Raw genomic sequence first — 113645 nt, forward strand, 5'->3', positions numbered from 1 at the left:
AAGTCCGATCCGGCCTCCGGCTCGGAGTAGCCCTGGCAGAAGAAGACCTCGCCGGTGAGGATGCGGGGCAGATAGAACGCCTTCTGCTCGGGGGTGCCGAACGCGATGATCGCAGGGGCCACCATCCTGATGCCCATCGGTGACAGCGCCGGCGCGCCGGCCAGCGCCGATTCCCGCTGGAAGATGTAGTGCTGGGTCAGGCTCCAGTCGCATCCGCCGTGCTCCACCGGCCACGCGGGCGCCGCCCAGCCGCGCTCGTGCAGGATGCGCTGCCATTCCATGCTCGCCTCATGGTCGGGATACACGCTCGTCGCCAAGCGCCCGGCCCGCCGCAACTCCGGCGTGAGCTTCGCGTCGAGGAATGCGCGCACCTCGTCCCGAAACGCCAGATCCTCCGCTGACCAGTCGTAATCCATCTGCCCTCCCAGAGGGTGTGCACCGTTGCTTCCGTGGCGACCATCCCGCCACCACGCGAGAGAATGTACGACCGTTTGTTTTACAGAGTCAAACTGACGTCATATGCCCGCAGACTCTTCACCAGGGGGCGAACCGACGGCACGGTGGCCGGACCCCAGCACAGGCCCGGCAACCGGTCCATCCGCGCCGAGCAATCGCCGCCGCACCTCAGCCGCAGGGACTGGATTCACCGATCTTGACCACCGACAGCACGGCCTCCCCCTCTCCGATCAACGTTCCCGGCCCGGGTGACTGCGCCACCACGATCCAGTTCCGATCCATCACCTGCATCCGGCCCTTCCCGGTCGCATCCTTCGAGCGCGAGGACCTCATCCGCGTTCACGCATCGACGGTCGATGCGCACGGGCATCAGATCGAGACGTCGATCACATTTGTTACTAGGCGCTATCAAAACGTCCGGCGTTCAGCAGTCCTCGAAGAATGCCTTCAGGTAGCCCACCGATTGGTAGACGTAGTCGTAAGCCCACCGGGGGACCGAGAGGGTGGGTTCGGGGTCGGTGAAGAGAAGTTCTCCGGCCCAGCACTTTTGCAGGACATAGCGGGCTCGGGAGATGTGCGGGGTGAAGGTTACGACGATGACGCGGTGCCAATTGTTGGCGCGGGCGAGGCGGGCGAGTTCGCGCCCCTCGCCGCGGGTGGTGCGGGGGGACGGGTCGAAGCAGAGCACCTCGAAGCTGTAGCCGCCGTGACAGATCCGGTTCAGCATGGCGCTGTGCTCATAGGGATTGGAGAACACCACCCGCGGCGCGTACCCCTCGCGCGCCAAGCGCAGGCCCAGCTGTTCGCGACCGTCGTGTGCTCCACCGAGAACGAGCACGGCGTCGGCCCGCGCGGGCGGATCGGTCCGCGGACGCACGTAGACCGGCCACAGCGCCACCGTGGCGACAACCACCGCCAGACCGGCGCCGAGCGCGGCAGAGACCAACCGACGACGTCGCACCATGCCGATGCTAGCCGGGCGTAACACCAGGTCACGGCGCCGGCCTCGGCCATGTAGCCGCATGTACATCTGCTGTTGCCCGGACCCTTGCCTCGCTGACGTGGCGTGTCCACCGGCGGGGCTTACCAATCGATCATGCGATGCACAGTCTTCGGAACCGGGTACCTCGGGGCCACGCACGCGGCGTGCATGGCCGAACTCGGGCACGACGTCATCGGAGTGGACGTGGACCCGGGCAAGGTCGCGAAGCTGTCCGACGGAGTGGTGCCGTTCTACGAACCGGGCCTGGAGGATGTGCTGCGCCGCAACCTCGACGCGGGCCGCCTGCGGTTCACCACCTCCTACGCCGAGGCGGCCGACCACGCGGACGTGCATTTCCTCGGCGTAGGCACGCCCCAGAAGAAGGGCGAGTACGCCGCCGACCTGAAATACGTGCGGGCGGTGGTGGATACGCTCGCCCCGCTGCTGGAACGTCCCTCGGTGATCATCGGCAAATCGACCGTTCCGGTCGGCACGGCGGCCGCGCTGGGAACTCGCGCTCGCGCACTGAGTTCCACCGACGTCGAAGTGGCGTGGAATCCGGAATTCCTCCGAGAAGGATTCGCGGTCAGGGACACTCTGCGGCCCGACCGGCTGGTTCTCGGCGTCGACCGCGACCGTGATGCCGCCGGGTGGGTCGAGGATCTGGTGCGCGAGGTCTACGCCGACCTCATCGCCGCCGAAGTCCCGTTCCTGCTGACCGACCTGGCCACAGCGGAATTGGTGAAGGTCTCCGCGAACGCCTTTCTGGCGACGAAGATCTCGTTCATCAACGCGGTGTCCGAAGTGTGCGAGGCGACCGGCGCCGATGTGACCATGCTGGCCGACGCCCTCGGCTATGACGCGCGCATCGGCCGTCGATTCCTCAACGCCGGACTTGGTTTCGGCGGCGGATGTCTGCCCAAGGATATCCGCGCGTTCATGGCCCGCTCCGGCGAACTCGGCGCCGACCACGCCGTCGCCTTCCTGCGCGAGGTGGACAACATCAACATGCGCCGCCGGACCAAGGTGGTCGACATGGCCGCTCGCGCCTGCGGCGGTTCACTGCTCGGGGCCAATGTCGCGGTGCTCGGCGCGGCGTTCAAACCCGAGTCCGACGACGTGCGCGACTCCCCCGCGCTGAACGTCGCGGGCATGATCCAGCTCCACGGAGCCGTGGTGACCGTCTACGATCCCAAGGCGCTGGAGAATTCGCGCCGAGTGTTCCCCACCCTGAACTACGCGACCTCGGTCATCGAGGCGTGCGACCGCGCCGACGTGGTGCTCGTGCTCACCGAGTGGGACGAATTCACCGCGCTGCGCCCCGGCGACCTCGACCGGGTGGTGCGTGCCCGCTCGATCATCGACGGCAGGAACTGTCTCAATCGTGCCACCTGGAGAGCAGCCGGATGGGTGTACGCGGGACTCGGCACACCGTAGAGTTGCGGGGCGAGGCGGGCTACTGCCAGACAGACGACCAGTCCTGCCTTAAGCACAGCTGATCGCCGACGGTAGGGTCCGTCCAGCGGGTCTCCGCCGACGGATGGTGCAGGCTCGCATGTCGTGCAGTGTGAAACGAGATGGGCAGCTGATGAGTTCGGTACTGGGAGTTTCGGTGGGGGCCGGCGCTGTCCGTATGGCGCGACCACACACCGCGAACCCCCACGGGCATGTCTCCCCGCATTCCTTCGATCTGCAGACCATTCCAGTCGTCGACCAGAGCGTGGAAGAGCTGGCTGCAGAGGCCATCGGCGTCACCCTGGAGGCCACGCCCGGTATCGGCGCCACCGCGATCGCCTACCGCAGTGAGCAGCACGCCCGCGCCATTCGCGCCGCCATGGCGCGCCAGCAGTTGACCAATTACGAACTCGTGCCGGAGATCGCGGCCGCGCTCGAATTCGCGCAGGCCACCGGCGATATCCGGGGCATCTCCTCGCTGGTCGTCTACGACCTGGGCAGTTCGGGCCTGACGGTGAGCGTGGTCGACACGCAGACCCGCGAGGTCAGGCACAGCGAGCGCACCAGCGACATCAGCGGCGACTATCTCGACTCGTTGATCCGGGAGCAGCAGATCGCCTCGGGGCGGATCGCGCACCCGCCGAACGCCGCGGGCCTGGCCGCGCTGGACGCGCTGTGCCGGGAGGCGAAGGAGCAGCTGACCACCAACACCGCGGTGGCGCTGCCGAGCGAGCAGGGTCTGGTCCTGCTCGCGCAGGAGAACTTCGAATCGCTGATCATGCTGGCCATCGAGTCGTCGGCGCGGATGGCGCGCGACGTGATCGTCCGTTCGGACCGCCCCGTACACGGCGTGCTCGCCATCGGCGGTTGCGCCAGGATCCCGCTGGTGGCCAAGGTGCTCGAACGCTGGATGGGCGTGCCCGTCATCGTGCCCGACAGCCCGGAGACCGTGATGGCGCGCGGCGCGGCGCTGCTGGCCAGACCGGTCCGCAAGGAGACGCCGACGGCGAGCGCCCTGCTGGACGACGAACTGTCACCCGCCTGGCTGTCGGCTCCGGCCCAGCGCGGCAAGCGCGAGATCAGCGGCGCGGTGCTGACCGTGAGCGCGCTGGCCGTGGTCGCCGCGATCGGACTCGGTCTCGGTTACGGACCGCAGGTGCTGGAACGCGATTCGCACACCAGCGAGGGATCGCCGTCGCTGTCGCCGACCACCACACCGCGCACCACCAGCTTGGACCCGCAGGTCGCGGTCGCGCCGGGCACCACGGAGTCACCCGCGCACGAATCCATCGCCGCGCCGCCGCCGAATCGCAGGCAGACCACCAGCGAGACGCCGCCGCCGCCCGGCCCGAACACCATCGTGGTGCCGGGCCTTCCGCCGATCGTGGTCCCCACGATCCCGCCGGAGGTCTTTCCCTTCCCTCCGCCGCCGCAGCGCTGAGCCGGGCGAAGTCTCAGACCCGCGCGTGCCGGGCGCGGCGCGGGCGCGGCGCCGGCGTGGGTTCCTTGGTCGTGAACGGGCGGGCGAGCAGCACCGCGATGCCGGTGGTCAACGGCACCGACAGCGCCAGCGCGATACCGCCGACCGCCGAGCGCGCGATCTCGATGGCCACCGCGTCACCGGTCAGCACGTCGCGGATGGACCGCCCCGCCACGCTGAACAGCAGCAACAGCGGCAGCGCCCCACCGGCGTAGGCGAGTACCAGCGTGTAGACGGTGCTGGCGATGTGATCGCGCCCCACGCGCATGGCAGCGGCGAAAACCTCCCGCCGGGAGGCGGACCGGTCGATCGCGGCCAACTCGAACGCGGCCGACGCCTGGGTGATCGTGACGTCGTTGAGCACACCGAGCGAACCGATGATGAACCCGGCCAGCAGCAGTCCGGTGATGCTGACGTGCTCGATGTAGGTGGCGACGTTGGTGTTCTGCTCCTCGGAAAGCCCGGTCAGATTGGTCATCTCGATGGTGAGCCAGGACAGCCCCGCGGCGAGCAGCATCGAGGTCAGCGTGCCGAGCAGCGCCGAACTGGTGCGCAGGTTGACCCCGTGCGCCAGATACAGCACCGCGTAGAGGATCAGGGAGCCCGCGACCAAGGCGACCGGGATCGCCGGTTTCCCGTCCAGCAGCGCGGGCAGCAGGAACAGCACCAGGACCGCGAAGGCGAACACCAGGCCGAGCAGCGCGCGGACGCCGCGCCAGCGCGCCACCACGATGATCACCACGACGAACGCGAGGGCGATCAGCGTGAGCGGCAGCCCGCGCGAGTAGTCCTCGAACGAATACAGCGGCGTCCCGCTCGGGTCGGTCTGGCGGACCAGCCGGAGCTTGTCACCGGCGTGCAGATCGGGTTGTCCTGGGCCGGGGGCGATCTCCAGCAGCGTGCGGTTGCCTTTGTGCGGTCCGGACTCGATCGAGATCAGGCTGCGCTGGCAGGTGTAGGCGTTGTTGCGCGGCGCTTGGGGTTGGTCGACGAACACCTTGCCCAGCGACGGGCTGCCGCACGGCCCCACATCCTGGAGCACCACGGTGCCCGCCTCGGTCTGCACCGCGCCGCCGCCCGCGTTCTGCATCGGCAGCGGGATGTCGATGTGCTGCTTGCTCGGCCACAGCACGATCGCGCCGATGACGACGACGATTCCGATCGCGGTGAGTAGCCCGACGACCACGCGCGCCGCGGTCGCGCCGATCGCGATCGGTCCCGAATGATCGTGATGATGGTGGTGGTGGTCGCTCACCGCGCTCCTACCTGTCCGATGTGTTTGCGCCCGGAGCGAGCCTAAAGGATTTCATTTTCAAGACCGTCGCGGCGGTTACCGAACACAGCGGATACACGGTCGATGCGGACCGATCGCGGGAGAAAAAGGAAGTTAGAGGGGGCGGCGGAGAGCAGGGGGATGTCTCCGCCGCCCGCAGGGCAGGCGGCCCAGGGGGGTAGGCGGCCTAACCCGAGGCCGGATATGCCCAGGGGGGGTAGGCAATCCGACCAGGCACTCAGAGTGCCGAGGACCACTGTACACAAAAGTACTTCTTTTGCGCTAGCCAGTCGCCAAATCCGACAGGTATCCGTACGTCGAGTTTGTTTCCAGGCCGGAAGCGGGGCGATTATATTGACCGCCGCCGCCCTTCCCGCTATTGGCGATAGCTGGACAGGAAGTTGCCGAACCGTTCGATCGCGACCGCGAGATCCCTGGCCCATGGCAGCGTGACGATCCGCAGGTGGTCGTGGTCCGGCCAGTTGAAGCCGGTGCCTTGCACCATCAGGATCTTCTCCTGCAACAGCAGATCCAGGATCAGCTTCGAGTCGTCGTAGATCTCGTACACGTTCGGATCGAGCCGCGGGAACGCGTAGAGCGCGCCCTTCGGCTTCACACAGGACACGCCGGGAATCATGTTCAGCCGCTCCCAGGCGACGTCGCGCTGTTCGAGCAGCCGCCCGCCGGGCAGGATCAGGTCCTCGATGCTCTGATGACCGCCGAGCGCGACCTGAATGGCGTGCTGCGCGGGCACGTTCGGACACAACCGCGAGGAGGCGAGCAGATCGATGCCCTCCAGGAACCCGGCCGCGTGCTCCTTCGGCCCGGTGATCGCCAGCCAGCCCGACCGATAGCCGGCGACCCGGTAGGCCTTGGACAGCCCGTTGAAGGTCAGGCACAGCAGGTCGGGCGCCACCGTGGCCAGCGAGATGTGCTTGGCGTCGTCGTAGAGGATCTTGTCGTAGATCTCGTCGGCGAGCAGCAGCAACTGGTGCTTGCGCGCCAGGTCGGCGATCTGCTGGAGCACTTCGGCGGAGTACACCGCGCCGGTGGGGTTGTTCGGATTGATCACCAGCAGCGCTTTGGTCTTGTCGGTGATCTTCGATTCGATGTCGGCGATGTCGGGCTGCCAGCCGTTGGCCTCGTCACACAGGTAGTGCACCGGCGTACCGCCGGCCAGGCTGGTCATCGCGGTCCACAGCGGGTAGTCCGGCGCGGGGATCAGCACCTCGTCGCCGTTGTCCAGCAGGGCCTGCATGGTGATGGTGATCAGCTCGGAGACGCCGTTGCCGAGGTAGACGTCGTCCACATCCAGCTCGGGGAAACCGGGCACGAGTTCGTAGCGGGTCACGATCGCGCGCCGCGCCGAGAGGATGCCCTTGGACTCGGAGTAGCCCTGGGCGTACGGGAGCGCCGCGATGATGTCGCGCATGATCACGTCGGGCGCCTCGAACCCGAACGGGGCGGGGTTGCCGATATTGAGCTTGAGGATGCGGTGGCCCTCGGCCTCCAGCCGTGCCGCGTGCGCGTGTACCGGTCCACGGATCTCGTAGACGACGTTCTGCAGCTTCGTGGACTGCTCCAGAACACGCGGGGGGCGGTGCGGATGATGAGGACTCACCCGTCCCATGGTGCCATCCGTCGCAACTGGATAAATCGCCTGGCCGAGCTCCGATCGGGCCGCCACGCCCCCGACGGCGGCGACGGCCCCCGCCGGGTGTGACGCGTCACTCAGTGGGGACCGACGGGTGGGATGCCCTTGGCCGCCGTCGAGCCGCAGAATTCCTCGATCCGCTCGTCCAACCGGCGCGCCTCGACCGAGTCGCGGAAGGCCGGGGCCGCGATCCGCCTGCGCACACCGGTCAACCGCTCCTCGAGCTGCGCGATGCGCTTGTCCTCGTCGAGCCCGAGCACCGGTTGCAGCGCCTCGGCCGCGCCGTCCAGGCTGCCGTTGATCAGGTGCGCGGCCGCGCAGTCCACCCTGGCGAGCGCTTCCGCGCCGTAGGAGCGCTGTTCGGACGGTCCGTTGGAGTACAGCTCGATGGCCCGCTGGGTGGCGCTGAGCGCGGGCTCGGCCTGACCGAGGTGGATGTAGGTGGCGCCGGCGTAGTAGTTGGCCTTGGCGTCGTTGAACCCGAAGACGCCGCCCACCTCGTCGTGCAGGGTGTCGGTGGCGGCGATCTCGCGGGCGTCGCCCGCCGCTCGGACGCAGCGATCGGTGTCGGCGGCGCTGCCGAGCGCCGACCAGATGCGCGCCTCGATATTGAGCAGCCGCACCTGCGCGGTCGCGGATTCGGCGAACTCCTGCCCGCTCTGGGCGAGCTGGACCGCCCGGCGCGGCCGCTGCGACCAGTATTCGATCAGCGCGTGCATGCCGCGGGTCCAGGCCCGAAGTCCGTTGTGCCCGCACAACTCCGCGTAGGCCCATGCCGCGCGGACCTGCTCGCCCGCCGCGTCGTAGTAGCCGAGGTCGGTACTCGCGTTGGCGAGCAGGCCCGAGAGCGTGCCCGCCAACAGATACAGATGCCCGGTGTCGGCGGGCCGCTGATGGCCTTCCAGCAACCGGTACACCCGCCGCCGCACCCGCACCATTTCCACCATCATCGGAACCGGCGGGATGCGCACGTAATCGTTCGCGATGCGCACGACATCCGCGTCGAGCTGTTCCAACGTGCTCGCACCGACATTGGTGCTCTCGGCCTTGCCGGCGTGCTCGCTGGCCTCGTGGGCAGCCGCCATGATCAGATCCCTCTCCGAAATCGCTGCCAACGCAGCACCTCTCATCGCACCGGCGTCTATGAGAGCCAAAAGGTCCGCGTCGCTCGAATAGTGAACGCGCGCCGAGGCGTCGGTCTGCGCATCGAAACCCGGCGGGACGGCTCGATCGATCGCGGGCCGATCGATCAGTGCCGCGAACCGCGCCCGCACCACATCGTCGGACCTGGCCAGTGAGGTATCCAGAGCGGCTTGGTTGATCGGTCGTGGATGGACCCGGACGCCTCCGGCTTCCCACTTCGACACCAAGCGTTCGTGCACACCCAGATGGGCGGCGAATTCCCTGATGCTCATCCGCTTGGCATCGCGAAGGGCACGGGCCTCTTTGCCTGACCAATGCGTGACCACGGTGTCATCCCTTCCGAACGAACTCCTACCAGAGTACGAGCGGTTTGTGAGCGGGGCCACAGGTGAAATACGGCCCGCATCAAAGGCAGCGGAAGGGCAGCGGAAGGCGGGCGGGCGGGGGATGCCGAATCATGCGGCGAGCCGGGACCATTGAGGCGGAAGGCAAGGAGTTCGCCGTGAATGTCGAGAAACTCAGGACCGTGGACGATTGGGTGGCGTTCTATCGGCACGAGTTCGGACTGCCGGTCACCGAGCGTGGCGGTTTCGCCATGCTGCCGATCACCGGTCGCGTTTGCGTCGTCCACCTGCCGACCGCACGTGCCGAAAAGGTGCGCGTCGCACTGGAACAACAGGGAACGAGGGGTCCCATGTTGGCCAGGCAGATCCGATGGAGTTTCCTCGCCGAGCCCGACAGCCGACCGGGACCACAGGTGCTCGAGGCGCTCAATCGGCTCGATATCGGCCTGCCCGCCGTCGGCAGCGCCGTGATGTTGCCGACCGGCCTCGGCCGCTGGACCCGGGAAGGGTGCTACTGGGTCAGCCCGCCGAGCCGCGGTGACACGCTTCCACCGCTGTCCGTCATCCTCACAACGGCGCTCGCGGTGGGAGCGGGCGGCGGGGACTGATCACCTCCGCGGTCAGTTCCCCGCTGCCGTCCGCCGGGTCCGCTTCTCCCCCACAGTCGACGAAGCGGACCCGGCGGCGTCAGCGTGATTCGGCGGCGTCGATCGCGGCGGCCGGAATCGGGAAGTTGAGGTAGGACCGCGACGGAGTCGGTCCGCGCTGACCCTGGTACTTCGAGCCGGCCACGGCGCTGCCGTACGGGTGCTCGGCCGGGCTGGTCAGTCTGAGCAGGCACAACTGGCCGATCTTCATGCCCGGCCACAGCGTGATCGGCAGATTGGCCACGTTGGACAGCTCCAGCGTGATGTGCCCGCTGAAGCCGGGATCGATGAAACCCGCGGTCGAGTGGGTCAGCAGGCCCAAGCGGCCGAGGCTGGACTTGCCCTCCAACCGTCCGGCCAGGTCGTCCGGCAGGGTGCAGACCTCGAGGGTGGAGCCGAGCACGAATTCGCCGGGGTGCAGCACGAACGGCTCGCCCTCGGCAGGCTCGACCAGACTGGTGAGCTCGTCCTGCTGCTGCGCCGGATCGATGTGGGTGTAGCGGGTGTTGTTGAAGACCCGGAACATCCGGTCCAAGCGCACGTCGATGCTCGAGGGCTGGATCAGGTTCTCCAGCAGCGGCTCGACGCCGAGACGCCCAGCGGCGATCTCCGCGCGGATGTCACGATCGGAAAGCAGCACGCGACGAGCGTAGCGCCTGCTCGACGGGGCTCCTCAGCCGCACAGTGATATGGAGAGACCGATATCCTCGCATTCATTCGGGCGCCGCCGCCCGTGAGCGAAGGGATGGACCATATGACCGAGGGCTCGCTGTTCGACCTGACCGGCCACGTCGCCGTCGTCACCGGGGGTAATTCCGGCATCGGTCTCGGGTTCGCCCGTGGGCTCGCGCGAGCCGGCGCCGATGTCTGTGTGGTCGGCCGCAACACCGAACGCAACGAGGCCGCCGCCGCCGAATTGCGCGCCTTCGGCGGGCGGGTGCTCGCGCTGAGCTGCGACGTCGGCGAGGAACAGCAGGTGATCGACACCATCGGCCGCGCGGCCGCCGAACTCGGCCGCATCGACTCCTGCTTCGTGAACGCCGGTGTCAGCCAAGGGTTCATCCCCTTCGTGGAGACCGATCTCGCGGAATTCCGCCGGGTCACCTCGCTCAACCTCGACGCGGCGTTCGTGACGCTGCGCGAAGCGGCGAAGGCGATGCTCGCCCAGGGTGAAGGCGGCAGCCTGGTCGCCACCGCGAGCCTCGCCGCCCAGCAGGGCGTTCCGCGCGGGCAGTCCTACGCGGCCAGCAAGGCGGGGCTGATCGCCATGGTCAACTCGATCGCGGTGGAGCTGGCCAAGCACGGCATCCGCGCGAACTCGGTGCTGCCCGGCTGGGTCGAGACGCCGATGACCGAGGACGCCTTCGCCTGGGACCGCTTCCGCGAACGCGTCCACCCGAGAATCCCGGTTCGCCGCTGGGGCCTGCCGAGCGATTTCGAATCCGTCGCCGTCTACCTCGCCAGCCCCGCCAGCGCCTACCACACCGGCGACACTCTGCTGATCGACGGCGGTTACAGCAAGTTCTGACTCGGCAAGACGCTCGCCACATTCGACCGCGCCGCCGGATAGCCACCGCCCCGCGCATTGCCGCGCATCCACTACGGCACGCCTGCGGCTGCCTGATACCGCCCGCGGGCCGATCGTCTCACCGGGTACCGCCGAGGACTGCGCGTCGCTGACGTCACGCGCACCCCGAAGAGGGCCGCGCTGTACGACCCGGTCGCTCGCGCCGGTCGATCGATAGCACGGTCCTGGTGTCGTCCCAGCTGGGGAACGGACTTGGCTACCTTCCGGCGGCGGAAGTGGGACTGTGGAATGGTGACTTCCCTTCGCATTCGCAACGCCATCCGGGTGCTCACCGTATTGCTGGTGGTGTGCGCCGCGTCTCTCACGGCAGGTGTGGTCGGGAATCGCGGTCCTGGCGGATTCGATCGCGGCATCACCGACTGGGCCGTAGCGCACCGCAACGGCACGCTGACTCCGGTCGCGGTGACGGTCAGCCTGCTGGGCGGCACACTCGCCATGACGGCCCTGGCCACGGTGACCTGCCTGATCCTGTCCTGGCGGCGGCGCTGGACGACGGCGGCGCTCGTCGCGATCACCGGGCTCGGCGGCGGGCTACTCGTGCGCGGCGGCAAGCGACTGACCGACCGGGACCGTCCGCCCATCGAAGAACATCTGATCAGCGTCTCCAACCAGGCCTACCCATCCGGGCACAGCATGGGCTCGTTCGTCGTGGTCGGCATCGTCCTCGCCGTCGCACTCCCCGGCATACACGGCCCCGCCTTGCGCGCCTGGACCGCGATCGCCGCCGCGCTGTTCGTCCTCGCGGTCGGCCTGTCGCGGATCTACCTCGGCGTCCACTGGGCCACCGACGTCCTCGGCGGCTGGTGCTTCGGGGCGCTGTGGCTCATCCTCTGCTTGACGGGGTATCGGTATTTGGTACCGGCCCGGGGCGGGACCAGGGACCACCTGCCGAGCCGAGAGCCGGACGGCACCGCGCCGGATTCGGTATCTTTCGACCGCCGCGAAGTCGGACGCGGGCGGTGAGCAGTCGTCCCACGGCCCGTGATCATCCGGCCGGAGGCGGTTGGCTACGCGGCTCGTCTCGTTGCGCTTCGGCTATCCCCAGGAACAAGCGCGCGATCCCGCACTCCGCGATTTCTTTCGCATGCTCGATGTCGTTCGGCGCCTGGGGATACGCGCGGATCACCTTGCCCTGGGCGTCGCCCAGCGACACACGCAGGGTGCCATCGGCATCGATGACCCGGATGACGGCACGTCCGCCGTCGAATGGCTTGGTCAGCCAGTGGTCGACGGCCGTGCCGCTCAGCACCCAACCATCGGTCGCGTCGATCGCGCGAATCCGCGACCACCCTGAGTACTCCATCTCAGCTCGCCATCGCGCTCAGCTGATGCGGAGCGGCGGGACGCTCGCCGATCGTCGGCACCCGAGCCCTTACGCTCTCCGCCATTTGCGGACGCTCGACGACAGTCGTCATGGACGACCACGGACGTAGGCACTGTACGCAGCAGGGATCCGGCATCTTCCGGCCGATCGGGCGAACCAACAGCCTCATCCCGCCGAAGTAGCACGCCATTGTCCAAACGGCGGCGGCGACGGCCGCGACATTCACCGCCATCAGTGGTCGCTCCTGGCCGAGCGGCCATCCGGCGTGGTCCACCGAGCTGACCGCCTCCCGTGTACTTGATCCGACCATGCGCGCACGCCGGCGATGACCACTTGTCCAGAGGGACGAAAGGAATTGCGCGCAGGCACTATCCAGTGACGGATCGCTTCCGCCGACGCGGCGGGCGATGGCAGCGCGATGCTCGCTCCGGTCCGCGCGACGTTGACGTCCAGGCGGAACATCTCGGCGAACAACTTCACGTCGCTCAGGTCGATGTCAGGCCGAATCAGGAAAGTCCACCTGCCGGAGCGTGGGTGCCCAACGATCGGCCCGATCGCGTGCCCGCCGTTGTGCAAGTAGGCCTTCACCGACTGACCGAGCCGCGTCGGCATCGTGACTCCCCACACGCTGCCCGCGCGAAGAACGATCCGGCCCAGTTCGGGCGGATCGATGACGACGGGTAGACCACAGGTCCGCCGGTAGTACTGACAGCGGGACAGCAGGGTGTCCCCGAACGCTCCTTCGTCCATCAGTAGACCTCTGCTCACTTCGAAGACGGTGGTTGGGTGCGCCAAACGCGGGATCAGCGACGCGATCCCCCGCTGGCTCCAGGAGACCACCGCAAGGTCTGTTCTGGAAGCTTCCTAAACGAATTTCAGGAGATGTATATGCCAACTTCCAGATAGGAGGCAGAATGCAATCCAGAATCGGTCGTGAAAGTTAGGACTGTGAACGATGGCCGCTGAAGCAGGTTCGGGCTCAACCATCCCGCGCCGCTTGCTTGCTCGACAGCTTCGAGCGCTCCGCGACAACGCGAGGGTCAGTTCGGAGACAGCGCGGAAGGAGATCGGCGTCTCACAGCAGACCTTCTGGCGCATGGAGACCGGGCAACCCGTCAAGATCAACCGACTGTTCATCGAGCATCTGTGCAAGATCTACGGCACTGACGAGAAGACCAAAGCAGCCCTGCTGGCGCTGCGCGATGAGGCTCAAAACAAGAGCTGGTGGCATGCATACAGTGACGCCATTCCGAAAGACTTCGACCTGTTCGTCGGACTGGAACAGGCCGCTTCGAGTCTCGTGGGTTACCAACCCACGCTTTTGCCTGGCCTGTTGCAGACGACCGAATATCGCCAGGCGCTCATCTGGGTGGAGCGTCCGAACATAAGCACCGCGGACGTGAATCTCCGGCTGGAACTCGCTTCGAGGCGGCGGGACCGCATCACTTCGAGGACCGCGCCGCTCAACTTGGACGTGATCGTGAATGAGGCCGCGCTCAGGCATGCCGTGGGCGGTGCAGCAGTGATGGAATCCCAACTGCATCACTTGGCGAGCGTTGGCAGTCGCCCCAATGTCTCCGTGCGCATCGTTCCGATCGATGCCCGAACACATCCGGGCCTCTTCGTCGGCGCGTTCACCATCCTCGAGTTCCCCCCACATAAAACGACCCATCTGACCGAGCCGCCGGTGGTGTACGTTGAGGGCTACACAGGGGACCTCTACCTGGAGAAAGGCGAAGAGGTCGCACAGTATCGCAAGGCGTTCAGCGACATTGAACGCTCAGCGTTGAGCAGAGAGCAGAGCCGCAATCTGTTCCTGGAGATTGCAGAGGAGTACGCCCGTGGACGTTGACCTATCCGGCGCTCACTGGTTCAAAAGTCGGCGCAGCGGACCATCCAAGGATTGCGTGGAGATCGCGTTCCTCAAAGGAGGACATGTCGGCATGCGTGACTCCAAGAATCCAATGGGCCCGGCGCTGGTGTTCACCCCCAGTGAGTGGGACGCCTTCACCGCTGGTGTCCTACAGGGAGAGTTCGACCGGCCGTAACTACCAGGGGAGCACGAGGGTGATCGGTCACCTAGCAGGCGCGTCCTGGTTCAAGAGCAGCCACAGCGGGGGCCACGGCGATTGTGTCGAGGTCGCGTTCCTCCGAGGGGGCATGATCGGAGTCCGCGATTCCAAAGATCCAGGTGGTTCGGCGCTGGTGTTCACCCCCAGCGAGTGGGACGCCTTCACCGCTGGCGTAGTGGGCGGGGAGTTCGACCGGAACCAGCGGCCCTGATCGACCCATCGGCCCAGCTCACCGGCATCTAGCTGGACTTTTCCCACCCCGCGCGCGGCTTCTGCTACAGTCTCGATTGGCACATCTGCCTCTGCCGATGTAGTTCAATGGTAGAACTTCTGCTTCCCAAGCAGACAGCGCGGGTTCGATTCCCGTCATCGGCTCCACCCCAGCCTGTCCCACTGACCGGGGCGGGTCTTTTGAGATCGGCAGGCGAGCAGGCTCGCGAATTGGATAATCGCCTAGGTCAGGCGTCGCCAATGGTTGCCGGACACACTCCGCCATCGGCGATCCGTAACACTCACCTCCTAGCGCGCATCGCTGGCACCGACCATTCGGTGAACTCGCGTCCCGACCGTGTCGTCCAACGCTTTCGGCATCCAAGTTCAGGCATGAGGAGAGTGTTTCGAGTCAAGATCGCGGCAGGATCTTGCTGGTCACATGGTTCATGCCGCGGCTGGGGGAGATGACCTGAAGGCGCTCGGTAATGCCGATTACAGCGCGATTGGAGGGCCGGGTTGCCGCCCACTCAGATCCGTGAGCCGCGCCGCCTTCTTGACTGACGTCCAAGAAGTCTTTACCGTAACCGCCATCCACTTCTTGGATGGCGTCCAAGAAGAGTGGTGGTGAAGCGGGAGGACGCGAGTCATGGAAATCAGTGGGCCGGCCGATCGGCGCCAGGCGGTAGCGGTGCGGCGGCGTGAGGTCTCGTTCACCTCCGGCCAGGACGAGTGCGCCGCATGGTTGTACACCGCGCCTGACCTGAACGGCCCGCGTCCGATGGTGATCATGGGGCACGGACTCGGGGCGGTGCGGGAGATGCGCCTGGATGCCTACGCGGAACGGTTCGCCGACGCGGGGTGGTCGGTGCTGGTGTTCGACTACCGTCACCTCGGTGCCAGCGGCGGAGCACCGCGCCAGCTCCTCGATATCGGTCGGCAACGCGCCGATTGGCATGCCGCCCTGGCCTTCGCACGCACACTTCCGGAGGTCGATGTCGACCGGATCGCGTTGTGGGGCAGCTCTTTCGGCGGCGGACATGTCCTTCAGGTCGCCTCTGAAGACACCCGAATCGCGGCGGTCGTGGCCCAGTGCCCCTTCACCGACGGACCGGCGTCGTTGCGCTCGCGGATCCGGACCGGCCCGCTGAGCGTGGTAGCGCTGACAGTGGCGGGCATCCTCGACACGGTCGGTTCCTGGTTCGGCGCGAAGCCGATCCTGTTGCCGATGGCGGGGACGTCCTGGATGCCCGCGTTCGTGGCCTCACCCGACGCTCTCGCCGGCGCTTCCGCACTCCTGCCCGCGGGGACCCGGCTCTCGCGGCGCACCAGCGCGTTGTTGAAACGGCTGCCGTCGGTGCGGGCTCAGGTGTCGAAGAACATCGAGCTGACCGAAATCGACGGTGGGGAAGAACCCGTGACCGGTGTCGGTCGCGACAGCATATGGGGTGTATTGCGCGGCCCGGATGATCAATTCGATGCCGCCAACGCCCTGGCCGCACGGCTGGTGCTGCACCTCCCGCTCGATCGGCCCGGTCGCGCGCTGGCTCGCTTCAGCACTCCGACGCTGCTGTGTGTCTGCGACAACGACGCGGCCGCGCCCGCGAAGACCACGAAGCGCCGCGCGCAGGGCCTGGCACACGTGCACGTCCAGAACTACCCCTGCGACCACTTCGGCATCTACTTGGGCGAGCACTTCGAACGCGCCGTGCGTGACCAACTCCATTTCCTGGCAACACAGTTCGACAACACCGCACACAACACGCAGTAGGTCGCCCCTGGCTGATGGACGTGCGGAGAGCGGGCAGTCAGTCGGCGGCTGCGGCCAGACTGCTAGCGCTGTTCAGCAACGTCTCGAGCACCGCGCGCCGCTGGGCCTGCTCCGTCGGATGCGTCAGCAAGCCTTCGACAACGAAAACGCCGATCGCGACCAGCGGATCCAGTTCGTCAGCGGGCACGCCGAGCTCGATCAGCTCTGCCCGGAACAATCCCTCGGCCAGCGCGTGGAACTGCTCGTGCCATTCCTGAATGGACGCGGACTCCTTGGCGCGCATGTGCACCGTGCTGACCAACCGGCCCAGTTGCTCCAATTCCTCGACCAGCCACAACAGCCGATCAGCCAGCCCCGAGCCGAGCATTTCGCTGTAGGAGGCCATCGAGTCGGCCAGGACCGCGTCCAGGACCGCGATCAATACCGCGTCCTTGTCCCGGAAGTACCAGTACAGCGTGTTCGACACCACTCCGGCGTCGCGGGCGATCCGCGCCATCGATGCCGCGTCGTATCCCTCCTCGACGAACAACCGCCGAGCAGCCACCACGATCTCCGCGCGCTTCTCTTCCCGATCCTGCGGACGTCTGTTGCGAGGCATCTCCAGTCCTGATCTAGTGCCAGGCCCTGATGCTATCTTGACCAGCCTCCAAGAACTGCCCTCGCCATCGAGTGGCGCATGGTTGAGGCGAATCGCGAGTATCCCCTCCGTCATGTGCCGCTCAACACGGCGCCGGATGCGGCCACCCATCCGGAGAGTGATCTGGGTCACCGGGTTGTCACAACGTTCGCTTGCGCGGTGTCTTCTGGCCGACACATCAGAGACGGAGGAGATTCCGATGAACATCGCACTGTGGATCGCTACGGCACTGTTGGCCGCGCTCGCCCTCTTCGGCGGTATCACCAAGGCGTTCGTTCCGCGGGAAAAGCTTGCCGCGTCGCCTGGCGGGGAATGGACGGCGAGTGCCGGGGACGGCTTCGTCAAGGGTCTGGGCGTCTTGCAGATTTTGGCGGCGGTCGGTTTGACCCTGCCCGCCGTGCTCGGCATCGCCCCGGTGATGGTGCCGGTCACGGCCGTGTGCTGGGTCGGGCTCATGGTCGGCGCGATGATCACGCACGGCCGGCTGGGGGAGTACAAGTTCGTCGTGCTGAACTCGGTGTATCTCGCGGTGGCGGTGTTCATCGCGTGGGGTCGGTTCGCCCTCGAACCTTTCACGAGCTGACGGCCCGGATCCAACGCAGCCAACTCCCAGGGAAGGGTCGAGAAGATGAGCGATCATGCGACCGAGATTTTCGTCGCTCACCGCGACCTGCTGTTCACCGTCGCCTACGAGATGCTCGGTTCGGCCGCCGACGCCGAGGACGTTTTGCAAGAGGCCTGGCTGCGATGGGTGAAGGCCGATCTAGAGCAGGTGAGCGACGAACGCGCCTATCTGGTCCGGATAGTCACCCGCCAGTCGCTCAACAGGCTTCGCACGATGAAGCGCCGCCGGGAGTCGTATGTCGGCCCCTGGCTGCCCGAGCCGATCCTCACCACACCCGACGTGGCCGAGCACGTCGAGCTCGCCGAGAACATGTCGATGGCGATGATGCTCGTCCTCGAGACGCTTTCGCCCACCGAACGCGCTGTTTTCGTGTTGCGCGAGGTCTTCGACCTCACCTACGACGAGATCGCGGCCGCGGTCGGCAAGACCCCGCCGACCGCGCGCCAGATCGCGCACCGCGCCCGCCGCCATGTCGAGGCCCGCCGCCCGCGTTCGGTGGTATCGCCCAGCCAGGCCCGCGCATCGGTGGAAGCGTTCCAGCGCGCGCTCGAATCCGGAGATCCACAAGGCCTGCTCGACGTGCTCGCCCCGCACGTGGTCCTCATGAGCGACGGCGGCGGCATCAAGCGCGCCGCACTACAGCCCGTCATCGGCGCCGAGAAGGTCGTCCGCTACATCACCGGCGGCACCGGCAAGGTCCGAGCCGAACTCAGTTGCGAAACCATCCTGATCAACGGACACCCCGCACTGGCACTGAGCCTCGACGGCGTACTCGACGGCATCATGGCCTTCCACATCGAAGAGGACCACATCACCGGCCTCTACTTCGTCCGCAACCCGGAAAAACTGACCCGCGTCGCCTCCGAGACCCCTTTCACCTTGCGCTGAACACCGGTCGGCGACCGAAACCCTCGGTGGCTCTCGGCGACATCGATCCGTCGACCGGCCGGCGCGGCGCGCGGCCGCGCTGCTCGAGCATCACAGCGTGGGAACGCAGCGCGGCCGTTCACGCTGCACCAACTCCGGCACAGGCTCACCAACGCCACCGAGGATGGCGCGTCCACGCCGATGCTCATAGCGCGGCGCGGGCGCACATCGCCGCGACGCTTGGTCGGGGCATCGCGAGTGCCCTCTCCGTCTGTGCCTCTCAACTAGGGGTCAGGCGGTACAGGGAGGTGGTCTCGCGGGTGCGGGCGCTGTGGAGGGGGGAGCTGGGGTTACGGGCTCGGTGGTGGGTGGGATGGGTGGTCAGTTGGGCGGTGATGCGGAGGCCGGCGGCGGAGATGCGGTCGCGGAGAGCGCCCACGGGACGTAAGCCGAGATGTTCGGGAAGGTCGGACAGGATCAGCCAGCCTTCGCCGCCGGGGCGCAAGTGGGCGCGGAGGCCGGAGAGGAAGGCGTGCAGCATGGACGAGTTCTCGTCGTAGACACCGCTTTCGAGGACTGAGGTAGGCGTGCCAGGGAGCCAAGGAGGGTTGCACACCACGAGGTCGGCCTTGCCATCCGGGAAGAGAGCCGGGCCATGCACGGCGACGGATGACAGGCCCAGCCGATCGAGGTTGGCGCGGGCACAGCTCAGCGCGCGAGGATTGTTGTCCGTGGCGATGATTCGCCGGAATCCACGACGGCCCAGGATGGCCGCGAGCACGCCGGTGCCCGTACCGAGATCGAAGGCGCTGTCCACCCGCGCGGGTAGCGGCGCGGACGCGACCAGATCGACGTACTCGCCGCGGACCGGGGAGAACACGCCGTAGTGCGGATGAATCCGCTCCCTGAGGGCGGGCACGTACACGCCTTTCTCCCGCCATTGCGCCGCACCCAGCACGCCGAGCAACTCGGTGAGCGCGACCACCATGCGTCCGTGCGGCGCGCCGTATGCCTCGGTGCACGCGCGCCGCACGTCGGGAGCGCGCCGCAACGCCAGCGAATAATCGTCTTCCAGAACCACGAGCAACTTGCCGAGCACGTGCGCGCGCCTGCGACGCGACGCGCGATACCGCCGGAACGCCTCGGCCGGATCACCACCCGGCGCGACTTTCCGCTCGACCCGTCGCCCCATCGCCCGCAGCAGTTGCCGAGCGTTGTGGAAATCGCCACGCCACAGCAAGCCGGTTCCCGCTCGCGCCGATCGGCAAGCCGCGTCAGCGGTCGTCGAGTCGTCCACCACCACGATAAAACGGGGTGGCAGCGCGCCATTTTCGGAATGCCAGCGGGCGGTCGGGCAGGTGTTGTCCTCGGTCCAGGAAACGGTGGACACCGCGTACTCCTCGTGATCGAACGTGCAAAGGGCACGAAGAGCACTTCGACGCGGAGTCGCGAAAGACCTGTGCGGCTATCGCACAGGAGTCAGTAGGTCGCCTGTCTACGCCCGCGCCGAAGTGCGCGGGGAATCACCGAGAACCATCCCGAGCGTCATGGCGGACCTTTCCGTGGAAGACGCATGATCCTCGCACAGCGGCGACCGCCGGAGCAACGTCCGCGCCATCAGTCGAGCAACCGGACGGCCGTGTGGATCGCCGCTTCGAATCTGCTGCGATTGTCTGGATCGTTGATGCCAGGCGGAGATGGCGAGGCTCCGCACACCAGATGGATGTCCGGTTTGGTCAGAGACATTCGCTTCCAGGCATGCTGTGCCGGACGGCCGAGTAGTACGACGACTCGCAGCTGTGGAAGGAGCCCGAGCATTCGACGTGTGTACGGCTCGGCCCTACCGAGTTCGAAACGTGAGGGAGACTTACCCTCGATCGGAAACGGGCAGGCGTTCCAGGCGGTGCAGCGCCGACGGTCGAGACCGTATTCGTCGCAGGTGCGGAAGAAATTCTCCGCACCGGCATCGTCGTTGTCCCAGCTCAGAAACCGTTTGCCGGTGATATCGGGACTCGCGTCACCCTCCGGCGCTTTGAGCACGAACAATAACTCGGCCGCGACGCCACCGAACAGCGGATCTATGTAGGGCAGATTTCCGAACCCGGTATCCGCTCCGATGCGATCGATCAACTGATTGAGCTCGCGAACGTGCGGCGCTCCGAGTGCGGCGGCACGTTCTCTCCGAATTCGCTCCTGTTTCAGAGCTCTCGGATGATCGGGGACGTCCATGGGCCACCTCAAGGACCGACGACAGCAGTGTGAGGGTCAACCCTACGCGCTGTCGATCCGGTCATCGGGCGGATTGCACCCGCGATTCAGGCCGCCCCGTTCGCCGGTTCGGCGTGCAGCCGGCGGAACTTGCTGCCGTGGAAGACGAGTGGGTCCACGTCGGTGCGGGTGGCGATGCGGTGGATGCGGAGGATGACGACGGCGTGGTCGCCTGCCGGGACGTGGGCCTCCTGGACGCCCTCGATCCAGGCGGACGCACCGTCGATGAACACGGCGTCGCCGGAGCCGCGGTGCAGTTGGATGTCGCGGAAGCGGTCGCCGTCGCGGGTGCCCAGCGAGCGGGCGGCGGCCTGCTGGTCGGTGCCGAGCAGGCTGAGGCCGAGGTGGCTGGCGGCGGCGAGTTTGGGCCAGGTGGCCGAGGAGTTCTGCACGCAGAACGAGACCAGCGGCGGATCGAGGGAGACGGGGACGAACGTGCTCACCGCGAGACCGTGCGGGGTTCCGTCGATTTCGGCGCACACGGCGACGACGCCGCTGGGGAAGTTGGCGAACGCGCGACGCAGACCGGCTCCGTCGGCGGGAAATTCGAACAGGTCATGCATGATTCGCAGCCTTCGAGCTGTGGGCCAGTGCCTGGGCGACCGAACGCCACCGACCACTGTACCGGTCGATGACGCCGTCCTCGGCGAACGTGCGGTCGGACAGGTAGAGCCCGGGCAACGCGGCGGTGGCGCCGATTTCGACGAGCACGGGCTTCAACAACAGATCCGGCGCGAGGGCGTGGGCCGGTCCCGCGCCGAGCATCACCGGGACCGCGAGCACGCCTTCCAGACCCGTCCCGCCCTCGAACTGTTCGAGGAACAGCTTCAGCAACCCGGTGTAGGTGGCCTTGAAGGTGGGGCTGGCGAAAACGACGAGTTCCGATCCGGCCACAGTGCGCACCGCGTCGGCCACACCGGGGTCACCCCAGCTGAGCAGCGCGGGACCGAACTCGACCAGGTCGATCACGGTGGGCTCCACCTCAGGCCGCAATCCCCGCGCGACCAGAGTGGCCGCGGTGAGCGTGCGTGAGGCGGGTTTCGGATTTCCGACGACGACAGTGACTGTCATTTCGTCTCCTTTCAGATCACGCCGTGAAGCGGGGGCGCGGCGTCGTGCAGCAAGGCCCGGCCGATGTGCTGGTATTTCCAGCGCACCGGATCGTGCAAGGTATGCGTGCGCGCGTTGCGCCAGAAGTGGTGCAGATTGAGATCGGCCGCCGCGCTGCGCGTTCCCGCGACCTCGAACAGCGCGGCGGACACGTCGTTGGCGGCGCGGTCGGCGAGCACTTTGGCGGTCGCGACGGCCAGCGACGCCTGGGCGACGTTCGCGGCGCTCTGGTCGATCCGGATGGCCGCGTCCAACGTCCATCCGGCCGAGGAGAGGGTCGCCTCCGCGGCGGTCACCGCGACGGACAATTCACCGAAGCGCTGGATCAACAGCGGGTCGTCCACCGCGTTCGCGACTCCGGCCTCGAACCACGGACGACTCTTCGTGCGCACGAATTCCGTCGCGGCGGTGAGGGCGCCCCGGGCGATGCCCGTGTCGATCGCGGCGTGCAGCAACTGCGCGAACGCGCCGTAGCCGGTGGGCGCTCGCACCGCGCCGGAGCGGGGAATCACCTGGTCACGGTCGACGAGCACCCCGTCGAAGGACACCGTTCCGCTGCCGGTGGTGCGCTGCCCGATCCCGTTCCAGTCGTCCACGACGCGCACGCCGGGAGTGTCGGCGGGCAGGTAGACGATGTACTCGCCAGGCTCGAGCCCGCCGCGCCCTTCCGGATCGTCCAGCCGGGTCAGCACCGCGAACAGGTCGGCGAACAGCGACCCGGTGCAGTAGTACTTCACGCCGTCCACCCGGAACCGGTCGCCGACCGGCCGCAAGGTGGTGGCGATGTCGGCGACGGTCGCGCCGCCGCGCTCGGACTGCGCGTTGGCGATGCGCCCGCCGTCGAGCACCCGCCCGAAGTACCGCTCTTGCTGCTGCGCCGTACCCGCGAGCCGCAGCAGGTTCACATACACGAAGTGGCTGTGCGGGATCTGCGCGATATTGGGGTCGGCGGTGGCGAGAATTCGCGTCACTTCCGCCACCGCGCTCGGCGGCAGATCCGCGCCGCCGTGCGCGGCGGGCACGGTGATCGCGAGCAGACCGCTGGCCGCCAACCGATCGACCTCCGCGTACGGCAGCGCACGCTCCCGGTCGCGGTCGGCGGCGCCCGGCGCGAAGCCGGCCGCAAGCCGCTGGGCGACCGCGAACGCCTGGGCCGCCGACAGGATGCGATCGGCGGCGACCGCGGTCATCAGTTCACCGCCGCGACGGGCCGCTGCGCGGCTTCCAGTTCGCGCACCAGCGGGAGCACCTTCGCGCCGAAGTACTCGATCTCCTCCTGGAAGTGCAGGAAGCCGCCGAGGATCAGGTCGACGCCGAGCTGCTTGTAGGCGACGATCCGCTCGGCCACCTGCTCCGGCGTGCCGATCAGCTGGGTGCGGAAACCGTCGTTGTACTGCACCAGGTCCTCGAAGGTGGAGTCGGCCCACATGCCCTTGCGGTCCTGGGTGGACGCGCCCGCCTGCTGCACCGCGTCGCGGAAACCCTCCACGGCGGGCTTGTTCGCCTTCTCGATGATCTCGCGCAGGGTGTCGCGGGCTTCCTTCTCGGTGTCGCGGGCGATGATGAAGCCGTTGAGCCCGAATTTCACCTCGCGGTCGTTGGCGCGGGCGACGGCGCGCAGGTCGTCGAGCTGTTCGGTGACGCCGTCGAAGTCCTTGCCGTTGGAGAAGTACCAGTCGGCGTAGCGGCCGCCGTTGCGCCGGGCGGCGGTCGAGTTGCCGCCCTGGAAGAGTTCGGGATTCGGCCGCTCGGGAGTGTTCAGCGGCTTCGGCTTCAGGGTGAAGTCACGGATGCGGTAGAAGTCGCCGCCGTAGTTCACGTTGTCCTCGGTCCAGATCTTGCGGATCACCTCGAGGAATTCGGCGCTGCGCCGGTAGCGCTCGTCGTGCTCGAGCCACGGCTCGCCGAGCGCGGTGAACTCGCCCGCGAACCAGCCGGACACGACGTTGATGGCGAACCGGCCGTTGGACAGATGGTCGGCGGTGGCGCCGAACTTGGCCAGCACCGCCGGATGCCACAGCCCTGGATGCACCGCCGCGATCACCTTCAGCCGTTCGGTCGCGCCGAGCAGCGCCAGGCTGAACGAGGTGGATTCGTGCTGGTATTCCGCGCCGTAGGAGGCGGTGTAGCGCACCTGGGACAGCGCGTAGTCGAAGCCGTTCTTCTCCGCGGTCCGCGCCAGCTTCTTGTTGTATTCGAAATCCCAGCTGGTGCGCTGTTCGATATCGCTGGTGACCAGTCCCCCGCTGACGTTGGGCACCCAGTAGGCGAACCGGATCTGCTCGGCGATCTGCTCCGTGGTCATAGCTGCTCCATGGTTATCGGGGGTAGCCGTCGGATCGGAGGCCGGACGCCACGCATGCGTCCGGCGCTCCTTCCACTCCAGCACCGGCCCCCGGACGGGACGAGGTTTTGAATCTGTGCGATTCAGATCAGGCGTCGGCCAGCGCGGGCGAGTAGCCCGACCTGGCGAACTTGCCCGCGGGCGCGAAGCGGCCCAGCAGCGCGGCGGCGTCCTCGCCGGTGACCCGCGTGATGAACTCGTTGACCGCTTCCGGCGAGTCGACCGGCAGGAACGGCTGCGGCCGGTGCAGCAGGCCGACCAGCGCCGAAGCGAACGCCGGATCGACGGCCGCCGCGGCGAAGAACGCGTTGCCGACCTCGGCCAGCTCGGGATCGCTGAGGAACAACCTGGTCACCTTGTTCGCCGCGTCGGCGCGCGCGGCCAGGAACGCGGCGTATTGCTTCTCGATCCACGCCTCGTCGAACGGTCCTTCGTGCACGGCCGCCGCCGCGACCAGCCGCTGCGCCTGGATCAGGCCGCTCTGCGCGCCCTGTCCGGCGATCGGGTCGTAGGCGATGGCGGTGTCGCCCAGCGCGGCGACCACGTGCCCGCCCGCGGTGCGCCCGACACCCGACCGCACGACCGGGCGCACCGCGCCCTTCAGCCAGGAGTGCGGGTCCTCGGGGATGGTTTTGGTGGCCAGCACCTCCGGCAGGTCCCACTCGATGTAGTCGCGGTAGAGGTCCTGCACGATCCGGTGCGCCGATTCGGCGGAATCGGCCGCGGCGAAACGCTTCTCCCAGTCGCTGCCCGGGCGCGCCCAGCCGAGGAAGGCCCAGCTCGGCCCGGCGTCCTTGTGCAGGTACGGGCCCCACCAGCCCTCGCCCTGATCGGCGAGGATGGAGAAGCCGCTGTGCGCGCCGCCGGCCACGCTGCGATGAGCGAAGACGTTCTGGTCGTGGCCGAGTCCGGTGACGACGACGGTGAGCAGCTTGCGCTGCGGCGCGTCGTAGGGCGTGCGCTGCGCGTCGACGGGGAACAGGTCCGACAGGCCGCCGCGACCGGTCGCGACCAGGGTGAGGTCGTTGGCGGCGGCGATGCCGTCGAGCGTCTCCGGCGTCACCTGATCGACCACGAACCGGCCGCCGCGCTCCAGGAACGCGGTGAGCCGTTCGTCGGCCTTGAGCCGCGTGTCCACCGCGACGCCGACGTATCCGTCGAAATGCCCGTCGAATTGGATCAATTCGGGGCGCTCGGGGCCGGGTCCCGCGATGCGCACGCTCAAGCCGGTGTGCCTCGGCGCGCGCGAGGTGTAGCTGTCCAATCCGAGCGCGGCCTCGGCCTGCTGGGTCTCACCGAATTCGAGCGCGGTGCCGGTGGCGGGCACGTCGTCGCGCAAAGCGCGCTGATCGCGCTCGCTGTAGAGGGTGACGTCGAAACCGGCGTCGAGAAGTCCCAGCGCCGCAGTGACGCCGGTCTGTCCGGCGCCGATAACCGCGGCCGAACGAGTGGAACGGGATACGGATTGCTGCGAAGTCATGCAGGGATGATGCGATGGCCGCACCGCGCCCGCCGAGTGTTGCGATCACCGAGAATCAATGGGCAGACAGCGAATTCCCAGCGCGTACCATTCGGCCCATGTCGTTCGTCGTCGCCGAACTCACCGGAGACCGCACCGAGCAGTACCGCCAGCTGGCCGCCCAGGCCGAAGCGCTGGTCGCGGGCGAAACCGACCGCATCGCCAACGCCGCCAATCTCGCCGCGCTGGTATTCCACGCGCTACCGGATGTGAATTGGGTGGGTTTCTATTTCTACGACGGCCGGGAACTGGTCGTCGGTCCATTTCAAGGCAAACCCGCGTGCGTGCGCATCGCGTTGGGGAAAGGTGTATGCGGCACCGCGGCGCAGGCCAGGGCAACCCAACTCGTGCCCGACGTACACGCATTCGAAGGACACATCGCGTGCGACGGCGACACACGTTCGGAAATAGTCGTCCCGCTGGTCCGGAACGATGCGTTGATCGGAGTATTCGACCTCGATAGTCCGCTGCCCGAGCGCTTCGACGAAATCGATCGGGCGGGGCTGGAAGCGGTGGCCGAGATATTCCTCGCCGCGATCTGATTCGGCCGGAACGCGCGAAGGCGCCGGGCCACCAGGGCTCCGGCGCCGTCCGAGCACGTCAGGAGTTCGCCTCGACCGTCGCTCCCGGCCGCGAGACGGCGTCCGGCACAGCCGTCGATCCCGTACCGCCCAGCCGGTAGCTCGCGCCACGGTGGTCGGCGGGCAATCGATCCCCCGCGCCGAACAGGGCGTTGCGCAGTGTGCCCGGCGTGTACTCCGGGGCGTACGCGCCTCGGGCGGTCAGCACCGGCACCACGTGCCGGACGATGTCCTCGAACGTTCCCGGTGTGATCGCGTAAGCCAGATTGAAGCCGTCCAAGTCGGTTTCGGCGGCCCACTCCTGGAGCAGGTCGGCGACCGTCTCCCCGGAACCGACGAACACCGGTCCCATACCGCCGATACCGGCCCACTTGCCGATGTCGCGGACGGTCCATTCCCGCCCGTCGTCATCGAATTCCTGGAACGCCGCGACTGCCGACCGGATCGCGTTGCTCTCGACTTGGCCGATCGGGTCGTCGAGGTCGTAGCGGGACAGATCGATGCCCATCCAGCCGGACATGAACACCAGCCCGCCTTCGACGCTCGCGTAGGACAGATACTCCTCGTGCTTGCGCCGCGCCGCCTCGTCGGTTGCGTCGGTGACGATCGTCGCGAGCGCGTAGACGCGCGCCGCGTCCCGGGAACGGCCCGCCGCCTCCAGCGCGTCCCTGATCCGGGAAACCGTCTGCGCGAGGACCCGTTTGGACGGACCGGCGATGAAGATCGCCTCGGCGTTCTCGGCCGCGAACCGCACCCCGCGCGGCGACGCTCCCGCCTGGTAGATCACCGGCGTGCGTTGCGGCGACGGCTCCGAGAGGTGGATGCCGGGCACCGTGTAGTGCGTGCCGCGATGGCCGATGTGGTGCACCTTGGCCGGGTCCACGTAGACGCCCGCGGCCGCGTCGCGGACCACCGCGTCGTCCTCCCACGACCCTTCCCACAGCTTGTAGAGCACCTCGAGGTACTCGTCGGCCTGGTTGTAGCGTTCGTCGTGGTCGAGCTGGTCCGCGGCGCCGAAATTGCGCGCGGCCGACGGCAGATAGCCGGTCACCACATTCCAGCCGAGCCTGCCTTTGGTCAGATGGTCCAGCGTGGACAGCCGCCGCGCGAACGGGTATGGGTGCTCGAATCCGGTGCCGGTGGTGATGCCGAACCCGAGATGCTCCGTCACCGCCGCCATGGCCGAGACCAGCAGCAGCGGGTCGGCCACCGGGATCTGCGCCCCCTGGCGCAGCGCGGCGATGTCGTTGCCGCCGTAGACGTCGTAGGTGCCCAGGACGTCGGCGATGAAGATGCCGTCGAAGCGGCCGCGTTCCAGCAGCTGCGCCAGCTCGGTCCAGTAGCCCAGTTCCTTGTAGCGGTGCGACTGGTCGTCGGGATGCCGCCACAGTCCGGGGGACTGGTGGGCGACGCAGTTCATGTCGAAGGCGTTGAACCGGATCCGGCGGGTCACCGCGCATCTCCCGCGCCCGGGGTGCGTTCGCCCGCGCTCCACGCGAACGGCAGATCGGCGCCGTTGAGCAGGTGGTCGCCGATCGCCCGCGCCTTCTGGATCGCAGGGTTGTGCACCGAGATGGTGCGGGCGTTGCGCCAGTGCCGGTCCAACCGCAGCTTTTCGGAAACGACCGAAGCGCCACCCACTTCGAACAGCAGCGAGGTGGCGGGCAGCACCAGCTCGATGACTGCCAGCTGCGCCCGAGCCGCCGCGAGTTCGGCCGCCACCACCGCGCTCTCGTCCTTCGCGCCGCCCGCGAGCACCGCGTCGAGCACATCGGCGACGGCGAGCACGCTGGCTTCGGCGGCGAACGCGGCGGCCGACAGCCGCCCGATCACCTGTTGCACCAGCGGATCGTGCCGCGGCAGGTCGGCGGCGGAGTGCGTGTAGCCGCGGGTGCGCGCCGCGACCCACTCCCGGACGTCGCGTTCGGCGCGCTTGGCGATACCCGCCAGCACCGCGAGCTGGACCAGTTGCAGGTAGGAGGTCGCGTAGGTCGGGCCGGGCGCGCCGTAGCCCGGGCCGAGAATGCGGTCCTCGGTCACCGCCACATCCGTGAATTCCGTTGTCCCGCTGGCCGTCAGCCGCTGGCCGAAGCCGTCCCAGTCGTCGTGCTGGCGCACTCCCTCGGCGTTCGCGTCCACCAGCACCCCGACGCGCTCGCCCTCGCGGTCGGCGGCGGCCAGAATGTAGTCGGCGTACAGCGAACCCGTGCTGTAGTACTTCACACCGTTGAGCAGCCAACGCTCGCCGTCGCGGGTCAGCGTGGTGCGGTAGCGGTCAACCGCGCCCGCACCGGGTTCGGTGATCGCGTTGCCCACCAGCGTGCCCTCGGCCACCGCGCGCAGCCAGCGCTCCCGCTCGGGCCCCTCCTCCGCCAGCAGTTGGTCCTCGACGAACGAGAAGTGCACCCGCAGCGCCTGCGGCAGATTCGATTCCGCGGCGGCGAGTTCGATGAGCAACCGGAACAGCTGCCGAACCGTGACGCCGTAGCCGCCGAACTCGACCGGAACGCGCAGCGCGCCGAATTTCGCCGCGCGCAGCAGTCCGACCTCGTCGTAGGGCAGCGTGCGGTCGATTTCTCGGGTCACGGCTCCCTGGGCGATCCGGTCGAAGATCGGGCCGAAGATCGCATCCAGTTCGGCATCGGTGGTGGATTTCGCCTCGGTGGTCGTCATCAGCCCACCATCGCGCACCGCGGCCGGTCGCTCACGGGTTGCGCGCAGCGCGATCGAAATAGTCGCCGACGCGCGGAGATGCCGTCGCCGCGCGAGCCAAGTTCGTCGCCGTGCGGAAGCATTTCGTCTCGCTGCCCGAGGACGTGGCCGATGAGATCGAGGAGCGGTACGCGCATCGCTCCGGCGGATTCGGCGCGGTGCGGGTGCATGTGGTCGTCGGCGGTTCCCGGTGGTCCACTTCGCTGTTTCCGGACAAGTCGCGAGCGACCTATGTCCTGCCGATGAAGAAAGCGGTGCGGGTCGCGGAGGGGCTCGAGGCCGGATCGGCCGCGCGCATCGAACTCACCGTCGCGCTGTGATGCGCGCGGCCAGGGATGCGTCCGCGCCGTTCAGTATCCGACCGGCTGTCCCGGGAATCCCGCGCCTTCGCGCCTGTTCGCACTTCGCTTGACCGCCACCACCACGATCACCAGCACGCCGAGCACCACACCGCCGAAGCCCAGAGCGAGCGCGCCGAGCAGGGTGCCGACGAACGACGAGCCGAGCCCCTGGCCGATGGCGACCGTCACCTCGGAACTACCCGCTGTGGTCACGCGGTAGGCGCCCGGCTTCGCGGCATCGAACGAGAACCCGGCCCGTCCTTCGTGACTACCGAAGGAATACGTGACGGTCGCGTCGTACTTCCGCAACTCCGCATGCTTGCCCTCTGGATCGAGCACTCGCAGGTTGACCGTGCCGGAGGGTCCACGGGACGATGCCCCCGAGTACTCGAGGTACACGGTGTAGCCACCGGACTCCGCCAAGTTCACCACCCCGGAGCCGGGCACCTTGACCCGCTGGAAGTCGTCGATCCGGCCCGAGGTCTGCAGGAAGCCGAAAGCGCCGAGGATGATCCCGCCGATGATGCCGACGCCGATCAATACACCACCCAGCGCGAACCAGCGGCCGGACGGGGTGATCGGTTGCGTCGCAGGGGATCCCACCGGGCTCGGCGAGGTCGGAAAAGACGGCTGTGACACGGTCGGATCCTCGGCTTCTGGTCGACACCCGCGTCGACGTAGCGACAGCGTACGGTCTGCCGCACCGCCTCGCTACGCGAAAGGCCGACCGCGCCGCCGGGCCCAGGAGCTCAACGCGTCTGGGCCGCCGACATGCACTCGCTGGCGATGCGACCGCTGGCGGCGCGCGCCTTGTCCGCGTCCTCTTTGCTCATCCCCAGCGTTTCCTGGTTGGGCGACTTGGTGTCGTACTCGTCGCTGATCATGATCCGCAGTCCGGCCTGCGAGATGCCCTGGTCGACGAACACCTTCGCGGCGCATTCGGCCAGTTGCTTGTTCTTGAGGCCCTTGTCCTGCAGCGATTTGGCGAGATCGGCCTGCGTCACCGTGGGCGCCGCCGTGTCCTTGTCGCTGCCGCATGCCGCGAGCACCGGCAGCGCGATCAGCGCCGCGGCGATCATGCAGATCCGCACCTGACTCCTCTTCCTCGACTGACCACTGTCGGTGGCGTGGTCACCATAATGCCGTCCGGCGTTCGGCGGTAGCCACGGGCGGCAAGTTCGCTACAGGTCCATCGCCGCGCGCAACGCGGTGTCGAGCCGTTCCAGCGTCTCGGTGTCCACCACGTCCACCCGTTCGGCCAGCCAACCGCGGAAGATGCGCCCGATGTTGCCCGCGTGCACCCAGCCGTGTTCCTGCACCGGAACCGCGAGGATGTCGCGCGGATCGTCCTCGATCACCTCGGCCGCGATGAGCCAGGGGCGTGGCGATTCATTGATGCCGTCACTGCTGATGAGCACGACCGTGCGGCGACGCGGCGAACCATGCGGGTTGTAGATCCACAGTTCACCCCGACGCACGCATCGCCTCCTCGGCGGCCGCCAGCTCGGCCGCGTCCGCGGCGGCCTCGGCGGTCACATCCGGCACCGGACCCACCCCCGTGCGCACGGCCTCCCGTCGCGCGGCCTTCGAGATCCAAGCCGACGGCGACATTCCCGCTCGAGCGGCCGCCTGTTCGGCATACGACCAAGCGGCTTCGTCCAGCGAAAGGGTGACCTTACGCGTTGCCATACCAATTATCGTACCGACGCCGCGGACCCCGGCGCCAGCCCTCGGCGGCGACCGGCCGAACGACCCCGCGATCCCAACTGATGACAGGTGACTGCTGTTAGGGTTGCCGCATGACGACGTTGCACCATCACCGCGTCGGCGCGGGTGACCCGCTCGTGCTGGTACACGGGGTCGGAAGCCGGTGGCAGGTGTGGGAGCCGATCATCGACACACTGGCCACGTCGTACGAGGTGATCGCCGTCGACCTGCCCGGCTTCGGCGGTTCGACGCAGCCGCTCGCGCACAACACGGTGCCCAACCTCACCGACGCGCTCGCCGAATTCCTCGCCGCGCAAGGGATCGAACAGCCGCATCTCGCGGGCAACTCGATGGGCGGGCTGATCACGCTGGAGCTGGGCGCTCGCGGGCTGGCTCGCTCGGTGACCGCCTACTCCCCGATCGGGTTCTGGGACACGGCGGGACGCGTGTGGTGCCAGCAGTCGCTGGGCAAGTCGCGGGCGCTGGCGCGCAAGCTGCGGCCCGCGCTGCCGTCCGTCCTCGGCACCGCCGCGGGCCGGACCCTCTTCCTCTCGCTGGTCTTCGGCAAGCCGTGGGCGCTGGATGCGAAGGTGGCGCTGGAGACCGCTCTCGGCGCGGCGGACGCCGCGGGCTTCGATGAGGCCATCGCCTCGTTCACCGACGTCCGGCTACCGGAACTCGGCTCGCTGGCCGACATCCCGGTGACCATAGCCTGGGGCAGCCGCGACATCCTGCTCACCTACGCGACGCAGAGCCGCAAGGCGCGCAGCGTGCTGCCGGACGCCGAGCACGTCACGCTGCGCGGCAGCGGGCACACGCCGTTCTTCGACGACCCGGCCGGGTGCGCCCAAGTGCTGCTCGAGACGATCACCCGGGTGCGGTAGCGCCCGGTTCAGTCGGCGGGCGGGTCGAGCAACGTGTCCGCGCAGGCCGTGCCGAGCAGGACGCGCACAGCGTTGCCCCACCGATGCCGCAGCAGCCGGTTGCGGGACAAGTCGCCGGTGAGCAGCACGCGCAGGGCCAGGCCGGTCATGATCTCGATGGTGAACTCGGTGATCGTCGGCACCCGGGGATCGTCCGGGAATTCGCGCCGGAAACTGTCGCGAATGCTGGTGTGCATCAGCTCGAACAGGCGAACCTCCAGCGGCAGGAACGCCGCGCGCAGCTCCGGGTCGGTCCGCGCGCCGACCCACATCTCCAGCGCCGCCCAGAACGACGGGCCGCTGAGCATCCGCATGGTCAGTTCGACGGCCGTCTCCAGTCGGTCCGCGTCGTCGGGGATCGCCTCGAATTCGCTGGTCAGCTGGTCGAATCGACGACGCGCCACATGCTCGACGGCGCCGGCCAGCAGGTCGGCCCTGGTCGGGAAATAGTGCTGCAACGTTCCGCGCGGCACACCCGCCCGCTTCTGCACCTCGAGCGTGGTCGTGCCCGCGTAACCGACCTCGACCAGGCTCTCCACCGCGGCGTCCAGCAGCCGTGTGCGCATGCGCTCCCTGCGCTGCGCCTGCGGCTGCCGGACATGTCCCGCCGTCAGCGGCCCTGCCACTGGGGCTCGCGCTTCTGCGCGAACGCCAGAGCGCCTTCGGCGGCGTCCTTGGAGATCAGAGCGGGCAAGGCGATCTCGCCCTGCTTCGCGAACCCCTCCGCGACGGGCCAGTCCGGCGACTCGTCGATGATGCGCTTGCTCGCGGCCACCGCGAGCGGTGCGGCGGCGACGATCTCGGCGGCGAGTTCCAGCGCCACCGACAGCGCAGCGCCGGGATCGGTGACCCGGTTGACCAGACCGAGCTGGTAGAGCCGCTCGGCGCCGATCCGTCCTCCGGTGAGGGCGAGCTCGGCGGCGGTGCTGCGCGGCAACCGCTGGGTCAGGCGCAGCACGCCACCGCCCGCGGCCACCAGGCCGCGTTTGACCTCGGGAATGCCGAACTGCGCGTCGCGCGCGGCGACGATGAGGTCACCCGCGAGCGCCAGCTCGAAACCACCGGCCAGCGCAAAACCCTCGACCGCGGAGATCATCGGTTTCGCCGGTGGCTTCGCCGTGATGCCGAGCGGGCCCCTGCGCTGCGTCATCGGCATCTCGCCTTTCGACGCGGCGACGAGATCCATTCCGGCGCTGAAGGTTCCGCCCGCGCCGGTGAGTACCAGCACGCGCGCCGCCTGGTCGGCCTCGAACTCGTCGACGGCGGCCTCGATGGCCTGCGCGGTGGCGAGGTTGATCGCGTTGCGCGCCTCGGGACGGTTGACCGTCAGCACGGTGATGGCCTCGCGCCGCTCGATCAGGACCGAGTCGTTCATCGGGCGCTCCTCTCGGTGAACAGGGTGAACGTGTCCGCGGCGATCTCGGCGTCCGCGCCGAGCGGGTCGCCCGCGGTGAACGCCGCGAGGGTGCCGTCATCCGACGCCCGGACCAGTATGCGGGTCCCCTCGGGCGTCAGTGCGCTCACCACAACGGCTTCCGGCTCGTCGGCACGCTCCGGCGCGGAACCTTTGCGGTAGGCGACGGTGTACGCCTCGACCGTGGCGGGACCGGTGTATCCGGGCGCCGGTTCCCGCCGCGCCGCGGGCACCTGCGCCTCGATCGCACGGAACAGCCGCCGCGGCGGCTCGGTCGAATACACCCCGACGCCGTGCTTGGTGCTGTACCAGCCGAGCGCCGTCGCCAGGCCGTATGCGCCGGGGTCCGCGCGCAGAATGCCCGACAGCGTCGCGATCGAATGCGTCGTGTAGTTGTTGCCCGGCCCGCCCGCGAAGGTGAGACCGCCGGTGACCGACAGCGGCCGGGCCGGATCGTCGATGGGCAGGCCGAGTTCCTCGGCGGCGATCTGCACCGCCACGGGGAAGCAGGAGTACAGGTCGACGTGCGCGACATCGTCGATCGCGATCCCCGCCGCGCCCAGCGCCGCCGCGCCCGCCGCGGCGATCGCGGGCGAGCGGGACATGTCCGCTCGCTCGGAGACGAACCACTCGTCGGTGGCGGTGGCGCCCGCGTGCGGGAACACCCACCGCTCCCGCGGCACACCGGCGGCGTCGGCAGCCGCCGCGCTGCACAGGACGAGCCCGGCGCCCAAGTCCACGGTCAGGTTCGCGACCAGCAGCTTGGGATACGGCGTCGACACCATCCGGTTGGCCGGCGCGGGCGTCACGAGTTCGGCGGCGGATTGCGCGGCGGGCTGCCACGCGTACGGATTGCGCGCGGCGATCTCCGACAGCCGCGACCACAGTCCGCCGATCCGCTCCCGGTGCGCGGCTTCGCTCGACCCGAGCCTGCGGCGCAGGGCGGTCTCCATCAGCGCGTAGAAGTACACCGGGCCCCACAGGCCCGCGGCGGTCTCCATCTCGGAGTTCGGCCCGCGATCGGAGCCGATGATCTCGTCGGGAGCCGCGCCTTCCGGCTGCTCGGGCCAGTTCACCGCCGCGCCGGAGCGGGCGGCGGTGTTACCGGAGTACACCGCTTCGGCTCCGGTGAGCAGGGCGACCTCCGAGCGGCCGTCGGCGATGGCCTGCGCGACCACGTTGAGCAGCCGCTGCGGCGCGTCGCCGCCGAAACGCACCGACTGCACGGTCCTTTTCGGGCTGACGCCCAGTTCGGCCGCGACGAGCGCGCCAAGATCACCGTAGGGGCGGCTGACCGGGGCGACGGCGGCGATCAGATCGGCCGAGCGCAGCAATCGGTCTCCGACGCCGCTGTCGGCGCCCGCGCGGCGCAGGGATTCGGCAGCGAGTTCGACGGGGCCGGGCAAACCCGGCTCACCCGGTCGGTGTACGACCTGCCCCGCGCCGACGAGCACCGGCGTCCTCGGGTCCATTCCGGCTGGCAGCATGCGTCCTCCGCTCCATAACCGTCAGCATTGACGGTAACTCGGGTCCGATTAGAACAGAGGCCGGGGACGACGGCAACAGCGCGCGCCGCAGAACTGACTCGCGAGTAAGATTCGGCCATGGGCACCCACATCGCAGTGCGGTTCGACGACCACCGCGCGTACGTCACGCTGGACCGGCCGGACAAGCACAACGGCCTGACCATCGACATGCTCCACGACCTGGTTGCCAGCGCGAAGCTGGTGGCCCGTCGAAGCGAGGTGCGCGCGGTCATCTTGTCCGGCAACGGCCCCAGCTTCAGCAGCGGACTGGACATCGCCGCAGCGATGAGCAATCCACTGGCAATCGTGCGGAACTTCGTGCCGCTCCCCTGGCGCGGCACCAACGCCTTCCAAGAGGCGTGCTGGGCATGGCGCCGCCTGCCCGTGCCGGTGATCGCCGCGGTGCACGGGCGCTGCTACGGCGGCGGCCTGCAACTCGCGCTCGCCGCCGACGTCCGTTTCGCCACCCCCGACGCCGAGTTCTCCGTCATGGAGGCCAAGCACGGCCTGATTCCCGATATGACCGGCGCCGCAACGTTATCCAGACTGATCGGCATGGACAAAGCCCTCCTGCTCACCATGACCGCCGACCTCGTCGACGCAAACCACGCCGCGCGGATCGGCTTGGTCACCGACCTGACGCCGGACCCGGTCGCGGAGGCCGAGAAACTCGCCGACCGCCTCGCGACGCGGCCACCGCACGCGGTCGCCGCCGCCAAGCGACTCTTCGAGAAGTCCTGGGGAGCATCCACCCGGCGAACCCTCGCCATCGAACGCGCGACCCAACTTCCCCTGATTCTCCGCAAGGCGCGCAGCCGCCGCACCGAACAATAGCTACGAATTTGCTATTCTGCGCGAGAAGCCTCCGCGCGCCCGGTTCCGCTGCTACCATTTGCACGATTTGCCAGCCAGTCGACTAGTGGTGCGCGGCACACTGCGAAGGGTCTGTGTATCGCGGGACGTCCGTGTTTCGCACCGCTCTCGGGAAGAAACCGGAGGGCTCACAGACAGTGATCAAGACCGCATCCTTCCTGCTATCGGCGCTGGCGGGCGCCTCGGTTCTGCTCTTCACGGCCTCTACCCCCGCCATCGCGAACCCGAACGCCATCAATCCGATCCCGGTGCTCAACGGCACCACGGGTTTGCCCAATCTGCTCGGCCGCACCAAGGCGGTCTTCCAGGTGACCGGCATGGCCAGCCCGAACAACACCCAGTCCTACAACGTTCTCGGCACCGATCTCGGCATCATGTGGGACAACGGGCACGGCGAAATGCTCACCGCGTTCGGTGACACCGCCGGCGTCGGGTTCCCCAATCTGCTCGCGGGCAGCATGTGGGCGTGGCGCAGCAATATCCTGCTGCGCAGCCACACCACCGATCCGGCCGATGGCATCTTCTTCGACAGCGTGGTGCGCGACATGTTCGGTCAGGCCCGCGATCTGATCGCCAGCCCGAAGATTCCCTTCCTGGAGATCAGCCGGATCCCCACCGCGGGCATCGCCGTCGACGGTGTGCAATACATGAGCCTGATGTCGGTGAAGAGCTGGGACGACGTCGGTCAGTGGAGCACCAACTTCTCCGGCCTCGCCGTCTCCGGCGACAACGGCGAGACCTGGGCGGAGCTGCCGGAGACCCGCCGCACCAACGAGGGCGGGAACGCCAACTTCCAGATGAACGCCTTCCTCGCCGACGGCGGATACATCTACGAATACGGCACGCGGTCCGGACGCAATCACACCGCCCATGTCGCCCGCGTGCGCGCGCAGGACATCGGCAATCTCGCCGAATACGAATACTGGGACGGCGGCGCGTGGCGCAAGGGCAACGTGAATGCCGCGGCGCCCATCATGTTCGGCGTCGGCGAATTATCGGTGATGTACAACGCCTATCTGGGGCAATACATTTCGCTGACCACCGATCGGTTCAATTCCGTGGTGATGCGGCGCGCGTCCGCGCCCGCAGGACCGTGGAGTGAGCCCGAAGTGCTGATCGACACCCGCGAGTTGCCCACCGCCTACGCGCCTTCCATATTCCCGTACCAGACCGGGCGCGATCTGTACTTCCTCACCACCGTGCACAGCCAGTACAACGTTCTGCTGATGCGCACGACGCTGTGACGCGGAACCCGGCGATCCGACGCGGTGCTTGACCTCAACAATGGTTCATGTATGAGGCTGCATCGCGTTGGATCGTTCACTTCCGGGAGGCACCATGCTCAGCACCACCGTCGACGTCCGCGCCTGGTTGCGCGACAACGCCGTCGCGATCGACAGTTCCGATCCGGACGCGGCAGGCGCGGAACTGGAAGCCTTGCTCGCGCGGCTCGCCCCCGCGACTGTGGTCGGGCTCGGTGAGTCGACGCGGTTCTCCCGGCAGACCTTCGGCGTGCGCGAGCGACTGTTCCGCGCGCTGGTCGAACGGCACGGTTTCCGCGCGCTGGCCATCCAGGACAGCGCGCGTTCCGGCGAACGCTGGGACCGGTTCGTCACCGCGGGCGAGGGCGATCCCGAAACGGTGCTCGCCGGAGCCTGGCGCCCGTGGCGCACCGCGGAATCGGCAACCGCGCTGCGCTGGATGCGCGCCTACAACCTGGCGCATCCACAGGACCCGGTGCGCGTCTTCGGCGTCGAACCGCCTCGCGCCGAGCCGAGCGACTACGACGCGGTGCTCGGCTACGTGCGCCGCGCCGCTCCCGACCGGTTGGCCGCGATCGAGGCGCACCTCGCGCCGATCCGCACCGCCCACCAAGTCGACGAACATGTCCAACGTCATCAGGGCACCCACCCCGGCCGCCCGTTCGCCGAGCACGCCGAAGACGCCCTCGCGCTGCTCGCCGCGGTGCCGGACACCGGCGAGCGGGCCACGGCACTCGCCCACGCCCGCCTGATCCTCGACTTCCACCGCCGGAGCGTCGCGAGCCAAGGATTCGCCCGCGACGAGCGGCCCGCCGCCGAGACCGTGCTGCGATGGCACCGCTCGACCGGGGCCAAGATCGTCTACTGGGACGGCATCGCGCACACCACCAGCCTTCCGATCGTCTTCGGCGCGGCCGAGTTCCGCGGAGCCGGAAGCCATTTGCGCGCCGAGCTGGGCGACGGATACCGGTCCGTCGGCATCGGCTTCCATCACGGCGACCTCGGCGCGGCCGTGGCCCCTGATCCGCAACCCGACCTGGTCGATGCCGCGCTGGGCGAGGTCGAATTGCCCGCCTACTACGTGGATCTGCACGCCGCGGCGCCGCGACCGGTCCAGGATTGGCTGACCGGCCCGGCGAAGTTGCGCACTATCAGCGGCGTCTACGACCCGTCCGCCGACGCCACGGCCAACATCCGGCTCTCCTCGCTCATCGACGCGTTCGACGTGCTGATCCACGTGCGGGAGACCACGCCGGTGCACTGGCTCTCGCAGGTATCGGACTGACTCGCGCAACCCCACCGGGCGCGGGCCGCGCGATCAATAGACTCGAAATATGGATGCGGCCGACTGGGATGAGCGCTACGCGCAAACGGAATTGGTCTGGGGCGCACCGCCGAACAACACCGTGGTGGAGCATGTCTACGGGTTGGAACGCCGTGCGCCGCTGCAAGCCGCCACGCCCGAGGGCGATGCGCCGGAGTTCCCGCGCGCTCTGGACTTGGCGTGCGGCGAGGGTCGCAACACGTTGTGGCTCGCTACGCACGGCTGGCGGGTGCACGCCGTCGACTACTCCCAGGTCGGCATCGATAAGGGCCGCACCGTGGCCTCGCGGTTGTCCCGCTCGGTTCGCGGTCGCATCACCTGGCAGTGCGCGGACGTCACCGATCTGGCGGAGGCGGGTATCACCGGGCCGTTCGAGCTGGTGTTGATGGTCTTCCTGCATTTGCCCGCCGAGCAGCGCCGTGTGCTGGTCCGCGAGGCGGCCGGACTGCTGGCGCCGGAAGGCACCCTGCTCGTGCTCGGCCACGACACCACCAACATCACCGATGGCTGCGGCGGGCCGCAGGACCCGTCCATCCTGTTCACTCCCGACGACATCGTGGCCGACCTCGGCCCGCTCGCGGCGGCGAACGAGGTGCGGGTGCGCATCGCCGACCGCGTCTACCGGCCCACCGAGACGGGCGACGCCATCGACGCACTGGTCATCGCCACCCGCCCGGCCGAGTAGGAACTCAGGACCAGCGCTCCAGCCACGGGGTCACGGTCTCGGCGATCGAGTCGAAGCCGGCGCGGAACGCGTGCGGCTGGCCCGGGATGACCCGGACTTCGGCGGCGTCGGCCGGATCGGGAATGCCGAACGGATCGTTGGCCCCGTTGACGACGACCACCTCGATGTCTCCCGGAGCGAGCAGTTCGTCCCGCCGGGACTTCTCCGGCTTACCGGGCGGATGCAGGGGGAACGAGAGCGCGAGGACGCCACGAACCCGCGCCGCGACGGCCGTGCGGCAAGCCACCCGCGCCCCGTTGCTGCGCCCACCCTGGATCAGCGGAATGCGCTTGCGCCCGCGCAACCGCGCGACGACCTCCAGCCAAGCCTCGTCCTGCTTCACCGCCGACCCAGGCGCCCGCCGCCCGGCAACCCGATACGGCTGCACCACCCGCGCGACCCCACCCCCCAGCCGCAACGCCGCGTCACGCACCGCGAGCAGGTCCTTCGCCTCCACCCCACCCCCGGCGCCATGCGTGAGCACCAGCAGAAACGCGGGCTTGCGCGGCTGTTCGAGCTCGACCTCAGCCGGCCCGGCACTCGTCTCGATCAGCACTGTTCTATTTTCCAGCGCCTTCGGCGCTGGGTGTTCGCGGCCCCTTTGTGGCTCGCGTTTGCGCGACCGCCGCTTGCTCCTTCGTCGCGTACGCGGCGGCCACGCAAACGCGAGCCGGGCCGCGAACGCGGATGCTCGGTCTCGCTTCGCTCGAAAGACGTGGTGGCGGTGCGCTGGGCGCGTAAGCGTGCGAACTCTCGACTTCATGCGCGAGATCGGAGCTAGTGGCCGGTGAGACCGTGCGCGACGGTCCCCGCCAACTCGGGCAGTTGATCAGCGAACGACAGTGCGTGCCGAGATTCGACGACTCGAGTCCTCCTGGTTCGCTCGCCGAAACCGACGCGCCCCGCCCCGCGTCCGAGGGTCACCACATCCGCGACGAGGGAGCAGCAGCCACGGCGAGCCGCCAGCCATCCACTTCCACCGCGCGCCTGGTAAGTAGCTCCGCGACCAACGCGCCCAGCGCACCTGGACCACAGGTTTCGAGCGAAGCGAGACCGAGCATCCGCCGTTCGCGGCCCGGCTCGCGTCCGAGTGGCCGCCGCGTCCGCGACGAAGTCGCCAGCGGCGGTCGCTCGGACGCGAGCCACAAAGGGGCCGCGAACACGCCGCGACGAAGTCGCGGCCATCAGACACTGTAAAACGCGTCACATTCGGCCGCTTGACACTTTGCGCAGTCATTACCGGCCGGTAATATGTTTCATAAGTTACCCGCGAGTAGCATGCGGAAAACCGGCACGACTACCCCGGTGGAGCGAACAACGGGCGGGAACGGCAACCATACCGACCGCACCAACTCAACGGAGAGTGAGTACTGACAATGGGTCACTACAAGAGCAACGTCCGCGACCTGGAGTTCAACCTCTTCGAGGTTCTCGGCCTCGGGTCGATCCTGGACAGCGGCGCCTACGGCGATCTCGACACCGACACGGTCAAGGAGATGCTCAACGAGGTGCGTCGCCTGGCCGAGGGTCCGCTCGGTGAGTCGTTCGCCGACGCCGACCGCAACCCGCCGGTCTTCGACCCGCAGAACCACACGGTCACGCTGCCCGAGTCGTTCAAGAAGAGCTACCGCACCCTGCAGGACGGCGGCTGGGACAAGCTGGGCATCGCCGAGGAGCTGGGCGGCCTGCCGATCCCGCGCGCCGCCTACTGGGCCATCGCCGAACTGATCCTGGGCGCGCAGCCCGCCGCCTTCATGTACGCCGCCGGTCCCGGCTTCGCGAACATCTTCTACAACAACGCCACCGATGAGCAGAAGAAGTGGGCGCAGATCGCCGCCGAGCAGGGCTGGGGCGCGACCATGGTGCTGACCGAGCCCGACGCGGGCTCCGACGTCGGCGCGGGCCGCACCAAGGCGATCAAGCAGGAGGACGGCTCCTGGCACATCGAGGGCGTCAAGCGGTTCATCACCTCCGCCGACTCCGACGACCTGTTCCCGAACATCATGCACCTGGTGCTGGCCCGCCCCGAGGGCGCCGGGCCGGGCACCAAGGGCCTGTCGCTGTTCTTCGTGCCGAAGTTCCACTTCGACCACGAGACCGGTGAGCTGGGCGAGCGCAACGGCGTCTTCGTCACCAACGTCGAGCACAAGATGGGCCTGAAGGTCTCGGCCACCTGCGAGGTCACCTTCGGCGGCCACGGCATCCCGGCCAAGGGCTGGCTGGTCGGCGAGGTGCACAACGGCATCGCGCAGATGTTCGAGGTCATCGAGCACGCCCGCATGATGGTTGGCACCAAGGCCATCGCGACCCTGTCGACCGGTTACCTGAACGCGCGGGACTACGCCAAAGAGCGGGTCCAGGGCGCCGACCTGACCAAGATGACCGACAAGGCCGCGCCCCGCGTGACCATCACCCACCACCCGGACGTCCGTCGTTCGCTGGCCACCCAGAAGGCGTACGCCGAGGGCCTGCGCGCGGTGTACCTGTACACCGCCGCCCACCAGAACGAGGATGTCGCGCAGCTGGTTTCGGGTGCGGACGCCGATTTGGCCGCGCGGGTCAACGACCTGCTGCTGCCGATCGTCAAGGGCGTCGGCTCCGAGCGGGCCTACCAGTACCTGACCGAGTCGCTGCAGACCCTCGGCGGTTCCGGCTTCCTGCAGGACTACCCGATCGAGCAGTACATCCGCGACGCGAAGATCGACTCGCTGTACGAGGGCACCACCGCGATCCAGGCGCAGGACTTCTTCTTCCGCAAGATCGCCCGCGACCGCGGCGTCGCGCTGGCCCACGTGGCCGGCCAGGTGCAGAAGTTCATCGACTCCGAGGCGGGCAACGGCCGGCTCAAGGGCGAGCGCAAGCTGCTGGCCACCGCGCTGGAGGACGTGCAGGCCATGGCCGCCACGCTCACCGGTCACCTGATGGGCGCCCAGGAGCAGCCGAGCGAGCTGTACAAGGTCGGCCTGGGTTCGGTTCGGTTCCTGCTCTCGGTCGGTGACCTGCTTATCGGCTGGCAGCTGCTGCGTCAGGCCGAGGTCGCCATCGCGGCCTTGGACAACGGCGCGACCGGCGCCGACGAGGCGTTCTACAACGGCAAGATCGCGGTCGCGCAGTTCTTCGCCCGCAACATCCTGCCGGAGCTGACCGCCACCCGCGCGGTGCTGTCCAACCTGGACAACGACATCATGGAGCTGGACGAAGCCGCGTTCTGACGCTTCGCGAACCGTGACGGCAACGGCCCGGAGAACTTCTCCGGGCCGTTGTCGTCTACATTTGTCGATTCGTGACGTTCGATCACCGCTCGACGCCGATCCTCTCCGGTAGATTGCGTGCTCCCGGGGGGCAACCCGAACCTCCCGCTTCGCACAGTTCGACGCGACAAATGTCGGCAGAGGTGCCCGAGGTGACGCGCAAGGCAACTGGCATCGGCGCTTATCTGCGCGAACGACGCCTCGCCGCGGGGCTGACACCCGCCCATCTCGCCGCGCGCGCCGACCTCACCGAAGCGGTGCTCGACCAGATCGAAACGGGCGCCGTCGCGCCGAATCAGCCCCTGCTGCAACGCTTGTTCGACGCACTGGAGGTGCCGATCTGGTACCGCAAGCACATCGTCGTGCTGAGCCTGCCCGACTTCTTCTCCGCGGCCTTTGGGCCCGGCCCCGACGTGCCGACCCCCGATGACCGGGCCGACCTGCACAGCCTGCCCGACCCGGCGTGCTTCCAGCGGATGCCCACCCAGGATCTCGTGGAAGCCAATTCCGCCTACGAACGCGCGTTCCCGGGTGCGGTCGCCCGAGGGAACGTGCTGGAGTGGATGTTCCTCGACGCGGCGGCCCGGCGGGTGATGGTGGACTGGGCGGTGGAAGCGCACCTGCTCGTCGACGCCTTCCGCATCCTGTCCCCGCTCGCGCCGCGCGAGCGCGTCGAGGAGATCGCCGCGCGTTGCCGCCGCTCCCCCGATTGGGATCGCATGTGGACCACCGAGGTGCGCGGCGAGGACATCCCCCGCCGCCGGTTGCAGGTGCGCGACCCCGCCACGAGACGGGTGCGGTCGATGAGCATGCGGGTCTACAGCCCCGAACTGCCGGAGCGCCCATGGTGGCTGTACCGGTTGGTGACCGTCGGCCCGACGCGCTGAACCGACCCATCGATGTAGGCGACATCGCGGCGGCGAGCGGGCACAATGACCGAGCAGACTGCGTCCCAGAGGAAGGGAATTGCCGGATGACTCGATCGCTGTCCGCACTCGCCGGGGCCGGCGCGCTGGCCGCGGTCCTCGCGCTGGCCGCCGCCACGCCCGCAGGGGCCGACCCGAACAACGTCATTCCGATCCCGGCGCTCAACGGCATCCACGGCCTGCCCGACCTGCCCGGCCCGGCCCACGCGGTGTTCCAGGTGACGGGCATGGACAGCCCGAATCGCACCCAGAACGTCAACGTGCTCGGCACGGATCTCGGCATCATGTGGGACGACGGCAACGGCCGCATGATCACCGCGTTCGGCGACAGCGCCGGCATCGGCATCCCGAACCTGCTCGCGGGCAGCATCTGGGCCTGGACCAGCAATGTGCTGTTCCGCAGCTCCAGGCACGATCCGGCCGAGGGCATCTTCTTCGACGACGTGGTGCCGAATCCGTTGCCCAGCCCCAAGATTCCCGGCATCGAGATCAGCCTGATTCCCACCGCGGGTATCTCGGTGGGCGGCGTGCAGTACATGAGCTTGATGTCGGTGCGCGAATGGGGCGATCACGGGAAGTGGAACACGAACTTCTCCACGCTGGCCGCCTCCGGTGACGGCGGCACCACTTGGACGCAGCTGACCCATACTCGCCGGGCGAATGTCGACGGGCACGAGAACTTTCAGCAGAACGCATTCCTGAAAGCGAACGGCTACGTCTACCGCTACGGCACCCCGGCAGGCCGCAACAATCCCGGATTCGTCTCCCGCGCCAAGGAATCCGATATCGCGAATATCGACGCCTACGAATACTGGGACGGCAGAGAGTGGAAGCCCGCCGACGCCAAGACCGCGGCTCCGATCGTCGGTGGCGTCGCCGAGCTCTCGGTGATGTGGAACCAATACCTGGGCCAGTACGTCATGCTGACCACGGACCCGGCCAACAGCGTCGTCCTGCGCACCGCACCGGCTCCCGAAGGACCATGGAGCGAACCGCGCGTCCTGATCGACGCCCGCGCCCTCCCCACCGCGTACGCACCCATGATCTACCCGTACCAAACCGGCCGCGACCTCTACTTCCTGGTCACCCAGCACACCCAGTACAACGTGCTGCTGATGCGAACACCGCTGTGAAAAGGGCATCCGGCCTTCCGGATTTGGTTCCTGTAACGCAAGCAATGTCACCGATCACGGGTGATTCCCCGGCTGCGTTCTTGCCCTTGCCCGGTACCGCCACGCACAACGCCAGGCGCATGACCAGGCAGCTGCCGTACAGCCGCTGACGGTGGCTGCGCTTGCCCGAGCCCGAGAAGCTTCACCACTTCCGGAGGCACTCCCCGGGCTTGCAGTCGCGCCAGTTCTTCCGCGCGTTCCTTGTGGTCGGCCGCCTCGCGGGCAATTCGGGCGTCTTCGCGCGCTTTCTCCTTCGCCGCGCGGGCGTCGGCTGCTGCCCGCTCCAGGCTGGCAGCGTCGGCCGCCTCTCGGGCCACCTGTTCCCCGGCGTCGGCTGCTCCCCGTTCGTGGAGCTGACTTGGCGCGGGGAATTCCAGCGCCACCCGTTCAGCGACTTCGCGCTCAATTCGCGCACGCTCGCTCTCCGGAGTTCTGCCCGCTTGCCTGGCTCGCTCGGCCTCTTCTCGCGCCTGCCGCTCGCGCTCGACTCGTTGGGGGGCATCCGCCCTGCCGCGTGTAGCGCCGTCGCGGAATCGCAGCATATTCCGGAACTTCTCGGCTCGCTCACGCGCCCGCGCCCGCTCCGCAATCTTGTCCCGCTGCCTTTGTAGCTCCTGCGCTTTCTCCTGTCGCGCCTTCTCTGCTACGCCTGGTAGCTCGAGTTGCTGACCTCGCTCCGGCAGTTGGCGCTGCTTGCTCCGCTCCAGATCCATACCCAATGCCCAAATTGTCCGGGCTTCAGCTCGCGAGATTTCTAGGTGCGTGAATCTGTCGCGGAAGTCTTTCTTCAAACCATTGATGAGTATCTGACAGTCTTTCGATACAGTCTCACCTTCTACTGACCGTAGCGTATGCTCCTGCACGACGCCTGTCTCGAGAAGGACCCGCAATGCCTTGAGCTGCTTTTCGTCCTTGGGTCCTCCGATTCTCCCGGATTTATCCTCGATGGAGAAAGTTTTGCCTTGATCCTCTCTGACGTGGTCGAACTGGATCCGACCTTCCGGCGTCTTATATATGCGGGAGCTGGGGAGATACCCACGCTCACGGTCCTTGAAATATGCTTCGACACCGTTCTCGAATATCCTTCCACGCTCGTGGGGCTTGTAACGCTCCCGGTCTCTTTCGTATTCGTCCAACCGATCCCCCCGGAAGCGTGAAGTGATTCGAGAATTTCCTGGCCGTAGCTTTTCAGGAAGCAGTTGAGGCAGCTCAGTGGCTGCGACGACCCTCGTGGATAGAGGCGTACTCGCGAATGGCGTCAGCCATTTTGGAAAACATTCCCCCATACTCCTCGGGGCTATATTCGATCATGCGTCCGATTAACCCCCATACGGTCTCGACATCTTCTTCGTCGCCCGTGTCCATCTTCAATGCGGGATTCACGTCGTCATAGAACGAATATTCGCGGCCGAACCATTCTTCCTCGATGAATCTAGCCCCCGCGAATCTCTCGAAGCAGTCGCCGATGAAACAAACGAACGCGTCAACCATGTCGGCGCCATCGGGTGACGCCGCAGCGGCAGCCCTGGTCGGGAACAGTTCGGCGACAATGGGGTCAAGCCGTTTCACCTCCGCCGAGTTCTCCGGCCACGGCTCCGAAGGAATCTCACGTATGCCCGCATAGTCCATGAACTTACGAGCTTGTGCCTTTCGGCGGTCAGGGTCGACCCATTTACCCCACGCGGTCTGCTCGACAGGAACTCCCAGATCCATACTCAACTGGTCGTCGCCTTGCCCCATCACGTTCCCTTCCGGTAGTCGGTAGCCCTGCGTATCACCCGAACGGGACAGTGTCCCACGTTCATGGATTGTGTCGCGCCCGTTCGCCTCACCGAGCAAGCACCGGGCGGCAGCACGGGGTGGTAGGCGCAAACGAACCATCATCGCTCGACATACAGCCGCTCACACGGCAACCGGGCAGCCGATCAGTTGCGCCCTTGGCGACGCGTACGGCGTCGGTGCAACGGCGGATATCTTCGTCTTGGACGAAGATCAAAGCCGCGGTGAGGCATGCCGCGTAGTGCAACTGGTAGCCGCGCAGCCGCACTATCAAGTGCACGTCAGGTTCGTCCGGCAACGGGGAAGCCATCACATGGCCCGATCCCGGAAATACCGGTAATCGTCACCCGAAACGATCACGGCCGCTACCCGCGTCGAGCACTCCAACGGGTCGCAATCCTCATGCATCATGAGCGCTTGATCGGCCGCTTTCCGGCTCGACACAGGCCACGCCGGATTGTGGTGCCCCCACCGTCTATAGAACTCAGCTAAACCCACTCGGGCGTCATATCTGCCGGACCTGCCGCCCTGTAGCAGAGTCAACACAGGGCGACCAGGGGGTGCACCATCAGGCATACGTCATCACCCGCCGACGCCGCGCGACCTTCTCGGCTCGGACCGCGCGGATCGCTTCCACGATCACGTGACCAGAAGGGCGAACGTGGCTGTCGGGGCGCACAATCCACGCACGGAACTTCGTCCCAACATCAGCGGGACTGGGCAGCCCGATCGTTCCGCCCTCACGCGCAATGGACACATCCAACCGAAACATCTCAGCGAACAACGGAATCTCATCCGGCAGGTCAGGCCGGATGATGAACGTCCACCTCTTCGACCGTGGATGCGACAAGATCGGACCGAGCTTGTACCCCTGGTTCTGCATCCACACCTTCACCGCCTGCCCCAGCACAGCGGGCATGGTGATCGCCCACACCGACCCGCAGCGGGCCACGATCCGGCCCACATGAGGCGGGTCGACCGTCGCGGGTAGGTCACACACGTTCCGGTAGTAGTGGCATCGAGACAGCGGCGTGTCCCCAAACGCTATGTGGCCCATCAAGACCTCTGCTCGTATCGGAGGGGCATCAAGGTGCGCCCGGCCCCCGACAACCCCCTGATCGGTACCCGAGGACGGAAGCGAACCACATTGAGGGACATGTGGTTCCGCGCTTCCAACCGGGCGCACATCCAGGAGACACCCAAGACCGTGGAACTGGAATCCTCAATCGCACGAATCCGATTGATAGATGCCGTACTTTCAGTGCGTACGCCGCCACACGGAAGCTGCCCGTTGGCGGCTTCCAAAATCCGGGTCACTCGATAGTGAGGCTAACGACATGAGCGTTACCGGTAGTACCCTCGCCCGCCGGGCTCTGGGCCGTGAACTGCGCCGATTGCGGATTGCCAAGCGCATTTCCCAAGCCGAAGCGGCGAGGCTGGCCGAGACATCGCCGCAGTCGATTGGCCGTATCGAGGAGGGCCAGTCCACAAGGGTGACCAGCTTTCAAGTGAACGCCTTGTGTGATGCCTACGGCGCCAGCGATACCGAACGGCGCATCCTGCTTGGGTTGGTCTCGGAAGTCCGAGCAGCGCGGGAGCGGGGCGGGGGCTATTGGCGGGCGTACGCGGACGCCGAGCTTCCGACCGGGTTCGACCACTATCTAGCCCTCGAAGAAGCAGCGCATCGGTTGACCGCGTGGAAAGTCACCATCATCCCCGGTCTGCTCCAGACCGCCGAGTACCGCCGTGCGCTGGCTTGGTCGGAAATACCAGAGCTGTCGCCCGAAGCCATCGAAGGCCGGATCGAACTGGCGGCCCGCAGGCAAACCCGACTCGCAGACCCGGAATTCACAGTCGATGTCCTGCTGTCCGAAGCAGCGGTGCGCGACCAGGTAGGCGGTCCGGGGGTGATGACGGATCAGTTGCTCCACCTCTCGGCAGCGTCGGAACTGCCGAATGTTTCGGTTCGGGTAGTGCCCTTCACCGCGCCCAAGCATCTCGGGTCACTGGTCGGGTCGTTCATCCTTCTCGAATTTCCCGAGCTGCCGCAGACCAAGTTGACCGAGCCGCCCATTGTGTACGTGGAGGAGTACGCCGGGGACCTGTACCTGGAGCGCGAAGCCGAAGTGGCTCGCTATCGCAGCGCGTTGCGGGAGATAGACCGGGTAGCGTTGGACCACGACAAGTCCAAGGATCTCATCCTGGCGGTAGCAAAGGAGTATGGCGCGTGAACGTCGACCTGTCGGGGGCCAAGTGGTTCAAGTCCAGCCGAAGCTCTTCCGGCAAGGAATGTGTTGAGGTTGCGTTTCTCGACAGGGGCATGGTGGGCGTGCGTGACTCGAAGAATCCGACCGGCCCGGCGCTGATCTTCACGCCGGCCGAGTGGGATGCATTCACCGCTGGCGTTGTCGATCGCGAATTCGAGCGTCCGTAGGCGGAAACGCAGAGCCCCGCTCTGAGTGGGCGGGGCGGATTCGGGAACCGCGCGCTCGGGCCTATCCCTCACTCGCACTTGACGATCGGAACAGGGTCGTACTTCACCGTGCGGGTCTTGCGGGATACTTCGCGGCCGGTTTTGCGGTCGGTGATGACGCGGGTGTCGGAGATCGTGAAGCCGGGGGCGCCCTCGGTGGCGATGCAGTCCTTGCCCTTGGGCAAGGTGACGGTGGTCGGTTCGGTCGGTTTGGTCTTCTCGCCCGTGATGGATTCGACGTCGACCGTCTTCGTCCCCCACAGGCGGACGGTGATCTCGGCGTCGGTCGCGGCGGTTTCGATGTAGATGCCGGTCTGGGTGTTGTTGCGGAATTTCAGGTCGATCACGCCGTCGAAGACGGTGGCCTCGCGGGCGGCGGGGTAGCGGGAGATGTAGTAGCTGTGCTCGGTATGGCCCGCGTCCTCGAGCCCCGCGAAGTACGCCGCGTTGTAGAGCGTGGTGGCGAACTGGCTGATGCCGCCGCCGACCGCGGTGCTCGGACGCCCGTGGTCGATGATGCCGGATTCGACATATCCCTCCGCGATGCCGCGCGGGCCGGTGAAATCGTTGAGCGAGAACGTTTCTCCCGGCTTCACGATCGCACCGTTGACCTTTCTGGCCACGGTGCGGATGTTGACGCCGGAGGGTCCGCTGAAACCGCCGGTGGTGAACGAGCCGACGGGTTCGACCACGCCGAGCCCCTGCGCGGCCTCGGTGGTCAGCTTGGGCTCGACCCGTTCGTAGACCACCTGCGCGGTCCGCTCGCCCGGCGCGGTCAGCAGCGCGGTGAACTGTTCGAAGGTCTTGGGCCAGTTGATCTTGTCACCGACCACGGCGGGGACGACCGACGCCTTGCCGCCCGACACCGCGAACGTCGCGTCCTTCGGCTCGACTTCCGTGGGGGCCAGTTGCGGCCCGAGCAGAGCGATCGCGGCGTCCTGATTCACCGACGCCGCGAGACCGCCTTGCCCGTCCGGCCCGAACGCCAGGACCGACGCGATCTGCTCCGGATCGAGCCTGCCCGCGGCGCCCTTGCCCGCGAAGGAGATCGGCGCGCGCACCGCGGGCTGGGCGATCTCGCGCAGAGCCTTGTCCACGGCCTCCGGGCGCACCTGCAAGGGCGCGGGGACCACGGGAAGATCCACCGTCGTGCCGGTGACCCACCGCTCGGCCAGTTCCGTGCGCGCGGCGGCCACGTCGAGCACCCGGCCCGGAACCGGCGGCACCGCAACGGGTTCGGCGTTGCGGAAGGTGACGGTGCCATCGACCGATGGCCGGTCGTGCACCCGCAGCTCGGTGAGCTGGCGATCCAGTGCGGGCTCATCGATCGCGCTGACGACCGACACCTCACGGGTGGTGAAGAAGGACGCGAGCCGGGTGAACGGATTGAGCGGCTGGGAGCCGATCCGCGACCAGGTGGCGTCCCAGTCCACGGACAGTCCGGCGGCGCTCGGCACGATGCGGGTCTGCACGTCGCCGATGCGCAGCGGTAGCTCCCGGGCCGCCCGTGGGTCCAGCTCGGCGCGCAGTCGGGCATCGGCGGCGGATTTGTCCTTGCCGCCGACGTCGACGCCCGCGACGACGGTGCCACGCGCCACCTCGCCGGAGGACATCACCAAGTCGACCACGTAGCCGAGACCGGCGACCGCGAGCACGGCGCCGACCGCGATGCCCACCCGGCGCACGACGGCACTGTCCAAGCGCTTCGGTGGCGGGGCCGAGATCGGCCGACGCGCGGGACGACGGCGGGGTGCGGGCGGCACGGGCCGGCGCGGGGTAGTTTGCAGGGGCTGGGTGAGCTGTTCGTCGCCGTTCCAGGCGACCGACCGGTCCGCTACCTGGGGGCGGTCCGCCCCGAGAAGCTGGCGCAATCCGACTTCGCCACCAGCCTGTCGGCCGCGTCCTCCGGTGCTCGGCTGGCTCGTCACGAACCGTCCTCCCCGTTCGATTGAATTGTGGACCCGCACCACTGCGCGTCCCTGCCAACGATAGTGGTGCGCACCGACAGGGGTCGGCACAGCTCGGGCATAACGCACATCCCACGCGAAGAACCGGGTACACCACAAAAGAGCCCCGCGCAGTTGCCGGGTCGGGGGTCAGGCAACTACGCGGAGCCGACCTGTTTATCGGGCTGTCGCGGGCCGCGTTACACCCGCGAGCCGAACCGTGATCGATCCCACGCGGGAGAATCGAGACGACCCCCGCCGCGAGACTCGGCAGACACGAGGGAGATGGATGGCATGCAGCTGGGAATGATCGGCCTCGGCCGGATGGGCGCGAACATCGTGCGCCGCGTCGTCGAGGACGGACACACCGCCGTGGGATACGAACGTCGTTCCGCGCACATCGATGAACTGCGCGCCGAGCTCGGGGACGGCTTCCGGGGCAGTACCGATCTCACCGAGTTCGTCGGCATGCTTGAGACCCCCCGCGTGGTGTGGGTGATGATCCCCGCCGGGGCGACGGGGGCGGTGATCGAGCAGGTCGCCGAGCTGCTCGAACCGGGAGACATCGTCATCGACGGCGGCAACAGCCGCTACCATGAGGACCTCGCGCGCGCCGAGCGCTTGCGGCCCAAGGGCATCCACTACGTGGACATCGGCACCTCGGGCGGGGTGTTCGGCCGGACCCGCGGCTTCTGCCTGATGATCGGCGGCGAGTCCGAACCGGTGAAGCACCTGGATCCGCTGCTGAAATCCATCGCGCCCGGCCTCGGGGCGGCGGAGCGCACACCGGGACGCACCGGCGAGCCGTCCACAGCCGAGCTGGGTTATCTGCACTGCGGGCCCGTCGGCGCGGGGCACTTCGTGAAGATGGTGCACAACGGCATCGAGTACGGGGCGATGGCCGCCTACGCCGAAGGGCTGAACATTCTGCGACGGGCCAACTACGGGGCCGAGCACACGGGCGAGTTCTCGGCGGAGGAGACGCCGCTGGAGCACCCCGAGTACTACCAGTACGACCTGGACATTCCCGAGATCACCGAGGTGTGGCGGCGGGGATCGGTGGTCGCGTCCTGGCTGCTGGATCTCACGGCGGCCGCGCTGCACGCCGACCCGAACCTGGATTCCTACAGCGGGCGGGTGTCCGACTCCGGCGAGGGCCGCTGGACGATCGATGCCGCCATCGACACCGGCGTGCCCGTGCCCGTGCTGGCTTCCGCCTTGTTCGAGCGATTCTCCTCGCGGGGCGAATCGGCGTACGCCGACAAAGTGCTCTCGGCGATGCGCAAAGCCTTCGGCGGGCACATCGAGCTGCCCGGCAAATGACGCGAAGGTGGTCCGACCGGAAAACCGATCGGACCACCCTTCGACTACGTCAGCGCTCGAGGATGGCGACGACGCCCTGACCGCCCGCGGCGCAGATGGAGATCAGCGCGCGACCGGAACCCTTCTCGGCCAGCAGCTTCGCGGTGGAGGCGACGATGCGGCCGCCGGTGGCGGCGAACGGGTGACCGGCGGCCAGCGACGAGCCGTTGACGTTCAGCTTGCTGCGATCGATCGAACCGAGCGCGCCGTCGAGGCCGAGGCGCTCCTTGCAGTAGGCGTCGGACTCCCACGCGGCCAGGGTGGCCAGCACCACCGAGGCGAACGCCTCGTGGATCTCGTAATAGTCGAAGTCCTGCAAGGTCAGGCCGTTGCGCGCGAGCAGGCGCGGCACCGCGTAGGTGGGGGCCATCAGCAGGCCGTCGGGGCCGTGGATGTAGTCGACCGCCGCGACCTCGCTGTCCACCAGGTGCGCCAGCACCGGCAGCTTGCGCTCGGCGGCCCACTCCTCGCTGGACAGCAGCACCGCGGAGGCGCCGTCGGTCAGCGGGGTGGAGTTGCCCGCGGTCATGGTCGCGTCGCCCGCCTTGACCCCGAAGACCGGCTTCAGCGTCGCCAGCTTCTCGATCGAGGAGTTCGGCCGCAGGTTGTCATCGCGGGTCAGACCGAGGAACGGCGTGATCAGGTCGTCGAAGAAGCCGCGGTCGTAGGCGGCCGCCATGTTCTTGTGCGACAGATAGGCCAGCTCGTCCTGCGCCTCGCGCGGGATGCCGAACTCCTTGGCGGTGATGGCGGCGTGCTCGCCCATGGACAAGCCGGTGCGCGGCTCGGCGTTGCGCGGGATCTCGATGCCGAGCATGCTCGGGCGCAACTGGCCGACCAGCTTGAGGCGGTCCTTGCCGGTCTTGGCGCGGTTGGCGTCGAGCATCCACTCGCGCATGCCCTCGCTCACGCCGATCGGGGCGTCCGAGGTGGTGTCGGTGCCGCCGCCGACGCCCGCTTCGATCCGGCCCGCGGCGATCGCGTCGCCGACGGTGACGATCGCCTGGAGGCCGGTGCCGCAGGCCAGCTGCAGGTCGTGGGCCGGGGTGTAGGGGCTGAGCTTGCTGCCGAGCACACTCTCCCGGATCAGGCCGTGCTCGCCGACCCGCTTGAGCACGGCGCCGCCTGCGACCATGCCCAGGCGCTCGCCCTGCAGGCCGAAACGGCTGACCAGCCCGTCCAGCGCGGCGGTGAACATGTCCTGGTTGGAGGCGTGCGCGTACGCCTTGTCGGAGCGAGCGAACGGAATCCGGTTGCCACCGACGATCGCGACCGGGCGGGTGGTCCTGCCGGTCTTGGCGGCACTCTTGGCCGAACGGGCTTTGCTAGTCACTCGAGTCTCCAAGGTTCGTGGATGGGTGTCCCGGCGGCCCGGTGGAGCGCGGACATTCCGCGCTGCTCGGCGCCCCGTCGCGGTTGTTTACATTAAACTTACTCTGGAGTAAGTTTAATGTCGACACGTACCCCCGCAAAAGTGCGCCAGCAGACCACGCAGGGGCGATACCCAGACCCGAGAGACAGAACTCAGAAAAGGTAGGAATAGTGGCAGCCAGCAAGAGCAAGGGTGCTCCCAACCTCTATGGATCGTTCGTACACTCCGCGCCTGGCGCGTTCCTGGCCGGCAAGCTCGGCCTGCCGAAGCCGGAGAAGCTGCGCCGCTACGTCAAGGGCGAGCCGCCGCTGTCCGGGCCGGTGCTGCTCGGCGGCAAGGGCCGGGTCGCCGAGCCGGTGCGCGCCCTGCTGTCGGACTACACCTTCGCCGACGCGCTGACCTCCGGCACCAAGTACGGCGCCCTGGTGTTCGACGCCACCGGCATCGGCACCATCGAGGACCTCTCGCAGCTGTTCGAGTTCTTCCAGCCCGCCATGCGCAGCCTCACCCCGTCCGGGCGCGTCGTGGTCATCGGCACCACCCCCGAGCTGACCGCGAGCGTGGACGAGCAGATCGCGCAGCGCGCGCTGGAGGGCTTCACCCGTTCGGTGGGCAAGGAACTGCTGCGCGGCTCGACCGCCCAGCTGGTCTACCTGCACCCCGAGGCGTCCGCCGCGGCGACCGGCCTGGAGTCGACCCTGCGCTTCCTGCTCTCGGCCAAGTCGGCGTTCGTCGACGGCCAGGTCATCCGGGTCGGCAAGGACGACGCGAGCGCACCGGCCGACTGGGACCGCCCGCTGGAGGGCAAGGTCGCGGTGGTGACCGGCGCGGCGCGCGGCATCGGCGCGACCATCGCCGAGGTGTTCGCCCGCGACGGGGCCCAGGTGATCGTGGCCGACATCCCCGCGGCGGGCGAGGCGCTGTCGCAGACCGCGAACAAGGTGGGCGGCACCGCGCTCGCGCTCGACGTGACCGCGCCCGACGCGGCGGAGAAGCTGGCCGAGTTCGCCACCGAGCGTTTCGGCGGCATCGATATCGTCGTGCACAACGCGGGCATCACCCGCGACAAGCTGCTGGCGAACATGGACGAGGGCCGCTGGAACGCGGTCATCGACGTCAACCTCGCCGCGCCGCACCGGATCACCGAGGGCCTGGTGGCCAGGGGCGCGCTGAAGGAGGGCGGTCGCGTGATCGACGTGTCCTCGATCGCGGGCATCGCGGGCAACCGCGGGCAGACCAACTACGGCGCGTCCAAGGCAGGCGTCATCGGCATGGTGAACGCCGAGGCGCCGAAGCTGGCGGAGAAGAACATCACCATCAACGCCGTCGCGCCCGGTTTCATCGAGACCGCGATGACCGCGGCCATCCCGCTGGCCACCCGCGAAGCGGGCCGGCTGATGAGCTCGCTGCTGCAGGGCGGCCAGACCGTCGACGTCGCCGAGACCATCGCCTACTTCGCGAGCCCGGCGTCGAACGCGGTCACCGGCAATGTCGTGCGGGTCTGCGGGCAGAGCCTGATCGGAGCATGATGACCCAGGCTCCGGCAGGCAAGGAGAAGACCCAGGTGATCGCCCTCACCGAACCGCCGAAGAACAGCCGCCTGTTCGTCAAGGCCGCGCTCGGGGCGGTGCCGCTGCTGTCGTCGCGCAAGCCGACGCTGCCGGACCGGGCCGTGCAGCTCGAGGGGCTGCGGGTCGACCCCGATCATCTGGCCGCCTACTGCCGCGCGACCGGTCTGCGGTTCGGTGACGCGTTGCCGCTGACCTATCCGTTCATCCTCACCTTCCCGCTGGCCATGCAGCTGGTGGTGGCGCGGGACTTCCCGTTCGTCGCGGTGGGCGCGGTGCACGCGCAGAACGTCATCGAGCGCACCCGCGAGATCTCGGTGAGCGAGCCGCTGGACATCCGCACGCACATCGAGAACCTGCGCGAGCACCCGAAGGGCCTGCTCGTGGACGCGATCAGCGACGTGAAGGTGGGCCGGGAGCAGGTGTGGCACCAGGTCACCACGTTCCTGCACCAGCAGCGCACCTCGCTGTCGGGCGAGCCGAAGCAGGAGCCGAAGCCGGAGGAGGTTCCGCCGCCGCCGCTGCGCACCCTGCGGGTGGATCAGAAGACGATCACCCGGTACGCGGCCGCTTCCGGTGACCACAACCCGATCCACACTTCGGCATTGGGCGCCAAGGCGTTCGGCTTCCCGCGGTCGATCGCACACGGCATGTGGTCGGCGGCGACCATTCTCGGCGCGGTCGAGGGCCGCATCCCGGAGCAGACCACGTACTCGGTCAAGTTCGGCAAGCCGATTCTGCTGCCCTCCACCGTCAATCTGTATGCCGATCAGGTCGAAGGCGGTTGGGATCTGGCGCTGCGTCACCCGAAGAAGGGCTACCCGCATCTGACGGCGACCCTGCGCTGAGTTCTCCGCGAGCCGCATCCCGATTTCACGAATCGGGATGCGGCTTCGTGCTTTCCGGAGTAGGTCGAGCCGCCGCGCGACGCTCGGGGTGATCGCTCAGCAGTCGCAACCGCAGTCGCAGCAATTGCAATCACCGCAATCGCAGCATCCGCCGCAGTCGCCGCAATCACCGCAGTCGCAATTCTTGATCCACGCGTCCTTGTGCTCGCCCGTGCACGGTTGCGTGTGGTCGGCGCAGCACGCGTAACCGGTGCAGTAGGCGCCCAGAATGAGCGCGAGCGATTCACCGATACCAGGGCGACGGGTCGGCGGACGGTGGCGCGTTCCGCGCGAGTGGGCACCGACATCGGCTCGCGACGATCCCTCGATGCGGGGCGGCACCGAGCAGGTGTGGGCGGCGAACGCGCCGAGCCCGCCGCCGATCCGCCGCAGCACCGCGCTCAGTGGGTCGAGCAGCATCCAGCGGACGGTGGGCACCCGGCCGAGTTCGGCCGCCGCGACCGCCGCGCGCAGACGTGAGTTCGATTGCCGCATCAGGTCGTATGCTTCCGGCACGCCGGTGCCGGTGGCCGCGAGCGGGTTGAAGCGGTCGTTGGCGGCGTCGTCGTCGTAGTCGGTCACGGCGTCGGCCAGATGCGCGATCCGGCCGAAGTGCCACCCCGCTTCCCGCAGCGCGTCGACATTGTCCGGGCGGTCGGCCAGCACGGCTGTGTGCGCGAAGAACGCCGACGCGCACAGCTGGGTGGGTGCGGTCAGCCGGTCGATCGGGTCGGCCGACGACATCGCCGAACGCCAATGCGCGGACTCGGCAAGCGATTCCGGCACGAACCCGGGCCCGCCCACGGCGACCAGCTCTTTCGCCTGCTGCTCCAAGCGGACCTGCGCGTCGAGCGCCGCGACGAGCGGTTCGACGTCCAGCCCGATCCGCGCGGCGCCCGCGCGGGCCTCCCGGTGCCAGCGCGCCGCGGCTTTCGCCAGCGGCCCCCGCGCGAGCGCGGTCACCTCACCGTCGTCGACGTGATCGCGAATCTTGGCCGCCGCCAGCAAAAGCGAGGCGGTGGTGGCGAGCTGAACGCCGGGCGCGCCGGCGGTGACCACCGACGCCCGGCGCATCCCCCGCAGCGGGCACGGCGCCGCGGTGACGCGTGCCGCCGATCCGGACTGCGCCTCGGTGAGCATGCTCAGCACCAGCGCGTCCTTGTTGGTCGTGGCGCGGGCGAGCTGACCGTGCCCGTCGCGCAAGCCGAGACACAAACCGCACAGATGCGCCCGCCACTCGGCCGCATCGATTCCGTACTTCTGAGCGCCGTGCGCACACGGCCTGAGCAACCCGAACACTTCCGCCCCGTTTCTTTCCGGCTCTTCCGGCGAGCCGGTCCGCGCTGTGCGAACTCACGCACTTTGGCAGGAGGGCGGCGCGGAAGCAACCGGTCCGGGCAATGGGCGGGCTACTCGGTCTTCTTCCGGCCCGCCAGACCGCGCCAGGCCAGATCGTCGAGCAGGTCGACGGCCTCGGCGACCTCGATCCTGCCGCTGGCCAGCCGGTCGGCGATGGCCTCGCCCGCGCCGATCACGGCGACCGCGACCACGTCGAAGTTCGTCCCGGGCTCGGCGTGCTTGGCGCTGGACTCCAGCAGTTTGGCGGTCAGTTCGATGACGCGTTCGCGCGCGTTCTCGATCTCCGAGGCGAACGCCTGCTGGCCGATGGCCTGCCGGTAGAGCACCTGCCAGGAGCGCCGGTTGCGGTCGACGAAGCCGAGGAAGCCCTCCAGCGCGGTGCGCACCTGCTCGTGCGGCGTGAGCAGCGGGTTGCCCGCTGGCGCGACGGATTCGATGAATCGCATGCCCTCCCGCTGGATGCAGGCGCGGAAGAGTTCGTCCTTGGAGCCGTAGTACAGATACAGCATCGGCTTCGAGATCTTCGCCTCGGCGGCGATCGCGTCCATCGACGTGTCGTGGAAGCCTTTACGCGAGAAGACCTCCACGGCGGCGTCGAGCATCTGCTGCTCGCGCACCGCCCGCGGAAGCCGCTTCGTACCGCCCGCCATCCACACTCCTACCACAGGTGAATCTCATATATTACTCCAAGGTAAGTTCCGGCGGTCCGATTTGCTCACCAGTCGCCCGGCCCGACCGTACGGTGCGCGTCAGCAGCGCGGCAGCGCGCCCTTGTACGCGGCCAACCGCAACACCGAGGCATCCACCTGAGCCATCGGCAGTCGCCCGCTCGATACCGCCTGCTCCAGCCGGTCGAGCACCTGCGACACCGCGTCGGTGGTGATCCACAAGGCGCTGTCCGCGCCGGCGACCAACGCGGCTTCGACGGCGTCCTCGATCGACATCCGGCTGGTGATCGCCGCCATGCCACCGAGATCGTCGGTGAAGATCGGTCCCTGGAACGGCGCGGCCCCGTAACCGGTGCCCTCGCGCAGCAAACGCATCGCTTCCGGGCTGATGCTGGCCGGGACGTTGGGAGTGGTCAATCCGGGCACGTCGAGGTGACCGACCATCACCGCGGCGCCCGAGCCGATCAGGTTGCGGAACGGCACCAGATCCACGTTCTGCATCTGGTCCAGCGGCGGGGTGCGCACCGCGCCGGTGTGCGAGTCGCCCGACCCGGATCCGTGACCGGGGAAGTGCTTCATCACCGTGCCGACGCCGACCTCGCGCATGGCGCGGATGTAGGCGTCCGCGTAGCGGGTGACCACCTCCGGATCGTCGGAGAAGGAGCGGTCGCCGATGACGGAATCGTCCGGCTGAGAGCTGACGTCGACGTCGGGAGCGAAGTCCACCGTCACGCCGAGATCCTTCAGCGCGCGGCCTCTGGTCAGCGTCGCGTCGTAGAACTGCTCCGGGCTCATGGTCTGCGCCGTCTCCCGCGCCGACGGCGCGGCGCCGATCAGGTCGCGCACCCGGGAGACCCGGCCGCCCTCCTCATCGATGGTCACCATCAGCGGCACCTTGGCCGCCTGCTTCACCTGCGCGATCTGACCGGAGGCGAGCAGCGCCTGGTCGGTCCAGCCGCCCACGAAGATGCCGCCGATCTGCTCGTTGCGCACCACGTCGGTGGCGTCGGCCGCGCCGGTGACGCCGACCGTCAGCAACTGGGCGAGCTTCTGGCGGGTGGTGAACTGCGCGAGGTATCCCGCGTTGCAGTCCGGCGGCGCCGAGCTGGTGACGGGGACCGCGGCGGTGGTCGCGTCCGTCGTGGTGGTCGTACTCGACGAGGCCGACTCGGTGGAGCCGCCGTTCGAGCAGGCGGTGGCGACGGCGGCGAGAACGGCGAGGACGAGCAGAGGCGTCTTCCGCATAGAGGTCAACCGTACTCGCCGCGACGTGCGCGACCGCACTCGCTACATCCCTACCCAGCGGGTAACTCCCGCACCGGTATCGAATCGTTGTCTCGTCACCGGGCCGATGGGTCACGGTCTTGTCCACATCGCGTCTCGTCCGCCGCTGCTTCCGCGCGCCTGGCAGGTGTCACCCGGATCGATCCGGAGGCCGTGCGCACGGCGCCGCATACTCTCCGGCCGTTGTTCCTGGATGCGGCATCCTCTCGCCGTGGCGGTCACCGCAGCGTCGGCGCGCGCGAATCCAGCCTCGGCGGGTTGACGTTTGCGCAGGTCATGCCGAGAAACAAGCCGGTTCACGCGGCCGTGGGCGGGGTAATCTCGTGGTGTCGCCGTGCGTCCTTCTCAGGAGGTCATCGTGCCCTGCGATCTGATGCTCATCGCCTACGACGGCTCCGAGAACGCCAAGCGCGCCGTCGAATACGCCGGACGATTCCTCAGCGCCGACCGGGCCGTCGTGCTCACCGCGTGGGAACCCATGGTGCGCCAAGCCGCTCGCCTGTCCGGGCTGTCGGGTGTCATGCAACCGGAGTGGGTGCCGGACGACGAGATCGAGGACATCGCCTACGTCGACGCGCGCGCCATCAACGCCGAGGGCGTGCGACTGGCGCGACTGGCCGGCCTCAACGCCGAGGCGCGCACCGCCGAATGCGGCACCACCATCTGGAACGCCATCGTCGACTGTGCCGACGAGCTGGACGTCGACATCATCGTGGCGGGCACCCGCGGCGCCACCGGCTTGCGCGCGCTGCTGCACAGCAGCGTCGCCGACGCCGTCCTCAAGCACTGCCACCGACCCGTGCTGCTCGTCCCACCCGGCAAGAACCCGTGACCGCGCTCACATGAGATCTCGATCGCTACGCCATGGTGGGACTCGGGCGACGGGGCTGGGCGTACCTGCGTCTCCGCTCCGGCCATGCCCGGCTGAGGACGGACTTCGTCCGATCGCACCCATTATGTTGGGTGCATGGATGGGTTCCTGCTTGCCCGGGCCGACGGGGTTGTTCGGGGTCATGGGAGCCGCGTCCGCTTCGACGACGCGCGACGAGCGCGGGCGGCGCTGCTGGACGGCAGTGCGCCGCTCGTGGTCGGCGCGCTGCCGTTCGATCCACGGGAACCCGCCGCGCTCAGCGTGCCGGAGCACGCGGTGCACACCGCTGGTCCATGGCGGCCCGCCGCGCTGCCCGACCTGCCGCCGGTGCGCGTGGTGACCGAGATCCCGAGCCCGGCCGAGCATGTGGCACGGGTGACCGAACTGGTGGAGCAGCTCAACGATCCGGCCCAACCGCTGCGCAAGGTGGTCGCGGCGCGTTCGGTGCTGGCCGAGGCGGGCTCCGCGCTCGAGCCGGAAGTCGTCGCGGGGCACCTGCTGACCCGGCATCCGCACGCGAACGTCTTCGCGGTCGACCTCACATCGGCCGGACGCCACGGCGCGACGCTGGTCGGCGCGACGCCGGAAGTGCTGATCGCCCGGCAGGGCGACACGGTGACGCTGCGCCCGCTGGCAGGCACCGCGCCGCGGCGAGCCGATCCGGAAGCCGACGCGGCGCAAGCGGCGCAGCTGCTGGCCAGCACGAAGAACCGGGACGAGCACGCCTTCGTGATCGACTGGATCCGGGAGCGACTCGGCCCGGTCTGCGCCGAGCTGTCGATTCCGGAGAGCCCCGAACTGATCAGCACCCACGAGGTGTGGCATCTGGCGACGCCGATCACGGGGCGTCTGCGCGACGCCGCGACCACCGCGCTCGACCTGGCGTTGTCGCTGCACCCCACACCCGCCGTCTGCGGCACCCCCACCGATCTGGCGCTGGAGGCCATCACGCGCGTCGAGGACGATCGCGGTTTCTACGGAGGGGCCGTCGGCTGGTGCGACGCCGACGGCGACGGCGTCTGGGTGGTCGCGATCCGCTGCGCGGAACTCTCGGCCGACGGCCGCACCCTGCGGGCGTACGCGGGCGGCGGCATCGTCGCGGCCTCCGACCCGCAGGCGGAACTCGACGAGACAACCGCGAAGCTGCGCACCCTGCTCGGCGCGCTGCACTGCGCGCTCCCCGCGCACTGACGCGGCCGTTTCCCGGAGGCCCACCGAGCGCTCGCGGAGCCGTCCTACGGAGATTCGACGGCCTGAACGCATACAAATACCGGACGTCCTGCTAGGTTGGCCGGGAACGTGCCTGCATCGACGTATTGGAGTACCGCGATGAAGTTTGCTGTCCCGGGTGTTGCGAGTGCCGTCGCGGGCGCCGTGCTGGGCGTGCTCAGCGTCTTCCTCATCACCATGGCGGTCCAGCAGAACTCGCGGCCGGAGATCGACCGCAGCGGCGACAAGGACTCCTCGCTGCTGAACAACGTTGAGTACGGCAGCCGCTGACCCGCTGACCTCCGCTTCACCCGCCGACTCGCTCGGATCGTCCGGGGCGCCGGGGCAGCACAGCACCGCGCCGCTGGGCAGACGCTGGTTCGCCGCGACCGTCGTCGTGGCGTTCCTGCTGACCTTCCTGCAGGCGCCCGGCCTCACGGTCGCCGACACCAAATACGACCTGGCGCAGAATCCGCTCGGCTTCCTCGAACGCGCGAGCCATCTGTGGAGCAGCCAGGCGCCGATGGGCCAGGTGCAAAACCAGGCCTACGGCTACTTCTTCCCGCACGGCGCGTTCTTCTCGCTCGGTCATCTGCTGGGCGTGCCCGCCTGGGTGACGCAGCGGATCTGGTGGGCGCTGCTGCTGCTCGCCGGGTTCTGGGGGATCGTCCGCCTGTGCGAGGCGCTCGGCATCGGCACGCGCGGGTCGCGCGTCGTCGCCGCGCTCGCCTTCGCGCTGTCGCCGCGGGTCCTGACCACCGTCGGGTCCATCTCCTCCGAGACCCTGCCGATGATGCTGGCGCCGTGGGTGCTGCTCGCGCCCGCCGCACTGGGTGTCGCGCGGAACCGGCGGCGGGGCGGGGCCGCGTCGCCGGCGGGCAGCGCGCTGGCACTCGCGCTGATGGGCTCGGTCAACGCGGTCGCCACGGTGGCCGCCTTCCTGCCCGCCCTGCTGTGGTGGGCGGCTGCCGCGCCTGCGCTCGGCCGCGGACGAGCGTCCGGCAGCGCCCGACGCTGGTGGCGCTTCACCGCCGCCTGGATCCCGCTGCTGGTGCTGGCGACGTTCTGGTGGGCGGTGCCGTTGCTGCTACTGGGCAAGGTGAGTCCGCCGTTCTTGGACTACATCGAGTCCTCCGGCGTGACCACGCAGTGGGCTTCGCTCGGCGAGGTGCTGCGCGGCACCGACAGCTGGACGCCGTTCGTCTCGCCGGAACGCATCGCGGGCGCGGTGCTGGTCACCCAGCCCGCCGCGGTGCTGGCCACCGGGCTGGTCGCGGCGGCGGGCATGGCGGGGCTGGCCCTGCGGTCCATGCCGTACCGGGGCAGGCTGGTGCTGATCCTGTGCGTCGGGCTGGTCGGCATCTGCGCCGGGTTCGTCGGTGAACTGAGCGGACCGTTCGCCGAGTCGGTGCGCGTCTTCCTGGACTCCGGCGGCGCCCCGCTGCGCAACGTGCACAAGCTGGAGCCGCTGATCCGCATCCCGCTCGTGCTGGGGCTGGCGCAGCTGCTCGCCCGGGTTCCGCTGCCCGCCTCGGTACCGCGCAACGTGTGGCGCGGCGCGTTCGCCCACCCGGAGCGCGACCGCTCGGTGGCGGTCGCGGCGCTGATCCTCACCGCGCTCGCCCTGTCCACTTCGCTGGCCTGGACCGGCAAACTCGCGCCGCGCGGCGCCTACGACCGCGTGCCCGAGTACTGGCAGCAGACCGCGGACTGGCTCGAGCGCAACGCCGCCGATACCCGCGCGCTGGTGGTGCCCGGCGCGCCCTTCGGCAGCCAGGTCTGGGGACTCACCCGCGACGAACCGCTGCAGGCGCTGGCCGGCACGCCGTGGGCGATCCGCGACGCGGTGCCGCTCAACCCGCCCGGCACCATCCGCGCGATGGATTCGGTGCAGCGGCTCATCGCCGACGGCAGACCGTCGCAGGGACTGGCCGCGACGCTGAGCGCCCAGGGCATCGGCGTCGTCGTCCTGCGCAACGACCTCGACCCGGAGACCTCCCGCTCGACCCGGCCGATGCTGGCCCATCAGGCGCTGGACGAGTCGCCCGGCCTGCGCAAGGTGGCCGAGTTCGGCAACCCCATCGAGTCGCTGGTGCTCGCCGACGACTTGGTGGCCGACGGCGACCTGCGCCCGCCGTATCCGGCGGTCGAGATATACCGGGTGGACACGCCGGGGCGCGGAACGCCCGCCGACGTACGGGGCGGCACCGGCGCGCCGCAGGCGTTCCCCGGCGCGTACACCGTTCCGCTCGCGAACGTCCCGGTCGTCCAGGGTGGACCCGAAGTGCTCGAGCGGATGCGCCGCGACCCCGGTCTCGCCGGGACACCCGCCCTGCTCGCCGCGGACGCGACCAGGGCCGGGCTGCCGATGGGCCCGGTGACCGTCACGGATACGCCGATGGATCGCGAGACCGATTTCGGCCGGGTGGACAACCACAACTCCGCGTTGCGCGCCCCCGACGACGCGCGCCGCACCTACAATCTGGTCCCCGACTATCCGGTGCCCGGCGCCGAACTGGTGCGCGGCGAGTGGTCGGGCGCGACCGTCACCGCGTCGAGTTCGGCCGCGGACGCCACCCAGCTCGGCGGCGCGGCGCCGGGAAGTTCCACCGCGGCCGTCGTCGACGGCGATCCGTCCACCGCGTGGATCAGCAACGGCACCGAGTACGCCCTCGGCCAATGGCTGCGGCTCGATCTGGATCGCCCGATCAAGACCGGACAGCTGAAGCTGACCACCAGTCCGGCCGCCATCGGCGACCCGATCAAATGGATCGAGGTGCGCACCGCGAACGGCACCGTCTCGGTGCGGGTGGCCGAACCCGGTGCCCCGGTCTCGGTCTCGCTCCCCGCGGGGCGCACCGAGTGGCTGACGATCACCGCGATCCGCACCGAGAACGGCTCCTCCGGAGGGCAATTCGGCATCAGCGAACTCACGCTGGACGACTACTCGACCCGCGACGCGCCCGTCCGGGTGGACATCCGGCATCGCACCGTGGTGCCGCCCGCGTCCGCGGGCGCATCGGTGCGGGGATGGGATCTCGGTCAGGAATTCCCCGGCCGCGGCGCCTGTTTCGATGCCCCCGACCGGGTGCGCTGCAGTAAGGGCCTGGCCTTGGCTCCGGAGGAACCCGGCACGTTCCAGCGCACGCTGACCGTCCCGGAACCGATGTCGGTGGCTCCGGAGCTGACCGTGCGCACCAGGCAGGGCCCGGCGCTGGAGGCGCTGCTCACCGACCACGCCCGTCCGGTGGCCAGGGGCAAGGCCGACGTCGGCGATTTGCGCGGCGCCGCGTTCGCCGCGACCGACGGCGATCCGCGCACGAGCTGGACCGCACCGGAGGACTCGGTCCGCGAACCGACCGCAGGCAGGCCGACGCTCACCCTCGAGCTGCCCGAACCCACGCTGGTGACCGGCCTGGAACTCACCCCGTCGCTCGGCGGCCTGCCCGCTGCGCCCACCTCGGTGACGGTGAATCTCGGTGACGGTCCGCAGGTGCGCGAGCTGGACGACGACGGTCCCGGCACACCGGCGCGAATCTCCCTGCACCCCACCGTGACCGATCGCATCGAGCTGAGTATGCGGACCTGGCGGCCGGTGCTGGACAAGACCGCGCTCGGCTTCGTGCAGACCCAGCCCCCCGGACTGGCGGAGGTGACGGTGCTCGGACCGGACTACCCGGCGGCCGCCGCACTGGACCGTGAGGTCACCGTCCCGTGCGCATTGGGACCGACGATCGACGCGGGCGGGCGGACGCTGCGCACCACCGTCACCGCCACCGTCGGCGAATTGCGTTCCGGCGCGCCGGTTCCCGCCCGGGTGTGCACGGACGAGACCGGCACATCGAACGAACTTCCGCTGCCGCCGGGCCGTGCCGACGTGGCGGTGGGCCCCACCGACCTGTTCTTCGTCGATCGGCTGCGCTTGCACCCGGCCGACGCCCAGACCCCCGCCGCACCGGCGACGAACGCGGGTGACCGCCTGCTCGTGCTGCCGCTGAGCACCAATGTCGGATGGCGCGCGACCAGCGCGGACGGTCGCGCACTCACGCCCGTGGTGGTCGACGGCTGGCAGCAAGGCTGGCTGCTTCCCGCCGATGCCACCGGGCCGGTGACGATCGCCTTCCCGGTCGACCGGTGGTATCGCCTCGCCATCTTCGGCGGGTTGTTGCTGCTCCTGCCGCTCGTGATCCTGGCTGTTCCCCGTCGCGCTCGATCCACCGCAGACTCGAATATGGCTGCGGAACAAGATGATTCGAGTGCCGATTCGTCCGGCTCCACGACCCGTCGCCGGCTGGGCGCGGTAGGGCTCACCGGCGCGGCCACCGTGATCGCCGGTCCGGTGGGCGCTGCCGTCACGGTGATCGCCTTGGCGGCAACGCGTTTCACGCGGTACGTCACCCCCCGTGTGCTCGTCGTCGTGGCGGGGGCAGGCACGATGCTGTCCGCCGCCGCGCTGTCCACCGGCCCTTGGCGCTCACCCGATGGATATATGGGTGGCTCCGTGCTGGTGCAACTGCCCGCGCTGCTCGCGATCATCGCGGTCGGCGTCGCGGCGCTGCCCCGGCCGAAAGACGCCGACCGACCCGGCGCGCCGGAGCCGGACGACGCCGATCCGCCGACCGGCGAGCACTGAACGGCCCCTGCCGCGCGTGCCCGGCGAAGCGCCGCTGCACAAGACCCCATTCGCCGTGCGCCGCAATGGCACCCGTTGCTAACGTGACCACGCGTGAGCACCTGTGCCGAATGCGGTTTCGTCTACGACTTGGCTTCGGCGGCCGACGTGCCGTCGCTGGCGCGGGAACACGCCGTGGAATACGCCGACCTGCTCGGCGCCGACAGCGTCAAGTTACGCGAGCGCGGCAAGCCCGATGTGTGGTCGCCGCTGGAGTACGCCTGCCATGTCCGGGACGTGCTGCTGGCCCAGCGCGAACGCGTGCTGGCCGCGCGCCGTTCGGACAACCCGCCCGCGGCGGCGATGGGCCGGGACGAACGAGTCGAGCACGACGGCTACGCCCAGCAGAACCCCGCCGATGTGGCCCGCCAGATCCGGGACGCCGCCCTGTTGTTCGCCAACGTGCTGGAGCGACTCGGCGACGACGACTGGGAACGCACCCTCGGCTTCCCCTACCCCGAACCCGCGGTTCGTTCCCTGCGCTGGCTGGCCGTGCACACTCTGCACGAGCTGCGCCACCACCTGCTCGACATGCACCGGCAGCTCGACGGCTGAGCTCGCGCGCCGCCGATCAGGGCGCCGGTTCGGGGTCCGGCGTCCGCCGCACTCGGTCCCTGCGGCGGGCCCAGCGCCGCACCGGCTCCTCCACCAGCGCGTAGCTGGCCGCCGCGACCGGAAGGGTGATGGCGACGGTGAGCACCAGAACGTAACCGAAGTCGCCCTGAAACGGCAGGATGCCGAACACCGGGAACACGATCGACAGCACCGCGAGGTGCCAGATGAAGATGCCGTAGGACCAGCGCCCGAGCGTCGCGGCCACCGGCGACTCCAGCCAGCGGTGCCCGCGCGCCGCCGGATCGCGCAGCACCAGCGGCGCGAGCAGCGCGAACCCGATGATCGCGCCGAGACCCATCTTCACCGCGTACTGCCACGGTTCGGCGCGGGTCAGACCAGCGGGACCGGCCAGATCGGTCGCCGCGAGCAGGAAGGCCGCCGCCGCGACGGTCCACATCAGCGGCTGATTCGCTCCGACCTTCCACCAGCGTGATAGCCGGACGCTATGTTCGGCGAGCTCCGCGAGCAGCATGCCGGCGGCGAACCAGGGCAGATAGCCGGGCAGCCAATTGTCCGCGTGGATCGCGTCGGGCGTCGGCACCGGGATGAAGTTCCAGCCGAGGCTCAGCAGGGCGACTGCGACCAGCACCGGCACCCGCCACCGCGCCGCGCGGCCGCGCAGGCGCACCAGGGTGAACGCCAGCAACGGCAGCACGAGATAAAACGCCACCTCCACCGACAGGCTCCACATCTGCGTGAGGCCGTCGGTGAGCGTCAGCGGCACGAACACCTGCAACAGCGCCAGGTTCGACACCCATACCCGCAGGCCCGCCGTCCCGGCGGCACTCGGCAGCAGCACCAGGACCGCACACACCACCAGCCAGTACGCGGGCAGGATGCGAGCGGCACGATGTCGCAGGTAGTAGCCGACGGGCGGGGCGCTGTCGAGTCCGCGCGCCGCCGCCGCGTGCGGGCGCCAGAGCAGGAAGCCCGACAGCGCGAAGAACACCGCCACCGCCATGTCGAACCGGCCCCACACCCGCCCGATGACGGGCGTGCCTGCGGCGCCGGTCTGGAAGGCGACATGGGTCAGCAGCACGCCGAGCGCGGCCATGCCGCGCATGCCTTCCAAGGCCGGCACGAACGCGCGGGGGCGCACCCGTTCGGTCGCGGGCGCGGCGGTGGGCATCGTTGCGGTCATCGGGCTCCAGTCTGCCTCGGCGGATCCACAGTTGATAACCCGGCGTTTCAGATTTCGCGTTAGACTCGGGCGATTTCTGGGCCGTTTCCGGCCTCGACGCCGCATGGTACGACATCGGACTGTTAGTGTCGGGGCTCACGAGTGCCGCGGCGTGCCCGCAGTACTCGCCGGAGCGACCCGTGTTCTACGACGAGGAGAGTTTGCATGGCACTGAGTGCCGGTACCAGAAGGACGGTGGCCTGCCTGCTCGTGGGTCTCGGCGCGTTGCTGATCGTCGCCGCCATCATGATCCCGACCTACACCGTCGACAAGCTGGCGAAAACTCCCCTCGACCTGGAGATCACCACCATCGCGACGAACCAGCAGGGTGAGGACAGCCTGGTGCTCGACTCCAAGTCGCTGACCGCTCCGGAGGGCTCGGCGAAGGTCGACACCAACGTCCCGCTGGTCTCGCAGCGCTTCCTCACCGTCGAGGACCCGGCCGACGCCCACCAGATGACGGTGCAGGCGGGCCAGACGCTGCGGCGCATCGACAAGCAGGGCGACACCGGCCTGCTCACCGCGACCGTCGACCGGGTGACCATCGACCGGGTGACCGGCGAGCCCGTCGGCACCGAGCCCAACGGCTCGATCGCGGTGACCGCGAACCTGGAGGGCCAGAGCATCGCGGAGCCGGTGCAGCACACCGGCCTGCAGTACCGGTTCCCGATCGGCACCGAGAAGAAGACCTACCCGTACTTCGACCTCAACGTGCGCAAGACCTTCGACGCGAACTTCATCGAAGAGACCGAGATCAACAACACGAAGGTCTACCACTTCCAGATGTCGGTGCCCGCCACCAACCTCTACGACGTGGTGCCCGCGCCGACCAACCGGCTCAGCCTGCCCGCAGCCAAGTGGGGCGTCGAGGGCGGCGAAGCGCCCGTGACGATGACCCGCTTCTACACCAACACCCGTGACCTGTGGGTGGAGCCGCAGACCGGCACGGTCGTCAAGGGCGGCGAGGCGCTGCACCTCTACTACTCGCGCACCGCGGACAAGCCGGAGGTCACCGCGCTGAAGTCGCACCTGGTCTTCGACGAGAACACGATCGAGTCGCAGCTGGCGGTGGCCAAGGAGAACATCGACAAGCTGTCGCTGTACGGCCGGATCCTGCCCATCATCCTGGGTGTCCTCGGCGTGATCGCGCTGATCGTCGGTGTGGTTCTCGGTATCCGCGGCGGCTCGGCTCCGACGCCCGCGCGGACGGGCGGCGCTCCGTTCCAGCGTCCGGGCGGCTCGGCTCCGGCCGGTCCCGCTCCGCACGTCAACCGCGGCGCCGATGACGCGCCGACCGAACAGATTCGGATCGACAAGAAGCCTTGATCGGCTGAACATCCCTGAATTCGGCTCCCCCGCCTTCCGGCTGGGGAGCCGAATTCGTTTCCGGCCCTATGCTCGGTCGCCGGCCGCCAACTCGGTCATCGTGCGTTCCAAGTCGTGGCACATCAGGGAGATCTCGTGACGCGGCGGCCCATCGGTGGGATGAACGCCCAGTTCACTCGGCCCGGTCGCGGACAACAGCCAGCCGTCGCCCGCGTCGAGGTTCGGCAGGCGCAGGACATCGCGGAAAAACGCGCGGGCGGCGTCGGGATCCTCCGCGTAGACCAGGGTGTGCACCGCGGTGATCATGCGACGATCGTAAGCGGCCCGCTCAGCCCACCGGGCGCAGCGGCTCCGGGCGCGCCGTGTTGTCGGCCGCGCGCAGGACCATGACGGCGACCACGACGGTGGTGGTGGCCGCGACCGACACCGCCGTGGTGATCAGCGCGGGAATCGTGCGGGCCAGCGACAGCATCAAGGTGACCTCGACGGCCAGACCCAGCCAGGTGACCAGTGCCAGAGAGGTGCGGTCGACGGCGATCGCCGACAGCACCGCGCCTTGCAGCACCGACAGCATCGCGCCGTGCAGCGCGAAGATCCACAGCAGGCCCTGGATCGGGGCGTAGTCCTCGCCCGCCAGCAGCGGGGCGAGCGGCGCGGCCAGCGCGGCCCCGAGCACGGCGACGAGGCCGATGCCGCTGAGCACCGCCAGCGCCGCCCGGATCGCGCTCGCGGAGTGCGTCGGCTGGGCCATCCGCGGATAGAGCACGACACCGACCGCCTGCGGCAGCCAGAAGGCGATCTTCGTGGCGATGGTGCCGAGCGCGTAACGGCTGGCGTCCGCGTCGTCGAGCACGATCCGGACCACGATCAGGTCCGCCGACGAGAGCGCCATCATCGCCGCCTGCACCTGGGCGGCCCGCAGGACCGGCAGCACACCCGGGGCGACGACGCGCGGTTCGGTTCCGGCGTCGGGCACGGACGCACCGGCGACGATCCTGGCCAGCAGCGCCGCCGTCGCGATGCCGCAGGCCGCCGCCCACAGCGCGAGCGTCGCGCCGCCGCCCAGCGCCAGGATCACCAGCGCGGGGGCGACCCGGGCAACCCCCGCGGCGCCGAGCACAGCTCCCAACGCCCGAAACCGCTTGCCGCCCTGCAGCACGCCCTGCTCACCGGACAGCAGCACCAGCGCGGGCGCCGCGCCGAGCGCCGCCGCGGTGGCGGCCACCCCGGCGTGCAGTGTGACGGCGACCAGCGGCACCAACACCGCGGCCGCCACGGCGACGATCACCGCGCAGCGCCACTGCAGCCCGCGCAGCGCGGCCGTTCCCGCGCCGCGCACGAGTTCCCTGGCCACCACGTTCTGCAACGCCAGCGCGGGCACCGCGCACAGCAGCTGGACGGCGAGCAGGCTCGCGAACTCGCTGTACCCGGTGACCCCCAGCCACCGCCCCGCCAGCAGTTGCAGCAGATACCCGGCGACGTTCGCGGTCATCGCACCCGCCGTCACCCACGTCAGATCCGCCACCACGGGAAACCGACGGACAGCAGACACGCCGCCCATCGTCCCACCCGCGCGTGCCGCCACCCTGCGCGCCCCGCCGGTGCACGAGCGGTGATGCGCCGACTCGAAGTCTCCGGCCCGATGACGCCGTCGGGACACCTACTCGAGCGGGCCCGCGCCGACCAGGATGACATCGCCCACCCTGCACCCGGTCGGGGCTTCCTCGACCCCCGCGAGCATGTCCTCGAGGACCGGCTTCGGCGACAACGAGAACCACGAAGAATTCGGGGGACGGGTTCCGATGGATCGCCGTGGCGCTGTCCGGTTCGGTGCGGTAACCGAGCCGGGCGGCGAGCGCGGCCACTGCGTCGGACTCGCTCCAGTCGCGAACTCGGCGTCCGGCACGCTGACGCGTCACCCCAGATCAGACGGTGTGCTGAGCCCGAAGCTTGGCCAGTGAAGGGGGCGGAGCGATCCCGGCATCGCCATCTTCTTCCCGCAGGCGCAACGATGCGTGACCCACCGGACAACGGGCACGAAATCCCGCAACGGCGCTGAAACGCGGCGCCGCGCGGTCCCGCGCAACCGAACAGGACATTTTCGCGCCGAGCCCGCTGGATCGGCGACGGGGGTGATCGGGACGTACAGTGCTCAGGCGTGAGCGGGAGCGGTCGGACTCGAGCGGTGGTGGCGGCATACAGCGCGGCCGTGGCGTTGCTCGTCGCCGGGCCGTTGCTCGCGCCGGGGTATCTGCTGTTGCGGGACGCCGTGAGCACGCCGCGCAGCTATCCGACCGACGCGGCGCTCGGTCTCGGCGATGCCGCACCGCGGGCGGTGCCGCAGGACGCTCTGCTCGCCGCGTTGTCGTCGTTCGTGGACGGCGGTCTGGTGGTCAAGGCGATCCTGCTCGTCGCGCTCTGGGCCGCGGCGTACGGGGCCGCCGCGCTCGCGCGCGAACTGCTGCGCGCGTCGCTCGGCCCGCAACTGATCGCCGCGACAGTCGCGTTGTGGAACCCGTACGTGGCCGAACGCCTGCTCCAAGGGCACTGGAGCCTGCTCGCCGGTTACGCGGCGTTGCCGTGGACAGCGTTGACCGCCTACCACCTCCGATCAGCGGCCACCGCTCAGCGCCGCCGGCGAATCCTGGCCAACCCTCCTGGACGACCGCCCCACTCCTCTGACCGCCCCACGCCATCCGATTCAGCTCACGCTTCCGCACCAATCGGCACGGCGAGCGAAGGCAGGACTCGGCCCGGCAGCCCGGCGGCCCGACGCGCGACCATCCGAACGGCATCCGCGTGGGCGGCTCTCGCCGGATCGCTCGCCGCGGCCGGGCTCACCCCGACCGGCGCGCTGCTGGCGGGGGTGACCGCGATCGCGCTGGTGCATCGACGCCAACTGCTCGGGACGCTTGTGCTCTGGCTCGCCGCTTCCGCGCCGTGGCTGGTCGCGACCACGCTGTCCGGTGCGGGTGCGGAACCCTCCGATCCGGCGGGCATCGCCGCGTTCGCCGCGCGGGCCGAACCCGGCCTCGGCACGCTCGGGAGCCTGGCCGGTCTCGGCGGGATCTGGAACGCCGATGCGGTGCCGGACTCACGCACCACGCCGCTGGCCGCGGTCGCCACCCTGGTGCTGCTGGCGATCGTGGCGCTGGGCGTGCGCTCCGTGGCGTCCGGCGGGGCCGACCCCGACAACCGCCACGTCCGGCGGGCATTGCTACTGCTCGCGGCCATCGCGATCCTGTTCCCCGCGCTCGGCGCGACCGCGTGGGGCATGCACGCCATGGAGTGGCTGGTCGCCCACGTGCCCGGCGCGGGTCTGCTGCGCGACACCCAGAAGTACGCGGCCCTGGCCATGCCCGCTTTCGCCTTGTGCGCCGCGGCTGGTAGCGCGGCGACGGCCCGGCGTCTGCTCCGCGCGGACACGGACTCGACAACGGAGCGACCCACGACGACGTCCCCGGCCACGTCGGGCTCGACAACGGACCTCTCCGAGGCGACTTCTCCGGCCACGATGGACTCGACGACGGACCGGCCCGAGACGACATCTCCGACCACGTCGGACTCGACAACGGACCGGCCCGCGAAGACGTCCCCGGCCACGATGGCAGCCGTCACAGCGGTGTTCGCAGCGCTGATCGTATTGCCGCTCTACGACCTCGCTTGGGGCGGCGGCGGGGCCGTGCGTCCGGTGCACTATCCCGCGGGTTGGCGGCAGGTCGCCGAACGAATGGGCGGTCCGGGCGACGTCGCGGTGCTGCCGGGCGGCATGTTCCGCAAGTTCCGCTACAGCGGCGCGTCCCCCGTACTCGACCCGGCCCCGCGCATGCTGCCCAACGACGTCTTACAGACCGGCGAGTTGCCGGTGCGCGGACGCACGGTCTCCGGTGAAGGCGCTCGCGCGAGAGAGGTGGAGAACCTGCTGCTCCACGGTGGCGCGCCAGCCGACCTGGCCCGCCTCGGCGTGGGCTGGATCCTCGTCGAACGGACCACCCCGGGCCCGCTCGGCGCATCGGCGGCGACTCTGGCCCAGGTCGAACGGGTCTACGAGGACGCCGACCTCGCGCTGTACCGCGTGCCCGATGTCATCGAGCGCGGTGCATCGACAACCACGCAACGCTCCATCGCCATCGCGGCCCACTTGCTCTGGGCCGCGATGCTCGTCGCGGGCCCACTGATCGCCCTCGGCACACGAATCCGATCCCGGAGGAGACCGCGAACCTGATCACGGCGCTCGCCGTCACGCGCTCCGCAGCGCGTCCAGCCGGCGCCGCGTCGCCTCCAGCGCCGTCTGCTGCGCGGCGAGTCGCGCGGCGATGCGGTCGAGCTCGGTCCGCAGGCCGGAACACATGTCGACGCTGAGGCCGTGCTCGCCGTCGCGCACACAGTCCAGGTACCGCCGGATGGCAGCGGCGTTCAGCCCCGCTCCGAGCATGACCCGGATCTGCGCGACCACGGCGACGGCGGACTCGGCGTAATGCCGGTATCCGTTCGCGTCACGCTCGGGCACCAGCAGCTCTTTCTCCTCGTAGTGCCGCAGGGCGCGCGCACTCACCCCGGTGCGTTCCGCGAGTTCCCCGATGAGCACTTGTCCTCCTCAGCTTGACCTTCACGCCGACGTGAACTCCTACCGTCGGGCACCGTGACCTCACGACCAACACCCACCCGCACCGTTGTCATCCACGGCTACCACGCGACGCCCGGCGACCACTGGTTCCCTTGGCTCGCCGACCGCCTCGCGGCCGTGGGCATCCCGGCCCACGTCCCCGCCATGCCCGACCCGGGTGATCCCGATCCGGACGCGTGGCTCGCCGCCACCGCCAGGGCCATCGGCACTCCCGACGAGGGCACCGCCGTGGTCGCGCACAGCCTCGGCTGCCTGACCGTCCTGCGCTACCTCACGGCGCTTCCCGGCCGGTGGCGGCTCGGCCACCTGGTACTGGTCGCGGGGTTCCTCGACCCGCTACCCGCGCTGCCCGACCTCGACGGCTACATCGCATCCGGCTGCGACGTGCGGGCGATCCCCGCGCATGTGACCCGGCTGACCGTTTTTCGCTCCGACGCGGACGAGTGCGTCCCCACCGCGCACACCGACCGCCTCGCCGCCCTCCTCGGCGTCACCGCGCGAACGATCCTTGGTGCGGGGCATTTCCTCGCCGACGACGGCGTCACCGAACTCCCCGAAGTCCTCGACGTACTTCGGACAGCGCACCCCCGGCCCAACGCGCTGTGGGCATCTCCGGCCTGAACCGGCTACCGTGCAGCCTTGTCCCCGCCCGGCGGCGACAACTCAGCCGACCGCCCGTGGGGCGATCAACCCGCTGGTGTGCTCGCCCCTGGCAGCCGCCGCCAGCACTTCGTAAACCCCGTTCCCGGTCTGCTCCCAGGAGAATTCGCGGGCGCGGGCGCGTGCCTTCTCCCCCATCACCGTGCGTGCGCCCGGATCGTCCAGCAGGTCGCCGACGGCGTCGGCCAGCTGGGCGACGTCGTCGACCAGGATTCCGGTGGCGCCGTCCACGATGGAATCGGTGAGGCCGCGCGAACTGCGGTAGCCGACCGTGGGAACACCGTGCTGCGCCGCCTCGATCACCGCGAGCCCCCAGCCCTCCTTCCGGGAGGGCAGCACATGCACCCAGGCGCGGGCGAGCAGTTCGTGCTTGCGCCGCTCGTCCACGTGGCCGTGGAAGGTGACGGCGTCGGCGATGCCGAGTTCGCGGGCGTTGTCTCGTAGGTTGTCGGCCCACCAGCCGTCGCCGATCACGTCGAGGCGCAGACCGGGAATGCGGTCGCGCAGCCGAGCCACCGCCGCGAGGGCGTCCTCGATCTGCTTGTGCGGCACCAGACGGGAGAGCACCACGACAGTGGGTGCGGCGGTGCGGGTTTCCGCGGCGCCGGTGGGGGCGTCCACTGGAACAGGTTCGGCTCCGTTGCGGACCACCGCGATCCGGGAGCGGTCCACCCCGAGCGTGGCCAGTTCTTCCGCCGACGGCAGCGAAACGGTCAGATATTGATTGCGGCGGTGCACGCGGGGCGACAGCCGCGACTCGATCCACCAGCCGACCCGGCCGACCAGCCGGCCCGCGACCGGCCACTGCTCACGATGGCCGTGGTGCACCAGCACCACCGACGGTGCCGCGGTGACGGCGGTGGCGAAGAACGGTATGCCGTTCTGGGTGTCGATCACCGCGTCCGGCCGCACGCCGCGCAACGGACCGAGGCCGATCCTGCCGAGCAGGAGCGCGGCCAGCGCGCGCGGATAGACGGTGTAGCGGCCGCCCGCCCGGCTGATATCGATGCCGTCGACGCGTTCGCGCCGCGCCGCGCCCGGATAGCGGGCGGTGCGCAGCGTGACCTTGACCCCGCGCGCGGCGAGCTGAGCGCCGACCTGTTCGAGGTACCGCTCGCTGCCGCCGCCCTGCGGGTGCCCGGTGTCACGCCAGCAGAGCAGGAGGACTTCGCGCACGGTGGAGCTTCTCTCGGTCAGTAGGTCCCGGTGGGAACGTCGGATGTCGCGCTACACCCTAACCCGAGCACCCGCCCGAGCAGCCCGGCATCGCGGTTGTGCGAGACTCGGCGCCGTGCTCAAAGCCGCGAAGACGCCGACACGCAGCAGCCAGCCCCGGTTCGCCCGCAGGGCGACCCTGCGCCGGTCGCTGCGACTGCTCGGCAGCTTCCGGTTCGAGCAGACCGACCCGGCCCTGTTCTACGGGGGTCTCGCCGCCGACAGCGCGGCGATGATCGCCGACTTCTATGCCGATCTCACCGGCCGTTCGCTCGACGGCGCGACGATACTCGACGTCGGCGGCGGTCCGGGCTACTTCGCGGACGAGTTCGCCCGTACGGGGGCGCGCTACATTCCGGTGGAGCCCGACCCGAGGGAGATGCACGCCGCGGGTCTTTCGGTGGCGGGCGCGGTGCGCGGGTCCGGGATGGCGCTGCCGTTGCGCGACGACGCGGTCGACATCTGTTTCTCGTCGAACGTCGCCGAGCACGTCTCGAAGCCGTGGGTGATGGCCGAGGAGATGGTGCGGGTGACCAGGCCGGGCGGATTGATCGTGCTCTCCTACACCGTGTGGCACGGCCCGTTCGGCGGTCACGAGACCGGACCGTGGCACTACCTCGGCGGTGAGTACGCCGCCCGGCGGTATCGGCGCAAGCACGGGCGGGAACCCAAGAACAGGTTCGGCACGTCGCTGTTCGCGGTGCGGGCCGCGGACGGATTGCGCTGGGCGGCAACCACTCCGGCGGAGGTGCACACGGTGTTCCCGCGGTATCACCCCCGCTGGGCGTGGTGGTTGGTTCGGGTCCCGTTGGTGCGCGAGCTACTTGTCAGCAATTTGGTCGTGGTGGCAACCAAAAGTTAGCCGACGTAAGGTTCCAGCCATCCGCGGCGCCAGTGCCGCTTGCCGCACGGGGCGTGCACGGGCTCGCTCCACGGCGATTCGCGCATAGCCAACCCGACGGTCTCGAGCGTGGTGAGGCCGACCAGGTCGGCCAGCATCCCTACCGCGGCGACCGCCTCCGCGGCCTGCATAGCCGCCGTCGCCTGCTCGATCGTCAGGGTGCGTCCGGGTAGGAAGGAGACCACCCACCCCCCGCTGCCGACGCACTTCGCCTGATGCTCGGTTTGATCACTGGTCATCAACGACCGGCCGATCACTTGCACCGCCATGACTCGGACTCCCCAGTTTGCGGTAACGATTCGGTAATGGAGCGAGCTGATATGCCGCTCCAGCATCCCCCTTCCAGCAACAGAACGCAATAGTGCGTTCTGCGAAAAGCGAACCGAGAGGTCGGGATTCACACTGGCCAGAGCGTCGCCGCCGCGCAAAACTGAAACAGGTTACAGACATGGGGGCGGCAAAACTGTAACGTGTTCTCATGCACTACGACAGCTTGTTCATCGGCGGCCGCTGGACCGCGCCAGCCACCGCCGAGCGCATCCAGGTCATCTCGCCGGCCACGGTCGAGCCGGTGGGCAGCGTCCCCGCGGTGAGCAGGGCCGACGTCGACGCCGCGGTCGCCGCGGCCAGGCACGCCTTCGACCACGGGCCGTGGCCGGCCACGCCCCCGAAGCAGCGAGCCGAGGTGCTCACCCGCGCCGCCCGGCTGATCGAACAGCGTTCCGCCGACCTGCTCGCCGCGCTGGTCGCCGAGGTCGGCGCGCCGCAGATGATCGCGATGACGCTGAACCAACTCCCCGCGGTCGCCGCGCTGGACGCCTACGCGGCCCTGGCGGACTCCTTCCCCTGGTCGGAGACCCGGGTCGGCGGGTTCGGCACCACGCGGGTCACCCGCGAGCCGCGCGGTGTCGTCGCGGCGGTGACCGCGTGGAACGTCCCCTTGTTCCTCGCGGTCAACAAGCTCGCGCCCGCCCTGCTGGCCGGCTGCACCATGGTGCTCAAGCCCGCCCCGCTGACTCCGCTCACGGCGAACCTGGTCGCCGACATCTTCACCGAGGCGGGCCTGCCCGAAGGTGTGCTCTCGGTGCTTCCGGCCGAGCCCGACGCGGCCGAGTACCTCGTCTCCCACCCCGGCGTGGACAAGGTGACCTTCACCGGAAGTACCGCGGTCGGCCGCAAGATCGGCGCCATCGCCACCGGTCAGCTCAAGAGCGTCTCGCTCGAACTCGGCGGCAAGTCGGCGGCCATCCTGCTGCCCGACATGGACCTCGCGGCCAACATCCCGGTGCTCGCGTTCTCCGGCCTGATGAACAGCGGACAGGGCTGCGTCGCGCAGACCCGCATCCTCGCCCCGCGCAGCCGGTACGACGAAATCCTCGACGCGCTGGTCGAGCACGTGAAGACGATGAAGGTCGGCGACCCGAACGACCCTGCGGTCCAACTCGGCCCGCTGATCTCCGAGCGCCAGCGCGAGCGGGTCGAGGGCTATATCGCCAAGGGCAAGGCCGAGGGCGCGCGACTCGTGCTCGGCGGCGGGCGCCCGGAGGGGCTGGACCGGGGCTGGTTCGTCGAGCCGACGATCTTCGCCGACGTGGACAACAAGTCGACCATCGCGCAGGAGGAGATCTTCGGGCCGGTGCTGTCGGTGATCCCGTACGAGACCGAGGACGAGGCCGTGGCCATCGCCAACGACTCCGTCTACGGCCTCGCCGGATCGGTGTGGACCGCCGACGTCGAACACGGCGCCGAGATCGCGGCGCGGGTGCGCACCGGCACCTACGCGATCAACTGGTACGCCTTCGACCCCAGTTCGCCGTTCGGCGGCTACAAGGCTTCCGGCCTCGGACGCGAGAACGGGCCGGAGGGTCTCGATTCGTTCTGCGAACAGAAGTCGCTGCTCATGCCGCTCGGCTGGACCGGGTGATCACTCCGGCGGCATGACCACGCGCAGCAGCGGCGCGCGGTTGCCGTAACGCCGGGGTGGCGCCTCGACGATCTCGACGCGCCACCCGGGCGGCAGCACCGCGCGCAGCCGGGCGGCGGCCCGGCGCAGCGGGGTGCTCGATGTGGCGAACTCGAATGTCTCCAGATCGGCCATGCTCCAACCACCTCTCGCGTCGATCTCGCTGTGCGCCGCGGCATCGCGGGTCCGATATCGGTATGGAAGTCGTTCAGTCGATCAGTTAATCATCAGCTATCCGACTGGGTGATGCGGAAGGAAGAACACGCCAAGCATAGATTACGAATACACGAAGTCTCTCAACAAGATCATTACCCCCTCTCCCAGCGGGCTAAACCCGTCGGTCCGTGGGAATTTCGCCGACTCCGGTGTGACTTGGGACACCACCTCAGGGGCACGTCCTCGCAGCGCCGAGGGCAGCAGGACCGAATCAGTGCCACCGCAACGGCATTCGCCGAGCCGGTCGATTCATAGCGACGCGCTCACCGACCCAGCGACCGGCGATACGCGGCCGGCGTGGCGCCCGTCGCCGCACGCAGGTGCACCCGCAGCGCGGTGACGCTGCCGAACCCGGCCTTCGCCGCGACGACTTCCACTGGCAAACGTGTGGTTTCCAGAAGTTCGCGTGCTCGTGCGGTGCGCTGGGCATCCAGCCACCGCCGCGGCGTGGTGCCGACTTCCGCCTTGAAACGCCGGACGAAGGTGCGCTCGCTCATCAGCGCGTGCGCGGCGAGCGCCGAAACATCCACCGCCGCAGCGGGGTTCGCCACCGCCCACGCCAACGTGGCGGCCAGCCCGCCGTCGGCACGCACCCGCTGTGGTTCCGGAATGTATTGCGCCTGACCGCCTTCCCGGTGTGGCGCGGTGACATTCCACCGCGCCAGCTCCGCCGCCGCGTGCGCGCCCAACTCCTTGCGGACGATGTGCAGACACAGGTCGAGGCCCGCGGACAGCCCGGCCGACGTCAGCACGTCACCGTCGTCGACGTACAGGGCCGTCGGGTCCAGTTTCACCGCCGGATACCGCTCGGCGAACTCGCCGCGATAAGCCCAGTGCGTCGTCGCGGGTCGCCCGTCCAGCAGCCCGGCCTCGGCCAGGACGAACGCGCCGACGCAGATGCTCACCATGGTGGCGCCGCGCTCCGCCGCGCCGCGCAACGCGGTCAGCGCCTCCGGCGGGGTGGGCAGCGTCGGGATGCAGATGCCGGGCACGACGACGACGTCGGCTTCCGCCAATGCCTCCAAGCCGTGGTCCACCCGCAGTTCGAAGCCGTTCGGTGTCCATACCGGCCCGGCACGCAACCCACAGGTCCGCATCTCGAACCCGGACGGCTCGCCCGTCTTGCCCGGCCCGTGCCGGAAGGCCTGCACCGCGCAGGCCAGGTCGAAGGTCATCACGCCGTCCAGCGCGAGCGCCACCACTTGCTTCATCGTCCCCAGTTTGGCAGAAATCCGAGTGATACTGTCATTCCCGCCACTCGCGGCGGCTCCGCACGCCCGCTTGACTCGATGCACACCGAGTTCCGATCAGAAGGAGGGCATCGTGGCCGCACCGACGGGCCTCGACTGGACCTGGGCCACCAGCACCGGCGGCGCGTTGTCGAAAGAGCAACGCCGCAGGTTGGCCGTCGCGACCGCCCGCACGCTGCCCGCCATGATGACCGACCGGGTCCGGCTGGCGCTGGGCAGGCGTGGGCGCGGAAACCTGGAGTTCGCCGGCCTGCGGTTGCCCGATTCCGCGCTCGCCGTCGCGGCGGAGACCGAGGCGCGCGAGTCGCTGTCGCCGCACATGCTGAACCATTCGCTGCGGACCTACTACTTCGGCCGGGTCCTGGCCGATCTCGACGGCGCCGCCTACGACGACGAACTGGTCTACGTCTCCTGCCTGCTGCACGACCTGCAACTCGAAAGTCCCACGCCCGGCCGGTGTTTCGCCGTGGTCGGCGGCGAGCGGGCCGTCGCTCTCGCACTGGGCGCAGGCGCGCCGCCGGAACGTGCCGAAGCGATCGGCGCGGCGATCGCCGCCCACCTCACCCCCGGCGTCGCCGACGATCTCGGCGAACCCGGCGGATTCGTCTCCGCGGGCGCCTCGGTGGATGTGCTCGGGGCGCGACTGGCGGAATTGGACCGGGAATGGGTCGCCGAACTGCTGCGCCGCCACCCGCGACTGGAATTCAAACGGCACGTTGCCGCCGCCTTCCGGGCGGAGGGGAAGGCGATGCCGGAGGGCCGGATCCACTGGCTGAACGGAGCGGGTTTCCAGATCATGGTCAAGATGTCGCCGTTCGCCGAATAAAGTGGCTCCGCACTACTGAGCAATCCGACTTTTCCGCATCGGCGCTTTCTGTTTTCAGCGGCTATCAGTTCGGCTCGACCGGACACCTATTTCCGCATAATTCCCGCGGGTAGGTGAATAATGCTGCCGCCCTTTTCACTGGGCAAACCCTCTCGGTGTGAGTATGCTCGATGTCATGAACGGTGTCACCGGCATCGCAAGCGCACGGCTGAAGCTCGCGCGCGCGTGGCACCACATCGACGACCTCGCACGCATTGTCTCGGAATACCAGGACGCGAATGAGGTCGAAGTCCGGGTCGACTTTTCCCCGAGTATCGAAGACGAAAACGAGATCGACTGCGAAGTAGCGGCGGTCGGCATGTCCGACGCGCCCGACGAATGGGCGCTGATCACGGGCGATGCACTCGCCAACCTGCGAGCCGCGCTCGACCGCGCTGTCCATCCGCATGCCGAGCAGTTTCCCATTCTGCTGAGCAATACGAACAGCAAGGGCGAGGAGATATATGTCGAAGAGATTTTCGACGCCGTCACCACAGCCCTGATTCTCCGCCATCAGCCTTTTTGCGACCCCCTGCCGACACACCACCCGCTCGGCCTTCTTCGCGAATTGACCAACCGCGACCGGCACTGCCGACTGAAGGTCAGCAACCAATTCAGAACCGAGCTCATCTTCGCACGGTCAGATGACTACGAAATAGTAGACACCCCGGAGTCAGCGGTACACGAACTCGTGCCAGGAGCCGTCTTCAAGCATTTCCGCCTGCGGCTCAACCCCGGCGTCACGCAGTCCCAGCTCACTTACAACAAAAGACTCCGGGCAACCGTCGTCATCAATATTCCGGACACCGACGACGATGTGCCGCTCATCGCGAGCATGAAATCTATGCACACCCAAGTGTCGGAAATCCTGGACCAACTCGAAGCCCTCGGAATCCTGTAACCAGCTCCGAAGTCACCGGTCGCGCGATATTCCACGCGCGCGGTCCTGCCCGTGCCCGGTGCCGCCACGCTGGACGCCCAGCGCATGCCCACGTCTGGAGCAGATGCCGGTCTATGGCAATTTGCTTGTGAATCTCTTTCGTGTCATCGACGCGGCCGGACTCGTATTCGGTGAATGCAGTTCGCCACGCTCGGTATACACCCGCGCCTGGTCGATACGACGGTTTCCTTCCGTGGTGTACTCTCTGTGCTCGCGAACCCACCCGTTTTCGCGGGTCTCGGCGCGCGCAGTGCCTGTGCCAATCCCGAGTGGCCGAAGGTCGGCATCTTCGGACATCGCAACATGCGACGCGTCAACTGGCTCGGCGTGTCCCGCACCCGGCTGCTCCGAGTCGACGGCCTCGACCTGCACGTAGCCGAGCTGGATGCGGTAGACGGCACGCCTGTGCTGGACATCAAGCCGTGGTTCGCGGAATTCGGCCCCCGAGGAGAGGTCCAGCAAGCCCCATGGTCCACCGAAATGCTCGAAGACTACTTCTGGACGAGCACGGAAGCGCTACTCGGGTCAGTTGAGACGGGCGCTTGCTTCGAACCCTGTTCACTGCGCGCAAAACCTTTGTCTCGCAGAACAAATCGCCCGTGCCATCTGTCAGATGGCACGGGCGAGGTGCTACTTTGGGTGGAGTGTCAGCCCAGACGCTGCTTGAGCGCCTCGAACTCGTCGCGCACGCCGGAAGGCAGCTTGTCACCGACGAACTCGAACCACTCTTCGATCAGCGGGATCTCCTTGCGCCACTCGTCGGCGTTCACGGCGAGCGCCTCGTCGACGTCCTTGGGATCGACATCCAGCCCGTCCAGGTCGAGCTGCGCGGCGGTCGGCACGTTGCCGATCGCGGTCGCCTCGGCCTCGGCGGAACCCTCGATGCGGCCGATGATCCACTCCAGCACGCGGGAGTTCTCACCGAAGCCGGGCCACAGGAAGCGGCCGTCCTCGCCGCGGCGGAACCAGTTGACGTAGAAGATCTTCGGCAGCTTGGCCGCGTCGGCGTTCTTGCCGACGTTGATCCAGTGGCCCAGGTAGTCGCCGACGTGGTAGCCGAGGAACGGCAGCATGGCCATCGGGTCGCGGCGCACGGTGCCGACCTTGCCCTCGGCGGCCGCGGTCTGCTCGGACGACAGCGTCGCGCCCATGAACACGCCGTGCTGCCAGTCGAAGGACTCGGTGACCAGCGGGACGGTGGTCTTGCGGCGGCCACCGAACAGGATCGCCGAGATCGGCACGCCCTGCGGGTCGTCCCACTCGGGGGCCAGGATCGGGCACTGCGCCATCGGCGTGCAGTAGCGGGAGTTCGGGTGCGCGGCCAGCGTCTCGGTCTCCCGCAGGTACCAGTCGTTGCCCTTCCAGTCGATCAGGTGATCGGGCTCGCCTTCCAGGCCCTCCCACCACACGTCGCCGTCGTCGGTCATCGCGACGTTGGTGTAGACGGTGTTGCCCGCTTCCACGGTGGCCATGGCGTTCGGGTTGGAGCTGCGGTTGGTGCCCGGCGCGACGCCGAAGAAGCCGTACTCGGGGTTCACCGCGTAGAGGCGGCCGTCCTTACCGAAGCGCATCCAGGCGATGTCGTCGCCGAGGGTCTCCGCGCGCCAGCCCGGCACGGTCGGCTGGATCATCGCGAGGTTGGTCTTGCCGCAGGCGCTGGGGAACGCGGCGGCGATGTAGTAGGCCTTGTTCTCCGGGGAGATCAGCTTCAGGATCAGCATGTGCTCGGCCAGCCAGCCCTCGTCGTGGGCCATCGCCGAGGCGATCCGCAGCGAGTAGCACTTCTTGCCGAGCAGCGCGTTGCCGCCGTAGCCGGAGCCGTAGCTCCAGATCTCCCGGTCCTCGGGGAAGTGGGTGATGTACTTGGTGTCGTTGCACGGCCACGGCACGTCGGCCTGGCCGTCGGCCAGCGGCGCGCCCACGGAGTGCAGCGCCTTCACGAACGGGCGGTCGGCGCCCAGCTTCTCCAGGGCGGCGGCGCCCATGCGCGTCATCACGCGCATCGACACGACGACGTATTCGGAGTCGGTGATCTCCACGCCCAGCTTCGGGTCATCGGCGCCGAGCGGACCCATGCAGAACGGCACCACGTACATGGTGCGGCCCTTCATCGAGCCCCGGTACAGCTCGGTCATCGTGGCGCGCATCTCGGCCGGGTCGACCCAGTTGTTGGTCGGGCCCGCGTCGGCCTCGGTCTTCGAACAGATGAACGTGCGCGACTCCACCCGGGCCACGTCGGAGGGATCGGAGAGGGCGAGGAAGGAGTTCGGCTTCTTCTTCTCGTCCAAGCGCTTGAACGTCCCCGCCGCGACGAGCTGCTCGGTGAGCCGCTCCCATTCCTCGTCGGAGCCGTCCGCCCACACCACTCGATCCGGCTGGGTGAGTTCGGCGACTTCTTGTACCCAGGCGAGTAGTTCGCTGTGCTCGGTCGGCGCCTTGCCGTCGGATCCACGAAGACCAGGAATGGTCGCTGACGTCATGAAAACTCTCCTGAGATGGGTGGCTATTCGATGCTTCGCCACCTGGCCCAAGGCCCATGACCAGCGCGAATGCACCGAGCGCCACCGTTGGCGGGAAGGCGCCCGCTCCGACCGGTCGAACGCGCACCCCAGGAGGGCGGCAGATCAGGACTTAGCGGACGCCCAAGTTCCTGAATAGAGGTTAACGCGATGTGACGGCCGGTACGGTATCGGGTTCCTCACTGTGTACCCAATTGGTCGCTCGTTTCAACAGGCGAGATCCAGCGATCGAGGACTCGGACATCTCGCTCGCATGCGGCGAGCTGCCCCGGCTGCTCGGCCGCCATCCGGCGCAATTCGGCCTCCAACTGGGCCACCCTGCGATCCGTCTCGACCATTCGCGCGGCGCTTGCCTGGACCACGTGATCTGCCAGAACGGTCTCCGCTTCCACGAGTGCGGTCACCACGCGTTGCTCGAGCTGCGCTTTTACATTGACCAGCGCGTCGGCGATCCATTGCCGGATGTGCGCTCGATCGGCCAGCTGGCGGCGGGCCCGGACCACCCACGCCGCGGCACCGCCGCCGAGCAGCAGCGTCACCGGCACGCTGGCGACGTCCAAGGCCGGTACGAGGGAGAACGGAGCAACCAGCAGGCGACCGAGGCCGACACCGGCCGACGCGCCGAGCGCGATCATAAGGTGATCTTCGACACCTCGATGGCGGGGTTCGGGATCCGGACCGACCCGAGGCGCGGGATCGCGCCGCCGCGTCGGCGAAGCCCGATCCGTGCTCTCGATCCGGGCGCTCAGTTCGGCGATGCGCTGGTCGATGACGTGATCCAGAGCGCCGGTCAGCTCGGTGACGTACTGCTGCAGCCGAGCGGGATAGCCGCCGAGCTCGGCGCGGCTCAGCCGGTCCAGCTCGGCGCGCACGGCGGTGTGCAGCGCCCGGATGTTCGCGCCGATCTCGGTCATCAGGTCCACCCTGGCCAGGTGCAACTGCCCGCGCAGGGTGGACATGGCGGTGGCTCGCCCGCCGTCGCGACCGGCGAGCAGGACGGCGCGCGCCTCGCGCAGCCGGGCCGGTTCGGCGCCGGAGCGCAGCACCGCCACCTGCTCGGCCACCCGCCGGCGGGTGTCGGCGAGGACCCGGCCGACGACCGCGCCCTGCCGGTCACCGCCCGCGGCGGCCGCGGCGGTGAGCTGGGCGTGCAGTGCGCCGACACCGGAGCGATCGAGCAGTCCGGCGTCCCCCGCGGTGCGTGCGGCGGCCGCGAGCCGCGCCGAGACCGGCACGATATCCAGATCGCCCGCGCCCACCGCGGCGAGCAGTTCCAGGTCGCGCTCCCGCACCGACTGCCAGTCCTGGTGGGCGTGGATGCCGTTCATGGCCAGCAGCAGACGGGTGCCGTCCGCGCGCAACCGGTCGATCGCCCCGAGCGTGTCCGCGCCGATGATGGTGCCCGCGTCGAGCAGGATCAGCGCCACCGCCGGCGGAGCGGTCTCTGGCCCCGGCACCGCGTCGGCGCGCGGCTCCGACAGCGTGAGGCGCGGTTCGAACCGGGCCAGCTCGGTGCGCAACAAGGTCGTGTTGACGTCGGCCGGACCGATCACCGTGACCGCACCCGCGGAGCCGGAGTCGCGCACCGCGCGCAGCAGCGCCATTCCCTGCGGATTCCATCGCTGCACCACGGCCGCGAGTTCGGGGCCGAGTGTTGCGGCGGCGTCCGGCTCGCCGTCGGCGGGCGCGCCCCCGGGGCGAGACGGCGCGACCATCTCGGCGGACGCACTCACCGCCGCGGATTCCGGAGGCTCAGAGACCGGCACTGCTCATCCGTTCCCATAGTCGGATGTAGCCGTTGTGCACGCGCAACGCGGCGCGGCGGGCGGCAGGGGGCATATCGCTGGTGACGACGGCGCGCCAGCGCGCGGCGCGGGCCAGCGCGTCGTCGGCGTCGGAAGGCGCTGGCGCGGAGTATCCGGCCGCGAGATGGGCCACGTCGGGCCCTGCGAGCCCCGCGCAGAGCCCGAGCCAGACGGCGTCGTCGCTGTTGAGATAGGACTCGAGCAGGTCGCGCGCCCGACCGCCCTCCTCCGGCACCGCGCGGGCGGCGAGGCGGGCCAGCTCGTCGAGCAGCTCGCCGCCGCGCAGCGCGGAGACCTGCTCGTAGCGGCGGTGCAGCACCTGGTGCAGCGCGTCGATGCCGCTGGCCGCGTGCAGGATCTGCAGCAGCGCCTGCGGAGTGAGATCCGGATCGTGCCGCAGGGCCGTGCAGGCGCAGGCCACGCCGTACAGATCCCAGCGGCGCAGCAGTTCCGCGCGCTCGGCGGCGTCCGGCCCCGACCCGACGAACAGGTCCGGCGCGAGCAGCAGCGCCGCGTCGGCTTCGGTCGCCAGTTTGCGCAACAGGTCCAGCTCGGCCTCGGTCAGCGCGCCCGCCCTCGTTCGCGTGGCCAGCGAGGCGACCACCGGAACCACCGGAACTCCCAGCTCCCTGCCGTACTGCTGGGCGGCTGCCACCGCGTCGCCCCAGCGGGAACCGACCGCGTCGGCCTTGTTCAGCACCGCGATCGCGCGCTGCGGCGGCAGCGCGGCCAGCACCCTGCGGTCGGCCGGCGTCGGCGCGGCCGACAGCACGTAGACGACGATGTCGGCGTCGAGTTCCGGGTCGGGCGCTCCCGGCCGGTCCACCGGATCGGTCTCCACCGCCGACATCAGCGCGAGCGCGTGCAGCACCGCGGTCCGTCCCGCGTGCGCGCGTCCGGTCACCTGGATGCGCGGTGGTTTGCGCCACGCGCTGACGGCCGCCGCCGCGGCGTACCCGATCTGCGGATCGCGCCCCGTGCCGAAGCGGAGTTCGGCCAGCAGCTTGTCGAGCTGATCGTGCGCGGAGGTGGGCACGCCGCGCTCCCGCAACGGCCCATCGGAATCAGTGGCTGCCTGCATGCTGCGCACACCCCCTTTTACGGTGCGCAATTCTGTCAGAAGACGGCGCGCGGGACAGGTTCGACGGCTCAGCTGCCACTGAAGTACTTGTTCGCGGTGCGCACCACCCAGTTGGGGGCGTATTTGCCCACCGTCGCCAGCACCTTCGCCTGCGCGCCGATCTCGTAGTGCACCTTCGGCAGCCTCGCGCGCTTGCGGGTGGCCTCCCAGATCCCGGCGGCGACGTCGTCGGCGGTCAGCCGCACGCCGAGCGACTTCGTGGTCCCGGTCGTCACGCCGTCCACCATCGCCGTGTCCACGAACATCGGCCAGATCGCGAGCACCCGGATGTCGTGGCGCTCCCACTCCAGGTCGAGCGCCTCGGTGAAGCTCTTGACCGCGGATTTGCTGGCGCCGTAACTGGCGAGTTCGGCCTGGCCGTAGATCGCCGACGCCGAGCAGAGGTTGACCACCTGCGCACCAGGGGTGTCGCGCAGATAGCGGAACGCGCTGTGCGTGCCCGTGAGCACGCCGAGCACGTTGACCTCCACGATCGCCCGATGGGCGGCGAGGTCGATCTCCTCGAACGGCCCGGCGCGCAGGATGCCCGCGTTGTTGACCAGGATGTCCAGCCGTCCCGCCGCGGCGTGGAACTCCGCGAGCCGTTCCGCCCACTGCGTGGCGTTCGTCACATCCAGCACCCCGGTGTGCACTGCGCCACCTTTGGCTGTGATATCACCGGAAAGCCTGGTCAGCCCGACCTCATCGATGTCGTAAGCCCCGACCTGGTATCCCTGCGCAGCGAAAAGCAAGGCCGTGGCCCGCCCGATACCGGACGCCGCGCCGGTGATGAATACTGTCGGTCTGCCCATGCCGGGGAGTCTAGTGCCGGGAACGCCGTGTACCGCGGGGTTCCCACAGGCCCGGTCGGTCACTTACCCTGCTGAAGTGGTCGGCGCCATAACCGGTGCGCAGCTTGAACTTTCGCATGCGGCAACCGACCTCGACGATGAGGAGGTTGCGATGACCGCGAACGTCATCGGCGCTGTCGACCCGGAGCCGGCCTGTCCCGCGGAGCGCAAGCCCTTGCTGCCGAGCGCGGACCCGTTCCATCGACCGCCCAAAGGGTTCGCGGCCAAAGCGCCCGGCACCATCCTGCGCAGCAGGAAGATCGAGGTGGCGCTGTTCGGGGTTGTCCCGCAGCAGGTCTCGGCCTGGCAGCTACTGTACCGCAGCTGTGATCTGCACGGCGCGCCGGAAGCGGCCGTCACCACGGTGCTGCTGCCGATCGACGCGGAGCCGGACGAGGATCGCCCGCTGCTGGCCTTCCAGACCGCGATGGACGCGGTGACCGAGAAGTGCTCCCCGTCCTACGCCCTGCGCCACGGCGCGCGGGCCCTCGGCTCGGTCACCCAGCTCGAATGGCTCCTGGTCGCGAACGCGCTGCGGCGCGGCTGGGCGGTGAGCATCGCCGACCACGAGGGACCGCACGGGAACTTCGGCGCGCCGCGCGAGCCCGGCTACCGCGCGCTCGACGGCATCCGCGCCGCCCTGCGTTTCGGCCCGCTCGGGCTCGGCCCTGACACCCGCGTCGCGGTGTGGGGCTACTCCGGCGGCGGCATGGCCAGCTCGTGGGCGGTCGAGATGGCGCCGGCCTACGCCCCGGAACTCGACATCGTCGGCGCGGTGCTCGGGGCCCCGGTCGGCGACCCGCGCCAGGTCTTCGACCGGCTCAACGGCACGCCGTACGCCGGCCTGCCCGCCATCGTCATCGCCGCCCTGCGCAGGCTGTACCCCGCGTTGAGCTCGCTGATCGACAACGAACTCAGCCCGGAAGGCCACCGGTTCGTCGTCCGCGCGGAGAACGCCACGCCGGTCGGCGCGATCCTCGGGCTCGCGGGCAAGAAGGTGGACGACTTCCTCGACCGGCCGCTCGCCGAAGTGCTCGATACTCCGCAGCTGCGGGCGATGTTCGACGACCTGCGGCTGGGCAACACCACGCCCGCGTGCCCGTTGCTGGTGGTGCAACCCATCCACGACCAGGTCATCCACATCGATGGCGTCGACGGCCAGGTGGACCGCTACCGCCGCGGCGGCGCCGCGGTGACCTACGTGCGCGACCGGCTCAGCGAGCATTTCTCGCTGCTGCCGCTGTCCACGCCGATCAGTCTGGATTGGCTGGCAGACCGGTTCGCCGGGCAACCGGTGAGCGAAGTCGGCGACAGCACCGTGTGGTCGGTCGCGGCCTCGCCTTCGGGCGTGCGCGGACTGCTGGAGATGGCGGTGACCGCGGCCAAGGTCGCACTCGGAAGACCGCTGCGTCAGCAACGGCCGACCGTGCCGAGGATCGCGCCCGCGCGCGCCGCCTGACCGCCTGCTCAGCGGCCCGGGTGCAACCGCCTGCCGCACTGATCGCCGGATGCTGGACAATGGACGCCGTGAACGACGCCGCGAACCATACTGCCGAGTCAGTTCCGGGCCCGCCGTCCACAACGTCGGCTCCGGCCGAGGGCGGACCGAGGCACAAGACCGGCTCCCGCCTGTACCCACGAGTCACCAGCTTCCGGTCGCGCAGGGGCGCGCTGACCGCGACCCAGCAGCAATCCTGGGACCGGATGTGGCCATCGATCGGCCGCGAGGTCGCCGACGAGCCGCTGGACGCGGCCGCCTGGTTCGGCCGCGACGCGCCGCTGGTCATCGAGATCGGCTGCGGCACGGGCACCGCGACGGCCGCCATGGCCCAGGCCGAACCGCACCTGAACCTGATCGGCATCGAGGTCTACCAGCCCGGCCTCGCGCAATTGGTACAGCGCGTCGAGCGCGAAGGGATCGGCAACATCCGCCTGCTGCGCGGTGACGCGGTCGACGTGCTGGAGAACATGATTGCTGAAGAGTCGCTGACTGGCGTCCGCGTGTTCTTCCCCGACCCGTGGCCGAAGGCGCGCCATCACAAGCGCCGGCTGCTGCAACCGGCGACGGTCGCGCTGATCGCCAGCCGCCTGAAGCCGGGCGGTGTGCTGCACGTCGCCACCGACCACGCGGGCTACGCCGAGCACATCCACGCGGTGGGCATGGCGGAGCCCCTGCTCATCGGCCTGAACGAGACGACGGGCGGGGTGAGCGCCGAGCATCGCGACACCGCGCCGATCGGTTTCGAGCGGCCCGTCACGAAATTCGAAGGCAAGGCACATCGCGCCGGTAGCGCCATCACAGAGCTCATATGGGGGAAGATCGACCGATGAGCGTCAGTGAAATGGCCCACGAAGTGGTCGATGTTGCCGGGGAGGTGCACGGCGGCGGAGCGGAAGGTCTCGGCAGCTCGGGACCGGACGTGCGCCGCGTCCTGTTGGTGTGGGACGCCCCGAACCTCGACATGGGCCTCGGCGCTATTCTCGGCGGTCGTCCGACCGCCGCCTACCGCCCGCGTTTCGACGCGCTCGGCCGCTGGCTGCTGGCCCGCACCGCCGAACTGTCGGTGGGCGCGGTGCATCGAGTGGAACCAGAGGCCACCGTCTTCACCAACATCGCCCCCGGCACCGCCGACGTCGTGCGGCCTTGGGTGGAGGCGCTGCGCAACGTCGGCTACGCGGTCTTCGCCAAGCCGAAGATCGACGAGGACTCCGATGTCGACGCCGACATGCTGGCGCACATCGCCCTGCGCAGCCGCGGCGCCGGTCTGGCCGGCATCATGGTGGCCTCCGCCGACGGCCAGGCGTTCCGCGAACCATTGGAGGCGCTCGCCGCCAAAGGCGTGCCGGTTCAGGTGCTCGGCTTCCGCGAGCACGCGAGTTGGGCCGTCACATCCGATACTCTCGAATTCATCGACCTCGAGGACATTCCGGGCGTGTTCCGTGAACCGCTGCCCCGGGTGAGCCTCGACTCGCTGCCCGACGAGGGTGCCTGGCTGCAGCCGTTCCGGCCGCTGTCGGCACTGCTCACCTCTCGCCCCGCCCAAGGAGTCGCTTAGTGTTCACACGCTGGGGCGATCTGGTATACCGGCTGCGCTTCGCCGTCATCGGCGTGGTCGTGGCCGGTCTTCTGGCTCTCGGTGGCTACGGCCTCGGGTTGGAGGACCACCTCAGCTCCAGCGGGTGGGACGATCCGACTTCGGAGTCGGCGCGCGCGGCGCGGATCAAGGACGGCGCCTTCGCACGGGATCACACCTCCGACGTCATCGTGTTGTACACGGCGCCGGAGGGCAAGACCATCGATGATCCGGAATTCAGCGACAAGATCCTCGAGAACCTGACGAGTCTGCCCCGCGAACATCCCGACGAGATCACCCAGATCAACGGCGTCTACTGGCGGAACACCGCGAATATCCCGGTTCAAGCCTCGGTTTTCGGCTCCAAGGACAAGAAGTACGCCTTCGCCTCCATCGCCATCAAGGGCGACAACGACACCGAGATGGTGCGCAACTACCGGAAGGTGAAGAACGTCTTCTTCATCCCCGGCGTGGATGTGCAGGTGACCGGTCTGCAAGCCGTGGCGGGCACGCTGAACGACACCATGGCCGACGACCAGAAGCGCATGGAGATCCTCGCCATTCCGGCGGTGGCCGTCCTGCTCTTCTTCATCTTCGGCGGTATCGTGGCCGCCGGGTTGCCGCTGATCGTCGGTGGTCTCACCGTGATCGGCGCCTGGGGGATCGTCCGCTTCATCACCGAGTTCACCGAAGTGAATTCGTTCGTCTCCCCGGTCGTCTCGATGATCGGCCTCGGCTTGGCCATCGACTACGGCCTGTTCATCGTGAGCCGGTTCCGCGAGGAACTCGCCGAGGGGTACGACACCAGGGTCGCTGTCCGCAGATCGGTGATGACGGCGGGCCGCACCGTGGTGTTCTCCGCGACGATGATCGTCGCCAGCCTCGGCGGCATGCTGTTGTTCCCGCAGGGCTTCTTGAAATCGGTCGCCTACGGCGCCATCGCGACGGTCTCGCTGGCGGCGCTGACCTCGATCACCGTCTTGCCCGCCATGCTGGCGGTGCTCGGTAAGCGCGTCGATATGCTCGGCCTCAAGCGGTTCCGCAAGACGAAGACCGCCGACGAGGTGGAGGGCGGTTTTTGGGGGCAGTCCACCCGCTGGGTGATGAAGCATCCGCTCAAGATCGCGATCCCGCTGTGCATCATCTTGTTGCTGCTGATCATCCCGGTGAAGAACCTCAGTTTCGGCGGTATCAACGAGCGGTATCTGCCGCCGGACAACCCGACCCGGCTGGCGCAGAAAGAGTTCGACACGATCTTTCCGCTGCGCAAATCCGACCCGATCGAACTGGTCTTCGTCGTCGACGATCCCAGCCTTGCCACCCAGGTCGGCAAGGTGGTGAAAGAGGCGAGCAAAGCGCCCGGACTGGCCGGCGAATTCGCTTATCCCCCGAGCACGGCTCCCAACGACAAGACCATCTACAAGACTTCCGTCACGCTCACCAATTCCGAGGACGCCGATCCGACCATCGATTACCTCCGCTCGCTGGAGTTGCCCGACGGCGTCACCATGCTGGTGGGCGGTCAGCCCGCGATCCAGAAGGACAGCATCAGCGCGCTGCTGGGCCGGATGCCGCTGATGATCGCGCTCGTCCTGTTCGTGACGACGCTGCTGATGTTCCTGACCTTCGGCTCGCTGGTGCTGCCGATCAAGGCCGCGCTGATGAGCGCCCTCGGTCTCGGGTCCACGCTCGGCATTCTCACCTGGATCTTCATCGACGGCCACGGCGCCGGGCTGTTGAATTTCACTCCGCAGCCGATCATGTCGCCGGTGCTGGTGCTGATCATCGCGATCATCTACGGCCTCTCGACCGACTACGAGGTCTTCTTGATGTCGCGCATGGTCGAGGCGCGCGCTCAGGGCGCGAGCACCACCGAGGCGGTGCGGATCGGCACCGCGCAGACCGGCCGGATCATCACCGCGGCCGCGCTGATCCTGCTCGTCGTCACCGGCGCGTTCGCCTTCTCCGACCTGGTGATGATGCAGTACATCGCCTACGGCATGATCGCCGCGCTGTTCATCGACGCGACCGTGCTGCGCATGCTGCTCGTCCCGGCCACCATGAAACTCCTCGGCGACGACTGCTGGTGGGCGCCGACCTGGATGAAGAAGGTGCAGGAGAAGGTCGGGCTCGGCGAGCCCATTCTCGATGACGAGCGCGTCGGCGGCGGTGATGTCGTCGACTTGGTGAAGACCACGCCGATCACCGATCCGGTGACCATGCAGATCCCCGCGGTCGCCGCCGCCAACAAGGTGCCGCGCAGGCGCAAGCCGCGCACGGTCGCCGAGATCGAGGCCGAGGCGCCGACCAGGCGGCTGGACCGGGTTCCGCCCTCGCCCGCACCGCAGCCGACTCCCGCGCCGCCGCCGCTCGATCCGGGCAGGCAGCGTCCGGAGCCGCCGCGCAATCCCACGCCCCCGCAGGGTGAACCGATTCGGCCCCGGCGAATCTCGCAGGTCCCGAACGATCCGCGCTCGACGCCGGGCCAGGCGGAGCAGCGGCCGCCGTCACCGCCCGCCAACCCGCAGGGTCCCGCAGGGTCGCGACCGTTGCCGCCCACCGGCCTGCCGCACGACCCGAGCGCATCGCACGCCGGTGTGCCCTCGGTGATTCTTCCCGAACGCAGCCCGCGTCCCGCGGTCTCGCCGATCACGCCGCCCGCCCCGCGCCCGACCCCCGCCCCGGAACCACGTCCGCTGTCCGGCATCACGCAGGATCCGACCCTCGACCTCGCACAGCACGAGCCGAGCGGCCCGCGTCCGGCGCGCCTGCCGTCCGAGGATTCGGCCGTCTCCGACGGTCCCGCGCATCGTGCGCCCGAGCCCGAGGCCCCCGCGGAGCCGTACAACGGACCGGACACCACCAACCGCAGCAGCATCGAGAGCTGGATGGCCGAACTCCGCTCTTCCCGCCGCCACATCGGCCGGGTCCCCGAGGAAGGCAGGCACCACGGCGGCGACGGCCGCACGGTGAGCGTGAACGAACTACTGCGCCGCCGCGAGCGGGAGTGAGCGGTCGCTCCTGACAGCGAAAGCTGCCACGCCGTGCCGTTCGCGCTGAACGGACCAAGCACCCGCAGCTTTCGCACCTAGCCGCGCGGTACCGGCAGGCCCGGCTCACCGCCGGGATGTACTGCCGGTAGGGCACCAGGCGGTCGAATACACCCGGCTACTCGTACTTGCGCCTATTCGGCTCGGTTCGCAGGCGATGATCGTCGTCGGGCGTAGTGCCGACCTCGCCGACGAATAGCAGCGACCGGTCAGCCTGCCCGGCCGATGTCATCGGGCCCTTCCGGCTGCTTTCCGGTAGCCGTTGCCTGGCCGTTGGATTCGCTGCCCGTCCCCGCGTCGGCGAAGGCTCGGGCGTAGCGGGTTCCGGCCAGGAGCAGGAGGATGCCGACGACGAGGAAGGCGGCGACGCGGAGCAGGCCGTCCAGCGTCGCGAGGTCGAAGAGGAACAGTTTGGCCAATGCCGCCGCGGTGACCAGCAATCCGGAACCCAAGGCTAGTTTGGCGACCGCGGGTGCGTCGGCGAGTTCGCGCAGTCCGAACAGGAGGGCGCCGGTCGCGGCGGCCATCCACAGGATGGTCGCGGCGCTGTGGCCGATGAGGAACCCGTTCGGCGTTCCGGTCGCGACGCCGAGCGAGACCGTCGTGGTGGTCACCGCGTACAGCCCGGCGAGGCTCGCGACGATCCACGGCCACGCGCTGCCCGCGGCCGGGCCCGGCAGCCGCCGCGCGCACCACAGCGCCACCGCGACCACCGCGAGGGCCAGCACCGCGCTGAGCGCGGTCGACATACCCAGATAGCGCTCCGAACGATGCTGCGAGGCAAGGATTTCGGGGCTTGCGACATTCAGCAGCGCCAAGCCGCCGAGCACCGCGAACGCACCGCCGAGGCCCGCCGCCGGGCGGGACATCCGCTGGCCCGCCACGCCGAGGAAGACCAACGCCACCAGCAGCAGAGCCGTGGGCAGCGTCTGTGTGTCGGTCGCGCCGACACACGCCTCGAGCAGCGCGATCGAGCCCGCGACGGCGGCCGCGAGGGCCGTGTGTCCGGGAATGCCGACAATGGCATGCGCTTTCGGCACCAAGCTCACCGCGGCGACGAGCAAGAGCACAGTGGCGGCGATCGACGCCACCCATACCGCGATGAACCGTTCGGAATACATTCCCGGCGCGAGCAGAATCGGCACCACCGCCGCCGCCATCGTCAAAGAGGCGGTGAGATCGGCAGACCGGTGCCGGACGACGACGATCGTCCCGACGACTCCGACCAGCGCCACCGCTACAGCGGCCACGAGCACCCAGGTGCGCTCTCCGGCGGAGGGAGTACCGAGCACCACACCCGCGACGAACACCGATGTCGCCAGCACAGCGGGCAATGTGCGCGCCACGTGCAGGTAGGGCCAGTCCCGCGCCGACTGCACCGGCACGCAGGCCGACTGCAACACGATCAGGAACGCGAGCAGCACCGGTCGCGTGGTCACCACTGGAGACAGCGCCGCCGCGGCGAGCACCACCAGCGCCGCGAAAGGCTGCGAGCGCCACCGCATCGCCAAACCGACGCCTCCGGCGGCGACACCCAGGGCGACGGCGAGCCCGAACACCGGATGCAGCCAGTGGTAGATGGCGGTCACCGCGACGACATCGAGATAGGCGCCCGCGATGCCGGTGGCCGCCAGTGCGATACCGCCGACCCGCCCGCCGACCCGCCGGAAGACCCGCACGCCCGTGACGACCAGCCCAGCGGAGAAGGCCGCACCCGCGACCACCCGCGGCACCGGCCCGAAGAAGCCCGCCTGCGCGGCCAGAACCAGCAGCATCGCGACGCCGATCAGCGTCACCGCGACACCGGCCAGCGCCAAGATCCGGCTGATCACCCCGTCCCGCTGCCACCACGGCGTGTGCGGCACCGGCGACCCCGGGCGCGGCGGCATCGGCGGACGAGGCGGTACCGCGCCCGGCACCGGCCCCCACGCGTTCGGCGGCCACGCAGCGCCACCCCAGCCACCGCCTGGCGCGGCGTAACGCGGAACGTACGCGGGCTGCGGAGGAACCGGCACCCCGGCCGGCGGTACTCGACCCGGCCACGACGGCGGCACCGGCGGTATCGCCCCGGACGGCACGCGTCCCGACTCCCCGAACCCACTCGCGGGCACATTGGTCCCACTCGGCACTGTCCCCGCGGACCCGCCACCAGCGGGTGCACCGCTCCCACTCGACACCGGCCCTGCGCCAGAGCGTACGGATTCGGGAGTAGACCCGAGCGCATGACTGCCAGTCCCAGGGAGTACCGACGATTGCGAGATAGAACCGCCCGCCGACCCGTGCGGCGCCTCACTCGCGGACGCACCCGTCGCGTCGGCCACCGACCCGCGTGCCGCCGGGGACACACCAGCACCCGACGGGTCGGATACCGATCCACGTACATCCCCGGGAACGTCGGCACCCAGCGTGTCGGACGCCAACCCCCGCAGCGATCCAGGCTCGCCCGCAGCCGTCGCCGCGGACCCCGCCGCACGTACCGCTTCGGCGCCCGGCACACCCGGCCTGTCCGACGTCGAATGCGCTTCTCCGGGCCCGTCCGCACCCGGCGCGCCAGATGCGGACGGGCGCACCGAGCTGTCCGCGACGACTTGCTCGCGTAACAGCCGCAGATCGCGCCCGAGCGCGCCCAGCTGCGTCCCCAGCGTGGTGAACTCGCCGGAGAGCCGCGCGAGCAGCGCCGGGTCGATGGAGGTGGTCATGACTTCATGCTGGTCATCGCGGCGCGCGCGGGCATGAGTAGTTACCCCTGGTAGACGGGCGGGTTCTACCCGCCCGACCGGCCCGCACCCGGGCAGTCGGATGCGGACCGGTCGCGCCAGGTGGTCAGTAGGCGCGCAATCCGATGACCTCGTGCACGGCATCGATCACCGCGGCGCGCGGCGGCATGCGCAGCACGCCCGGCGCGGGTTCGCCCGCCCAATGCCAGCCGAGCGACGAATCGGAGCTGGGCAGCAGGACGATGCGACCGCCGGGAACCACGGTGACCCCGTGTCCGGCGAGGCAGCGCCGGACCGCGACCTCGACCGGCCGAGCGGGGCTGGGCGGCGTGACGAGAAAGGTCCACGTGCGCTCACCCGGATCGGCGATGACGGGCGCGGTGTGGTTGCGGTCCAGCTGGACGAGCACCTTGCGCCCCAGCTCCGGCGGCATGACGATCGCGCCCAGGATGGAGCCGGTGGTGATGGTCGGGCGTCCGGCGAGCAGCTGAACCGGAAGCCCGTAGGTATGCCGCAGCAGCTGCGCGACTTCATGGGGGTCGTGACAGCCCTCGAACATCGCTTCACTCCGCATCGCAGTAGCCGAATTCGGTCGAAATGACGGACTTTCGGTGTAGCAACCCGCGCTCGTCGCGCATATTTGCCAGCGGAGCGCTGACGAGACGTGCCGATCGCATCGCGCGGTGGCGCGCCGGTCGTTGGGTCCGAGCGTCAGGCCGCCACACGCGATCGGCGCGCGCGGCCTGGACGGTGTTCATCGGCATGGTTTTCATCGCCGCCGCCCTTTGCAGTCAAAGTTGCAGAAAGGCAACGGTATTCCAACCCGCAGCGAACGAGTCGTACGCAATGTCCCACTTCGGTAGTCGCAGATAACATAGCGTCGTACTCTGAAACCCAGATTTAACAAAAGGACTTGGGTATGGACGAATCGTCGATCGGAGTTCGGATCCGCCAGTTCCGCGGCAAGGCGCTCACGCAGCGCCAGCTCGCCGACCAGGCGGGGGTCAGCGTTGATCTGGTGCGCAAACTCGAGCAGGGGGGCCGCCAAACCGCGTCCATCGCCAGCTTGCAGAAGATCGCGCGCGCCTTGGACGTGGACATCGCCGATCTGATCGGCAAACGCCAGGGCGTGCCGTCCACCAATCCGGACGCGGGCATCGTGGCCATCCGCCGCGCGCTGACGCCGGTCGACGACCTGCTCGGCGAGACTAGGGAAGAAGAGGCGGTCAGTCTCGACGACGGCCGGCGCGCGGTCGAATACGCCTGGGGCGCTTACTGGTCGGGCCGCTACGAATTGCTGACCTCGATCCTTCCGCCCGGATTGACCCAGCTGCGCGCCACCGTGCATGCCGCGCGCAACGGTTCGGTCGCCCCCGCCAACGAGTTGCTGGCCAGGATGTACTGGGTAACCGGATGCACGCTGGTGCATCTCGGCCAAACCGATCCCGCCTTCCTCGCCATCCGGCAGGCGCTCAACGCCGCCGAGCTGGGCGACGATCCCCTGCTGCTGGCCACCATCCGCGGTTCGGTGGCCTGGCAGTTGCTGGTGCAGGGCCGCTACGACGAGTCCCGCGGCGTGGCGCTGAACGCGGCCGCGACCCTCGAGCCCTCCGGCGACGTCACGCCGACTCATCTGTCCGCCTACGGCTCGCTGGTGTTGCAGGGCGCGACCGCCGCGGGCCGAGCCCAGGACGTGCACGACGCGTTGTCCCTGGTACAGGCGGCCAGCGAGGTCGCCCTGCGAATCGGCACGGACCGGCAGGACTACGAAACGTATTTCGGCCCTTCGCAGGTCGTCATGCAGACGGTGGATGTCAACGTCTCTTCCGAGCGCTACCCGGAGGCGCTGGCCGCCGCCAAGGAGATGCCGGCCAACGGCAGTCTGCCGCAGACGTCCCGGGCCAGGCACCTCGCCGACACGGCGGTCGCGCTGACCCGCACCGGCAGGCACCAGCACGCGCTGGACGCCTTGCTCACGGCGGAGCGGGTGGGCGGCGCGGACTGGCTGAAATACCAGACCCTGCCCCGCCATATCGTGTCCGAACTGCTCGACCACGACCGCAAGGTGCCGCTGCGCGCGTTCGCACGCAGGATCGGGGTGAACACCTAGGACGCCGGGCGTTCCCCGGCCCGTTCGATCACCTCGTCCAGCACCTCGCGCGAGCGCAGGAGATCGTTGATGGTGCGGGTGATCCGTTCGCGCTCGGTGTGCAGCTCGGCGACCAGCGCGGGCGTGGCGTACTCGTTGGGACCGCCGTCCGCGTCGCGCATGCACGGCAGGATGCGCGCGATCTTCTTGCTGGTGAGTCCCGCCGCGAGCAACTCTTGAATATGGATGACGCGGTCCACCGCCCGCTCCGGATAGTCGCGATGACCGCCGGGAGTGCGATCGGAGGCCAGCATGCCCTGCTCCTCGTAGTAGCGCAGCGACCGTTCACTCACGCCGGTGCGCTCGGCGAGTTCCCCGATCCGCATCCGTCACCTGGCCTTTCACCCTCGGGCTTGAATCTCACATTGATGTCAAGTTTTACCGTAATGTCATGACGAACGCAGCGGCTTCCGCCCTTTTCCAGCCCGTGACTCTCGGCCCCCTCGCGCTGCCGCACCGACTCGTGATGGCACCGATGACACGTAACCGCGCCGCGGCCGACGGCACGCCGTCTCCGCTCATGGCGACCTACTACGCACAGCGCGCGAGCGCGGGCCTGATCATCGCCGAGGCGACCACGCCGAACCGGGTGGGGCAGACCTACGCGAACATCCCCGGCATCTACACCGACGCGCACGTGACGGGCTGGCGGGAGGTCACCGGCGCTGTCGCGGCGGCGGGCGGGCGAATGTTCCTGCAACTCCAGCACGGTGGCCGGGTCGGTCATCCGGACAACAGCGGGTCGATCCCGGTCGCGCCGTCGCCTGTTCCACTGCCCGAGCCCATCCACACGCCCAGTGGGGCGCAGAATGCCGTCGTTCCGCTGGAGATGTCCGCCGCCGATATCGAGGCGACCATCGCCGATTTCGCGGCCGCTGCCGAAAACGCCATCGCGGCCGGATTCGCCGGGGTCGAGGTGCACAGCGCGAACGGATATCTGCTGCATCAATTCCTGGCGCAGAACACCAACCAGCGCACCGACTCCTACGGCGGTACGGTGATCAACCGCATCCGTTTCACCGTGCGGGTGGTCGAGGCGGTGGCCGACGCGATCGGCGCGCAGCGCGTCGGTGTGCGGATCTCCCCCGGAGTTTCCGTGAACGGCATCGATGAGGGCGACACCGAGGACATCTATCCGGCACTCGTCTCGGCGCTGGCCGGCAAGGATCTCGCCTACCTGCACTACGTCTTCGCCGACCCCGATCAGCCGCTGTTCCGGCGCATCCGGGCGCTGTGGCCGGGCGCGCTCGTCGCCAACCCGAATCTGGGCTGGGGCGTCCCCCTGCCCGAGGACGGCGGTAGGGAAGCCGCGCTGCGCCTGCTCGCCGGCGGAGCGGACGCGGTCTCGCTGGGCCGTTCCTTCCTGGCCAACCCCGATCTGGTCGAACGGATGCGCATCGGCGCGCCGCTGAACCCGGTGCGCGACGCGCATCTGATGTATGTGGGCGGCGCGGAGGGCTACACCGACTACCCGGCGCTCGACCTGATCCCCGCGGCGGGCTGACGCGCCGTTCAGCGACCCATCAGCCGGCGCCACTGCGCCATGAGCGGATGCTTCGCGGTGACCGAGCCGAATCGGATCTTGCCGTGCACCACCAGGTGCAGCGGGCCGATCGGCGGCCCGGTGCGGACCTTGTTGGTCACGCTGGAACCGATCAGCTCCAGCCCGTTCAGGTCGACGGTGGCCTCCGCGGGCACGATCAGGGTGATCGAACCGGCGAAATCGTCGACGCGCACCTCGACCACCTGGGTGGACATGATCGCCTCGGTGAAGTCCAAGGTCACGCCGGACAGCCAGTTGTTCAGAAACAGCGTGGGCGGCACCTGCCACGGGCCGCGACGGCTCACCCCGGACAACCGCGAGCGGATCACGTTGCCCGCGCCGTTCGCGGCCGGCGCCTGCCTGGTGAAAGCGGGCGAGGAGTTCACGAAGGTGGACGGCGGCGCGGCAGGCTGCCCGACCAGGCGGACGCCGGGCAGGTCGATGAGAACGGCGTTCAACTCGCCGCGGGTCTTGGCGGCCAGCGCGGTGTCCATCCGCTCGGTGAACTCACCGAGCGAGAGCATGCCGAGGCCGACCGCGCGTTGCAGCAGTTGACCGACGTGTTCCCGCTCGGCGTCCGACACGCGCAGTTCCCGGTCGCCCACCGCGCCGCCGGAGCCGACCGCATTCGATACCGATTCGGGCCCACCCATGCGATCGAGGTTACCGAGCAGGCCGCCACGGGCGCATCAGGGCGATCCCTGATTCCGAAGCGCCCGGCGGATCACTCGAGCCCCTGTTCGATGGCGTAGCGGGTCAACTCGACCCGGTTCGCCAACTGCAATTTGCGCAGCGTCGCCTGGACGTGGTTCTCCACCGTGCGGTGACTGAGCCCCAACCTCGTCCCGATCTGCTTGGCGGACAGTCCTTTCGCCACCATCCGCAGCACCTCGGTCTCGCGCTCGGTGAGCGCGGGCCGGTGCGGCTCGTCGGGGCGCGCGGGCGTGGTCGCCATCCGCCGGTACTCGCCGAGCACGAGTCCGGCCAGCCCCGGCGTGAACACCGCTTGACCGGCCGCGGTGGCGCGCACCGCGTCGATCAGTTCGGCCGCCGACGCGCTCTTGACCAGATAACCGGATGCGCCCGCCTTGATCGCGTCCAGCACGTCGTCGCGCTCGGCCGAGGCCGAGAGCACCAGCACCCGGCTGTGCGGCGACACCCGCAGCACCTCGGCCGTCGCCTGTGCCCCGTTGCCGTCGGGCAGTTGCATGTCCATCAACACCACGTCCGGCCGCACCGCCCCGGCGCGCCTGCTCGCCGCGGCGACGCCGTCGGCCGTGGCCGTCACCCGGAATCCGGCTTCGGTGAGGTCGCGGGAGACGCCGTCCCGCCACATCGGGTGGTCGTCCACCACCATCACCGCAATGGACCCGTCCGCCTGGCCGGTCATCCGCGCCTCCCGTCTGTCATCTGGGCACCCGGAATTCCCATTCGGTGCCGAACCCGACCCCGCCGTCGATCTCGGTGAGCAGGTCCGCGCTGCCGCCGAGGGCCGCGATCCGCCCCACGATGGACCGGGAAACGCCCATGCGCCCTTCGGCTTCCGCCTCGGCCAGCCGTCCGGGCGGGATGCCGACGCCGTCGTCGCGCACACTGATCACCAATTCGTCGCCGGTGTCCTCCAGTAGCACATATGCTCGCGCATCCGGCCCGGCGTGCAGTTCCACATTGGACAACGCCGTGGCCACGGCCGAGGCGATCTCGTTCGCCATCCAGCGGCCGACCGGCACCGGATCGCCGGGCGTCGACACCGACACCGTAGGCGTGGATTGCGCGGTCAGCAGCGGCCGCAGGTCGACCTCGGCCCCACCCGCGTCGCGGTGATCGGCCTGCTCGGTGATCAGCACCCGCAGGGCCACCTCCTGCTCACCGGCGCGCAGAGCCAATTCCTCCGTCGGTCCGCCGATTTCGCTGCCGCGGCGCTTGATGTAGCTGAGCACCTGCAACACCCCGTCGTGCACCTCGCGCGACAGCCGCTCGCGCTCCTCGGCCGCCGCGGTCAGGCGCACCGCCTGCTCCAGCTGGTCCTGGGCGCGGCGCGCGGTGTTGGCGGCCAAGCCGAGCGCGAGCCCCACGGAGACGAGCACCGGCACCGTCGCGTCCGTCCACACGTCCTCGCCCCACTGATCCCGCACCGTCAGCGACACCGCGGCGATCAAGGCGCCGGACAGCACGCCGGCGAACGGTCCGCGCAGGATCGCAGCGCCGATCACGGCGTTGGTGGCCCACAGCGTGGTCGGCAGCGTCTGATGTCCGTGGTACCAGCCGTAATCGGCGACCAGGCGGGTGGCGGCCATCAGCCCGATCACCACCACGTGGTCGCCGATCACCACCCAGGTGCGCAGCCGGGCCACCTCGGGAAAGTGCCACTGCGACAGCATGATCGCCGAAGCGCCCGACCACACCGCCATCAACGCGATGAGCACCCAGCTCAGCCGCTGGTTGGTGTAGTACGGCGCCGAGGCGATCTGCTGGCCGACCGCGTACAACAGTGTGACCAGCCGCAACGCCTGCGCGGCGCGCCACAGCGGCGTGGTCGCCACATCGGCCGATGGCAGCTCAGTCCTGCTCCGTGCCTTCGCCGGCTTGCGCGCCGTCATCGGAGTCCGCCTTCCGCTGTGCCGAATCCGTCGCCCGCTTCTTCGTCGCCTCGAGCAGCGTCGCGGCCACGTCGAACCGACCGGCCTCGGGCCGATCCGGATCGGCCGAATACAGCCCGCGATGGTCATCGCCGGTGTTCAGTTCGCCGTACAGCTCCTCGGGACCTTCCAGCAACGACCGGATCGCCGTATTCATCACCGCCACGAACGGCACCGCGAGCAGACCGCCGGCTATCCCGCCGATCACCACGCCCGCCGTGATCGCCAGCACCACCGCCAGCGGATGGATGCTGACCGCCCGGCCCAGCAGCAGCGGTTGCAGCACATGGCCTTCGAGCTGCATCACCGCGATGATGATGCCGAGCACGATCAACGCGGTGACCAGGCCCTTGGTCACCAACGCGATGAACACCGCGATGAACCCGGCCAGGAACGCGCCGATGATCGGGATGAACGCGCCGATGAACACCAGCGAGGCCAGCGGCAGCGCCAAGGGCACGCCGAGAATGGCCAGCCCGGCGCCGATGCCGATGGCGTCCACCGCGGCGACCACGACGGTCGCGCGGACGAATCCGACCAGCGTGCCGAACCCGAGCCGCCCTGCGGTGCGGACCCGCTCGCGGTGGTCGGTCGGCACGATCCTGGTGACGAACTCCCAGATCTGATCGCCGCCGTAGAGGAAGAAGATGAGGATGAACAGCGTCAGGAACGTCCCGGTCAGCAATTCGCCGATCACGGTCGCCGTGGTGAGCGCGCCGCTGGTCAGGCTGTCCTGATTGGACTGGATCGCCTTGACGATGGCGTCGCCCGCGTTGCGGATCTGCTCGTTGCTCAGATGCAGCCTGCCGTTGATCAGCCAGTCCTGGATCTGATGGATGCTGTCGGTGAACTTGTTCGACAGCTGCGGCACACCGGCGACGAACTGTTCCACGACGAAGGTCATGATGCCCGCGACCACGCCGATCGACCCGACCAGCGCCACGAACACGCCGACCGCGCGTGGAACGCCCAAGCGCTGCATCCAATCCACCAGCGGCGCCAGCAGCGCCGCCGCCAAAAGCGCGATGGCGAGCGGAATGACCACGGTGGCCAATTTCTGCACGATCGCGGTGACCGCGAGCCCCAGCGCGAACAACACCAGCAGTCGCCAGCCCCACTCCGCCGACACCCGGACGATCGGATGCACCGTCTCGGCGGCGGGCCGCGACAGCGTGATTTTCCGCTCTGGACTTGGCTTCGCCTCGCTCACCTCCGTGAGCCTAATGTGTACTGTCGGACGTAGTCCGTCCTCAGCCCGCGCACGGCCGGAGCGAAGGCGGAGGTACGCCTAATGTGTACTGTCGGACGTAGTCCGTCCTCAGCCCGCGCACGGCCGGAGCGAAGGCGGAGGTACGCCTGATCTGTGCTGTCGGACGTAGTCCGTCTTCACCTGCGGCCAGCGCCGCGAACAGGCCGAGCGGACCGGAACGCTAGATTGGACTCCGTGTCGGCGCCTCTGGAAGCGGTCAAACAGACCATGCGAACGCGCTGGCCGCTGTACCTGACATCGATGCTGCTGGCGAACGCTTTCGGCGCGGTTCTGGTGTGGGCCTTCATCCAGTACGGACTACCCGTCCCCGAGGGCGAGCCATCCGGTGCCAGGAGCACCGGCCTGCTCATCCCGGCCGTCGTCTTCGTGGCGGGCGGCCTGCTCAGCATGGCCGCGTCCGCGCTCATGCTGCGCCCGGTGATGCGCTGGCAGATGCGCGGCGGGCCGCCGAGCCGCCAGGAGCAGATGGCCGCGCTGCACGCGCCGCTGCGCCAGGCGATCCTGCACCTGGCCCTGTGGCTGATCGGCGGAGCCGTGCTGGCCGCGCTGATCATCAGGGACACTCCCGCGCTGGCAGGCGCGGTCATCGTCACCGAATGCATGGCCGCGACCATCGTGTTCGGCTTCACCTACATGCTGGGTGAGCGCATTCTGCGCCCGGTGGCGGCCCAGGCGCTGACCGAGGGCACCTTCGACCACACCCTCACCCCTGGCGTCGGCACCAGGATGGCGATGACCTGGGGCATGGGCACCTTCGCCCCGACCATCGCCATCGTGCTGCTGTGCGTCACGCAGATCTCCTCGGACGTGAAGTTCTCCGCGCAATCGCTGGCCATCTCCATCCTGCTGCTGTGCGGCGTGGTGATCATGCAGGCGCTGGCGCTGTCCATGCTCACCGGTTCGAGCATCTCCGATCCGGTGCGCCAGCTCAGCCAGGCCATCGACCGGGTGCAGGCCGGGGCGCGGGACGTGCAGGTCGAGGTGTTCGACGGCAGCGAGATCGGCCTGCTGCAGGTCGGCTTCAACCGGATGATGGAGGAGGCGGCCAAGCGCCGTCAGCTGCAGGAGCTGTTCGGTCAGCACGTCGGCGAAGAGGTGGCGCAGCGGGCGCTGGACTACGGCACCGAACTCGGCGGCGAGACCCGCTTCGTCGCGGTGCTGTTCGTCGACATGGTCGGGTCCACCGCCACCGCGGCCGAGCGCCCGCCCACCGAGGTGGTGAGCCTGCTCAACGAGTTCTTCCGCATCGTAGTCGACGTGATCGACCGCCACCACGGCTTCGTCAACAAATTCGTCGGCGACGCGGCGCTGGCCATCTTCGGCGCGCCGCTGGACCGTCCGGACGCGCCGACCGCCGCGCTCGCCGCCGCCCGCGAACTGCGCGAGACCCTGCGCGAAGTGCCCGGCCTCGACATCGGCATCGGCGTCTCGGCGGGCTTGGCCGTCGCGGGGAACATCGGCGCGGCCAACCGCTTCGAGTACACGGTGATCGGAGATCCGGTCAACGAGGCGTCCCGGCTCACCGAGCTGGCCAAAGAACGTCCCGGCCGGACGCTGGCCTCGGGCAGCGCGCTGTATTTCGCCGAGGAGAGCGAGCAGGACCAGTGGGAGACCGGCGACGAAGTGCAGCTGCGCGGCAGACGCAGGAAAACGCTTTTGGCCTGGCCACGAGAACGGGCCGACGCGCCCGACGATGCCGAGATCGAGACGGCGCGTTCGTTAGGCTGACCGCGTGACCGCCCACGGGGAACAGGCAGGGGATCCTGCGCCGCCGCCGACGGCGGGTTCCCGTCGCGGCAGGCTCCGCTGGGTGAAATGGGTGCTCGGCGCCGCCCTGCTGGCCTTGCTGATCGCCGAGGGCGTGTATCTGTGGCCGCGGCTGCACGAGTCCTGGCGCAAACTCACCGAGATCCACTGGGGCTGGCTGGCGGCCGCGATCTGGTTGCAGGCGCTGTCGATGAGCGGATTCGGCAGGGTGCAGAAGCAGCTGCTCAACGCGGGCGGCGTCGCGGTGAGTCAGCGCAAGTCCGTCGCGGTGGTCTACGGTGCGACCGCGATGTCGGTGACCTTGCCCGCGGGTCAGGTGTTCTCCACCGCGTTCACCTATCGGCAGACCAGGCGCTGGGGAGCCAGTCCGATCGTCGCCTCCTGGCAGCTGGTGTTCTCCGGCGTGGTGGCCGCGGTGGGGCTGGCACTGCTCGGCGTCGGCGGCACGCTGCTGGCAGGCGGGCGCGTCGGCCCGCTGAAGCTCATCCTTTCGCTGGCCGCCGTGGTGGCGCTGGTGTGGGCGGGCAATCACGTCTCGCGCCATCCCGGCTCGCTGGAGGCGCTGCTGCGCAAACTGCTGGCGCTGGTCAACCGGCTGCGCAAACGCCCGCCGGAGCACGGCGCCGCCAAGATCGAGGACGTGCTCGGCCAATTGGAGTCGGTCGACCTCGGCAAGCGCGACGGCGTCCTGGTCACGCTGTGGGCGCTGGTGCACCGCTTCGCCGACGTGGCCTGTCTGGGCGCGGCCTGTTACGCGGTCGGCGCCGATCCGCGCATCGCCGGATTGTTGCTCGCGTTCGCCGCGGGCAAGGCGGTCGGGTCCATCCCCTTCGCGCCGGGCGGCATCGTCTACGTCGACGCGACGCTGATCTACGGTCTCACCGCCGCCGCGGGCCTGCCCGCCGCGCAGGCGGTCGCCGCGGCGTTCGTCTATCGGATGGTGAGTTTCATTCTGGTCGCCATCGTCGGGTGGATCGTGTTCCTGTTCTTGTTCCGCACACCGCAGGCCGACGACGCGGAGTTCGAGAAGGAGTTCGAGCAGCGGCGGCTGTGACGGCCGCCGCGTCCGGCCTCCCGTTACGCTGGCCCGCGTGAGGAAACTGGTGCCCTTCGTGCTCGATGCGCTGCTCGTCGTCGTCTTCTGCGCGATCGGCAGGCGCAGCCACGACGAAGCGGTGCTCGCCGGACTGCTGCGCACCGTGTGGCCGTTCGCGACGGGGTTGGTCGTCGGCTGGCTCGTCGTGGCGCTCAGGGGGCGCGCCGCCGCGGGGGACGCGCGTTTCGACATCACCGCGCTGTGGCCCTCCGGCGTCGTGATCTGGGCCTGCACCCTGGTCGGGGGCATGCTGCTGCGCGTGGTCAGCGGCCAGGGCACGGCGGTCAGCTTCGTGCTGGTCGCCGGTGTCGTGCTCGCGGTGTTCCTGCTCGGCTGGCGAGCGGTGTACAAAGCCGTCCGGTGATCACGGCTCCGGGGTCGCCAGCGCCTGCAGCATCCTGGCCGCCATCCGCGCGGTCGCGTCCTTGCTGTCCACGTCGTTGATGTGGATCGCGAAGACCAGATCGCCCATCGACCCGATCAGCCACCCGTCCGGACCCGCGGTCGCGGCGAACGCGGCGACGTCGCGGTAGCGGCGCACGCTGGCCAGCTCCGGGGCGTTCGTGGCGTCGCGCAGCATGCCGCGCAGCCGGTCGGCGGTCTGCGGCGGCAGCGGGTCGAGCTTGGCGTCGGTGGCGCTCGGACGTCCGGCCTCGATCATCGGCGGCGGCACTTCCCCGCGCGCGATCGCGGCGGCGGCGATGGCCATGCCGAACGGGCTGGCCAGCACGGCATCCGAACCACCGCCTTGGACCACCTGCTCGGCGCTGCGGCCCGCGACGGTAAGGCGGCCGGTCACCTCGTCGAGACCGGGCACCTTGAAGTCGATGCCGACCCCGAGCGCGGTCGCCGCCTCTGCCGCGTCCTGCACCGAGACGTCCTGTGGAGCCTTGTTCTTCGCCGACGCCGCGACCGCGCGGAACAGCTCCATGTTGCCGCCCACCGGATACAGCCCGGTGAACGCCACCGAGCCGTGCTCGCTGGCCTGGCTGTTCTGCGCGACGGCGACCACCGCGCCGGTGGACGGCTGGATCGCCACGATCGAGGCCTGCGTGGGCACGCTGACCACCGCGTCCTCGGCGGCGCGCTGCAAGCGCTGGTCCATCGTGCCCGCGATGTCCGGCCCCGGCGGCCCCTGCTGACCGGCGAGCTGGGTGATGAACCGTCCGTCCTGTTCGAACAGCTGCACCCCCCACCCGGAATGCGCTTCCTGGCTCTCCTGCTGCACCTTGCGCAGCGCGTCCAGCAGCGGCGACCAGACCCGGCGGTCGGCGGAGATGAGCCGTGGCTGCTTCTCCATCACCACGCCGGGAATCGGCGCCATCCGCGGCTCCAGGATCTCGAAGTCGCCCTCGCGCAGGTTCACCGCGACGATCGGCTTGCCCTGCGAGGTGGCCAGCTGCTGCATCAGCGACGGCCCGGTGATCAGCGGCGCGACCGGCTCGATGGCCTTGGCCAGCGCGTCGGTCGACGCGACCGGGTCGGGCATCTTCGTGGGATCGAGCTTGACGACGTTGATGGTCTGCTCGGTCATCAGCGGCTCACCGGCGATGTCGTTGACCCGCGGCGCAGGCGTCGGATAGGTGCGCACCAGCCGCACCGTCCGGTTGTGCGTCAGCTGCGGCATCACGACCGCGGGCTCCCAGGAGATCCGCCAGCCGATGGCGAGTTTGCGCACGTTGCCCTCGAGGCTGTAATTCCAGGTCTTGCGCTCGCCGAAGTTCCACTCGACGTCCATGCTGAAGATCGCCGACTGCGCGTCCAGACCGATGAACTGGGTCTTGCGGTAGTCGACCTTGGCGCCGTGCAACCCCTCGAACATTTGCTTGAGAGTTGCTGTGGCCGCGGTGGGGTACGACGTCAGGTCTGCCGCCTTGCTGTAGTCCTGATCGTCGAGCAGATCCGTGAAGCGCTCGACGACCGCTTCGGCTTCATTCTGCTTCTCGTGTATCCCGCACGACCCGATCCCGAGCGCGAGCGCCGCCACCCCGATGAGTGCCATTGCGCCGCGAACACGAAAGCGGCGGGATCCCCACACGTCCATGTCGCCCACTCTTCACTCTTGTCACTTCAGTAACAAGACCACCGTACCCGAAAAAGACCAGACCGCGATGCCTCCGTAGCGCGGACGTTACCCATGCTCAGCACCCCAATTCTGCCCCGGGATCTCGCATCTCGGGGGGCCTTTCATGATCATCGTCCAGCCGGTCGGAGGCAACCGGCGCCGCTACCGTACCGGCCATCCCGAAAAGTCGCGCGGTTACCACCCGAGTCGACGTTTCGAATCAATAAATACCCCCTCGGGTGCGGATCGAAGCAACCGGACCCCTGTTCGCACACAGCGGAACTCCCCTGCCCGTATTGCGACGTAATCTTGTAATCACTGAAAGTACCGCACCACAGTAAGTAGGTGACCCGTCATGAGAAACGCGCACCGCGGCCGGGGTTTCGGACGCACGGGCGGCTGGCAGCAAGCCGACCTGCCGGACCCCTCGGACGTGCCCGATTGGTTCGCGGGAAGATTGCCGAGCGACTGGTTCACCGGCCCGCCGGTGATCGAGGTCGACCGGGACGAGATCGTCGTCATCGGCGAGCTACCGATTCCGCAACCGGAGAAGAAGCCGGACGCGGATGATTCCGAAGCCGCGACGGACGAAGTGCCACGCGCGACGAAGGAAGGAGCGGTCGCCCGGTTCCGCGAGTCCACCCGGCCCGCCCGGATGCAGATCGCGAACGAAGCACAGCACCGCTACCGGCGCAATGTGGCCTGGGGCGTGTCGGTGGACGGCGAACGCATCCTGTTCACCCATCTGGCCGTGCCCGTGATGACCCGTTTGCGTCAGCCAGAACGCAAAGTGCTCGACACCTTGGTCGACGCCGGCGTCGCCCGTTCCCGCGCCGACGCCCTCGCGTGGACGGTGAAACTGGCGGGCAAGCACGCGGAGACGTGGCTCGAGGAACTGCGCGAAGCCATGCGCAAGGTCGATGACCTGCGCTCGGAAGGGCCGCAGGGGCTGTAGCCGATCGGGTCCGGTCCCGGTGGCGCGCTGCGGCGCGGTATCTTGCCGTGCATGGCTGCGACCGCGACGCCGGGCCCGATCCTGGTCCTCAACGGCCCGAACCTCAACATGCTCGGCACCAGGCAGCCGGAGGTGTACGGGTCGGCGACGCTGGACGACGTCGTGGAGTTGTGCAAGCGAACCGCGGCGCGATTCGACCGGGAGATCGTCGCCTTCCAGTCCAATTCCGAGGGTGCGCTGATCGATCGCATCCACCAGGCGCGCGGCGCCGAGTCGGGCATCGTGATCAATCCCGGCGGCCTCACCCACACCTCGGTGGCGCTGCGCGACGCGCTGGTGATCCCGGAGCTCCCGATCGTCGAGGTGCACATCAGCAATGTGCACGCGCGCGAAGAGTTCCGGCACCACTCCTACATCTCGCCGATCGCGACCGCCGTGGTCGCGGGAATGGGCATCCAGGGCTACGCCGCCGCCGTCGAATTCCTGGCCCGCTCGGCCTGAACTCAGTTCAACCGGAAGACCGGGAAGCCCGGCGCGATGGCGGCGAGTTCCTCGTCGGTGGCGTCCTTGGTCACGCCCTCGAAGAACCTGCCGACCTCCCAGCCCCACTTCCGCAGGTAGAGACGCAGCAGCGGCACCTTGTCGGCGTCGGCCACCTCGGTGGCGGTGAACGTCTCGACCTTGCGGCCCAGCCGCAGCTCGCCACCGCCCGCCGCGCGCAGGTTGCGCACCCACTGCGTGTGGCCGCGAGGCGCGACCAGGTAGCGCTCGCCGTCCTCGCGCACCATCAGGTTGACCATCGTCGTGCGCCATTCCCCGCTCTTGCGCCCGCGCACCGCGAGCAGCCGCGAGCCCATCACGCTGATGCCGAGCTTGGGCAGCAGGTTGGCGATCCGGTTGAAAACCGCGTCGAATCCGGCCGGGCCGATGTAGCGGGTGCTGAGGTCCATGACAACTCCTTGTTGTGAGCACTGCTCTCTATAGAGAGAACTGTTCCACACCGGCGGCCACAAAGTCAAGAGCACCGCTCTCGTCAGTCCGGAGACCAAGATCAACGGCACATGCGGCATTTCGCGAGTAGCCCCTCCACCATGTGCCGTTGATCTCGAAGGGCCTAGGGGGCCGGAAGGGGTTCGCCGGTTTCCAGGAGGGTTTTGAGGTTGGAGAGGATGCCGGGCCAGCCGGTGGTGATTGCTTGCAGTACGGGGCTGTCGGGCGCGAAGCCGTCGTGGACCACCGTCAGCTTCACCACCTCGCCCTGGGGCTCGAGTTCGAACATCACTTTCGAGCGGGACTCGCGGGACCAGGCGGCGACGTCGTCGGGGTTCATGTCGAAGGTCTCGGCGAAGGCCGGGTCGAAGGTGTGCCAGGTGTAGGACAGGCGGCGGTACGGGTCGGCATCCAGCACGACTTGTTCGGGGTCTTTGCTGGTCCAGTTCTGTTGGCGCCAAGTCATTTCCGATCCCGGTCGCCAATCCGTGTCGAAGCTCGCGCCCCAGTAGCGGTTGGTGAAGGCCGGATCGGTCAGCGCCTGCCACAGCTTTTCCGGGGTGGTCTTGATGTAGGTCGTGTAGACGAATGCGTTGTCGCCCATCGGTTGTTCCTCCAGTGCTCTCTTCAGGTCGGCGAGGGCGTTCACGCGCTCGCGGTGGTACCGATCGATCCAGCGTTCGGCGATGGCGTTGATGGGCTCGGCGTTGAGGTAGTGCAGTTTTTCGCGGCCACTGCGCCGGGTCGTGATGAGGTTGGCCGCCTCCAGCACCGCCAGATGCTTGCTCACCGACTGGCGGGCCATCGCCAGTCCGGCGCACAGTTCCCGCAGTGTCTGCCCGTTGCGGGCGTTCAGGCTGTCCAGCAGCCGCCGCCTGTTCGGGTCGGCCAGCGCCCGAAACACCTCGTCCATCGCTCACCTTTCAAACATGCAGCCATCCGGCTGCCTATTTACATAATAGGCAGCCATGAGGCTGCATATCAACCCCGGCAAGCAACCCGCCCCGGAAGAGCCGGTGGGTCCGCGACGAGGAGTGCGAGGACCCGCCGACTCCGCCGGGGCGGGTGCGTGGCGGTCAGGAGGGGTCGCGAAGGAGCGCGTACGTGGAAATGGGCTTCCCCGCCCGCTCACTGGCGGCGACGGCCTTACGCCACAACCCTTGCGCGGTGTGCGAGAGGACGGCGTCGACGCCGACTTCTTCGCTCGCGTCGATGACGTGCTGCGCGCCCGCGTCCATCATCTTCAGGCTGGCCAGCGAGGCCCACCCGCCGTTCTGGTTGGCGACCGAGAACTCCTCCATGAAGTAGGGGAAGGCGGCGGCGGAGCGGATCGCGAACGGGACGAACGCGGCGATGTCGTGACCGGAGCGGTCGATCATCGCCGTGGCCTGGTCGAAGGCCAGCAGCCATGGATGGAAGATGGTCAGCAGCCCCTGGTAGAAGATCTGCGCCAAGCCGTCGTCCGCGCCCAGGTACTCCTGCGGGCTCAGCGGGCGCAGCAGTTCGGCGTGCGCGTCGAACACCGCTCGCGGGCCGCTGTAGAAGATATAGGACGCGGGATGGGTGATGTTGTCCCCCGCAGACATCACGCCGCCCGAGATGAATTCCGCGCCGTGGGAGCGAACCCACTCCGCGCCCGCGCGGGCCTTCCCGGGCGAATCGGAGGACAGATTCGCGATCACCTTGCCCTTCAGGTGGCCGGTCACCGGACCCAGCACGTCGTACATCGCCGCGTAGTGGGTCAGGCTCAGCACGGTGACCTCGTTGGCGTCGAGCGCGTCGGCGACGGTCGCCGCGCGCCTTGCGCCGAGTTCGACCATTGCGTCGACCTTCTCTGGGCTGCGGTTCCACACCGTCACCTCCACGCCTGCGGCCAGGAAGGCCCTGACCATCGCCTGCCCCATCGGCCCGAGGCCGACGACGGAGACAGCGCGGGCGGTGGTCTGCTCGGACATGATGTGTCCCTTCGGTTCTCGATGATTGCTTGCTTCGGCGCCGGCATTCATCGTCGTTCCCGCAGGTAGAGTCGGGAAGACCGAACGTGGAGGTGCGGTTGCTTACCTCGAGGTTCGAAACGAGGTCAAAGGAGCGCGGTGGGCATGAGCAGTGACGCGGATCACGAAGTATGCGGCATGACGGTCGCGATCGATGTCGTCGGCGGCAAGTGGAAGATGCACCTGATGTGGGTGCTCGGCATGGGCCCCCAGCGCTTCGGCCAGATCCGCAGGTTGCTCGACGGAGTCAGCGAGAAGGTGCTCGCCGAGAACCTGCGTCAGCTCGAGGCCAGCGGTGTGGTGCACCGTGAGGTCTATCCCGAGGTCC

General features: G+C 68.9%; 106 protein-coding genes, 1 tRNA gene and 2 pseudogenes (2 of these 109 only partly in view). 52 read left to right on the plus strand and 57 right to left on the minus strand.

All coding sequences use genetic code 11. The features are described from left to right. Together U3653_RS00780 and U3653_RS00785 are read right to left on the minus strand one after the other, a co-directional pair. Positions 1-416, minus strand: the 5' portion of a protein-coding gene (locus tag U3653_RS00780) for an acyl-CoA dehydrogenase family protein (protein ID WP_195080866.1). The gene continues 814 nt to the left of window position 1, outside the view; 416 of the gene's 1230 nt are visible here — the first part of the coding sequence; its start codon is at positions 414-416; its stop codon lies beyond the left edge, outside the window. Between the two features lie 464 nt (positions 417-880). Continuing rightward, positions 881-1417, minus strand: coding sequence for a YdcF family protein (locus U3653_RS00785; RefSeq protein ID WP_435406539.1), 537 nt, complete (start codon positions 1415-1417; stop codon positions 881-883). A 135-nt stretch (positions 1418-1552) separates the two neighbouring features. Here U3653_RS00785 and U3653_RS00790 point away from each other — a divergent pair, with 135 nt between their 5' ends. Beyond that, positions 1553-2875 (plus strand): UDP-glucose dehydrogenase family protein, encoded by a 1323-nt coding sequence (locus U3653_RS00790; protein WP_195080869.1) that lies wholly within the window; start codon positions 1553-1555, stop codon positions 2873-2875. A gap of 151 nt (positions 2876-3026) precedes the next feature. Beyond that, positions 3027-4334: a DUF7159 family protein gene (locus U3653_RS00795; protein ID WP_323124685.1), complete on the plus strand. Its 1308-nt coding sequence runs from the start codon at positions 3027-3029 to the stop codon at positions 4332-4334. Between the two features lie 13 nt (positions 4335-4347). Here U3653_RS00795 and U3653_RS00800 read toward each other — a convergent pair whose 3' ends face one another. The 3 genes from U3653_RS00800 to U3653_RS00810 form a co-directional block, all read right to left on the minus strand. Continuing rightward, entirely contained in the window at positions 4348-5628 is a 1281-nt protein-coding gene (locus U3653_RS00800; RefSeq protein WP_195080871.1) for a YibE/F family protein, read from the minus strand. A 394-nt stretch (positions 5629-6022) separates the two neighbouring features. Further along, positions 6023-7276 carry a pyridoxal phosphate-dependent aminotransferase gene (locus U3653_RS00805; RefSeq protein ID WP_195080872.1) on the minus strand — a complete coding sequence of 418 codons (1254 nt, stop codon included), beginning with the start codon at positions 7274-7276 and terminating at the stop codon, positions 6023-6025. Positions 7277-7377: 101 nt separating this feature from the next. Then, the gene (locus U3653_RS00810) at positions 7378-8829 is read right to left on the minus strand and encodes a helix-turn-helix domain-containing protein (RefSeq protein WP_494338306.1); all 1452 of its coding nucleotides are present in this window, start codon (positions 8827-8829) and stop codon (positions 7378-7380) included. A 116-nt stretch (positions 8830-8945) separates the two neighbouring features. Here U3653_RS00810 and U3653_RS00815 point away from each other — a divergent pair, with 116 nt between their 5' ends. Continuing rightward, complete coding sequence (locus tag U3653_RS00815) at positions 8946-9395, plus strand: hypothetical protein (RefSeq protein WP_195080874.1); 450 nt, start codon at positions 8946-8948, stop codon at positions 9393-9395. Between the two features lie 79 nt (positions 9396-9474). On the opposite strand, the gene dcd is transcribed toward U3653_RS00815, so the two are convergent. Continuing rightward, positions 9475-10074: a dCTP deaminase gene (gene dcd, locus U3653_RS00820; RefSeq protein WP_067796475.1), complete on the minus strand. Its 600-nt coding sequence runs from the start codon at positions 10072-10074 to the stop codon at positions 9475-9477. A 114-nt stretch (positions 10075-10188) separates the two neighbouring features. Between dcd and U3653_RS00825 the strand changes: the two genes are divergently transcribed. Together U3653_RS00825 and U3653_RS00830 are read left to right on the plus strand one after the other, a co-directional pair. Further along, positions 10189-10962: an SDR family NAD(P)-dependent oxidoreductase gene (locus U3653_RS00825; RefSeq protein ID WP_039804349.1), complete on the plus strand. Its 774-nt coding sequence runs from the start codon at positions 10189-10191 to the stop codon at positions 10960-10962. A 288-nt stretch (positions 10963-11250) separates the two neighbouring features. Then, the gene (locus U3653_RS00830; protein ID WP_195080875.1) at positions 11251-11985 is read left to right on the plus strand and encodes a phosphatase PAP2 family protein; all 735 of its coding nucleotides are present in this window, start codon (positions 11251-11253) and stop codon (positions 11983-11985) included. Positions 11986-12007: 22 nt separating this feature from the next. Here the strand turns inward: U3653_RS00830 and U3653_RS00835 are convergent, their stop codons facing one another. Next, entirely contained in the window at positions 12008-12271 is a 264-nt protein-coding gene (locus tag U3653_RS00835; protein WP_195080876.1) for a hypothetical protein, read from the minus strand. Between the two features lie 306 nt (positions 12272-12577). Next, positions 12578-13114: a DNA-directed RNA polymerase subunit beta gene (locus U3653_RS00840; RefSeq protein WP_195080877.1), complete on the minus strand. Its 537-nt coding sequence runs from the start codon at positions 13112-13114 to the stop codon at positions 12578-12580. Positions 13115-13301: 187 nt separating this feature from the next. Here U3653_RS00840 and U3653_RS00845 point away from each other — a divergent pair, with 187 nt between their 5' ends. The 5 genes from U3653_RS00845 to U3653_RS00865 all read left to right on the plus strand — a co-directional run bounded on the left by U3653_RS00845 (position 13302) and on the right by U3653_RS00865 (position 16399). Next, entirely contained in the window at positions 13302-14198 is an 897-nt protein-coding gene (locus tag U3653_RS00845) for a helix-turn-helix domain-containing protein (RefSeq protein WP_195080878.1), read from the plus strand. Then, positions 14188-14394: a DUF397 domain-containing protein gene (locus U3653_RS00850; protein ID WP_195080879.1), complete on the plus strand. Its 207-nt coding sequence runs from the start codon at positions 14188-14190 to the stop codon at positions 14392-14394. The genes U3653_RS00845 and U3653_RS00850 overlap by 11 nt, the downstream gene beginning before the upstream one ends. A gap of 19 nt (positions 14395-14413) precedes the next feature. Further along, a complete protein-coding gene (locus tag U3653_RS00855; RefSeq protein WP_195080880.1) occupies positions 14414-14629 on the plus strand; it encodes a DUF397 domain-containing protein in 216 nt (71 codons plus the stop codon). Positions 14630-14722: 93 nt separating this feature from the next. Beyond that, positions 14723-14796, plus strand: a tRNA-Gly gene (locus U3653_RS00860). Between the two features lie 481 nt (positions 14797-15277). After that, a complete protein-coding gene (locus U3653_RS00865; RefSeq protein WP_195080881.1) occupies positions 15278-16399 on the plus strand; it encodes an alpha/beta hydrolase in 1122 nt (373 codons plus the stop codon). 37 nt (positions 16400-16436) lie between these two features. Here the strand turns inward: U3653_RS00865 and U3653_RS00870 are convergent, their stop codons facing one another. Next, the gene (locus U3653_RS00870; protein ID WP_195080882.1) at positions 16437-16997 is read right to left on the minus strand and encodes a TetR/AcrR family transcriptional regulator; all 561 of its coding nucleotides are present in this window, start codon (positions 16995-16997) and stop codon (positions 16437-16439) included. Positions 16998-17154: 157 nt separating this feature from the next. Between U3653_RS00870 and U3653_RS00875 the strand changes: the two genes are divergently transcribed. Next, a complete protein-coding gene (locus tag U3653_RS00875; protein WP_323124681.1) occupies positions 17155-17619 on the plus strand; it encodes a DoxX family protein in 465 nt (154 codons plus the stop codon). Between the two features lie 45 nt (positions 17620-17664). After that, the gene (locus U3653_RS00880; RefSeq protein WP_195080883.1) at positions 17665-18549 is read left to right on the plus strand and encodes an RNA polymerase sigma-70 factor; all 885 of its coding nucleotides are present in this window, start codon (positions 17665-17667) and stop codon (positions 18547-18549) included. A 259-nt stretch (positions 18550-18808) separates the two neighbouring features. Here the strand turns inward: U3653_RS00880 and U3653_RS00885 are convergent, their stop codons facing one another. The 7 genes from U3653_RS00885 to U3653_RS00915 all read right to left on the minus strand — a co-directional run bounded on the left by U3653_RS00885 (position 18809) and on the right by U3653_RS00915 (position 25730). After that, positions 18809-19918 carry a methyltransferase gene (locus tag U3653_RS00885; RefSeq protein WP_195080884.1) on the minus strand — a complete coding sequence of 370 codons (1110 nt, stop codon included), beginning with the start codon at positions 19916-19918 and terminating at the stop codon, positions 18809-18811. Positions 19919-20145: 227 nt separating this feature from the next. Continuing rightward, complete coding sequence (locus U3653_RS00890; protein ID WP_195080885.1) at positions 20146-20757, minus strand: uracil-DNA glycosylase family protein; 612 nt, start codon at positions 20755-20757, stop codon at positions 20146-20148. A gap of 86 nt (positions 20758-20843) precedes the next feature. Beyond that, positions 20844-21359: a flavin reductase family protein gene (locus U3653_RS00895; RefSeq protein ID WP_195080886.1), complete on the minus strand. Its 516-nt coding sequence runs from the start codon at positions 21357-21359 to the stop codon at positions 20844-20846. Continuing rightward, on the minus strand, positions 21352-21867 hold the full coding sequence (locus U3653_RS00900) for an NADPH-dependent FMN reductase (protein ID WP_195080887.1): 516 nt from the start codon (positions 21865-21867) through the stop codon (positions 21352-21354). Before U3653_RS00900 ends, U3653_RS00895 begins: the two co-directional genes overlap by 8 nt. 11 nt (positions 21868-21878) lie before the next feature. Further along, on the minus strand, positions 21879-23096 hold the full coding sequence (locus U3653_RS00905) for an SfnB family sulfur acquisition oxidoreductase (RefSeq protein ID WP_195080888.1): 1218 nt from the start codon (positions 23094-23096) through the stop codon (positions 21879-21881). After that, a complete protein-coding gene (sfnG, locus tag U3653_RS00910) occupies positions 23096-24211 on the minus strand; it encodes a dimethylsulfone monooxygenase SfnG (protein ID WP_195080889.1) in 1116 nt (371 codons plus the stop codon). Before sfnG ends, U3653_RS00905 begins: the two co-directional genes overlap by 1 nt. Positions 24212-24338: 127 nt before the next feature. Continuing rightward, the gene (locus U3653_RS00915) at positions 24339-25730 is read right to left on the minus strand and encodes a styrene monooxygenase/indole monooxygenase family protein (RefSeq protein ID WP_195080890.1); all 1392 of its coding nucleotides are present in this window, start codon (positions 25728-25730) and stop codon (positions 24339-24341) included. Positions 25731-25828: 98 nt separating this feature from the next. On the opposite strand from U3653_RS00915, the gene U3653_RS00920 reads away from it, so the two are divergent. Continuing rightward, the gene (locus U3653_RS00920) at positions 25829-26311 is read left to right on the plus strand and encodes a GAF domain-containing protein (protein WP_195080891.1); all 483 of its coding nucleotides are present in this window, start codon (positions 25829-25831) and stop codon (positions 26309-26311) included. Between the two features lie 58 nt (positions 26312-26369). On the opposite strand, the gene U3653_RS00925 is transcribed toward U3653_RS00920, so the two are convergent. Together U3653_RS00925 and U3653_RS00930 are read right to left on the minus strand one after the other, a co-directional pair. Next, entirely contained in the window at positions 26370-27803 is a 1434-nt protein-coding gene (locus tag U3653_RS00925; RefSeq protein ID WP_195080892.1) for an LLM class flavin-dependent oxidoreductase, read from the minus strand. Further along, positions 27800-29023, minus strand: coding sequence for an acyl-CoA dehydrogenase family protein (locus tag U3653_RS00930; protein WP_195080893.1), 1224 nt, complete (start codon positions 29021-29023; stop codon positions 27800-27802). Before U3653_RS00930 ends, U3653_RS00925 begins: the two co-directional genes overlap by 4 nt. A gap of 110 nt (positions 29024-29133) precedes the next feature. Here U3653_RS00930 and U3653_RS00935 point away from each other — a divergent pair, with 110 nt between their 5' ends. After that, positions 29134-29382 carry a DUF1905 domain-containing protein gene (locus U3653_RS00935; RefSeq protein ID WP_195080894.1) on the plus strand — a complete coding sequence of 83 codons (249 nt, stop codon included), beginning with the start codon at positions 29134-29136 and terminating at the stop codon, positions 29380-29382. 30 nt (positions 29383-29412) lie between these two features. Here U3653_RS00935 and U3653_RS00940 read toward each other — a convergent pair whose 3' ends face one another. The 4 genes from U3653_RS00940 to U3653_RS00955 form a co-directional block, all read right to left on the minus strand. Further along, complete coding sequence (locus U3653_RS00940; protein WP_195080895.1) at positions 29413-30042, minus strand: hypothetical protein; 630 nt, start codon at positions 30040-30042, stop codon at positions 29413-29415. 110 nt (positions 30043-30152) lie between these two features. Continuing rightward, complete coding sequence (locus U3653_RS00945) at positions 30153-30482, minus strand: hypothetical protein (RefSeq protein ID WP_245562771.1); 330 nt, start codon at positions 30480-30482, stop codon at positions 30153-30155. A gap of 102 nt (positions 30483-30584) precedes the next feature. Beyond that, positions 30585-30881, minus strand: a complete 297-nt coding sequence (locus tag U3653_RS00950) for a hypothetical protein (protein WP_195080896.1) — start codon at positions 30879-30881, stop codon at positions 30585-30587. Further along, complete coding sequence (locus tag U3653_RS00955; RefSeq protein ID WP_039802891.1) at positions 30868-31092, minus strand: hypothetical protein; 225 nt, start codon at positions 31090-31092, stop codon at positions 30868-30870. Before U3653_RS00955 ends, U3653_RS00950 begins: the two co-directional genes overlap by 14 nt. 110 nt (positions 31093-31202) lie before the next feature. Between U3653_RS00955 and U3653_RS00960 the strand changes: the two genes are divergently transcribed. Further along, entirely contained in the window at positions 31203-31994 is a 792-nt protein-coding gene (locus U3653_RS00960) for an alpha/beta fold hydrolase (RefSeq protein ID WP_195080897.1), read from the plus strand. 8 nt (positions 31995-32002) lie between these two features. Here the strand turns inward: U3653_RS00960 and U3653_RS00965 are convergent, their stop codons facing one another. Genes U3653_RS00965 through U3653_RS00975 form a run of 3 tightly spaced genes read right to left on the minus strand, consistent with a single transcriptional unit; the run spans position 32003 to position 34934 of the window. Further along, positions 32003-32599, minus strand: coding sequence for a TetR/AcrR family transcriptional regulator (locus U3653_RS00965; RefSeq protein WP_323124680.1), 597 nt, complete (start codon positions 32597-32599; stop codon positions 32003-32005). Positions 32600-32643: 44 nt separating this feature from the next. Further along, positions 32644-33408, minus strand: coding sequence for a crotonase/enoyl-CoA hydratase family protein (locus U3653_RS00970; RefSeq protein ID WP_195080899.1), 765 nt, complete (start codon positions 33406-33408; stop codon positions 32644-32646). After that, positions 33405-34934: an acetyl-CoA acetyltransferase gene (locus tag U3653_RS00975; protein WP_195080900.1), complete on the minus strand. Its 1530-nt coding sequence runs from the start codon at positions 34932-34934 to the stop codon at positions 33405-33407. The genes U3653_RS00970 and U3653_RS00975 overlap by 4 nt, the downstream gene beginning before the upstream one ends. A 117-nt stretch (positions 34935-35051) precedes the next feature. Between U3653_RS00975 and U3653_RS00980 the strand changes: the two genes are divergently transcribed. The 4 genes from U3653_RS00980 (at position 35052) to U3653_RS00995 (ending at position 39117) form a co-directional block, all read left to right on the plus strand. After that, positions 35052-35807: a crotonase/enoyl-CoA hydratase family protein gene (locus U3653_RS00980; RefSeq protein ID WP_195080901.1), complete on the plus strand. Its 756-nt coding sequence runs from the start codon at positions 35052-35054 to the stop codon at positions 35805-35807. Between the two features lie 176 nt (positions 35808-35983). Next, a complete protein-coding gene (locus U3653_RS00985; protein ID WP_195080902.1) occupies positions 35984-37090 on the plus strand; it encodes a glycoside hydrolase family 183 protein in 1107 nt (368 codons plus the stop codon). Positions 37091-37184: 94 nt separating this feature from the next. Continuing rightward, positions 37185-38393: an erythromycin esterase family protein gene (locus tag U3653_RS00990; protein ID WP_195080903.1), complete on the plus strand. Its 1209-nt coding sequence runs from the start codon at positions 37185-37187 to the stop codon at positions 38391-38393. 49 nt (positions 38394-38442) lie between these two features. Beyond that, positions 38443-39117 (plus strand): class I SAM-dependent methyltransferase, encoded by a 675-nt coding sequence (locus U3653_RS00995; RefSeq protein WP_195080904.1) that lies wholly within the window; start codon positions 38443-38445, stop codon positions 39115-39117. A 4-nt stretch (positions 39118-39121) separates the two neighbouring features. Here the strand turns inward: U3653_RS00995 and U3653_RS01000 are convergent, their stop codons facing one another. After that, complete coding sequence (locus U3653_RS01000) at positions 39122-39712, minus strand: alpha/beta hydrolase family protein (protein WP_195080905.1); 591 nt, start codon at positions 39710-39712, stop codon at positions 39122-39124. Positions 39713-40532: 820 nt separating this feature from the next. On the opposite strand from U3653_RS01000, the gene U3653_RS01005 reads away from it, so the two are divergent. From U3653_RS01005 to U3653_RS01015, 3 genes are all read left to right on the plus strand, one after another. Beyond that, positions 40533-42368 (plus strand): acyl-CoA dehydrogenase, encoded by a 1836-nt coding sequence (locus U3653_RS01005; RefSeq protein WP_195080906.1) that lies wholly within the window; start codon positions 40533-40535, stop codon positions 42366-42368. 191 nt (positions 42369-42559) lie between these two features. After that, positions 42560-43294 carry a helix-turn-helix domain-containing protein gene (locus U3653_RS01010; RefSeq protein ID WP_323124611.1) on the plus strand — a complete coding sequence of 245 codons (735 nt, stop codon included), beginning with the start codon at positions 42560-42562 and terminating at the stop codon, positions 43292-43294. Between the two features lie 86 nt (positions 43295-43380). Then, positions 43381-44466 carry a glycoside hydrolase family 183 protein gene (locus U3653_RS01015; RefSeq protein WP_195080908.1) on the plus strand — a complete coding sequence of 362 codons (1086 nt, stop codon included), beginning with the start codon at positions 43381-43383 and terminating at the stop codon, positions 44464-44466. A 47-nt stretch (positions 44467-44513) separates the two neighbouring features. Here the strand turns inward: U3653_RS01015 and U3653_RS01020 are convergent, their stop codons facing one another. The 3 genes from U3653_RS01020 to U3653_RS01030 all read right to left on the minus strand — a co-directional run bounded on the left by U3653_RS01020 (position 44514) and on the right by U3653_RS01030 (position 47194). Further along, positions 44514-45641: a hypothetical protein gene (locus U3653_RS01020; RefSeq protein WP_195080909.1), complete on the minus strand. Its 1128-nt coding sequence runs from the start codon at positions 45639-45641 to the stop codon at positions 44514-44516. A gap of 73 nt (positions 45642-45714) precedes the next feature. Beyond that, the gene (locus U3653_RS01025; RefSeq protein WP_195080910.1) at positions 45715-46245 is read right to left on the minus strand and encodes a hypothetical protein; all 531 of its coding nucleotides are present in this window, start codon (positions 46243-46245) and stop codon (positions 45715-45717) included. Between the two features lie 607 nt (positions 46246-46852). Next, positions 46853-47194: a hypothetical protein gene (locus U3653_RS01030; protein WP_324722326.1), complete on the minus strand. Its 342-nt coding sequence runs from the start codon at positions 47192-47194 to the stop codon at positions 46853-46855. A gap of 427 nt (positions 47195-47621) precedes the next feature. On the opposite strand from U3653_RS01030, the gene U3653_RS01035 reads away from it, so the two are divergent. Continuing rightward, complete coding sequence (locus tag U3653_RS01035; RefSeq protein ID WP_195080912.1) at positions 47622-48515, plus strand: helix-turn-helix domain-containing protein; 894 nt, start codon at positions 47622-47624, stop codon at positions 48513-48515. After that, the gene (locus U3653_RS01040; RefSeq protein ID WP_195080913.1) at positions 48512-48718 is read left to right on the plus strand and encodes a DUF397 domain-containing protein; all 207 of its coding nucleotides are present in this window, start codon (positions 48512-48514) and stop codon (positions 48716-48718) included. Before U3653_RS01035 ends, U3653_RS01040 begins: the two co-directional genes overlap by 4 nt. Before the next feature lie 68 nt (positions 48719-48786). On the opposite strand, the gene U3653_RS01045 is transcribed toward U3653_RS01040, so the two are convergent. Then, the gene (locus U3653_RS01045) at positions 48787-50442 is read right to left on the minus strand and encodes a VanW family protein (protein ID WP_323124613.1); all 1656 of its coding nucleotides are present in this window, start codon (positions 50440-50442) and stop codon (positions 48787-48789) included. 555 nt (positions 50443-50997) lie between these two features. Here U3653_RS01045 and gnd point away from each other — a divergent pair. Beyond that, positions 50998-52026, plus strand: a complete 1029-nt coding sequence (gnd, locus tag U3653_RS01050; protein WP_195080915.1) for a phosphogluconate dehydrogenase (NAD(+)-dependent, decarboxylating) — start codon at positions 50998-51000, stop codon at positions 52024-52026. A 49-nt stretch (positions 52027-52075) separates the two neighbouring features. Here gnd and U3653_RS01055 read toward each other — a convergent pair whose 3' ends face one another. After that, on the minus strand, positions 52076-53398 hold the full coding sequence (locus U3653_RS01055; RefSeq protein ID WP_195080916.1) for an acetyl-CoA C-acetyltransferase: 1323 nt from the start codon (positions 53396-53398) through the stop codon (positions 52076-52078). 209 nt (positions 53399-53607) lie between these two features. Between U3653_RS01055 and U3653_RS01060 the strand changes: the two genes are divergently transcribed. Next, a complete protein-coding gene (locus U3653_RS01060; protein WP_195080917.1) occupies positions 53608-54966 on the plus strand; it encodes a 3-oxoacyl-ACP reductase in 1359 nt (452 codons plus the stop codon). Beyond that, entirely contained in the window at positions 54966-55853 is an 888-nt protein-coding gene (locus tag U3653_RS01065) for a MaoC family dehydratase (protein WP_195080918.1), read from the plus strand. Before U3653_RS01060 ends, U3653_RS01065 begins: the two co-directional genes overlap by 1 nt. A gap of 96 nt (positions 55854-55949) precedes the next feature. Here U3653_RS01065 and U3653_RS01070 read toward each other — a convergent pair whose 3' ends face one another. From U3653_RS01070 to U3653_RS01080, 3 genes are all read right to left on the minus strand, one after another. Next, positions 55950-57191 (minus strand): DUF5685 family protein, encoded by a 1242-nt coding sequence (locus U3653_RS01070; RefSeq protein ID WP_195080919.1) that lies wholly within the window; start codon positions 57189-57191, stop codon positions 55950-55952. A 110-nt stretch (positions 57192-57301) separates the two neighbouring features. Next, positions 57302-57901 (minus strand): TetR/AcrR family transcriptional regulator, encoded by a 600-nt coding sequence (locus U3653_RS01075; RefSeq protein WP_039802917.1) that lies wholly within the window; start codon positions 57899-57901, stop codon positions 57302-57304. Between the two features lie 99 nt (positions 57902-58000). Continuing rightward, positions 58001-59164, minus strand: coding sequence for a glycoside hydrolase family 3 N-terminal domain-containing protein (locus U3653_RS01080; protein WP_195080920.1), 1164 nt, complete (start codon positions 59162-59164; stop codon positions 58001-58003). A gap of 397 nt (positions 59165-59561) precedes the next feature. Here U3653_RS01080 and U3653_RS01085 point away from each other — a divergent pair, with 397 nt between their 5' ends. From U3653_RS01085 to U3653_RS01105, 5 genes are all read left to right on the plus strand, one after another. Continuing rightward, positions 59562-60035, plus strand: coding sequence for a universal stress protein (locus U3653_RS01085; RefSeq protein WP_084485711.1), 474 nt, complete (start codon positions 59562-59564; stop codon positions 60033-60035). Positions 60036-60170: 135 nt separating this feature from the next. After that, positions 60171-61265: an isochorismate synthase gene (locus U3653_RS01090; protein ID WP_195080921.1), complete on the plus strand. Its 1095-nt coding sequence runs from the start codon at positions 60171-60173 to the stop codon at positions 61263-61265. 138 nt (positions 61266-61403) lie between these two features. Beyond that, positions 61404-61574 carry a DUF2613 domain-containing protein gene (locus U3653_RS01095; protein WP_083880942.1) on the plus strand — a complete coding sequence of 57 codons (171 nt, stop codon included), beginning with the start codon at positions 61404-61406 and terminating at the stop codon, positions 61572-61574. Next, positions 61555-65916, plus strand: coding sequence for an alpha-(1->3)-arabinofuranosyltransferase (locus U3653_RS01100; protein WP_195080922.1), 4362 nt, complete (start codon positions 61555-61557; stop codon positions 65914-65916). Before U3653_RS01095 ends, U3653_RS01100 begins: the two co-directional genes overlap by 20 nt. Positions 65917-66009: 93 nt before the next feature. After that, positions 66010-66510: a DinB family protein gene (locus U3653_RS01105; RefSeq protein ID WP_195080923.1), complete on the plus strand. Its 501-nt coding sequence runs from the start codon at positions 66010-66012 to the stop codon at positions 66508-66510. 16 nt (positions 66511-66526) lie between these two features. On the opposite strand, the gene U3653_RS01110 is transcribed toward U3653_RS01105, so the two are convergent. Then, a complete protein-coding gene (locus U3653_RS01110) occupies positions 66527-67711 on the minus strand; it encodes an acyltransferase family protein (protein WP_195080924.1) in 1185 nt (394 codons plus the stop codon). A gap of 204 nt (positions 67712-67915) precedes the next feature. Here U3653_RS01110 and pgfA point away from each other — a divergent pair, with 204 nt between their 5' ends. Beyond that, positions 67916-69076, plus strand: coding sequence for a cell envelope lipid trafficking protein PgfA (gene pgfA / locus U3653_RS01115; protein WP_195080925.1), 1161 nt, complete (start codon positions 67916-67918; stop codon positions 69074-69076). Positions 69077-69142: 66 nt separating this feature from the next. On the opposite strand, the gene U3653_RS01120 is transcribed toward pgfA, so the two are convergent. After that, the gene (locus tag U3653_RS01120; RefSeq protein ID WP_195080926.1) at positions 69143-69382 is read right to left on the minus strand and encodes a VOC family protein; all 240 of its coding nucleotides are present in this window, start codon (positions 69380-69382) and stop codon (positions 69143-69145) included. A 22-nt stretch (positions 69383-69404) separates the two neighbouring features. Next, the gene (locus U3653_RS01125; RefSeq protein WP_195080927.1) at positions 69405-70637 is read right to left on the minus strand and encodes a polysaccharide biosynthesis protein; all 1233 of its coding nucleotides are present in this window, start codon (positions 70635-70637) and stop codon (positions 69405-69407) included. A gap of 597 nt (positions 70638-71234) precedes the next feature. Here U3653_RS01125 and U3653_RS01130 point away from each other — a divergent pair. Next, complete coding sequence (locus U3653_RS01130; protein WP_195080928.1) at positions 71235-73301, plus strand: MmpA family trehalose lipid delivery protein; 2067 nt, start codon at positions 71235-71237, stop codon at positions 73299-73301. 15 nt (positions 73302-73316) lie between these two features. On the opposite strand, the gene U3653_RS01135 is transcribed toward U3653_RS01130, so the two are convergent. Then, entirely contained in the window at positions 73317-73664 is a 348-nt protein-coding gene (locus tag U3653_RS01135) for a MerR family transcriptional regulator (RefSeq protein WP_195080929.1), read from the minus strand. A 54-nt stretch (positions 73665-73718) separates the two neighbouring features. Here U3653_RS01135 and U3653_RS01140 point away from each other — a divergent pair, with 54 nt between their 5' ends. Beyond that, positions 73719-74324 carry an RBBP9/YdeN family alpha/beta hydrolase gene (locus U3653_RS01140; protein ID WP_195080930.1) on the plus strand — a complete coding sequence of 202 codons (606 nt, stop codon included), beginning with the start codon at positions 73719-73721 and terminating at the stop codon, positions 74322-74324. 42 nt (positions 74325-74366) lie between these two features. On the opposite strand, the gene U3653_RS01145 is transcribed toward U3653_RS01140, so the two are convergent. Beyond that, positions 74367-75539: a glycosyltransferase family 4 protein gene (locus U3653_RS01145; RefSeq protein WP_195080931.1), complete on the minus strand. Its 1173-nt coding sequence runs from the start codon at positions 75537-75539 to the stop codon at positions 74367-74369. A gap of 115 nt (positions 75540-75654) precedes the next feature. Here U3653_RS01145 and U3653_RS01150 point away from each other — a divergent pair, with 115 nt between their 5' ends. After that, entirely contained in the window at positions 75655-76440 is a 786-nt protein-coding gene (locus tag U3653_RS01150) for a class I SAM-dependent methyltransferase (protein ID WP_195080932.1), read from the plus strand. On the opposite strand, the gene U3653_RS01155 is transcribed toward U3653_RS01150, so the two are convergent. After that, positions 76437-76748: a hypothetical protein gene (locus U3653_RS01155; protein WP_195080933.1), complete on the minus strand. Its 312-nt coding sequence runs from the start codon at positions 76746-76748 to the stop codon at positions 76437-76439. The two genes, U3653_RS01150 and U3653_RS01155, sit on opposite strands and share 4 nt — an antisense overlap. A gap of 209 nt (positions 76749-76957) precedes the next feature. On the opposite strand from U3653_RS01155, the gene U3653_RS01160 reads away from it, so the two are divergent. Further along, positions 76958-78403, plus strand: a complete 1446-nt coding sequence (locus U3653_RS01160; RefSeq protein WP_195080934.1) for an aldehyde dehydrogenase — start codon at positions 76958-76960, stop codon at positions 78401-78403. On the opposite strand, the gene U3653_RS01165 is transcribed toward U3653_RS01160, so the two are convergent. Then, entirely contained in the window at positions 78404-78577 is a 174-nt protein-coding gene (locus U3653_RS01165; RefSeq protein WP_195080935.1) for a hypothetical protein, read from the minus strand. It lies immediately after the preceding gene. A 344-nt stretch (positions 78578-78921) separates the two neighbouring features. Further along, a complete protein-coding gene (locus U3653_RS01170; protein ID WP_195081045.1) occupies positions 78922-79878 on the minus strand; it encodes a GlxA family transcriptional regulator in 957 nt (318 codons plus the stop codon). 103 nt (positions 79879-79981) lie between these two features. On the opposite strand from U3653_RS01170, the gene U3653_RS01175 reads away from it, so the two are divergent. The 3 genes and pseudogenes from U3653_RS01175 to U3653_RS33215 form a co-directional block, all read left to right on the plus strand. After that, positions 79982-80734 carry an HD domain-containing protein gene (locus U3653_RS01175; RefSeq protein WP_195080936.1) on the plus strand — a complete coding sequence of 251 codons (753 nt, stop codon included), beginning with the start codon at positions 79982-79984 and terminating at the stop codon, positions 80732-80734. A gap of 175 nt (positions 80735-80909) precedes the next feature. Then, positions 80910-81674 carry a hypothetical protein gene (locus tag U3653_RS01180; RefSeq protein ID WP_195080937.1) on the plus strand — a complete coding sequence of 255 codons (765 nt, stop codon included), beginning with the start codon at positions 80910-80912 and terminating at the stop codon, positions 81672-81674. Positions 81675-81848: 174 nt separating this feature from the next. Continuing rightward, positions 81849-82139 (plus strand): annotated as a pseudogene (locus tag U3653_RS33215) (TrmO family methyltransferase domain-containing protein); the annotation flags it as partial. Positions 82140-82360: 221 nt separating this feature from the next. Here the strand turns inward: U3653_RS33215 and U3653_RS01185 are convergent. From U3653_RS01185 to U3653_RS01200, 4 genes are all read right to left on the minus strand, one after another. After that, on the minus strand, positions 82361-84193 hold the full coding sequence (locus U3653_RS01185; RefSeq protein WP_195080938.1) for a phosphoenolpyruvate carboxykinase (GTP): 1833 nt from the start codon (positions 84191-84193) through the stop codon (positions 82361-82363). A 218-nt stretch (positions 84194-84411) separates the two neighbouring features. Then, positions 84412-85998, minus strand: a complete 1587-nt coding sequence (locus tag U3653_RS01190; RefSeq protein WP_323124614.1) for a hypothetical protein — start codon at positions 85996-85998, stop codon at positions 84412-84414. Then, positions 85985-87118: a hypothetical protein gene (locus tag U3653_RS01195; protein ID WP_195080939.1), complete on the minus strand. Its 1134-nt coding sequence runs from the start codon at positions 87116-87118 to the stop codon at positions 85985-85987. The genes U3653_RS01190 and U3653_RS01195 overlap by 14 nt, the downstream gene beginning before the upstream one ends. A 68-nt stretch (positions 87119-87186) precedes the next feature. After that, positions 87187-87969 (minus strand): SDR family oxidoreductase, encoded by a 783-nt coding sequence (locus tag U3653_RS01200; RefSeq protein ID WP_195080940.1) that lies wholly within the window; start codon positions 87967-87969, stop codon positions 87187-87189. Positions 87970-88120: 151 nt separating this feature from the next. Here U3653_RS01200 and U3653_RS01205 point away from each other — a divergent pair, with 151 nt between their 5' ends. Genes U3653_RS01205 through U3653_RS01220 form a run of 4 tightly spaced genes read left to right on the plus strand, consistent with a single transcriptional unit; the run spans position 88121 to position 94093 of the window. Further along, positions 88121-89467 (plus strand): lipase family protein, encoded by a 1347-nt coding sequence (locus U3653_RS01205; protein ID WP_195080941.1) that lies wholly within the window; start codon positions 88121-88123, stop codon positions 89465-89467. Between the two features lie 59 nt (positions 89468-89526). Further along, positions 89527-90339 carry a tRNA (guanosine(46)-N7)-methyltransferase TrmB gene (gene trmB / locus U3653_RS01210; protein WP_195080942.1) on the plus strand — a complete coding sequence of 271 codons (813 nt, stop codon included), beginning with the start codon at positions 89527-89529 and terminating at the stop codon, positions 90337-90339. Continuing rightward, positions 90336-91064: an NYN domain-containing protein gene (locus U3653_RS01215; protein WP_195044044.1), complete on the plus strand. Its 729-nt coding sequence runs from the start codon at positions 90336-90338 to the stop codon at positions 91062-91064. The genes trmB and U3653_RS01215 overlap by 4 nt, the downstream gene beginning before the upstream one ends. Next, on the plus strand, positions 91064-94093 hold the full coding sequence (locus U3653_RS01220) for an MMPL family transporter (protein ID WP_195080943.1): 3030 nt from the start codon (positions 91064-91066) through the stop codon (positions 94091-94093). Before U3653_RS01215 ends, U3653_RS01220 begins: the two co-directional genes overlap by 1 nt. Positions 94094-94341: 248 nt before the next feature. On the opposite strand, the gene U3653_RS01225 is transcribed toward U3653_RS01220, so the two are convergent. After that, the gene (locus U3653_RS01225) at positions 94342-96021 is read right to left on the minus strand and encodes a DUF2339 domain-containing protein (RefSeq protein ID WP_323124615.1); all 1680 of its coding nucleotides are present in this window, start codon (positions 96019-96021) and stop codon (positions 94342-94344) included. Positions 96022-96955: 934 nt separating this feature from the next. Continuing rightward, the gene (locus U3653_RS01230; RefSeq protein WP_323124616.1) at positions 96956-97423 is read right to left on the minus strand and encodes a hypothetical protein; all 468 of its coding nucleotides are present in this window, start codon (positions 97421-97423) and stop codon (positions 96956-96958) included. 345 nt (positions 97424-97768) lie between these two features. Between U3653_RS01230 and U3653_RS01235 the strand changes: the two genes are divergently transcribed. Continuing rightward, complete coding sequence (locus U3653_RS01235) at positions 97769-98959, plus strand: helix-turn-helix domain-containing protein (RefSeq protein WP_195080945.1); 1191 nt, start codon at positions 97769-97771, stop codon at positions 98957-98959. Here U3653_RS01235 and U3653_RS01240 read toward each other — a convergent pair. Then, entirely contained in the window at positions 98956-99324 is a 369-nt protein-coding gene (locus tag U3653_RS01240) for a MerR family transcriptional regulator (RefSeq protein ID WP_195080946.1), read from the minus strand. The genes U3653_RS01235 and U3653_RS01240 overlap by 4 nt on opposite strands. 65 nt (positions 99325-99389) lie before the next feature. On the opposite strand from U3653_RS01240, the gene U3653_RS01245 reads away from it, so the two are divergent. After that, complete coding sequence (locus U3653_RS01245) at positions 99390-100502, plus strand: alkene reductase (RefSeq protein WP_195080947.1); 1113 nt, start codon at positions 99390-99392, stop codon at positions 100500-100502. An 8-nt stretch (positions 100503-100510) separates the two neighbouring features. On the opposite strand, the gene U3653_RS01250 is transcribed toward U3653_RS01245, so the two are convergent. The 4 genes from U3653_RS01250 to U3653_RS01265 all read right to left on the minus strand — a co-directional run bounded on the left by U3653_RS01250 (position 100511) and on the right by U3653_RS01265 (position 104390). Then, positions 100511-101146, minus strand: coding sequence for a DUF1707 SHOCT-like domain-containing protein (locus tag U3653_RS01250; RefSeq protein ID WP_195081048.1), 636 nt, complete (start codon positions 101144-101146; stop codon positions 100511-100513). Between the two features lie 119 nt (positions 101147-101265). After that, the gene (locus tag U3653_RS01255; protein WP_195080948.1) at positions 101266-101931 is read right to left on the minus strand and encodes a response regulator; all 666 of its coding nucleotides are present in this window, start codon (positions 101929-101931) and stop codon (positions 101266-101268) included. A gap of 16 nt (positions 101932-101947) precedes the next feature. Beyond that, the gene (gene macS / locus U3653_RS01260) at positions 101948-103141 is read right to left on the minus strand and encodes a MacS family sensor histidine kinase (RefSeq protein ID WP_195080949.1); all 1194 of its coding nucleotides are present in this window, start codon (positions 103139-103141) and stop codon (positions 101948-101950) included. Continuing rightward, positions 103101-104390, minus strand: a complete 1290-nt coding sequence (locus tag U3653_RS01265; RefSeq protein WP_195080950.1) for an AI-2E family transporter — start codon at positions 104388-104390, stop codon at positions 103101-103103. The genes macS and U3653_RS01265 overlap by 41 nt, the downstream gene beginning before the upstream one ends. 267 nt (positions 104391-104657) lie before the next feature. On the opposite strand from U3653_RS01265, the gene U3653_RS01270 reads away from it, so the two are divergent. Genes U3653_RS01270 through U3653_RS01280 form a run of 3 tightly spaced genes read left to right on the plus strand, consistent with a single transcriptional unit; the run spans position 104658 to position 107677 of the window. Beyond that, on the plus strand, positions 104658-106178 hold the full coding sequence (locus U3653_RS01270) for an adenylate/guanylate cyclase domain-containing protein (RefSeq protein ID WP_195081049.1): 1521 nt from the start codon (positions 104658-104660) through the stop codon (positions 106176-106178). Between the two features lie 4 nt (positions 106179-106182). Further along, positions 106183-107271 (plus strand): lysylphosphatidylglycerol synthase transmembrane domain-containing protein, encoded by a 1089-nt coding sequence (locus tag U3653_RS01275; RefSeq protein ID WP_195080951.1) that lies wholly within the window; start codon positions 106183-106185, stop codon positions 107269-107271. A gap of 37 nt (positions 107272-107308) precedes the next feature. After that, positions 107309-107677 carry a DUF3054 domain-containing protein gene (locus U3653_RS01280; RefSeq protein WP_195080952.1) on the plus strand — a complete coding sequence of 123 codons (369 nt, stop codon included), beginning with the start codon at positions 107309-107311 and terminating at the stop codon, positions 107675-107677. Here the strand turns inward: U3653_RS01280 and U3653_RS01285 are convergent, their stop codons facing one another. Further along, positions 107678-109315: an NTF2-like N-terminal transpeptidase domain-containing protein gene (locus U3653_RS01285; RefSeq protein ID WP_195080953.1), complete on the minus strand. Its 1638-nt coding sequence runs from the start codon at positions 109313-109315 to the stop codon at positions 107678-107680. It lies immediately after the preceding gene. Between the two features lie 418 nt (positions 109316-109733). Here U3653_RS01285 and abmR point away from each other — a divergent pair, with 418 nt between their 5' ends. Both abmR and aroQ read left to right on the plus strand, forming a co-directional pair. Next, the gene (gene abmR, locus U3653_RS01290; RefSeq protein WP_195080954.1) at positions 109734-110333 is read left to right on the plus strand and encodes an ATP-binding transcription factor AbmR; all 600 of its coding nucleotides are present in this window, start codon (positions 109734-109736) and stop codon (positions 110331-110333) included. 51 nt (positions 110334-110384) lie between these two features. Further along, positions 110385-110834, plus strand: a complete 450-nt coding sequence (gene aroQ, locus U3653_RS01295; protein WP_195080955.1) for a type II 3-dehydroquinate dehydratase — start codon at positions 110385-110387, stop codon at positions 110832-110834. Between the two features lie 2 nt (positions 110835-110836). Here the strand turns inward: aroQ and U3653_RS01300 are convergent, their stop codons facing one another. The 3 genes from U3653_RS01300 to U3653_RS01310 all read right to left on the minus strand — a co-directional run bounded on the left by U3653_RS01300 (position 110837) and on the right by U3653_RS01310 (position 113329). Continuing rightward, the gene (locus tag U3653_RS01300; protein WP_195080956.1) at positions 110837-111283 is read right to left on the minus strand and encodes a nitroreductase family deazaflavin-dependent oxidoreductase; all 447 of its coding nucleotides are present in this window, start codon (positions 111281-111283) and stop codon (positions 110837-110839) included. Between the two features lie 164 nt (positions 111284-111447). Next, the gene (locus U3653_RS01305; RefSeq protein WP_195080957.1) at positions 111448-112236 is read right to left on the minus strand and encodes an ArsR/SmtB family transcription factor; all 789 of its coding nucleotides are present in this window, start codon (positions 112234-112236) and stop codon (positions 111448-111450) included. Positions 112237-112399: 163 nt separating this feature from the next. Beyond that, positions 112400-113329 carry an NAD(P)-dependent oxidoreductase gene (locus U3653_RS01310; RefSeq protein WP_323124617.1) on the minus strand — a complete coding sequence of 310 codons (930 nt, stop codon included), beginning with the start codon at positions 113327-113329 and terminating at the stop codon, positions 112400-112402. Positions 113330-113455: 126 nt separating this feature from the next. On the opposite strand from U3653_RS01310, the pseudogene U3653_RS01315 reads away from it, so the two are divergent. Then, a pseudogene (locus U3653_RS01315) lies at positions 113456-113645 on the plus strand (winged helix-turn-helix transcriptional regulator); its annotated part runs 125 nt beyond the window's last position; the annotation flags it as partial.

It is taken from the genome of Nocardia implantans, from assembly GCF_035544775.1.
GTDB classification, from domain to species: Bacteria; Actinomycetota; Actinomycetes; order Mycobacteriales; family Mycobacteriaceae; genus Nocardia; species Nocardia implantans.

Coding starts and splice junctions, on each gene's coding strand:
- U3653_RS01215 (WP_195044044.1), top strand. CDS start 90,336: ATGAGCGTCAGTGAAATGGCCCACGAAGTGGTCGATGTTGCCGGGGAG.
- U3653_RS01075 (WP_039802917.1), bottom strand. CDS start 57,901: ATGGCGGGCGGTACGAAGCGGCTTCCGCGGGCGGTGCGCGAGCAGCAG.
- U3653_RS01110 (WP_195080924.1), bottom strand. CDS start 67,711: ATGACCGCAACGATGCCCACCGCCGCGCCCGCGACCGAACGGGTGCGC.
- U3653_RS01300 (WP_195080956.1), bottom strand. CDS start 111,283: ATGGACCTCAGCACCCGCTACATCGGCCCGGCCGGATTCGACGCGGTT.
- U3653_RS01160 (WP_195080934.1), top strand. CDS start 76,958: ATGCACTACGACAGCTTGTTCATCGGCGGCCGCTGGACCGCGCCAGCC.
- U3653_RS01200 (WP_195080940.1), bottom strand. CDS start 87,969: ATGGGCAGACCGACAGTATTCATCACCGGCGCGGCGTCCGGTATCGGG.
- pgfA (WP_195080925.1), top strand. CDS start 67,916: ATGGCACTGAGTGCCGGTACCAGAAGGACGGTGGCCTGCCTGCTCGTG.
- U3653_RS01205 (WP_195080941.1), top strand. CDS start 88,121: ATGACCGCGAACGTCATCGGCGCTGTCGACCCGGAGCCGGCCTGTCCC.
- U3653_RS01310 (WP_323124617.1), bottom strand. CDS start 113,329: ATGAATGCCGGCGCCGAAGCAAGCAATCATCGAGAACCGAAGGGACAC.
- U3653_RS00995 (WP_195080904.1), top strand. CDS start 38,443: ATGGATGCGGCCGACTGGGATGAGCGCTACGCGCAAACGGAATTGGTC.
- U3653_RS01245 (WP_195080947.1), top strand. CDS start 99,390: ATGACGAACGCAGCGGCTTCCGCCCTTTTCCAGCCCGTGACTCTCGGC.
- U3653_RS00865 (WP_195080881.1), top strand. CDS start 15,278: ATGGAAATCAGTGGGCCGGCCGATCGGCGCCAGGCGGTAGCGGTGCGG.
- U3653_RS00905 (WP_195080888.1), bottom strand. CDS start 23,096: ATGACCGCGGTCGCCGCCGATCGCATCCTGTCGGCGGCCCAGGCGTTC.
- U3653_RS01125 (WP_195080927.1), bottom strand. CDS start 70,637: ATGGGCGGCGTGTCTGCTGTCCGTCGGTTTCCCGTGGTGGCGGATCTG.
- U3653_RS01195 (WP_195080939.1), bottom strand. CDS start 87,118: ATGCAGGCAGCCACTGATTCCGATGGGCCGTTGCGGGAGCGCGGCGTG.
- U3653_RS01015 (WP_195080908.1), top strand. CDS start 43,381: ATGACTCGATCGCTGTCCGCACTCGCCGGGGCCGGCGCGCTGGCCGCG.
- U3653_RS01035 (WP_195080912.1), top strand. CDS start 47,622: ATGAGCGTTACCGGTAGTACCCTCGCCCGCCGGGCTCTGGGCCGTGAA.
- U3653_RS00845 (WP_195080878.1), top strand. CDS start 13,302: ATGGCCGCTGAAGCAGGTTCGGGCTCAACCATCCCGCGCCGCTTGCTT.
- U3653_RS01090 (WP_195080921.1), top strand. CDS start 60,171: ATGGATGGGTTCCTGCTTGCCCGGGCCGACGGGGTTGTTCGGGGTCAT.
- trmB (WP_195080942.1), top strand. CDS start 89,527: ATGGACGCCGTGAACGACGCCGCGAACCATACTGCCGAGTCAGTTCCG.
- U3653_RS01225 (WP_323124615.1), bottom strand. CDS start 96,021: ATGCCGCCGCGCCCGGGGTCGCCGGTGCCGCACACGCCGTGGTGGCAG.
- U3653_RS01180 (WP_195080937.1), top strand. CDS start 80,910: ATGAACGGTGTCACCGGCATCGCAAGCGCACGGCTGAAGCTCGCGCGC.
- U3653_RS00870 (WP_195080882.1), bottom strand. CDS start 16,997: ATGCCTCGCAACAGACGTCCGCAGGATCGGGAAGAGAAGCGCGCGGAG.
- U3653_RS01240 (WP_195080946.1), bottom strand. CDS start 99,324: ATGCGGATCGGGGAACTCGCCGAGCGCACCGGCGTGAGTGAACGGTCG.
- U3653_RS01120 (WP_195080926.1), bottom strand. CDS start 69,382: ATGATCACCGCGGTGCACACCCTGGTCTACGCGGAGGATCCCGACGCC.
- U3653_RS00920 (WP_195080891.1), top strand. CDS start 25,829: ATGTCGTTCGTCGTCGCCGAACTCACCGGAGACCGCACCGAGCAGTAC.
- U3653_RS00880 (WP_195080883.1), top strand. CDS start 17,665: ATGAGCGATCATGCGACCGAGATTTTCGTCGCTCACCGCGACCTGCTG.
- U3653_RS01285 (WP_195080953.1), bottom strand. CDS start 109,315: ATGGCACTCATCGGGGTGGCGGCGCTCGCGCTCGGGATCGGGTCGTGC.
- U3653_RS01165 (WP_195080935.1), bottom strand. CDS start 78,577: ATGGCCGATCTGGAGACATTCGAGTTCGCCACATCGAGCACCCCGCTG.
- gnd (WP_195080915.1), top strand. CDS start 50,998: ATGCAGCTGGGAATGATCGGCCTCGGCCGGATGGGCGCGAACATCGTG.
- U3653_RS01155 (WP_195080933.1), bottom strand. CDS start 76,748: ATGGCGGTGCAAGTGATCGGCCGGTCGTTGATGACCAGTGATCAAACC.
- U3653_RS01095 (WP_083880942.1), top strand. CDS start 61,404: ATGAAGTTTGCTGTCCCGGGTGTTGCGAGTGCCGTCGCGGGCGCCGTG.
- U3653_RS00900 (WP_195080887.1), bottom strand. CDS start 21,867: ATGACAGTCACTGTCGTCGTCGGAAATCCGAAACCCGCCTCACGCACG.
- U3653_RS01080 (WP_195080920.1), bottom strand. CDS start 59,164: ATGCGGAAGACGCCTCTGCTCGTCCTCGCCGTTCTCGCCGCCGTCGCC.
- U3653_RS00830 (WP_195080875.1), top strand. CDS start 11,251: ATGGTGACTTCCCTTCGCATTCGCAACGCCATCCGGGTGCTCACCGTA.
- sfnG (WP_195080889.1), bottom strand. CDS start 24,211: ATGACCACGGAGCAGATCGCCGAGCAGATCCGGTTCGCCTACTGGGTG.
- U3653_RS00955 (WP_039802891.1), bottom strand. CDS start 31,092: ATGGCAACGCGTAAGGTCACCCTTTCGCTGGACGAAGCCGCTTGGTCG.
- U3653_RS00965 (WP_323124680.1), bottom strand. CDS start 32,599: ATGCGCACACGGCTGCTGGACGCCGCGGTGGAGAGCCTGGTCGAGGTC.
- U3653_RS01305 (WP_195080957.1), bottom strand. CDS start 112,236: ATGGACGAGGTGTTTCGGGCGCTGGCCGACCCGAACAGGCGGCGGCTG.
- U3653_RS01005 (WP_195080906.1), top strand. CDS start 40,533: ATGGGTCACTACAAGAGCAACGTCCGCGACCTGGAGTTCAACCTCTTC.
- U3653_RS00990 (WP_195080903.1), top strand. CDS start 37,185: ATGCTCAGCACCACCGTCGACGTCCGCGCCTGGTTGCGCGACAACGCC.
- U3653_RS01235 (WP_195080945.1), top strand. CDS start 97,769: ATGGACGAATCGTCGATCGGAGTTCGGATCCGCCAGTTCCGCGGCAAG.
- U3653_RS01185 (WP_195080938.1), bottom strand. CDS start 84,193: ATGACGTCAGCGACCATTCCTGGTCTTCGTGGATCCGACGGCAAGGCG.
- U3653_RS00945 (WP_245562771.1), bottom strand. CDS start 30,482: ATGATCGCCGCGGCGCTGATCGCGCTGCCGGTGCTCGCGGCATGCGGC.
- U3653_RS00980 (WP_195080901.1), top strand. CDS start 35,052: ATGGGCACCCACATCGCAGTGCGGTTCGACGACCACCGCGCGTACGTC.
- U3653_RS01270 (WP_195081049.1), top strand. CDS start 104,658: ATGCGAACGCGCTGGCCGCTGTACCTGACATCGATGCTGCTGGCGAAC.
- macS (WP_195080949.1), bottom strand. CDS start 103,141: ATGACGGCGCGCAAGCCGGCGAAGGCACGGAGCAGGACTGAGCTGCCA.
- U3653_RS00960 (WP_195080897.1), top strand. CDS start 31,203: ATGACGACGTTGCACCATCACCGCGTCGGCGCGGGTGACCCGCTCGTG.
- U3653_RS00915 (WP_195080890.1), bottom strand. CDS start 25,730: ATGACTTCGCAGCAATCCGTATCCCGTTCCACTCGTTCGGCCGCGGTT.
- aroQ (WP_195080955.1), top strand. CDS start 110,385: ATGGCTGCGACCGCGACGCCGGGCCCGATCCTGGTCCTCAACGGCCCG.
- U3653_RS00930 (WP_195080893.1), bottom strand. CDS start 29,023: ATGACGACCACCGAGGCGAAATCCACCACCGATGCCGAACTGGATGCG.
- abmR (WP_195080954.1), top strand. CDS start 109,734: ATGAGAAACGCGCACCGCGGCCGGGGTTTCGGACGCACGGGCGGCTGG.
- U3653_RS00970 (WP_195080899.1), bottom strand. CDS start 33,408: ATGAACGACTCGGTCCTGATCGAGCGGCGCGAGGCCATCACCGTGCTG.
- U3653_RS01230 (WP_323124616.1), bottom strand. CDS start 97,423: ATGCGGAGTGAAGCGATGTTCGAGGGCTGTCACGACCCCCATGAAGTC.
- U3653_RS01025 (WP_195080910.1), bottom strand. CDS start 46,245: ATGGGGCAAGGCGACGACCAGTTGAGTATGGATCTGGGAGTTCCTGTC.
- U3653_RS00790 (WP_195080869.1), top strand. CDS start 1,553: ATGCGATGCACAGTCTTCGGAACCGGGTACCTCGGGGCCACGCACGCG.
- U3653_RS00805 (WP_195080872.1), bottom strand. CDS start 7,276: ATGGGACGGGTGAGTCCTCATCATCCGCACCGCCCCCCGCGTGTTCTG.
- U3653_RS00795 (WP_323124685.1), top strand. CDS start 3,027: ATGAGTTCGGTACTGGGAGTTTCGGTGGGGGCCGGCGCTGTCCGTATG.
- U3653_RS00890 (WP_195080885.1), bottom strand. CDS start 20,757: ATGGACGTCCCCGATCATCCGAGAGCTCTGAAACAGGAGCGAATTCGG.
- U3653_RS00975 (WP_195080900.1), bottom strand. CDS start 34,934: ATGCTGCCAGCCGGAATGGACCCGAGGACGCCGGTGCTCGTCGGCGCG.
- U3653_RS01065 (WP_195080918.1), top strand. CDS start 54,966: ATGACCCAGGCTCCGGCAGGCAAGGAGAAGACCCAGGTGATCGCCCTC.
- U3653_RS00895 (WP_195080886.1), bottom strand. CDS start 21,359: ATGCATGACCTGTTCGAATTTCCCGCCGACGGAGCCGGTCTGCGTCGC.
- U3653_RS01255 (WP_195080948.1), bottom strand. CDS start 101,931: ATGACCGGCCAGGCGGACGGGTCCATTGCGGTGATGGTGGTGGACGAC.
- U3653_RS00825 (WP_039804349.1), top strand. CDS start 10,189: ATGACCGAGGGCTCGCTGTTCGACCTGACCGGCCACGTCGCCGTCGTC.